Raw genomic sequence first — 113,221 nt, forward strand, 5'->3', positions numbered from 1 at the left:
AGACCGCGGGCCCAACTCCGCGTAATCCTGGGGTATGACACGGCGGCCCGCTCCCCTCAGGGGGCGCTCCGCCCGGACCTCCGGGGATGCCGGAGACCAGTCGTCTCCGGCACCTCCCGCCGTCGTGTGTCCTGCGTCCTTGCGAACTACAGCGTTCCGAAGCCCACCTTGCGCGGGGCCGTCTCGCCGATCTCCACATACGCGAGACGGTCGGCCGGGACCAGGAGCTTGCGGCCGTGCTCGTCCACGAGGCTCAGCAGCTGCGACTTGCCGGCGAGCGCCTCGGCCACCACGCGCTCGACCTCCTCGGCAGTCTGACCGCTCTCCAGAACGATCTCGCGGGGCGCGTGCTGCACGCCGATCTTGACCTCCACGGCTTTGTCCCTCCGACGGTCAGTGAATGTGCGCGGCCGTCCGCGCCGTACCCGCACACATTAGCCCGGTGAGGGGACCCGTACGCTCCGCACGGGAACGCCAGGAGCGAACAGCCGACGGGAACAAGGGCGCACCACGGCCGTGCGCCCCCGCGGCCCGGGTCAGTGCTGGTCGGTGCCGTGCAGCGGGAATCCGGCGATGCCCCGCCAGGCCAGCGAGGTCAGCAGCTGCACCGCCTGCTCGCGCGGCACGCTGCGGTCGCTGTGCAGCCAGGAGCGCGCCACGACCTGGGCGAGGCCGCCCAGTCCCGAGGCCAGCAGCATGGACTCCGCCCGCGACAGCCCGGTGTCCTCGGCGATGACCTCGCAGATCGCCTCGGCGCACTCGATCGTGACCTTGTCGACGCGCTCGCGCACGGCGGGCTCGTTCGTCAGGTCCGACTCGAAGACCAGGCGGAAGGCGCCGCCGTCGTCCTCCACGTAGGCGAAGTAGGCGTCCATGGTGGCGCGCACGCGCTGCTTGTTGTCGCTGGTCGAGGCGAGCGCGCGGCGCACCGCCTGCAGCAGGGCCTCGCAGTGCTGGTCCAGCAGGGCGAGATAGAGGTCCAGCTTGCCCGGGAAGTGCTGGTAGAGCACCGGCTTGCTGACGCCCGCCCGCTCGGCGATGTCGTCCATCGCGGCCGAGTGGTACCCCTGCGCCACGAAGACTTCCTGGGCGGCGCCCAGCAACTGGTTCCGGCGGGCACGGCGCGGCAGGCGAGTGCCTCGCGGGCGTGCCGCCTCTGTCTGCTCGATGGCTGTCACGCCGCCTCCCAAATCGTCCCTGTGCGGTGTGCGCCGCGCCGCCATCGTACTTTTCGGTAACCCTGCTGTGCGCGGTGCGAACGCAGAATTTCACGGACCGGACCGTCGCGGAAGCGGTACGGAGCGTGCGCGACGGGGCGGGGCGGACGAAAAGCGCCCCGCCACCGGGCCGTGGCCGCCCGTCCCTCGCGGACCGCCGGAGCCCGGCCGGATCACCGGTAGTCGTCCTCGTCGACGGTCACGACGCGCTTCTGCTCCACGAGGTCGGCCTCGTCGGCGCGCAGGACCTCCTCCTCGTGCAGGCGCTCGTCCCGCTCGGGTGAGAGGTCCGTGAGCTGCTCGGCGGCGTCGTTCTCCGGGGCCTCCACGTCCAGCTCGGCGGGCTCGGTCCCCTCGTCGGCGAACGCCTCGGGATCGGTGGGGTCGACGGTCATGGCGGGCTCCCTTCCTAGAACTGCGACAACGTCCCTGAAAGAGGCAGGGTCCACACACTCGGGTGCCCTGCTACGAGCCTAGGAGACACACGATCGGGACGCTATGCACCGCGGGCGTGCCGCTGTGACGGCCGCCACGTGGGCCACTACGTGATCGTCTCGTAACATTGCGGCATGTCTTCGACCGAGCTGCCGTCCGTCCCGGCGTCCACCGTGCTCCCGAGGGTGTCGCCCCTCGAGGTCGAGCAGGGGGAGCGGGTCAGGTCGGTGGGGTTGCCGGGCGTCACGCTGACGGTGCGGTCGAGGCCGCCACGGCGTGCGGGACTGGCGCCCGCGCTGTTCGTCCACGGGCTCGGCGGTTCCTCCCGGAACTGGTCGGCCCTGATGGCGGAACTCGACGGGGTGGTGGACGGCGAGGCCCTCGATCTGCCCGGCTTCGGCGACTCGCCGCCACCGGACGACGGCGACTACTCCGTCACCGGGCACGCGCGCGCGGTCATCCGCCATCTCGACGCCGCCGGGCGCGGCCCGGTGCATCTGCTGGGCAACTCGATGGGCGGCGCCGTCGCCACCCGGGTCGCGGCCGTGCGCCCCGACCTCGTGCGCACCCTCACACTCGTCTCCCCGGCGCTCCCGGAGATCCGCATCCAGCGCGGTGCCGTCCCCACGGGACTGCTCGCACTGCCCGGCGTCGCCGCGCTCTTCACCCGCTGGACCAGGACCTGGACGGCGGAGCAGCGGGTCCGCGGGGTGATGGCGCTGTGCTACGGCGACCCCGGACGCGTCTCCCCGGAGGGCTTTCGCAGCGCGGTGGAGGAGATGGAGCGGCGACTGCTGCTGCCGTACTTCTGGGACGCCATGGCGCGCTCGGCGCGCGGGATCGTGAACGCCTACACGCTGGGCGGGCAGCACGGGCTGTGGCGCCAGGCGGAGCGGGTGCTCGCTCCGACGCTGCTGGTCTACGGCGGCCGGGACCAGCTGGTCTCGTTCCGGATGGCCCAGCGGGCGGCGCGCGCCTTCGCCGGCTCCCGGCTGCTGACCCTGCCGCAGGCGGGACATGTGGCCATGATGGAGTACCCCGAGGTGGTCGCCACCGCCTTCCGTGAACTGCTCGCGGAAGCGGACGAGTTGCCCGAGTCCGCCGCCGGCGCGGCGACCGGGGGCGACGAGACGGACGGATTCGACACCGAGGGCGCGGGGAGCTGAGGCGCGGCGTGGGACGACACAGCCGCAAGGGGCGGGGCAGCAGGACCGACACGGACACCGGAGCCGTGCCCGCGGCGAGGACGGAGGCGCCGGCACACGGCGCCGTGGACGACGACGCGTCCGCACCGCGAACGACGGCCCGTGGGGCCAGGCAGGCCGCGGCCTCGGGTGCCCCGCGGCCGTCCGGGGCTCCGGCCGCGGCGCAGGGGCGCGTGGTCGACGTGCCGACCCCGGCGCGCGGTGTGCCGCGTGCGCCGGACGGCACTCCGGCACGGGGGATACCGCGCCTCGCGGACGGGACCCCGTCCCACGGGGTGCCCCGTGTCCCGGACGCGGACGGCGGCGAGGCCGGCGGGGCGCCGCGCGTGCGGGGCGGCCACCCCCAGCAGCGCGAGTCCGGCGGTGGCTGGGGTGAGCTCGGCGACGGGGCGGCGCCCGCGCCGGCATCGTCCAAGGCGGCGACGCCCGCGGACCGCGCGGCCCGCATCCCCCGTCAGCGGTCGCGGCTCGGCGGCCCGCGCCAGGAGTACGTGGACGCCTTCGACGACGACGTCTTCACCCCCCGCCGCGACGCCACCCCCTCCACGGGCGACGACCCGGCCCGCACGGAGGCCGGGGACGACGCGGGAGCGGACACCCACCCGGCCGGCGGGGCGGCGGACGGGACCGGCGGCGCTTCCGCGACCGAGACCGGCCAGGCCCCGCCCAGGAGGGGTGGCAGGGGCCGCACGATCGCCGGGATCGGGGCCGCCGCCGTCGTCACGGTGCTGGCCCTCGTGGTCGCCGGTCAGTTCACGGGCGGTGCGGGGCGCTCCGCCGCGCAGCCCCCGGCCGGCGACCGGGCGCGCGACGTCCACGGTGTCGCGCCCCAGGGGTCGCCCTCCGCCGTGCCCGGCGCGGAGCCGCTGACGTACGCGCGGGCGATGGCCGTCAAGTACCCGCTCAGTGCGACGCTCAAGGGCCCGGGGACCTTCTCCGCGGTTCCCGGCTCGGCCAAGGCGCCCGGCACGGGCCGCAAGTACACCTACCGCGTGGACGTGGAGGACGGGCTCGGTCTCGACGGAGAGCTGTTCGCGCAGGCGGTGCAGAAGACCCTCAACGACGACCGCAGCTGGGCCCACCAGGGCGCGCGCACCTTCGAGCGGGTCTCCACGGGCAAGCCCGACTTCGTGATCACGCTCGCCAGTCCCGGGACCACCGCCTTCTGGTGCGCCAAGTCCGACCTGGACACGGCCGAGGAGAACGTCTCGTGCGACTCGGCCTCCACCGAGCGCGTGATGATCAACGCCTACCGCTGGGCCCAGGGCTCCAAGACGTACGGCGACGCGATGTACTCCTACCGCCAGATGCTGATCAACCACGAGGTGGGCCACCGCCTCGGACACGGCCACGTCAGTTGCCAGAAGGACGGTGAACTGGCGCCGGTCATGCAGCAGCAGACCAAGTTCCTCGACCACGACGGCATCCACTGCCTGCCCAACCCCTGGCCCTTCCCCCGAGGTTGACTCGTGAGGCGTACGTCACATTGACAGCCTCGTGTCGGCTCACATTGACATACGCAAAGAAGTCCTTCAGGATTTCAACCATGTCGTCCCGTCACGCCTCCGCCCGCGCCGCCATCGAGCTGGCGCTCATCGGCGTGACCGCGCTCTGCGTGGCCGACATCCACTGTCGCTGACGCCCGCCCCTGGCGTTCGCGTCGCGCATCCCCCTCTCTCCGCGGTCCGACGGCTCCTTTCCTGTGATCCGTCGGCCGGTTGATCGGTCTCACTGCTTCTCGACGTCTCGACGCCGGGGCAGACGTCTGCGCTGATCCGTCTCAGCCCTCAGTCATCTGTCTCACCATCCGGCTCGCCCGAGTCATCAGATCGCCCGAATCACCTGATTCGCCCGCGTCATTCGAGAGGTCGTCATTCCGATGCGTCAACCGTCCGTCAGAGCGCGCCGCGTGGCAGCGGCATCCCTCACCCTCGCCGTGGTGACGGCGGGTGCCGCCGCGTGCGGGCCGAAGGACAACGGTGCCGGGGGCGCGGGGGGCGGCTCCACGCCGCACAAGGGCGGCACGCTGACCGTCCTGAACTCCCAGCCGCAGCAGGACTTCGACCCGGCCCGCCTCTACACCTCCGGCGGCGGAAACGTTCCGTCCCTCGTCTTCCGCACGCTCACCACCCGCAACCGTGAGAACGGCGCCGCCGGCGCCAAGGTCGTCCCCGACCTCGCCACGGACACCGGGCGCCCGAGCGAGAACGCCACCGTGTGGACGTACACGCTGAAGAAGGGCCTCACGTACGAGGACGGCACCCCGATCACCTCGGCCGACATCAAGTACGGCATCGAGCGCTCCTTCGCCCCCGAGCTGTCCGGCGGAGCCCCCTACCTCAGGGACTGGCTCGCCGGAGCGGCCGACTACCAGGGGCCGTACAAGGACAAGAAGGGCCTCTCGGCGATCGAGACCCCGAACGCGCGGACCGTCGTCTTCCATCTGAACAAGCCCGAGGGCGAGTTCCCGTACCTGGCCACGCAGACGCAGTTCGCACCCGTCCCGAAAGCGAAGGACACCGGGACGAAGTACGAGGAGCACCCGGTCGCGTCCGGCCCCTACAAGGTCGTGCGCAACCAGAACGACGGCGAGCGCCTCCTCCTGGAGCGCAACACGCACTGGTCGGCGGACGACGAGCGCAAGGCCTACCCGGACCGGATCGACGTGCGCTCCGGCCTCGACTCCTCCGTGATCAACCAGCGGCTGTCCGCGTCCCAGGGCGCGGACGCCGCCGCGGTCACCACGGACACCAACCTCGGACCGGCCGAACTCGCCCGGGTGAGCGGCGACAGGAACCTGGCCGCACGCGTCGGCACCGGCCACTTCGGTTACACGAACTACCTCGCGTTCAACCCGAAGGTCAAGCCGTTCGACGACGCCCGGGTGCGTCAGGCGATCTCCTACGCCATCGACCGGTCCTCGGTCGTCAACGCGGCCGGAGGGTCGGCGCTCGCCGAGCCCGCGACCACCTTCCTGCCCGACCAGAAGTCCTTCGGCCACACGCCCTACGACCTCTTCCCGGCGGGCGCCTCCGGCGACGCGGCCAAGGCCAGGGAACTGCTGAAGGAGGCCGGCCACCCGAACGGGCTGACGATCACCCTGACCCACTCCAACAGCAAGGACTTCGAGACCAGCCCGGAGATCGCGACCGCCGTCCAGGACGCGCTCAAGAAGGCGGGGATCACCGTCAGGCTGCAGGGCCTGGAGGACAACGACTACAAGGACAAGATCCACGACGCCGCGCGCGAGCCGGGCTTCTTCCTCGCCCACTGGGGTGCGGACTGGCCGTCCGGCGGCCCCTTCCTCGCCCCGATCTTCGACGGCCGGCAGATCGTCAAGGACGGCGCGAACTTCAACACCGGCCTGCTGAACGACCCGTCCGTCAACAAGGAGATCGACGCGATCAACAAGCTCACCGATCTCGACGCCGCCGCCAAGCGCTGGGGCGCGCTGGACCGGAAGATCGGTGCGCGGGCCGTCGTCGTGCCGCTGTTCCACCCCGTCTACAAGCGGCTGTACGGCAAGGACGTGCGCAACGTCGTGATCAGCGACTGGACCGGTGTGCTGGACGTCTCGCAGGTGTCGGTGAAGTAGCGCCGTGAGCGAGTCACTCCTCGCCACCCGCGCCCCCGGGACGGACCCGTCCGTCCCGGGGGCGTCGGGGGCCCGTTCGTTCTGGCGGCGGCTGCGCGCGCAGCGCGTCGCCCTGGTCGCGGCGGCCGTCGTCGCCCTGCTCGTCCTGATCGCGCTCGCCGCGCCCCTGCTCACCGCGCTCGAGGGCCAGGACCCCACCACGTACCACCCCGCGCTCGTCGACTCGGCGCGCGGCGGCGCCCCGGTGGGGCCGCTCGGCGGGATCAGCGCCGACCACTGGCTCGGCGTCGAACCCCAGACGGGACGCGACCTGTTCGCGCGCCTGGTCTACGGGGCGCGGGTCTCCCTGGGCGTCGCGCTCGCCGCGACGGTGGTGCAGGTCGCCATCGGCGTCCTCGTCGGCGTCCTCGCCGCGCTCGGCCGTCCATGGGTCGATCAGCTGCTCAGCCGCGCCACCGACATCATCGTGGCCCTGCCGCTGATGATCATGTCGTTGGCCCTGCTCGCGATCGTGCCCTCCGCCTTCCCGAGGCCCGTGCTCGTCTCGCTCGTCATCGGCCTGATCGCCTGGGGCAACATCGCCAAGATCGTGCGCGCCCAGACGCTCGCCGCGAAGGGACTCGACCACGTGGCGGCCGCGCGGCTCAGCGGGTGGAGCACCTGGCACCTCGCCCGCCGGGAGCTGCTGCCCGGTCTGGCCGCGCCCGTCATCACCTACGCCGCCCTGCTCGTCCCCGCGAACATCTCCACGGAGGCGGCCCTGTCCTTCCTCGGCGTCGGAGTGAAACCGCCGACCCCGTCCTGGGGGCAGATGCTGACCGCCGCCGACGTCTGGTACCAGGCGGCGCCGCAGTACCTCCTGCTGCCCGCCGGCGCCCTCTTCGTGACCGTCCTCGCGCTCACCGTCCTCGGCGACGGTGTGCGCACCGCGCTCGACCCGCGCGCGGCCTCCCGCCTGCGCGTCGGCACCGGCCGCAAGCGCGAGACGGCCACCGGCGGGGACCGGCCCGGGCGCGGGGACCGGCCCGGGCGCGGGGACCGGCCCGGGAACGAGAGCCGGCGTGAGGGCGCGGACCCGCGCCCGACTCCGGAGGGACACACGAAGGGAGGGGCCGCGTGAACGGCTTCGGCGGATTCGTCCTGCGCCGCGCCCTCGGCGCCACGGTCACCCTGTTCGCCCTCTCGGTGATCATCTACGTCGTCTTCTACGCCACCCCCGGCAACGTCGCCCAGATCAGCTGCGGCCCGCGCTGCTCGCCCGAGCAGGTGCACCAGGTGGCGCAGCAGCTGCGGCTCGACGACCCGATCCACCTGCGCTACTGGCACTTCCTGGAGGGCATCCTCGCCGGCCAGGACTACTCCACCGGCACGGCTCTCCAGCACTGCCCGGCACCCTGCCTCGGGCTGTCGTACCAGAGCGACCAGCAGGTCACCCAGCTGATCCTCGCGAAGCTCCCGGTCAGCCTCTCCCTCGTGCTCGGCGCGATGGTCCTGTGGCTCGCCCTGGGAGTCGGCACCGGCATGCTCTCCGCATGGCGGCGCGGCAGGCTCACCGAGCGGGTGCTGACCGCCGTCACCCTGGCGGGCACGGCCACGCCCGTCTTCGTCATAGGCCTCGTCCTGATGATCGTCGTCTGCGGTCAGCTCGAACTGCTGCCCTTCCCGCAGTACGTCGCCTTCGGCGACGACCCCGAGCAGTGGGCGTGGAACCTGCTGCTGCCCTGGCTCTCGCTCGCCCTGATCGAGGCGGCCACCTTCGCCCGGCTCACCAGGGCGTCGATGCTGGAGGCGCTCGCCGAGGACCACATACGGACCTTCCGGGCCTACGGCGTCCCGGAGCGCTCGGTCATCGGCCGGCACGCCCTGCGGAGCGCGCTCGCACCGGTCATCGCGCTGAACGCCAACACCTTCGGCTCGGCCGTCGGCGGCGCGGTGCTCACCGAGACCCTCTTCGGGCTCCCCGGCATCGGACAGGAACTGGTGCACGCGGTGGCGGTCGTGGACCTGCCGGTCGTGGTCGGCATGGTCCTGGTCATCGGCTTCTTCGTCGTCATCGCCAACGCCGTCGCGGACGTCCTGTTCGCGGTGGCCGACCGACGGGTGGTACTGACATGAGCGAGCTCCACGACGGCCGGGCACCCCTGGTGGACGTGCGCGGACTGACCGTCGAGTTCGGTGCGCTGCGCGCCGTCGACGACCTCTCCTTCCAGCTCGGCACGGGCGCCGCGCTCGCCCTGGTCGGCGAGTCCGGCTCGGGCAAGTCCACCGTCGCCTCCGCGCTGCTCGGCCTGCACCGGGGGACCGGCGCCAGGGTGCGGGGCGCGATCCGGGTGGCCGGGACCGACGTCACGGAAGCGTCCGACGACGGGCTCAGGCGACTGCGCGGGGGCAAGGCCGCGATGGTCTTCCAGGACCCCCTGTCCTCGCTCGACCCCTACTACGCGATCGGCGACCAGATCGCCGAGGTGTACCGGGTCCACACGCGCGCCTCCCGGCGTGCCGCTCGCGCGCGTGCCGTCGAGGTGCTGGACCGGGTGGGTATCCCGGACGCGGCACGCCGCTCCCGGGCCCGCCCGCACGAGTTCAGCGGCGGGATGCGCCAGCGCGCCCTGATCGCCATGGCGCTCGCCTGCGAGCCCGAACTGCTGATCGCCGACGAACCGACCACCGCGCTGGACGTGACCGTCCAGGCCCAGATCCTCGACCTGCTGCACACCCTGCGGCGGGAGACCGGGATGGGGCTGCTGCTGGTCACCCATGACGTGGGGGTCGCCGCCGAGAGCGTGGACGAGGTGCTCGTCATGCGCGGCGGGAAGGCCGTCGAACGAGGGCCGGTCGCCGCCGTCCTGGGGGCGCCCCGGCAGCAGTACACGAAGGACCTGCTGGCGGCGGTGCCGCGCGTGGACGCGCCCCGCGTCTCCTCGGGGGCGGCCACGGACGACGTCGTCATCGAGGCCGCCGGACTGCGCCGCGAGTTCGGGCGCGGCAGGCGGAGGTTCGCCGCCGTGGACGACGTGTCGCTCACGGTCCGCCAGGGCGAGACCCTCGGCGTCGTGGGGGAGAGCGGCAGCGGCAAGACCACCCTGGGACGCATGCTGGTCGGGCTGCTGGAGCCCACGTCCGGCGAGGTCCGCTACGAGGGCGGCGTGCGCTCGCGCCCCGGGCCGGCCGTGCAGATGGTCTTCCAGGACCCCGTCTCCTCCCTCAACCCCCGCCGCAGCGTGGGCGAGTCGATCGCCGACCCGCTGCGGGCCCGCGGCGAGCGGGACGAGCGGGCCGTGCGGGACCGGGTGTGCGGACTGCTGGAGCGCGTGGGTCTCGAGGGCGCGCACTACGACCGCTATCCGCACGAGTTCAGCGGCGGCCAGCGGCAGCGCGTCGGCATCGCGCGGGCGCTCGCGGCCGATCCACGCGTCATCGTCTGCGACGAGCCCGTCTCCGCGCTCGACGTCACCACCCAGGCCCAGGTCGTGGCCCTGCTCGGCGAGTTGCAGCGCGAACTCGGACTGGCGCTCGTCTTCGTGGCGCACGATCTGGCCGTCGTGCGCCAGGTCAGCGACCGGGTCGCGGTGATGCGCCGCGGGCGGATCGTCGAGTACGGGACCGCCGACGAGGTGTACGGCGCACCCCGCGACCCCTACACGCGACAGCTCCTGTCCGCGGTACCGGCCCTGGACCCGGCGGTCGCGGCCAGTCGGCGCGCGTCCCGCGAACAGGCGGTCCCCGTCGGCGACCCGGCGTGATCTAGCGAACTCCTAGCGCGACCCAACGCGCGCCACGCGGGAAAGTTACGTCCGTTCACCCCTTCTGGTGGCGCGATGGACAACCGTCCGTCGCGCCACCGCCCTGTCCGCATACGTTCTTCCCGCTGCGAGCCGCCGGAAGGAGTGGCGGCTCCCCAACGGGAGATCGGGGGTGCACTCGTGCGCATCGGACTCATCACGGAGGGTGGTCATCCGTATGTGAGCGGTGACGCCGGACTCTGGTACGACCGGCTCGTACGCGGGCTGGGGCAGCACGAGTTCGACGTCTACGCGCTCGGCCGCACCGGGCGCCAGGAGGCGGGGGGCGCGGTCCCGCCGTCGGGCGCCCGCCGGGTGCGGACGGCGCCCCTGTGGACGGCGGGTGCGGACGGGGCCGCGCTGGGCCGCCGGGCGCGGCGCCGTTTCGGTGAGGCCTACGGGGAGCTGGCGGCCGTGCTGTGCGCGGTGCCCGAGCCCGTGAGGTCCCCGGGCACCTCCTCGGCGCCCGAACCGGCCGATCCCGAGGCGGACCGTTTCCGCAGCGCCCTGTACGCGCTGGCCGAACTCGCCCGCGACGAGGGCGCGCTGGCCGGCGCCCTGCGCTCCGAGACGGCCCTGCGCGCCCTCGAAAAGGCCTGCAGGGCACCGCGCGCGCCCCGCGCGGCGCGGGTGTCCGAGCTGCTCGACATCGCCGTACAGGTGGAACGGGCCCTGCGCCCCCTCTCGCTCGACTGGTACGAGGACGACGCGCTCGGCGCGGTGGACCTCTGCCACGCCACGACCGGCGGCGCCCCGGCCCTCACCGGTCTGCTCGCCCGGCACTTCACCGGTGTCCCCCTGCTGGTCACCGAGTACGGCGCACAACTGCGGGCGCACTACCTGGGCACGCCGGGCGGGCCGGAGGCCGGCTCGCCGGTGCGCGCGCTGCTCGCCTCGCTGCACCGCAGGATCGCCGCGGAGGTGTACCGCACGGCCGCCTGCGTCACCCCCGGCAACGCCCACACCCGCCGCTGGCAGGAACGGTGCGGCGCGGACCGGTCCCGGTCGCGCACGGTCCACCCCGGCCTGGAGGCGTCCCGGTTCGCGGAGGTCGGGGAGTCCCCGGACCGCTCGGACCCGCACACCCTGCTCTGGGTCGGCCGCGTCGAGCCCGGCAAGGACCTCGTCTGCCTGCTGCACGCCTTCACACGGATCCGCGCGCAGGTGCCGAGGGCCCGGCTCAGGCTGGTCGGCGCCCCGGCGGACGCCGCCGGCCGGGCCTATCTCGGGCACTGCAAGGCACTCGCGGCCCAGCTCTTCCCCGACGAGGCGGAGGGCGTGCACGACGTCGGCGACAACCCGGTGTCCTTCGAGGAGTCGGGCGGACCGGGAGCCCCCGACCTGGCGGACGTCTACGCGGCCGGGGCGGTCGTCGTCCTGTCGAGCGTGGCCGAGGGGTTCCCGACCGGTCTGGTGGAGGCGATGCTCTGCGGCCGCGCGACGGTGTCCACGGACACGGGCGCGGTGCTGGAGGTGATCGGCGGAACCGGTCTCGTGGTGCCGCCGCGCAACCCCCGGGCGCTGGCGCGGGCGTGCGTGGCGCTGCTGAAGGACCCCGAGCGCCGTGCGCGCCTCGGGGCCGCCGCCCGGGCCCGCGCTCTCGAACTTTTCACCGTCGAACAGAACATCGAAGCATTTCGCGGCATCTATCTGGAGATCGTCTCCCGCACACCGGTGCGCCGTGTGCTCGTGGACGACGCGGGTGCCCCCCTGCCCTTCGGCGCCCCGGCGGAGTCGCACGTGCCCGGCCTGTGGGCCAGGACGCGAGCGCCCGGTGGACGGCCCCGCTGGGCCTGGGCACCGCGTGAGACCGCCACCGCCCCCGTGCGCGCCACCGGCCGGTCCCAGAAACCCGTCACGGTGGCGGAGGGTGCCGGATGAACGACACGGGAGAACTGGACCGCCTCGCCGCTCCGACCGGCCCCGGCCCTCGCGGCCGTGCCGCAGACCCGGTCACCTCCCTGATGCGCCGGCACCACGACCTGTGCGCACGCGCCGTCGACCCCCTGGAGATCGCGGCCGGTCTGGAGGCGCACGGACTGACCGACCGCGCCGCCGGCCGCTTCCGGCACCGGGACGTCTTCTCCCTCGCCGAGGAGATGTACGCGCGTGCGCCACGCGCCGGCCGCCCGACCCCGGCACCCCCCACCGCGGCACGCGTCCCGCTCGACCACTGGGCCTGGGACCTCCTCTCCCTGCTGCCGGGCGCGCTGGGCGCGGCCACCGTGACCGGACTGCGGTGCACGCAGGGCGCTCCGCGTGCCGCCGTCGCCGCGCTCGGCGTCCTCGCCGTGGCACTGGGCCTGCGCACCGCGCTCGCCCGCGGCGCCCTGCGCACCCGGGGCCCGGCGGCGGCCCGTGGCGCCGCCTTCACCCGGCGCACGTCCCTCGTGCTCGGCGGGTGCACGACCTGGCTGCTCGGGTACGCCCTCCTCGGTGACGGACTGCTGCGCACGGCACTGGACGGCGGCCCCGACGGTCCCTGGCCCCGCGCCACCGCCCCCGTCCTCGCCCTGACCCTGGCCTGCCTGCCCGCCGCCTGGTGCGCCCGCCTGTTCGCGATACGCGTGCGGCGCGGGCTGGCCGTCAGCCGCGGCCTGAAGGAGTTCGCGTCCGCGCTCACCCCCGTGCTCCTCGGTGTGCTCGGACTCTTCCTCTGCGCCCTTGGGGCCCTGCTCGCCCTGTGCGGGGCCCTGCTGGACGAACCCGCCGGGTACGCGGGAGCCGTCGCTCTCGGCGCGTCGGCGCTGCTCGCCCGGCTGCTGGTCACGCACGGCTCCCGGCGCGGGCCCGCCGCCGTCCTCGGCGCCGCGAGCGCCGCCGAGGCCCTGAGCCTGGCCATCGCCCTCGCCGGCCGGCTCCCCGGCTGCTCGGCCCTGGCCGCGCCGGTGCGCACCCTGGCCGACACCGGGGGCGCCGCCGCCGTACCCGCCCTGATCTGCGCCTCGGCCGCCCTGACCCTGCTGGCCCTCGCGATCCGCACCCTGACCCGGGCCTCCGCCAACGCCCACCCGCCCGGATCACCCTGAGCGGCGGTTCACGCCCCCCGTCACCGACGTCAGGGGCCGCGACGCCACCCGGGACCCCCGTCCCGGCCACACCTCTCCCGCGGGGCCGACACCGCGGGCCCTCTCATTGCACGGCACCACCTCTGAAGGAGACCGCTAGATGATCACCTCCCGAACCGGAGAATCCGCCCCGGGAGCTGCCCGATGAGGGTCCTGCTGATCGGAGCCAACGGATACCTCGGCCGCTTCGTGGCCGACCGCCTGCTCGCCGACCCGGCCGTGCAGCTCACCGCGCTGGGCCGCGGCGACGACGCCGACGTGCGGTTCGACCTCGCCTCCGGCAGCCCCGGCGCGCTCACCCGCTTCCTGGACGCCGTGCACCCCGGAGTCGTCATCAACTGCGCCGGGTCCATCCGGGGCGGCGCCCGGGAACTCACCCGGCACAACACCGTCGCCGTCGCCACGGTCTGCGAGGCCCTGCGCCGCAGCGGATGCGGGGCCCGGCTGGTCCAGATCGGCTGCGGCGCCGAGTACGGCCCCAGCCAGCCCGGCTCCTCCACGGCCGAGGACGCCATCCCGCGCCCCGGCGGCCCCTACGGCGTCAGCAAGCTCGCGGCGACGGAACTGGTCCTCGGCTCCGGACTCGACGCCGTCGTGCTGCGGGTGTTCTCACCCGCCGGGCCCGGCACCCCCGCGGGATCCCCGCTCGGCCGGCTCGCCGAGGCGCTGCGCCGGGCGATGCAGTCCGGTGACGGCGAGCTCAAGCTGGGCGGCCTGGGCGTCCAGCGTGACTTCGTCGACGTCCGCGACGTCGCCCGCGCCGTGCACGCCGCGTCCCTGTCCGCCGCCCAGGGCGTGATCAACATCGGCGCCGGCCGCGCCGTACGCCTGCGGGACGCCGCCGCCGTCCTCGCCCGTGTGGCCGGCTACGGCGGCAACCTGCACGAGCTGGACGGCCCTGTCCACCCGATGCGCCCCGCCATCGGCCATCCGCGCAGCGACCCGGAGCACGCTCCGCCGATCGCCTACCCCTACCCGGACGGCTGCGGCAGCTGGCAGCAGGCCGATGTGCGCACCGCCCGCGACCGCCTGGGCTGGCGGCCCCGGATCAACCTGGAGGAGTCGCTCGCCGACATCTGGATGGAGGCGGCATGCCGCATCTGACCAGCGCCCCGGCGGACACCGCGAGCACCGGACTGGGGGTGGGACTCGGCATTCCCGGCTACGCGCACCCCCTCGTGGCGCCCCTCGAATGGGGTGAGCTGTCCCGTCCCGGCACTCCGGTGCACTGGGCCGTCCTCAATGTGAGCGGCGGCCCCGGCACCCGGCCCGATCCGCACTGCCTGGAGGCCGCGGCGCGACTGCGCAACGCCGGCGTCCGGGTCCTGGGCCACCTCGACGTCCGCCACGGCACCCGCCTGCCCACCGACATCCTCCTGGAGGCGCAGCGGTATCTGGACTGGTACCGGGCCGACGGCTTCCTGCTGGACCGGTGCCCGACCCAGCGCGCCGCGCTGCCCGCGATCCGCCGCACCGTCACCGCGCTCCGCTCGCTCTTCGCCCCGGCCCCCGGACACCTCGTGCTGGGGCACGGCGCCCACCCGTACCCGGGCTACGCGGAGAACGCGGACCAGCTGGTCACCTTCCGCGGCTCCTGGAGCGACTACCGCTGGTCGCAGGTGGCCGAATGGACCGCCGACTACCCGGCCGACCGCTTCTGCCACTTCGTGCACGGGGTGCCCCGCGGCCATCTGGAGGAGGCGCTGCGCATCGCGCGCTGGCAAGGGGCGGCCACCATCTGGTTCACGGACCGCACGGACCTGGGCGGCCGCATCGACCCGTTCGAGACGATGCCCGGCTACTGGGACGACATCGTCTCGCGCCTCGGAACGGGTGTCTCGGAATGAAGAAGGGCGTGGCAGTGTTACGGAGAGAACAACCGTAGTGTTTGACCGACCAACGGAGTCCCCGTGTCGCTGCCACCCCTGGTCGAGCCGGCCGCCGAGCTCACCGTAGACGAGGTTCGCAGGTACTCCCGCCACCTGATCATCCCCGACGTCGGGATGGACGGGCAGAAGCGGCTGAAGAACGCGAAGGTGCTGTGTGTGGGCGCCGGCGGACTGGGCTCGCCGGCGCTGATGTACCTCGCCGCGGCCGGTGTGGGAACGCTCGGCATCGTGGAGTTCGACGAGGTCGACGAGTCGAACCTGCAGCGTCAGATCATCCACAGCCAGTCCGACATCGGCCGGTCCAAGGCCGAGTCCGCGCGCGACTCGGTCAAGGGCATCAACCCGTACGTGGACGTGATCCTGCACGAAGAGCGGCTCGAGGCCGACAACGTGATGGACATCTTCAGCCAGTACGACCTGATCGTCGACGGCACGGACAACTTCGCGACCCGGTACCTGGTCAACGACGCGTGCGTGCTGCTGAACAAGCCCTACGTGTGGGGTTCGATCTACCGCTTCGACGGCCAGGCCTCCGTCTTCTGGTCCGAGCACGGCCCCTGCTACCGCTGCCTTTACCCGGAGCCCCCGCCGCCGGGCATGGTCCCCTCCTGCGCCGAGGGCGGCGTCCTCGGCGTGCTGTGCGCGTCCATCGGCTCCATCCAGGTCACCGAGGCGATCAAGGTCCTCACCGGCACCGGCGAGCCGCTGGTCGGCCGGCTGATGATCTATGACGCCCTGGAGATGCAGTACCGCCAGGTCAAGGTCCGCAAGGACCCGAACTGCGCGATCTGCGGCGAGAACCCGACCGTCACGGAGCTCATCGACTACGAGGCCTTCTGCGGTGTCGTCTCCGAGGAGGCCCAGGCGGCGGCGGCCGGTTCGACGATCACTCCCAAGCAGCTCAAGGAGTGGATCGACGACGGCGAGAACATCGAGATCATCGATGTCCGCGAGCCGAACGAGTACGAGATCGTCGCCATCCCCGGCGCCCGGCTGATCCCGAAGAACGAGTTCCTGCTGGGCACCGCCCTGGAGAGCCTTCCCCAGGACAAGAAGATCGTCCTGCACTGCAAGACGGGTGTCCGCAGTGCGGAGGTCCTCGCCGTCCTGAAGTCGGCCGGCTTCGCGGACGCGGTCCACGTGGGCGGCGGAGTGATCGGCTGGGTCAACCAGATCGAGCCGGACAAGCCGGTGTACTGACCACCCCTCCGGTGGGACGCGGAGCGACTCCGCGGCCCACCGGCGGCCGTGTCAGGAGCACACAGCGCCGTCCTTCGGGGCCTTTCCGTCCAGCAGGTAGGCGTCGACCGCCGAGTCCACGCAGTCACTGCCGCTGCCGTACGCCCCGTGACCCTCCCCCTTCCAGGTCAGTTCGACGCCGACGCCCTTGCCGAGTCCGTCGGCCATCTTCCGCGCGCCCTCGTACGGGGTCGCCGGGTCCCCGGTGTTGCCGACCACGAGCACGGGGGCCGCGCCGGGAGCGCTGACCTCCGGGTGGTCGAACTGACCGGCCACCGGCCAGTCGTGGCACCAGCCGGCCGTGTCCCAGTCCAGGAAGGCGCCGAACACGGGGGAGATCCTCTCGAACTCCGGCAGCAGCTCCTTCACCTCACGGGCCGTCGGCCGCTGCTTGTCGTCCAGGCACGATATGGCCCGCTGGGAATGCGTCGTGGTGCCGTAGTGCCCCGCGGCGTCCCGCTCGTTGTAGCCGTCGGCCAGCCTCAGCAGCGCGGAGCCGTCACCCGCCTCGGCCGACTGCAGCGCGACGGTGAGCGCGGGCCAGCTGTCCCTGCTGTACAGCGGGAGGACGACGCCGGTGACGGCCAGGGACTGGGTGAGCTTGCGTCCCGACGCAGTGGTGAGCGGCTTGGCGTCGAGTCGCTTCAGCAGGGCCGCTATCTTCCGGGAGCCCTTCTTCGGGTCCTGCCCGGTCGACCTCAGGTAGTCGTCCAGCGCGCGCTGGAAGCCGCGGGCCTGGTTCTTCGCGTGGCCGACGCTGTCGGCGGTCGGGTCCACCACGGCATCCAGCACCGCACGGCCCACGTGCTTCGGGAACAGGTGCGCGTAGACACCGCCGAGTTCGGTGCCGTAGGAGATGCCGAAGTAGTGCATCGTCGTGTCGCCGAGGACCTGGCGCATCAGATCCATGTCGCGTGCGGTGTCGGTCGTCGAGACATGGGAGATCAGCCTGCCCGCGGCCTTTGCGCAGCCCTTGCCGAAGTCGGCGGCGTCGTCGAGGTACGCCTTCTCCTCGGCGGCGTCGTCCGGTGTCGCGTCGAGGGGCTCGGCGGCCTTGACGGCCTTGTCGTCGCGGCAGCGGATTCCCTCGCTCGCCCCGACACCGCGGGGATCCCAGCTGACGAGGTCGTAGCGCGCGTGGAGTCGGGTGGCCGTGCTCGCGTACGAGGGCAGGGCCGAGACACCGGAACCGCCGGGGCCGCCGAAGTTGAACAGGAGCGACCCGATGCGCCGGCCCCCGGTCGCCTGGGAGCGGATCAACGCCAGGCCGATCGTCTCGCCGTCCGGCTTCGACCAGTCCAGCGGCACCTTCATGGTCGCGCACTGCCAGCCGCCGCCCGGCGCCGACGCGCCTGTGCAGCGGCCCCAGCGGAGCTTCTGCGCGGTGAGCGAGGACGGCAGCCCCGAGACCGCGGTCGGTGACGCCGCGTGCGAGCGGGCCCCGCCCTTCGCGTCGTCCTGCCCCGCGCCGGACGCACCGCTGCCGCAGCCGGTCATCAACAGCGCCGCGGCTACCGCGGCGGCGCTTCGAGCGAAACGTGACATAGTGACCCCCCTGACGCGCTCCCCGGTCGGATCGGCGGGAAGCAGTCAGGCCATGGTAGACAGATCGAACCGAGCCCATCTTCACCTGTGGAAAACCTGCTGAACTGCGCTTTTTCCGGTGATCGTCGCGGCGATCGCCGCCGTCCGCCGCTCCGGCCGCGAGGGCGGTCCGGCCGGAGCGGGGGCCGCGTCTGCTAGGTGCAGACGGCGCCCGTCGAGGGGACCTTGCCGTTCAGCAGGTAGCCGTTGACGGCGTTCTGCACGCACTTGTCCCCGCTGTCGTAGGAGCCGTGCCCCTGGCCCTTGTACGTCAGCTCGACGCCGACTCCCTTGCCCAGCGCCTGCACCATCCTCGCCGCGCCCTCGTACGGGGTGGCCGGGTCGCCGGTGTTGCCGACCACCAGGATCGGGGCGGCACCGGGCGCGCTCACGGTCGGATGGTCCCAGGCCCCCTGTACCGGCCAGCCGGCGCAGCTGAGCAGGCCCCAGCCCAGGTAGTCGCCGAACAGCGGGGAGGCGGCGCGGAACCGCGGCAGCCTCGCCTTCACGTCCGCGATGGTGTACCGGGGCTTCTGGTCCGCGCAGTTGATGGCGATGTTGGCGGGGATGAGGTTGCTGTACTGGCCGTTCTCGCTGCGTCCGTTCAGCGAGTCCGACAGCAGCATCAGCACCTTGCCGTCGCCGGCGTACGCCTGCTGCAGAGCCGCGGTGAGGTAGGGCCAGAAGTCCTTGGAGTACAGGGCCTCGGCGATGCCGTTGGTCGCCGCGGTCTGGGTCAGCCTGCGCGGGTAGACGCCCGGCAGCGGCTTGGTGTCCAGGCTCTTCAGCAGCTTGGCGATCCGGCTCTCCACGTCGCTCTTCGTCGTGCCGACCGGGCATCCCGCGTGCGAGACGCAGTCCTTGGCGTAGTTGTCGAGCGCCAGCTGGAACCCCTTGGCCTGGCCCAGGGAGCTCTCGACGGGGTCCTCGGTCGGGTCGACGACCGCGTCGAGCACGGCCCGCCCGACGTTGTGGGGGAACAGGTGCGCGTAGACGCCGCCGAGTTCGGTGCCGTACGAGATGCCGAAGTAGTGCAGCTTGGTGTCGCCGAGCACCTGGCGCATCAGGTCCATGTCGCGGGCCGCGTCGGTGGTGCGCACATGCGGCAGCACCTTGCCGGAGCGCGCCTGGCAGGCGTTGTTGAAGTTCTTGGTGTTGCTCAGATACGTCCGCTGCTCGGCCGGGGTGTCGGGCGTCGCGTCCTGCTGGAAGAACGTGTCGAGCTGCTTGTCCGTCTCGCAGAGCACGGGCGCGCTGCGGCCGACTCCGCGCGGGTCGAAGCTGACCAGGTCGTAGCGGGTGCGCAGGGTCGAGTAGTCCTGGGCGAAGGCGGGCAGCGCGCTGACGCCGGAGCCGCCGGGGCCGCCGAAGTTGAAGATGAGCGAGCCTATGCGCCGGCTGGGTGGCCCGCTCGCCTTCGCCCGGATCAGCGCGATGCCGATCGTGGGGCCGCTCGGGTTGTTCCAGTTCAGCGGCGCCTTCATGGTGGCGCACTGCCAACGGCCGCCGTCGGGCAGCGGCGCGGGGGCGCTGCCGCCCCCTTCCGCCTCGGACGGCGCCGGGCAGTCCGTCCAGGTGAGCCTCTGGTGGGACAGGTCCAGCGTCGGGGGCGAGAGGTCCACGCCGTCCGAGGTCGCGGTGGCGCAACCCGTCAGGAAGGGGGACACGACGGCGGCGGTGGCGGCCACGGAAAGGGCGCGGATCCGGAGAGGGTTCGGCATGCCCCCATCGTGCGGTCGTCCGGCGTGGCGCGCTCCGGGACAAGGTCCGTGCGGGTGAGTCCCCTGCCCCGGGTCGCGTGTCGCGTTGCGCGCGGACTGCTCTCCGCACCCGCGTGCGACGGCCGTCGGTCGGCTCCCGCGGCGCGCGCGGTGCCCGCGCCGCGGGCGCCCTACAGGGCGCCCTTGCGGGTGAGGTGGTTGAAGAACAGCCAGCCCGGAAGGACCGGCAGCCACAGCGTCATCAGCCGGTACAGCAGCACGGCGGGCGCCGCGACCTCCTTGGGCAGGCCCACGGCGATCAGGCCGACCGTCAGGGTCGCTTCGACCGCGCCCACACCGCCGGGCGTGGGCGCGGCGGAACCGAGGGCGTTGCCCGCGAGGAAGACCACCGCGACGCTCGCCAGGCTGAGCGTGGTCGGCTCCTCGTGTCCGAAGGCGCGGATGGAGGCGTCCAGGCACATCACGAACGAGGCGGTGAGCAGCAGCATGCCGCCGATGCCCGTGACCAGCTTCTGCGGCCGTTGCAGCACATCGAGCATGCGCGGTACGACACCCGCGAACAGCGACCTGACGCGCGTGGACACGAACTTGCGCAGGAACGGCACCGACGTCACCACCAGGACGAGCACCGCGACCGTGAGCAGACCGGCGATGACCGTGCGGGACGGCGACAGGGACGGGGTCTTCTCGGTTCCCGTGAGATAGCCGAACGACAGCAGCATCAGGATGTGGCAGCCGAGCCCGAACAGCTGCGACGCGCCGACGCTGGCCACCGCGAGGCCCGGCCGCACCTTCGCGCGCTGGAGGAAGCGCGTGTTGAGCGCGACACCGCCGACCGCCGCGGGGGCCACGATCTTCACGAACGACCCGGCGACCTGCGCCGCCACGGTGCGCCAGAACGGCACCCGCTCGGGCACGAAGCCCAGCAGCGCCATCGCCGCCGCGACATAGCTGAACGCGGAGAAGAGCGCGGCCGCCGCGACCCAGCCCCACTCGGCGTGGGCGAAGAGCGTGCCGAACTCGATGTGGGTGAGCTGCGTCAGCAGGAAGTACGCGCCGATGGCGCCGGCGATGAAACTGATCAGCGTGCGCGGCCGCACCCGCTCCAGCCGGGCCGGCTCCACCGGGGCCTGCGGCCGGATCCGCAGCACCTGGTGGCGGATCTGGGTGAGCAGGTCCTCCTCCCGCGCCTCGTCGAGAGCCTCGTCGAGCGCGCGCTTCTCCGCCCGCTGCTCGGCACGAGCGGCCTTCTTGTCCGGCTTGGTCTGCTTCTCGGCCTTGTTCCGCTGCTCGACGGAGGTCTCGGGCTCGTCGCCGCTCTCCTGCGACCGTGCGGCCTTGGTCTGGCGCGACGCCTCCAGGACCGCCTCCCGCTCCCGCTCGGCCCGCTGCCGGGCCAGTTTCCTGAGCGTCGCGCGCGTGGAGCGGGTCAGCGCGATGGGCTGCAGCAGGGGCAGGCAGTCGGCGACCGCGTCCGGGCCGAGGACACCGACGGCGGACGCGACCGCGCGCTCGGCACCGACCCGCAGCCCGAGCGTTGCCAGGAGCTGGGCGATGTCCATGCGCAGCACCAGGTCACCGGCCGCGATCTCGCCGTTGCGCAGGTCCGTCAGGACGAGGCTGCCGGAGGGGTCCACCACGATGGCGTCACCGGCGAGGCGGCGGTGCGCGATGCGCCGGGACTGCAGGGCGCGCACCTGGTGCCAGGTGTCGTGCAGCAGCTCGTCCGTGATCTCGTCGTCGGCGAGCTGGTCCAGCGTCCGGCCGCCGGTGTGCTCGTAGACGAGCATCACGGCGTCGGGGCCGAGCTCGGAGGTCGCGATCAGCTTCGGCGCGTTGGCGCCGGCCGCGATGGCCGCGTACGCCAGGAGCGCCTCCTGCTCCAGGGCCTGGCGCAGCGACTGCAGGCTGCTGCGGGTGGTGATGCCGCGCAGCGTCAGCCGCCGCCACACGCGGTAGAAGAACCCCTGGGCCTGCTGCTCACGGTCCACGACGGTCACGTCGAGGGGCGCGCCGTCCTCCAGGGTGACGAAGTAGCGTCGGCCGCGGTCGCCGCCGTCTGCGGTGTCGGGCACGTCCTCGCGCGCCGCGCTGACGGGGCGGAAGCCGACGGTGCGCAGCCCGGCCATCAGGGTCCGCCCCGTGGGCTGCACGTTGGGTGAGCCGACCGCGTAGAGCGTTCCGGCGGCGACGCTCCAGCCGATCAGCACCGTCAGGATGATCGAGAAGGGGGTCGTGTAGCCGGTGACCAGCATCGAGAAGGCGTCGAGCAGGAGGACCACCCACAGCACGGCCCGCCAGCGGGGTCTGCGGGACATGCCCACGGCCGTCATATAGGCGATGACGGGTGCGAGGTAGCCGTGCACGGGGTCGGTCAGGGCGTGGATGTCGCCGGGGGAGGGCTGGGTCAGCGCGTCCTGGATGGACGGCGGGGCGGCTTTGGCCACCCACAGGTCGGTGGCGAGCGTCACGCCGTGGGCGAGTACCGCCGCGAGGACGCCGTCGGCGATGCGCAGCCCGTCCCGCTTGATCAGCCGCTCGATGGCGAAGGCGACCGGCACCAGCAGGATCGCGATGCTGGACGCCAGGCCGGCGAGCTTGATCAGCAGATCGGGTGCCTGGCCGGTGCCCTTGTTGATGTCCTGTTCGAGTCCCGACGTGGTGCCGTGCGCGAACGCGGCGATCGCGAGGAGCACCGCGATCGACAGCACGCCCACCAGCAGGCGCATCAGGTCCGAAGGGCGGTGCACGCGCGCGGGGAGCAGCGGCTCGTCGCCCTCGACGGCGTCGCTGTGGGCGTCCGCGCGGTGCTCGTCGGCGCCGCCCGGCGGCGTGTCGCTCTCGCGGTCGCCCGCCTTGCGGCCGCCGTCGGCGGTGTCAGGGCGCGACGAACCCGCGGAGGTGCCCTCCGCACCGTCGGGACGCACACCCTGCTGCTTCATCGTCTCTTCTTGATCTCGTATCACCAGTCACCGCCCGCACGATGGTGGCATGTCCACCCGACACACGGGGGCATCAGGGTGCAAATGCGGGGGCGCACAGTCTGCCCGAAGCGCTGCTTCGGGGCGAGGCATACGCACGGCCACTCTCACCTCACATTGTCGGTGGGGTGGGGCAGGATGGGGCGGATGAGCGAGGAGAGCCTTCCGACAGACGCCCTGCCGGAGTACGCGCACGCCCTGCCGGAGTACGCGGAACGGATCCTTGATGTGGCCGAGAACATTCCCTCCGGGCGCGTCATGACGTACGGCGACGTGGCCGAGTGGCTGGAGGAGGGCGGCCCGCGCCAGGTGGGCCGTGCGATGGCTCTCTACGGCGGCGCGGTGCCCTGGTGGCGTGTCGTGCGGGCGGACGGCGTGCTGCTGCCCGGGCACGAGCTGCGGGCGCTGGACCACTACCGCGAGGAGGGCACCCCGCTGCGTGAGGCCTCTCACGCCTCCGAGGGCCATCTGCCGCGCATCGACATGCGGCGGGCCCGGTGGGACGGCGGTGAACGCGCGGAGGGGCACATCTGACAGCTTCCGGCACCGGGTGTGGCGCAGGGCACCCCCTGGCTCGTACGGGGGACGAGCGGCACCTCGGCGCGATGCCGTACGTTCGTGCGGTGGGGGCCAGGAGCGGCCCGGCGGGCACGACGCGTGCGGCGACCCGGCCGGGCGGGGCGGACACCCCGCCGCCGCGGCTCGCGGGGGCGCCGCGTCGACGGCGCGCGTCCTCCTCGGCGCGGGACACCCCGCGGGGCGGGCCGGCGAGCCGCCGCCGGACCCCCGCCCCCGATGTCGGCGCCGCCCCGCGCGGACATCGCACCCACCCGAGTACGACCACCAGGACCGGCGAACCACGTGAGCTCCTCCTTCTCCACCAGGCGCCCGCCGCACCCCCAGGTGCGGCGGGCGAGCCGCGGCGCTTACCGACTGGTCCGCACACCGCCCGCCCGCGTCGAACCCCCTCAGCTGGACGCGGCCCAGCGCGCCGTGGTTGATCACGAGGCCGGTCCGCTGCTCGTCCTCGCGGGCCCCGGCACCGGCAAGACCACCACGCTCGTCGAGTCCGTCGCCGCCCGTGTCGCCCGAGGCGCCGACCCGGAGCGCATCCTGGTGCTGACGTTCAGCCGCCGGGCGGCCGTGGACCTGCGCGACCGGATGGCCCTGCGCGCCGGAGCGGCACACGCGCCCCAGGCCACCACGTTCCACTCCTTCTGCTACGCCCTGGTCCGCGCCCACCAGGACAGCGAGCTGTTCGTGGAGCCGCTGCGCCTGCTGTCCGGCCCCGAGCAGGACCTGACCGTGCGCGAGCTGCTCGCCGGGCAGCCGGAGCTGGAGCGCCTGGGCCTGGCCTCGGTGCGGTGGCCCGACGAACTGCGGGCCTGCCTGACCACCCGGGGCTTCGCCGACGAGGTCCGCGCCGTGCTCGCCCGCACCCGTGAGCTCGGCCTCGGCCCGGACGCCCTGCGCCGCTTCGCCGAGCGCATCGGCCGCCCGGACTGGCAGGCCGCCTCCGCCTTCCTGGCCGAGTACCTGGACGTCCTGGACCTCCAGGGGGTGATCGACTACGCGGAGCTGGTCCACCGCGCGGTGCTGCTGGCCCGCCGCCCCCTTCTCGCCGACCAGCTGGCGGCCCGCTACGACGCGGTCTACGTGGACGAGTACCAGGACACCGACGCCGCGCAGGTGCGCCTCCTCGACGCGCTCGCCGGAGGCGGCCGCACCCTGGTGGCCCTGGGCGACCCCGACCAGTCGATCTACGCCTTCCGGGGCGCCGACGTGGGCGGCATCCTGGACTTCCCCCGCGACTTCCCGCGCGCCGACGGGACCCCCGCCCCCGTGGAGGTCCTGCGGACCTCCCGACGCTCCGGCGCCGCCCTGCTGACCGCCACCCGGCTCCTGACCCGGCGCATGCCCCTGACCCGGCTTCCGGCGGAGCGGGTCCGGGCGCACCGCGACCTCACGGCGGTACACGACGGCGGCCGCGTCGAGGTGCTCACCTGCCCCACGTCCGGCGCGGAGACCGACACCGTCGCCGACATCCTGCGCCGCGCCCACCTGGAGGACGGCGTGCCGTGGGGGGAGATGGCCGTCCTGGTGCGCGCCGGGGCCCGCACCATCCCGGCGGTCCGCCGTGCCCTGACGGCCGCCGGGGTGCCCCTGGACATCGACGGCGACGACCTGCCCCTGCGCCACGAACCGGCGGTGACCCCGCTGCTGACGGCCCTGCGCGCGGCGGCGTCGGCGGCGGAGGACATGAGCGCCGGCAGCCCGGAGCCGGGCCCACCCGACACGCCCGGGTCCCGGACGCCGGACACGGCGGCTCCGCAGCGGGCGGGCGCCCCCGAGCCGTGGCTCGACACCGAGACCGCGCTCACCCTGCTCGCCTCGCCGCTGGCCCACATGGACGCCACCGATCAGCGCCGCCTCGGCCGCGCGCTGCGGGACGAGGAGAGGGCCGCCGGCAACACCGTGCCGCCACCCTCCAGCGAACTGCTCGCGCGGGCGCTGGCCGAGCCGGAGCGGCTGGTGGCCCACGACCCGGCGTACGCGCGGGGGGCCCAGCGCCTGGGCGCGCTGCTGCGCGAGGCGGCCCAGCGCCTCGCGGGCGGCGGCACGGCCGAGGAGGCGCTGTGGGCCCTGTGGGACGGCACGCCCTGGCCCAAGCGCCTGGAGGGCGCCTCCCGGCGGGGCGGCGCGGCCGGGCGCAACGCGGACCGCGACCTGGACGCCGTGTGCGCCCTGTTCGCGACCGCCGCGCGCGCCGAGGAACGCACCGGCGGACGGGGCGCCCTGAACTTCCTGGAGGAGATCGAGGCCCAGGACATCGCCGCCGACACGCTCACCCGGCGGGCCCTGCGCCCCGACGCCGTACGCCTGATGACCGCGCACCGCTCCAAGGGCCTGCAATGGCGCCTGGTGGTCGTCGCGGGCGTCCAGGAGGGGCTGTGGCCCGACCTGCGCCGCCGCGGATCCCTGCTGGAGGCGGACCGCATCGGCCGGGACGGACTCGCCGAACCCCTCACCCCCGGCGCGCTGCTGGCCGAGGAACGGCGCCTGTTCTACGTCGCCTGCACCCGCGCGCGCGAGCGCCTGGTCGTCACCGCCGTGAAGGCGCCCGCCGACGACGGCGACCAGCCCTCGCGCTTCCTCACGGAACTCGGCGTGGAACCCAGGGACGTCACCAGCCGCCCGCGTCGCCCGCTGTCCGTGACCGCGCTCGTGGCCGAACTGCGCGCCACGACCGTCGACCCCCGCGTGTCCGAACCGCTCCGGCGGGCCGCCGCCCAACGGCTGGCCCGGCTCGCGGCACTCGCCGACGAGGACGGCCGGCCCCTGGTGCCCTCCGCGCACCCCTACCGCTGGTGGGGCATGTGGGACCCGACCGAGAGCAAGGTCCCGCTGCGCGACCGGGACCGCCCCGTCACCCTGTCCGGCAGCGCCCTGGACCAGCTCGCGAACACCTGCGCCCTGCAGTGGTTCCTGGGCCGGGAGGTGAAGGCCGACGCCCCCGCGACCGCCGCCCAGGGCTTCGGCAACGTGGTGCACGTGCTCGCCGACGAGGTGGCCTCCGGCCGGACCGCGGCCGACCTCGACGTCCTCATGGAGCGGCTCGACTCGGTGTGGAACGCGCTGGCCTTCGACGCGCCGTGGAAGTCCGCGCAGGAGCGGGACAACGCGCGCGCGGCGCTCGAACGCTTCCTGAGCTGGCATGTCGCCGACCGCGCCGGACGCACACCGGTGGCGAGCGAGCAGGACTTCGACGTGACCCTGGAAGCGGGCGGGTACCAGGTCCGCGTCCGCGGATCCATGGACCGCGTCGAGACGGACGACCGGGGCCGCGCCTACGTGGTCGACTTCAAGACCGGCAAACAGGCCCCCAGCTCCGCGGAGGTGGAGCGGCACCCGCAGCTCGCCGTGTACCAGCTCGCCCTGCGCGAGGGCGCCGTCGACGACGCCTTCGGCGACCGGCGCCCCGAGCCCGGCGGCGCCGAACTCGTGCACCTGAGGCAGGGCGCCGCCAAGAAGGACGGCGGTGAGGCCCTGCCCAAGGTCCAGGCCCAGGAACCCCTTGCGGGGGAGTGGGTCGGCGACCTGTTGGCCACCGCCGCGGGCAAGGTCCTCGACGAGCGCTTCTCGCCGACCACCGGTCAGCACTGCGGGCACTGCGCCTTCCGCGCCTCCTGCAGCGCGCGGCCCGAGGGCCGTCACGTGGTGGAGTGACGGACGGACGGGTCAGGAGTTCGGACACATGGCTCAGTCATGTGGCTCAGGTGCGTGTGACGCACCGCACCACGGACGCTGACCAGCGGTTCCTTCCGCACGGCAGGCGGTACGGCACCCGCTGTCGGTGGCCGCCGCTAGCCTCTTCGACGTGCCCGCCCCTCTCACCGACCCCGAGCAGCTCAAAGAGCTCCTCGGCATCCCGTTCACCCCGGAGCAGACGGCTTGCATCACCGCACCGCCCGCCCCGCACGTGATCGTGGCCGGAGCCGGCTCGGGCAAGACCACCGTGATGGCGGCCCGCGTGGTGTGGCTCGTCGGCACCGGCCAGGTCGCCCCGGAGCAGGTCCTCGGCCTGACCTTCACCAACAAGGCGGCGGGCGAACTGGCCGAGCGGGTCCGCAAGGCGCTCGTCAAGGCCGGCATCACCGACCCGGACGTCATCGACCCGGACAACCCGCCCGGCGAACCGGTGATCTCCACGTACCACGCCTTCGCGGGCCGGCTGCTGAGCGACCACGGCCTGCGCATCGGCCTGGAGCCGACCGCGCGCCTGCTCGCCGACGCCACCCGCTTCCAGCTGGCCGCGCGCGTGCTGCGGGCCGCCCCCGGCCCCTACCCGGCACTGACCCGCTCCTTCCCGGATCTCGTCGGCGACCTCCTCGCCCTGGACTCCGAGCTGGCCGAGCATCTCGTACGGCCCGAACAGCTGCGCGCCTACGACGCCGAACTGCTGCGCACCCTGGCGGGTGTCCGGCTCAGCAACGCCGACCTGCGCAAGGTGCCCGAGACGGCCGCCGCCCGCCGCGAGCTGGCCGAGCTGGTCGGCCACTACCGCGCAGCCAAGCGGGAGCGCGATCTGCTCGACTTCGGCGACCAGATCGCCCTCTCCGCCACCCTCGCCCACATGCCCGAGGTGGGGCGCGTCCTGCGCGAGGAGTTCCGTGTGGTCCTGCTCGACGAGTACCAGGACACCTCGGTCGCCCAGCGGGTCCTGCTCTCGGGGCTGTTCGGCGGTGGCACCGGCCACCCGGTCACCGCCGTCGGCGACCCCTGCCAGGCCATCTACGGCTGGCGCGGCGCCTCCGTCGCCAACCTGGACGACTTCCCCGAGCACTTCCCGGGCGCCGACGGCCGCCCTGCGGCCCGCCAGGCGCTCAGCGAGAACCGGCGCAGCGGCGGCCGCCTCCTCGAACTCGCCAACGGCCTCGCCGAGCCCCTGCGCGCGATGCACGCGGGCGTGGAGGCCCTCCGACCGGCCCCGGGCGCCGAGTACGACGGACGGATCCACTGCGCCCTGCTGCGCACCCACGCCGAGGAGATCGACTGGATCGCGGACTCCCTCGCCCACCTGGTGCGCACCGGCACCGCGCCCGGCGAGATCGCGGTGCTGTGCCGCACCGCGACCGACTTCGCCGAGATCCAGGGCGCGCTCGTCGCGCGCGACGTCCCGGTGGAGGTCGTGGGCCTGTCGGGTCTGCTGCACCTGCCCGAGGTGGCCGACCTCGTCGCCGTCTGCGAGGTGCTCCAGGACCCCGGGGCCAACGCCTCCCTGGTCCGCCTGCTCACCGGCCCGCGCTGGCGCATCGGAGCCCGCGACCTCGCCCTGCTGGGCCGGCGCGCCAGGCTGCTCGTCTCCCCCGCGCGCGCGGGGGACGACGAGGACGCGGACCGCAGGCTCGCGGCGGCCGTCGAGGGTGTCGACCCGTCGGAGGTGATCTCGCTCGCGGACGCCCTGGACACCTTCGTCGACCTGCCGATGGAGCCCGACGCGGACGACGACGGGCTGCCCTTCTCGCCCGACGCGCGGGTACGGTTCGCCCGCCTCGCCACCGAGCTGCGCGAACTGCGCCGTTCCCTCGCCGATCCCTTGATGGACGTCCTGCACAGGGTCCTCGCCGTCACCGGACTCGAGGTGGAGCTGTCCGCCTCCCCGCACGCGCTGGCCGCCCGCCGCAGGGAGACGCTGTCCAACTTCCTGGACATCGCCGCCTCCTTCGCGGCGGGCGACCAGGACGCCGGGCTGCTGGCCTTCCTCGGCTTCCTGCGCACCGCCGCCCAGTACGAGAAGGGCCTCGACAACGCCCTGCCCGGCGGCGAGAACACCGTCAAGGTGCTCACGGCCCATCGGTCGAAGGGCTTGGAGTGGGACGTGGTCGCGGTGCCCGGGCTGGTCACCGGCACCTTCCCGAGCGCGCAGGGCCGCGAGAAGTGGACCGCGCAGGGCAAGGTGCTGCCCCACGCCCTGCGCGGCGACACCGACACGCTTCCCGACGTCGAGACCTGGGACTCACGGGGCCTGAAGTCGTTCCACGAGGCCATGAAGGAGCACCAGCACACCGAGGAACTGCGCCTCGGCTACGTCGCCTTCACCCGCCCCCGGTCCCTGCTCCTCGGCTCCGGCCACTGGTGGGGCCCCGCGCAGAAGCGCGCCCGCGGGCCCTCGGACTTCCTGCTCGCCCTCCATGATCACTGCGCCGCGGGGTACGGCGAGATCGAGGCATGGGCCGACGAGCCGGGCGAGGACGAGGAGAACCCGGCACTGCGCCAGGCCACCGGCGACCACGCCTGGCCGCTCCCGCTGGACGCGACGGCGCTCGCCCGCCGCCGCGCCGCCGCGGAGGCGGTACTGGCCCACCTGGACGCTCCCGTGCCGCCCGGAGCGCCCGACGGCACCGATCCCGCGGCCCTCCAGGACGTCCTCGCGCACGAGGACCCCGAGTGGCCGCCACCGCCGGACGAGGACGACCCCTACGACGATCCCGAGGCGTACGGCGGGCCCGAGACGTACGACGGACCGGATCCGTACGACGAGCCTGAGACGTACGACGAGTCCGAGCTGTACGACGGACCGGATCCCTACGACGAGCCCGAGACGTACACCCGGTCCGGGACGGGCGACGCCGCCCCGGTCGTCCCGCACGCCCGCCGCCCCGTGGACGAGGCCCCCGGCCTCACGCCCGAGGAGTCCCGGACCGTCGCCTCCTGGGACCGCGACCTGGACGCCCTCTCCCAGGAGCTGCTCCGGGCCCGCACGGCCGTCACCGACGTCCCCCTGCCGCCGTCGCTGTCCGCGTCCCAGGTGCTGCGGCTGGCCGCCGACCCCGACGGATTCGCCCAGGAGCTCGCGCGCCCCATGCCACGGCCTCCGCAACCCGCCGCGCGCCGCGGCACCCGCTTCCACGCCTGGGTGGAGGCACGCTTCGAGGCGCTGCGGCTGCCCATGCTGGATCCGGAGGACCTGCCCGGCGGCGACGCGGAGATCGCCGACGAGCGGGACCTGGAGGCGCTCAAGGACGCCTTCGAGCGCACCTCCTACGCCGACCGCACTCCCCACCGGGTCGAAGTCCCCTTCCAGCTGGCCATCGCCGGGCGCGTGGTCCGCGGACGTATCGACGCCGTCTACCGCACGGCCGACGGGGACGGGGACGGCGGTGGCGCGGCGTACGAGATCGTCGACTGGAAGACGGGCCACCACAGGAGCGGCGACCCGCTTCAGCTCGCCCTGTACCGGCTCGCCTGGGCCGAGCAGCAGGGCGTGCCCCTCGAAGCCGTCTCGGCCGCGTTCCTGTACGTCCGCAGCGGCGAGGTCGTGCGCCCCGAGAGCCTGCCGGACCGAGCCGGCCTGGAACGGCTCCTGCTGGACGATCCCTCCGGGCGGGAACCGGCCGACCAGGATGTCGGTGCGGGCCGATAGGCTCGTGAGCATGAGCGCGACCCCGGACAGTGCCGTCCGCACGTACATCGACCAGCACCGTGCCGCCTTCCTCGACGACCTCGTGGAATGGCTGCGCATCCCGTCGGTGTCGGCCCAGCCCGAGCACGGGGCGGACGTGCGGCGCAGCGCCGAGTGGCTCGCATCTGCCCTCCTGGCGACCGGCTTCCCCACGGCCGAGGTGTGGCCGACCGACGGCGCCCCCGCCGTCTTCGCCGAGTGGCCCTGCGACGACCCGGGCGCACCCACCGTCCTGGTCTACGGGCACCACGACGTGCAGCCCGCCGCCCGAGAGGACGGCTGGGACAGCGACCCCTTCGAGCCGGTCGTCAGGGACGGCCGCCTCTACGCGCGCGGGGCCGCCGACGACAAGGGCCAGGTGTTCTTCCACACACTCGGGGTCCGCGCGCACCTGGCCGCCACCGGTCGCAGCACCCCCGCGGTCCACCTGAAGCTGCTGATCGAGGGGGAGGAGGAGTCCGGCTCGCCGCACTTCCGCACCCTGGTCGAGCGGAACGCGGACCGGCTCGGCGCCGACGCCGTGATCGTCTCGGACACCGGCATGTGGTCCGCGGAGACGCCCACCGTGTGCACCGGCATGCGAGGCCTGGCCGAATGCGAGATCACCCTGCACGGCCCCGGGCAGGACATCCACTCGGGGTCCTTCGGCGGAGCCGTGCCCAACCCGGCCACCGAGGCCGCCCGCCTGGTGGCCGCGCTGCACGACGAGCACGCGCGCGTGGCGATCCCCGGCTTCTACGACGGCGTCACCGAGCTCACCGACCGGGAGCGCGAACTCTTCGCCGAGCTGCCCTTCGACGAGGAGCGGTGGCTGGCGACCGCGAAGTCGACCGCGCTCCACGGCGAGGCGGGACACACCACGCTGGAGCGCATCTGGGCCCGCCCCACCGCCGAGGTCAACGGCATCGGCGGCGGCTACCAGGGTCCCGGCAGCAAGACGATCATTCCGTCGTCGGCGACGGTGAAGCTCTCCTTCCGGCTCGTCGCCGGACAGGACCCCGACCACATCGAGAAGGCCGTCCGTGCCTGGGCCGTCGACCGGCTGCCCGCCGGCGTCCGGCACGAGATCACCTTCGGCGCCGCCACCCGTCCGTGCCTGACGCCCCTGGACCACCCGGCCCTGCGGTCCGTCGTGCGGGCCATGGGCCGCGCCTTCCAGCAGCCGGTCCGCTTCACCCGGGAGGGCGGCTCCGGACCCGCCGCCGACCTCCAGGAGGTCCTCGGCGCGCCGGTGCTGTTCCTCGGCATCTCCATTCCGTCCGACGGCTGGCACGCCCCGAACGAGAAGGTCGAACTGGATCTTCTCTTCAAGGGCGTCGAGACCGCCGCGTACCTGTGGGGCGAACTGGGGGAGAGGCTCGCCCAGGGCCCGTCGCACCCGGCCCCCTCCAGCCCTGAGTCCCGCTGAACCGCCTGCCGAAACCATCGCCGCACCGGGGGAGTTGGAAGCAACCGTGACCACCTGGACCGACCACACCGCCGATCGACCCATCTCGCTCACCGCTCCGAGCGGCATCGACCGTGCCGCCCACCACCGCCTCGACGAGGCATGGCTGGCCGCGGCGTGGAGCCACCCCACGACCCGGTGCTTCGTGGTCTCCGGCGGCCAGGTCCTCATCGACGAGACGCCCGACGGGCGGACCGAACTCGTCATGACCCCGTCCTTCGAGGCGCCCCTCACCGAGGCCCACCGCTACTTCCTCGGCACCGACGAGGACGGCGCCAGCTACTTCGCCCTCCAGAAGGACGCCCTGCCGGGCCGCATGGACCAGTCCGCTCGCCCGGCGGGCCTGCGTGAGGCGGGCCTGCTGCTCTCCCCGCGCGACGCGGGCCTGATGGTGCACGCGGTCGCCCTGGAGAACTGGCAGCGCCTGCACCGCTTCTGCTCCCGTTGCGGCGAGCGCACCGTCATCGCCGCCGCCGGGCACATCCGGCGCTGTCCCGCCTGCGGCGCCGAGCACTACCCGCGCACCGACCCCGCGGTGATCATGGCCGTCACGGACGACGAGGACCGCATCCTCCTCGGCCGCCAGGTGCACTGGCCCGAGGGCCGCTTCTCGACCCTCGCCGGTTTCGTCGAGCCGGGCGAGTCCATCGAGCAGTCGGTGCGACGCGAGGTCTTCGAGGAGGTGGGCATCACGGTCGGGGAGGTCGAGTACGTCGCCAGCCAGCCCTGGCCCTTCCCGTCCAGCCTGATGCTCGGCTTCGTCGCCCGCGCCACCTCCACCGACATCGACGTCGACGGTGACGAGATCCACGAGGCCCGCTGGTTCTCCCGCGAGGAACTGGGCGCCGCGTTCGAGTCCGGGGAGATGCTGCCCCCGTACGGGATCTCCATCGCCGCCCGGCTGGTCGAGCTCTGGTACGGCAAGCCCCTGCCGACGAGAAGCGTCTGACACGGAAAAAGGAGGCCCCCTCCGGTGGTCCCGACCGACCGGAGGGGGCGCGGCGCCGCGGAGGCGTCAGGCGGCGAGAGCCTGCTTCACCTGGGCGAGGCTGGGGTTGGTCATGACGACCTCGTCGCCACCGCTCGCGGGCGTCACCCGGACGGTGGGGACCGTCTGGTTTCCGCCGTTCGCCTTCTCCACGAACGCGGCGGACTCCGGGTCCTGCTCGATGTTGATCTCGCTGTACGTGATGCCCTCCCGGTCCAGCTGACTCTTCAGCCGACGGCAGTAGCCGCACCAGGTGGTGCTGTACATCGTCACAGTGCCCGACATGTCGGTCGCGCTCCTTTGCGGGTCGTGATTCGTCTTCGCAGGGGGTCAACGTGTGTGAATGTTCCACCATTCCCGCGCCGCCCGAGCAGAGCACGCCGGCGCTGCGACCTGGGCACTCGGGGCGCCACGAATGTGACGCCGACCGCATTCGTATGACCGCGTGCGCCTCCCTGTGGACAACCCGCCGCACCCGTCCCCGCCGACCTGGCAGCATGGCGGGGTGACAGCAGCAACGCACTCCACCCTCTTCCCGCAGGTCCCGGACTCGGCCGACGCGGTGCTCGAAGGGCTCGACCCCGAGCAGCGCGAGGTCGCCACGGCCCTGCACGGCCCGGTGTGCGTGCTGGCCGGAGCCGGAACCGGCAAGACGCGGGCCATCACCCACCGCATCGCCTACGGCGTGCGCGCCGGAGTCTTCCAGCCGTCCAGTGTGCTCGCCGTCACCTTCACCAACCGCGCCGCGGGTGAGATGCGCGGACGCCTGCGCCAGCTCGGAGCCGCCGGGGTGCAGGCCCGCACCTTCCACTCCGCGGCTCTGCGCCAGCTCCAGTACTTCTGGCCGAAAGCCGTCGGCGGCGGTCTGCCGAGGATCGTCGACCGGAAGATCCAGATCGTCGCGGACGCGGCCGCCGCCTGCCGCGTCCGTCTCGACCGCAACGAGCTGCGCGATGTGACGGCGGAGATCGAATGGGCGAAGGTCACCCAGACCGTCCCGGCCGACTACGCCGCCGCGGCGGCGAGAACCGGCCGTGAGTCCCCGCGCGACCCCGCCGAGATCGCCCAGCTGTACGGGGCGTACGAGGACCTCAAGCGTGATCGCGCGGTCATCGACTTCGAGGACGTCCTCCTCCTCACCGTCGGCATCCTCCAGGACCGGCACGACATCGCCGACGAGATCCGTGCCCAGTACCAGCACTTCGTCGTGGACGAGTACCAGGACGTCAGCCCGCTCCAGCAGCGCCTGCTGGAGCTGTGGCTCGGCGACCGCGACAACCTGTGCGTCGTCGGCGACGCCAGCCAGACGATCTACTCCTTCACCGGCGCCACCCCCGACCACCTTCTCGACTTCCGGCTCCGCCACCCGGGGGCCACCGTCGTCAAGCTGGTCCGCGACTACCGCTCCTCGCCCCAGGTGGTGCGCCTCGCCAACGGCCTCCTCTCCCAGGCCCGCGGACGCGCCGCGGACCACCGCCTGGAACTGATCTCCCAACGGGCCCAGGGCCCCGAGCCCGCCTACAGCGAGTACACCGACGAGCCCGCCGAGGCCGAGGGCGCCGCCCGCCGTGTCCGCGGCCTGCTCGCCGCCGGAGTGCCGCCCGCGGAGATCGCGATCCTGTTCCGCACCAACGCCCAGTCCGAGATCTACGAACAGGCCCTCGCGGACGCGGGCATCCCCTACCAGCTGCGCGGCGCCGAGCGGTTCTTCGACCGCCCCGAGGTGCGCAAGGCGGGCATCGCCCTGCGCGGCGCTGCCCGCTTCGGGGGCAACGACTCCCTCCTCGACGACGCCGTGGACCTGCCCTCCCAGGTGCGTGCCGTCCTGAGCGGGGAGGGATGGACGTCCACACCCCCCGCGGGCTCCGGGGCCGTGAGAGAGCGCTGGGACTCCCTGGCCGCCCTGGTGAACCTCGCCCAGGACTTCGCCGCGGCCCGCCCCGGCGCCACCCTCGCCGACCTCGTGGCGGAGCTGGACGAGCGGGCCAGCTCCCAGCACGCCCCGACCGTGCAGGGCGTCACCCTCGCCTCCCTGCACTCGGCCAAGGGCCTGGAGTGGGACGCCGTCCTCCTCGTCTCGGTCGCCGAGGGCATGATGCCGATCAGCTACGCCAAGACCGCCGAGCAGATCGAGGAGGAGCGCCGCCTCCTCTATGTCGGTGTCACCCGTGCGCGGGAACACCTCCATGTCTCCTGGGCCCTGTCCCGCTCACCCGGCGGCCGGCCCGGCCGGCGGCCCAGCCGCTTCCTGGACGGACTGCGCCCCGGCTCCTCCGCCGCGTCCGGGCGCACGGCCACCGCCGGCCCCGGAGGGGTCGAGCGGGGCTTCGGCACCACCGGCGCACCGGCCGCGCCCCGCCGGGTGAACCGGACCCCGGCCCGTTGCCGGGTCTGCGGCCGCACCTTGTCGGAGGCCGGCGAGATGAAGCTGATGCGGTGCGACGACTGCCCCTCCGACATGGACGAGGGCCTCTACGAACGGCTGCGCTCCTGGCGGGCCGCACAGGCGCGGCGCAGCGGGCAGCCCGCGTTCTGCGTGTTCACCGACCGGACGCTGATGGCGATCGCGGAGGCCGCCCCCGACGAGGCGGGTGAACTGGCCCGCATCCCCGGAGTCGGGGTCCGCAAGCTCAACCGGTACGGGACCGATGTGCTGGACATCTGCGCGGGCCTCGACCTCGGCGAGGGAGACGGACAGGGCCGGACGGGGGACGGCGGCGACTGATACGAACTCATCGAAAAAATAGTTTGCGCATGCCCCAGCAATCCCCATAGGTTCTTAGGCACGGGGACGGAGGCCTTCTCGAAGGCCCCGATTCCGTGCTGTACTTGCATATCCGTCGGACCGGCTCGCCTGGTCCCCATAGACGCCGAGAGGAGGCGATTGAAGTGATCAGCATCGAGACCAGCTCCACCAGCACCGTCCACATGACCGATCTCTCGGTCGTCTCCACGTGCCTGCTCGGCGCCTTCGCTCAGGGCACCGGTCTGTCCGGCATTCGTGCCGACCGTCCGGCCGCCTCCGCGTCCTTCACGGGCCTTCCCGTCCGTGAACGCGATGAGCGACCGACCAAGGCACTGGGAGCAGTAGCGGCACAGGCGCACGCACACGCCTATGCCCTTGCAGCGGCCGGTGCCGGATTCCGGAAGCAGACGAAGCAGCAGCACCACCTGATGTGGGCCTTCCGTGGGCCAGAACCCTGGAGTGATCCAGCCTGATCGTCGATCAGGCCGGCGCCTTCAGGGCCGCGGAACCCCATCCGGGATCCGCGGCCCTTCTGTTTGCCCCGAACGGGGACGACGGACCGAAGACGCCTCGGGACAAGAACAGAACCCGGTACCAGCCGACACCCGGCCCCACAGGGCCGGAACGACCAGACGAGGAAAAAGAACCGTGCAACTCGAAGCGCACGCCCCGTCCGTACCGCCTTCCGAAACGCTCCCCCCGCCCTGCCCCACGGAGGACTCCACCTTGACCCCCCTCACCGCGCTCTCCGCGCTGGACGACGCCATCGAGAACCTCGGCGTACCCGTCCCCTGCCGCTCCTTCGACCCGGAGGTCTTCTTCGCCGAGTCGCCGGCCGACGTCGAGTACGCCAAGTCCCTCTGCCGTACCTGCCCGCTGATGGAGGCCTGCCTCGCCGGCGCCAAGGAGCGGCGTGAGCCCTGGGGCGTCTGGGGTGGCGAGCTCTTCGTCCAGGGTGTCGTCGTCGCCCGGAAGCGGCCGCGTGGCCGCCCGCGCAAGAACCCGGTCACGGCATGAACACCATCCTCGGAACGATCGACCGCCCCCTCACGCACGACCCCAAGAAGCAGGCCCCGATGAAGCCGTCCACCACCGAGCCCGCAGGCTCCGCGATCCCAGACTTCACCACCACCGGCGCGACCGCCTCCCGCCAGAACAGGACCCGAGAAATGCAACTCATGCAAGAAGCCCTCGCTCGTGCGCATATGCACGAGTGCCTGCAACAGGCCGAGCGGGAACGCCCAGCCGTGCGCCTGGCGAAGGCCCGCCGGATGCAGCGCCGGGCCGAGCGCGCCTCGATGCGTGCCCGCCGCGCGCTCGCGATGGCCGTGATGCAGTAGGACCGGTGCCGCTCGTCGGTACCCGGAAGTGATGCGGGGGCTGGTCCGAAGGGACCGGCCCCCGCGGTGCGCTGCTTCTGCGACGACCGCGCCCGCGACAACATCGGAGCGATCGAGGGGCGTCTGGACTCCACCCGGTGGTGAGCGCGCGTCACGCCTGAGCCGCGGGCTGCTCCTCGTCGAGGAAGCCCGGCAGCCACTCCTGAAGCTCATCCCGCAGCCGGACCGTCGCACCCAGTTGGCACAGCACACCGATCGTGCTGAGCGTGACCCGGTGTATCAGCAGGTAGGACGGGGGCAGGTTCAGTCGTTTGCCGAGCTGGTGGGCGGGAGAGCGCGGGTCGGCCACGCGGGTCGCCTGGCCGCGCATCCAGCCGCGGGTGAACGTGAACTCCTCCACCCGGGCGGGCTCGATGATCGGCAGGAGATAGTCGAGGACGGCGTCCGGGTCGAGCTCGATGGAGTCCTTGACGAAGCCTTCCGCACACAGGTGTCCGTAGACCGCCCCTGCGTCACCCTCGAGGGTCAGGCGCAGGGAGTGCCCGATGGTGTCCGGCAGGCCGCCCGGAAGACGGTCGACCGTGCCGAAGTCCAGAACTCCCAGGCGCCAGTCCTCCGTGTCGTCGTCGCGGGTGCCGTCACCGCGGCCGGGGAGCAGCCGGAAGTTGCCCGGATGCGGGTCGGCGTGCAGCAGCCCCGTGCGGGCCGGGCCGGAGAAGAGGAAGCGGGCCAGCAGCTGCCCGGCGCGGTCCCGCTGGTCCTGCGTACCGGAGTCGATCACCTCGGACAGCGGTATGCCCTCGACCCACTCCGTCACGAGGACCTGGTCGCACTGATGCACCACCTGAGGCACCATCACGTCCGGGTCGCCCGCGAACTCCTCCGCGTGCACTCGCTGCGCCTGGGCCTCCAGGCCGTAGTCCAGTTCCTCGGAGACCCGGTCGCGCAGCTCCGTGATCAACGGCTTGATGTCCATGCCCGGGATCAGCGGGCCCAGCAGACGGGCGAAGCGGCTGAGCTGGTTCAGGTCGGACAGCAGCGCGTCCCCCGCGCCGGGGTACTGCACCTTGACCGCGACCTGGCGCCCGTCGTGCCAGACCGCGCGGTGCACCTGGCCGATCGAGGCGGCGGCGGACGGCTTGTCCTCGAACTCCAGGAACAGCTGCCGCCAGTCGTCGCCCAGCCGCTCCCGCAGCACGGCGTGCACCGTCCGCGTCGGCAGAGGTGGAGCGGCCTCCTGAAGTTTCGTCAGGGCGGCGCGGTAGGGCCCCGCGACCTCCTCCGGGAGCGCCGACTCGAAGACGGACAGGGCCTGCCCGAACTTCATGGCACCCCCCTTCAGCTCGCCGAGGACCTTGAACAACTGCTCGGCGGTGCGCTGTTGGAGCTCACGTCCGACGATCTCCGCGGATTCGCCCACGATCCTCTTGCCGAGGCCCCAGGTCGCCCGCCCGGCGAAGCCGAGCGGAAGCGCGGCGAGCTTGGCGGTCCGGGTGACCGCCTTCCGGGGAAGATCAGACATACGCCCTCCTAGTCCCAGGCGGCCGTGCCGCGTCCGCGGTGCGGGGCGGACGCGACGACGGCCGTTGCTCCCCCATTGTCTCGTGCGACTCCCCGTCCCTTGAGGTGTGTTCCTCCTTACTCCGCGCCGCCGAGCCGCAGCCGCAGGAGGGATGGGGCCATACCGGACGCGCGTGCCAGTCGAGCCGGGGAACGGACACCTCCCAGCGCGCACCCGCGCTGGACGGCGTCCCGCCGTCCAGGAACGCGAGCGCGTGGCCGGCGGCCACCGAGGCCACGGCCGTCGCCAGGGCGAGGTCGCACGGCTGGACCCGCCGGGGACGTCCCGAGCGCCACTGGGCGACCAGACGCGGCCAGGTCCCCTCCCGATCGGCGCGCGCCTGGTCCAGGCAGCCCGCACAGCCCGTGTCGCCGGGCAGGACGAACGGGCCGACGACTCCCGTGCCCTCCACGACACCCGCGTACAGATGCGGGGTGCCGGACGCGATCAGGGGTTCGGCGTGGAGCGGGTCGGGCGCGTGGACGTCGACGCCTTCGCGCGGGGCGAGGACCACCAGGGACAGCGCCGGCGCCACGGCGTCCTCGGCCCCGCGTCCCGCGGGGCGCCGGCGGCGCGGCGGACGGTCCGGGGCGGCGGCCCGCACCACGCGCTGGGCGGCCTCCCGCCTGCTCCGACCGATCGACTCCGCGGGCAGGCCGCCGGGCGCCACGTCCTCTGGTTCGACACAGCCCACGTCGCGGACCTCGACCTCGCCGACTCCGGCGCCGGACAGCAGCGCGGCGAGCGTGGCTCCCACCCGGCCGGCGCCCCGGACCTGGACCCGCATCGAGCGGCGGGCCGCGAGTCGTCGCAGCGCGTCGCCGGGCACGGGGGCGGTCAGCGACAGCGACGCCAGGTCCGGGCGGAGGCGGTCCAGCACGCCGGCTCTCGCGCGAAGGGCGTCCGCCGCCGCTCCGCCGCCCGTCATGTCGTCGAGCAGTCCCGCCCCCGCGAGGCCGGCCACGAACTCGTCCACGCGCCCGTCCGGCAGGCCCAGGGCCCGGCCCTCCTCGCGCAGCAGGGGCAGCCCGCGCGTGCCGTCGAGCAGGCCGAGGAACCGGCCCGTCGTGGTGTCCACGGGTCCGAGGACCATGGCGTGCGCGGGCGCCATGCCGAACTGCAGGGTGTTCAGGTCCCGCCAGCCGCGCCGCAGCGCGGGCTTCACCATCGGATGCATGACCGGCCCCCGTCGTCCGTCGTTCTTCCCGGTGTGTCGTGCGCGCCGCCGGATGTCCGATCCGTCGGCGCACGCCAGCATGCCCCGGCGGGGCGAGGGCGTGCCGAGAGTTGTCCACAGGCGGGCTCATCCGTCGTACAAATCAGACGCACTGAGTGCGGATCGGCACGGAACCGTCTCGGAGGCGGGACTTCTCCCCCGTGCAGCGGGTAACGTCGGGGCGTGCCCGTCGACCCACTGCACCGCGCCACGACGCCACAGCGCAGCACGGCGAGCCTGCCGCCCAGCGGCTCGGGGGCGAGCGCCATCGAGGTCCGCCGGAGTGCGCGCCGCCGCAGGACCGTCTCCGCGTACCGCGAGGGCGATCGCACCGTGGTGCTGATCCCCGCCCGGATGTCCGAGGCGGAGGAGCAGCGCTGGGTGACCGTCATGCTCGACAAGCTGGCCGCGCAGGAGAGCAAGCGCGTTCTCGGTGACACCGAGCTCGCCGCCCGTGCCGAGCAGCTGTCGGCACAGTACTTCGAGGGCCGGGCGCGGCCCACCTCGGTGCGCTGGGTCACCAACCAGAACACGCGCTGGGGTTCGTGCACGCCCGCCGAGGGCAGCATCCGGTTGTCGCACCGGCTGCAGGGCATGCCCGAGTACGTCGTGGACTACGTCCTGCTGCACGAACTCGCCCATCTGCTGGTCCCGGGGCACGGGCCGCGCTTCTGGCGGCTGCTGGAGGCGTATCCGCGCACGGAGCGAGCGCGCGGCTATCTGGAGGGCGTGGCCGCGGCGGACCGGCTGCCGGGCCAGCCCGCAGGGGCGGAGGACTGAGCGGACGCGCGCGCTCCGCCCCGCGGCTCGTGCGCCGTGGGGGATTTCGAGGGGTTGTCCGTGGTTTCCCGTTCCCTCTTGGCTTCGGCTGTGTCGCGGGTGTGTAGCGGCTTCGTTCGTTTCGGGGGTTTGCCGTTAGCCTGGCGCGACGTACTCACATCCGGACGGGGGACGGTCGTTACGCATGGGCAGGGAATTCCAGCGCGGCCACAAGGCCAGGGTCAGTGACCTCACCGCAGGCACGGATCTGTACGTCGGTGTGCAGATCTCCGCTCCGGGGCTGACCTTCGACATCAGCTGCTTCGGTCTGGACGCCGACGAACGGCTCTCCGACGACCGCTACTTCGTCTTCTTCAACCAGCCGAAGACCCCGGAGGAGTCCGTCCAGCTGCTCGGACCCCAGGCGGGCGACACGGAGTCGTTCCGGGTCACGCTCGACAGGATCCCGTCCCACATCCACAAGCTGTCCTTCACGGCGACGATCGACGGTGCCGGCCAGATGTCCCAGGTCGCCCCCGGGTATCTGCGGATCGTCGCGGGTGGCGAGGAAGTGGCGCGCTACCCGTTCAGCGGGGCTGAGTTCAGCACCGAGCGAGCGGTCATGCTCGGCGACTTCTACCTCAAGGACGTCTGGCGGTTCGCCGCGGTCGGCCAGGGCTTCGACGGCGGACTCGACGCGCTCCTCAAGAACTTCGGCGGCGAGGTCCTGGAGGAGGAGGCGCCCGCTCCGCAGCAGCCGCAGACCGGTGCCGTCCCGGCGTTCGCCCCGCCCACCCAGGCGGACGCCCCGGCCGCGTTCGCCGCCCCGCCGGCCCCGGCCCCCGCGCCCGCCCCGCAGCACCCGGCCCCGCAGGGCTTCCCCCAGCCCGCCGGACACACGCCGCCGCCCGCCCCGGCGCCCGCTCCCTCCGTGCACGGGGCGCCCACCATCGTCGCGCCGCTGCACGTCCCGCCCGGCGGCAGCGTCCCGCCGCCCGGCCCTCCGCCGTACGCGCAGCCCCCCGGGCAGCCGGGCCCGCCCCCCGGCTACGGGCAGCAGCCGCCCTCCGCGCCCCCCGGTTACGGGCAGGTCCCGGGCCAGTTCCCCGGGCCCGCGGCCCCGTCCCCGTACGGCGCCCCCCAGGGCGCGCCGCAGGCCGGTGCCGGTGTGAGCGCCGCGCCGCAGGCCGGTGCCGGTGTGAGCGCCGCGCTGCAGGCGTTCAAGGAGACGCCGACCGGGCAGCGATGGACGCAGCAGAACAAGAAGCTCGTCCGTGCCGACCTCGGTGTCGGCGGTCAGCCCGTGCTCGCCCGTCAGGGCAGCATGGTGCTCTACCAGGGCAAGGTCGACTTCGGCTACAAGGGCGCCGGCTTCGCCGGACGGCTCGTGGGCAACGCGACCGGCCAGGAGATGCAGCTGATGCGCTGCACGGGCCAGGGCCAGGTCTTCCTCGCGGAGAACGCCGCCCATCTGCACCCGATCGAGCTCCAGGGGGAGGCGATCTGCGTCTCGGCGGAGAGCGTCCTCGCCTTCGACGAGTCCCTCCAGTACGAGGTACGGCGCATCGAGGGCCACGGCATCCCCGGGGGAGCGCTGTTCACGATGCAGTTCCAGGGGACCGGCACCCTCGTCGTCAAGACGCACGGCGCCCCCGTGGTGCTGCCCGTCACACCGACGACGTTCGTCGACAGCAACGCCGTCGTCGCCTGGTCGGCCGCCGCCCAGGTGATCGTGTCCAGCCAGGTGCGGATGCGCCGCAACGCCTATCCCGGCGACACCGGCGAGGGCGTCAACCTGCAGTTCCGCGCCGCACCCGGGAATTTCGTCGTCGTCCAGCCCTACGAGGTCTGAGGGAGCCCGTCATGAACCAGCCGCTCGCGGGCTTCGCCCCCGCACCCGTCACCGCCCGCATGGAGAACCACGGCAGCCACATGCTGAAGGTCGCCATGCAGACCGGCAGCGACCTCTACGCGCGCGTGGGGTCGATGGTCGCCTACGAGGGGTTCGTCCAGTACGAGCCCAACCCGCCCGCGGTGCGCCAGATCGCCCGGGACTGGATCACCGGCGAGGGCGCGCCCCTCATGAAGTGCACCGGGGACGGTCTGCTCTACCTCGCCGACTACGGCGCGAACGTCGTCGTGATCAACCTGAACGGTGACGCGATCTCCGTCGACGCCACCAACCTGCTCGCCTTCGACGCGCACCTCCAGTGGGGCGTCGAACGCGTGAAGGGGCTCGCCAAGTTCGCCGGTCAGGGCCTGTGGAACACGAAGATCTCCGGACAGGGCTGGGTCGCCCTGACCTCCCGCGGCGAGCCCATCGTCGTCGACTGCGGCGGCGGCGAGGACGAGACGTACGTGGACCCGGACGCCCTCGTGGCCTGGTCGCCGAACCTGAAGGTGAAGGGCAAGCGCAGCTTCAAGGCCCAGTCGCTCATCGGGCGCGGCAGCGGGGAGGCGTACCAGATGGCGTTCTCCGGACAGGGCATCGTCGTCGTCCAGCCCAGCGAGGACAGCACCGACCGCCTCCGGTTCCGGGGCTGAGGGGGGAAGCCGCAACCATGCAGAGCACGCTTTTCGGATACAACGAACAGCAGACCCAGGAGCGCTACAGCCTGCAGAACGCGCAGATGCTGCGCGTCCTGCTGGAGGGGCACGACGACATCCTCGCGCGCAAGGGCACGATGGTCGCCTACCAGGGGCTCGTCGAGTTCGACGCCGAGTACCAGAACCACGGCAGGCAGCAGGCGCGCGCGTACACCGGCGAGGGCCTGGACCTGATGCGCTGCCACGGGCAGGGCACCGTCTACCTCGCCAACCTGGCCCAGCACGTACACATCATGGAGGTCGAACAGGACGGGCTCACCGTCGACAGCGCCTATGTCCTCGCGATGGACTCCTCGCTGCACCACGAGGTCATCGCCGTCGACAGCCAGTACGGCATCTCCGGCTCGGGGAAGTACCAGCTCAACATCACCGGCCGCGGCAAGGTCGCGCTGATGACGTCCGGGGCACCGCTGGTGATGCAGGTCACCCCGGACAAGTACGTCAACTGCGACGCCGACGCGATCGTGGCCTGGTCGACCGGTCTGCGGGTGCAGATGCAGGCGCAGACCCATTCGTCGGGAGTGTGGCGGCGTCGCGGCAACACCGGCGAGGGCTGGGAGCTGAGCTTCATGGGCAGCGGTTACGCGCTCGTCCAGCCCAGCGAACTGCTCCCGCCGCAGAACGCGGCGATCGGCCAGGGGCTGCGCGCCCAGTACGGCATGGGCCAGCAGGGTGCGCGGGCGCAGAACCAGGGCAACGTCTGGAGCTGAGCCCGGCCCCGGGCGGGGCGTCCGGCAGCCGGACGCCCCGACGGGCACACAGGAGACCGGGCGCGGCCTCGCACCGGGGTCGCCCGGCAGGGGCGTCAGCCGGTCACAGGCGGGCGCGCGTCGCCTCCAGCAGCCGTACGACCGACGCGTCCGCCACCCCTTCCACCTCGTCGTAGGCGTACCAGCGCAGGTCGAGGGACTCGTCGCTGATCGCCTCGACGGCCCCGGCCGGCGCGAGCGCGGCGTACTGCACATCCAGGTGCCAGGCGCACGGTGTGTGATGACGGTCCAGTCGCACCGGACCGCCGGGCAGCAGGACCAGCCCCTCGATGCCCGATTCCTCCGTCGCCTCCCGCAGCGCGGCGGCGGCCAGCGTCCGGTCGACGGGCTCGCAGTGGCCGCCCATCTGCAGCCACATCCGCATCTTGCGGTGCAGGGTCAGCAGCACGCGGCCCTGCCCGGGGTCGACCACCAGGGCGCTCGCCGTGATGTGGCCGTCCTCACAGGCCTTCCACATGCCGTCCGGGTGCGCCGCCAGGTGGTCGAGGTAGCCGTCGCGCAGCTCGTCCTGGCCCTCGTGGCTCTTCAGCACGAGGACCGCGTCGTCGTGCAGGGTCACTCGGCCGTGTCGCCCTTCCCGTTCCCGCCCGGGGCGTCGTCCTCGGCGTCCCGGTCCGTGTCCTTCGTCAGGTCCTTCGTCAGGTCCTTGGTCAGGTCCTTCTTGAGGTCCGGCTTTCCGGCGGAGTCGCCGGCCGCCTCCCCGAGCATCTTGTCGAGTTCGGAGAAGTCGAGCTGCTCGCGGTGCACGAAGCCGTCCGGGTCGTCCAGGTCGGAGGCCGTCGGCAGCATGTCCGGGTGGGCCCACAGGCCGTCACGGCCGTCCACACCGCGCGCGTCCGTCAGCGACGCCCACAGGCGGGAGGCGTCCCGCAGCCGGCGCGGGCGCAGCTGCAGACCGATCAGCGTGGCGAACGTCTGCTCGGCCGGACCGCCCGTGGCACGGCGGCGGCGCAGGGTCTCGCGCAACGCGTCCGCGGACGACAGGCGCGGCTTCGCGGCCGAGTGCACCACCGCGTCCACCCAGCCCTCGACGAGGGCGAGAGCCGTCTCCAGGCGGGCGAGCGCCGCCTTCTGCTCCGGGGTGTCCTCCGGCTGGAACATGCCCTGCTGAAGCGCCTGCTGGAGCTCCTCCGGGTTCTGCGGGTCGAACTGGCCGACCACGTCCTCCAGCTTCGCGGTGTCGACCTTGATCCCGCGCGCGTAGCCCTCGACCGCGCCGAACAGGTGCGAGCGCAGCCACGGCACGTGGGCGAACAGGCGCTGGTGGGCCGCCTCGCGCAGCGCGAGATACAGCCGCACCTCCTCCATGGGGACGCCGAGGTCCTTGCCGAACGCCTCGATGTTCAGCGGCAGCAGCGCGGCCTTGCCGGCCGGTCCGAGCGGCAGTCCGATGTCGGTCGACCCGACGACCTCGCCCGCGAGCACACCGACGGCCTGCCCGATCTGCGTGCCGAACATGGCGCCGCCCATCGAGCGCATCATGCCGATCAGCGGACCCGCCATGGCCTGCATCTCCTCCGGCAGGACATCGCCCATGGCGGCGCCGACCCGCTCGGCGACCGGATCGACCAGGTCCTTCCACACCGGGAGGGTCGCCTCCACCCACTCGGCGCGGCTCCAGGCCACCGCCGAGCCCGCTCCGGACGGCAGCGACGTCGCGTCGTCGAGCCACAGATCCGCCAGGCGGACGGCCTCCTGCACGGCGGAGCGCTCGCTGGGGCTCACACTCGCGTCCTTCGTCCCGTTCTGCGTGCCCTGGGCGACCGTCTGGCGGGCGATCTGCTTGGCCATGTCCCAGTTCACCGGGCCGCCCTCGTAGGAGAGCATCTGGCCCAGCTGCTGGAAGGCGGCGCCCAGGTCGGTGGGGTTCAGGGAGCCGAACATCGCGGCGAGCGGATTGTCGGCGCCGGCGCCGCCGGCTCCGGGTGACCCGAAACCGAACGGGTTGGCCGGTCCCTGACCACCGCCGCTCTGCTGGTCCTTCTTCTTGCCCTCGTCGCCGTCCTCCGGCTCCTCCGGCGGAAGGCCGAATCCGAATGGGGTGTCACTCACGGGATTCCTCGGCTGGTAAGGCCACCGGTTTTCCGGCGGCTGGCTGCCCGACAACACCACCCAGCGTAGACACCCCGACCGGATCGAGCCTGGGTGCTCCGCCGACACCTGCCCTGCGGCAGGATGGATGCCACCTGGTACGCACACGTGCATTCGCGTTCGTATTGAAGACAACCGCTGGAGACGCCCGGTGAGTTCCCCAGATCCGCAGGTTCGCGCAGCGCGAAACCGACCGACCGGTCCGACGCCCGACGAGCGTGCCCGGTCGGCGACGCCGTCGGGTGCGCGCGGCCCGGTCGTCGCCGTCACCGGCGCCGCGTCGGGGGTCGGCGCGCTGCTCACCGAGCGGCTCGCCGCTTCCGAGGCGATCAAGCGGGTCGTGGCCATCGACGAGCGGCGCGGGGAGTGCGCGGCGGCGCAGTGGCACATCCTGGACGTGCGGGACCCGGCCATCGCGGAGAAGCTGCGGGGCGCCGACGTCGTCGTGCACCTGGCCCTCGACCTCGATCTGGAGACCGACTCCGCGGCGCGCACCGCGTACAACGTCCGGGGGACGCAGACGGTACTGACCGCCGCGGCCGCCGCCGGGGTGCACCGCGTGGTGCTGTGCACCTCCACCATGGTGTACGGGGCCCTCCCGGACAACGAGCTGCCGCTCTCCGAGGACGCCGAGCTGCGGGCGACGGCGGAGGCGACCGGTGTCGGCGACCTCCTGGAGATCGAGCGGCTGGCCCGCCGGGCGCCGCGCGCGCATCCGGGCCTCAACGTCACGGTCGTACGCCCCGCCATCCTGGTGGGCGGCACCGACACGGCGTTGACCAGGTACTTCGAGTCGCCTCGGCTGCTGGTGGTGGCGGGCTCCCGGCCGGCCTGGCAGTTCTGCCACGTCGAGGACCTGTGCGGCGCCCTCGAGTACGCGGTCCTGGAGAAGGTGGAGGGGGAACTGGCCGTCGGGTGCGAGGGCTGGCTGGAACAGGAGGAGGTCGAGGAGCTCAGCGGGATCCGGCGGATGGAACTCCCCTCGGCGGTCGCCCTCGGCGCGGCGGCCCGGCTGCACCGCATCGGACTGACCCCCTCGCCCGCCGGGGACCTCGCCTACACGATGTATCCCTGGGTGGTGAGCGGAAGCCGGCTGCACGACGCCGGGTGGCGCCCCCGGTGGACGAACGAGGAGGTCCTGGCGGAACTCCTGGAGGAGGTGTCCGGGCGGCACACCGTGGCGGGGCGCCGACTGGGCCGCAAGGACGCCACGGCGGCCGGGGCGGCGGGAGCGACGGTGGCCCTGCTGGGCGCGGCGGCGGTGGTACGCCGCGCCCGAAAGGCCCGGCGCCGGATCTAGTGCCCCACCGGGCGAGCCGCGGCGCGCGACCGCCGGGGACGCCCGCCTCGGTGGCCCCGCCTCACGCGCGCGTACCGTCCGGGTCGCGGCGCCCCTCCGCCCCGGAGGTCGGGCGCGGGGGGGCGCCGGCCCGATCGACGGTTCTCGCCCGTCGGCGGTGTACGGCACGATGGGGCCATGGCATCCCACTTCGACCACCCCGGTGAGCGGGCGGCGCAGGACCCCATCCGGCTCCTCGCGATCCGTGACACCCCGCTGTCCCTGGACGAGGTCTTCCGGGCTGTCGGCGACGACGCGGCGGGAGGCACGGCGCTGTTCGTCGGGACGGTGCGCGACCACGACGGCGGGGCCGACGTGGCCGGGCTGGGGTACACGTGCCATCCGAGCGCCGAGGACGAGCTGCGGCGCGTCGCGGAGAAGGTCGTCGCCGGGTATCCGGTGCGGGCGCTCGCCGCGGTGCACCGCGTGGGGGACCTCAGGGTCGGCGATCTGGCGGTCGTCGTGGCCGTGGCGTGCCCGCATCGGGCCGAGGCGTTCGAGGCCTGCCGCAGACTGATCGACGACCTCAAGCACGAGGTGCCCATCTGGAAGCACCAGACGTTCTCCGACGGCACCGAGGAGTGGGTCGGCGCCTGCTGATCACGGCCGTCGTACCGCTCATCGGGTTGACCGCACGCCCACCTGGGCTCCGGTTGCGTAACCGTACCCCTGGCGTGAGCGTTGACAAGGCGGATGACTAGTCTGCTCATCAGTCTGTTGCGGTCGCTCATGGGGTTGGGAGGTCGGCATGGCGGCGCTCGCCTGGTTGCTGATTCCGCTGTTGGCCGCGATCGGCGCGGGACTCTGGGGTGGTTGGGCCAGCCGCAACCGCAAGACGGCGGGCGACGGCTCCGAGCTCGCCGGATACGCCCGTTTCCGTGAGGCCATGGAGCGCTCCCACACGGGCGGCTGAGACCCTCCGGCGACGGCGCGGAGCGGTGCGGGGGAGAGGGACCGGTCCGCCCGGACGGACGGCCCCGACGGTGCTCTTACGGGGCCGTCCCGTACTGTCGTTCCATGCCACGCCGCACCGCGACGATGCTCGCCTCCACCCTGATGCTGATCGCGCTTCTGTGCGCGGGCGTCATCATCAAAGTGCCGTACTCGGAGATGTCTCCGGGGCCGACGGTGAACACCCTCGCCGATCACGGTGGCGAGCCGGTGCTGCAGATCTCCGGCCGCAAGACCTACCCCGCGGACGGCCATCTGAACATGACCACGGTCCGGGTCACCAGCGCCGACTACAAGATGAACCTGGTCGAGGCGGTCTACGGCTGGCTCGCGCACGACACCAAGATCGTCCCGCATGACACGCTCTACCCGGACGGCAAGACCGAGCAGCAGTCCACTCAGGAGAACGCCGAGGAGTTCAGCCAGTCCCAGGAGAGCGCCAAGGTCGCCGCGCTCAAGGAACTCGGCATCCCGGTGCGGTCCTGGGTGATCGTCTCCACCGTGCTCAAGGGCTCACCGGCCGAGAACGAGCTGCATGCCGGCGACGTCGTCAAGGCGGTCGACGGGACCCCCGTGAAGGCGCCCGACGACGTCGCCAAGCTGGTCACCCGGCACAAGCCCGGTCAGAAGGTCGTGTTCACGATCACTCCGGCCAAGGACCAGGCCGCCGCCGAGAAGGCGCACAGGACGGCCACCGCGATCAAGGACGTGACGATCACCACGACACGTTCCCGCGACAGCGGTCAGCAGCGGGCCATCGTCGGGATCTCCGCCGGGACCGACCACACCTTCCCGTTCACCATCGACATCAAGCTGGCCGACGTCGGCGGACCGAGCGCCGGCCTGATGTTCGCGCTCGGCATCTACGACAAGCTCACCCCGGGCAACCTGACCGGCGGCCACTTCGTGGCCGGCACCGGCACGATCGACGACAACGGCAAGGTCGGTCCGATCGGAGGCATCGAGCTGAAGACGGTGGGCGCGCGCAGCCAGGGCGCCCAGTACTTCCTGACCCCCAAGGACAACTGCGCCCAGGCCGCCCAGGACACCCCCGACGGGCTCAGGCTCGTCAAGGTCGACACCATCGCGGACGCGCTGAGCGCGCTCAAGGACATCCGCGACGGCAGGACCGCCGACCTGCCCAGGTGCTCGGCCAAGGGCTGACGGCCAAGGGGCCGGCATGAGGCACTGACGGCGCGACGCCGATCGACGAGGGGGCGCCCGGAACCTTCCGGGCGCCCCCTCGTCGTGTACGCGCTGATGCGCGCGCCCCTCAGTCCGCGAACGTGGCCGACAGCGCCTCGGCGAGCCCCGGCACCAGGTCGGGGCCCGTCAGCACCTCTTTCGGCGAGTCCTTCTCGCGCAGCCGCAGCGCCGACTCCCGCGTACCGTCCCGCAGCACGGCGACCGTCATCCGCACCTCCTGGCGGTCGGGGTGCTGGGCGACCCACTTGGCCAGCTTCTTCTCGCCGAGGCCCTCGGGCACCTGGGCCTCTGCGGACGGCGGGAGCATCAGCCGCTCCACCGTGAGCGCGCAGCCGACGACCGCCGCGGGCCACGCGATGGTGCCGAGGAAGTCGTCCAGCGGGCGTCCCGCGGGGATCTCGTCCTGCTCGATCGGGGTGAGGCCGGTCTGCGTGGACTCCTCCTCGAGGCCGAGCTGTGCGGCGAGCGCGGGTTCCTGGGTCCGCAGCCGCGAGGTGTCGACGAGGGCGAAGAGACGGGCGGGCTGGTCCCAGCCGAGGCCGGAGGCGTACTCGTCGATCTCGAGTACGGCCCGGGTGAGCGGGTTCGCCGCCATGGGTGTGTTGGACATGGTCACAATCCTGCCTCCTTCGCACCCGGAACCGGGAACCGAGTAAAGCGCCAGTAAGTTGCATAGGTAGGGCTCCGCGACCGTGGGGCCTCACCCATGGTCCGCGTTCACGGGGGCCGGAGGAATCGACAGCGAACTTCGAGGTGCGCACCTTGGCTTTCCAGATGCCGGACCGCGGCGGAGGCCCGACGGGGCCGCGGATCAGAGTCGGCCGTCCGTCCGGACGTGCCCGGACCCTGCTCATGACACTGGGGGTCCTCGCCGTCCTCGGTATGGCGTTCGTCATGTTCGCCGGCTTCTGGACGGACTGGCTCTGGTACCGGTCGGTGAAGTACTCGTCCGTCTTCACGACCGTGCTGTGGACCAAGATCGGGCTCTTCGCCGTCTTCGGTCTGCTGATGGCGGCCTCGGTCGGCTTCAACATCTGGCTCGCGCACAGACTGCGGCCGCCGCTGAGCGCCATGTCCATGGAGCAGCAGAGCCTGGACCGCTACCGGATGGGGATCGCGCCCTACAAGGGATGGCTGCTGCTCGGGATCACCGCCCTGGTGGGCCTGATCGCGGGCGCGTCGGCGTCCGGACAGTGGCGGACCTGGCTGATGTGGGTCAACGGCGTGCCCTTCCACCAGAAGGACCCCCAGTTCCACCTGGACATCGCCTTCTACGCCTTCGACCTGCCCTGGTACCGCTTCCTGCTCGGCTTCGGCTTCGCGGCCACGGTGCTGTCGCTGATCGCCGCCGCCCTCACGCACTACCTCTACGGCGGTCTGCGGGTCACCTCCCCGGGCGCGCGTGCCACGGCCGCGGTGACGGGACACCTGTCGGTGCTGCTCGGCCTGTTCGTCGCCCTGAAGGCCGTCGCCTACTGGCTCGACCGGTACGGCCTCGCGGTCAAGTCCAGCGACTTCAAGGCGACCGGCAACTGGACGGGCCTGCGGTACGTGGACGCCAACGCCTATCTGCCGGCCAAGACGATCCTGTTCTGCATCGCCGTCATCTGCGCGCTGCTCTTCTTCGCCGCCCTGTGGCGGCGGACCTGGCAGCTCCCGGTCATCGGCTTCGGTCTGATGGTGCTCTCGGCGATCCTCGTCGGCGGGCTCTACCCGGCGATCGTCCAGAAGTTCCAGGTGCAGCCGAACGAGCAGGCCAAGGAGGCGCCGTACGTCGAGAAGAACCTCAAGGCGACGCGCGAGGCCTACGGGATCGACGACGCCCAGGTGACCGAGTACGCGGGGGAGAGCGGCACCAAGGACAAGAGCACGCTGCGCGACGACGCGGACGCGACCGCGAGCGTGCGCCTGCTGGACCCGAACATCGTCTCCCCGACGTTCCAGCAGCTCCAGCAGATGAAGAACTACTACGCCTTCCCGACCAACCTGGACGTCGACCGCTACGGCAAGGACGGCGCGAACGGCAAGGACCAGGACACGGTCATCGGCCTGCGCGAGCTGAACCTGGCGGGCATCCCGAAGCGGAACTGGATCAACGACCACTTCCGCTACACCCACGGCTACGGCGTGGTCGCCGCCAAGGGCACCACGGCCGACGCCAACGGGCAGCCCGAGTTCACCGAGTCCGACCTGCCGTCGAGGGGTGAGCTGCCCAGGTACCAGCAGCAGGTCTACTACGGCGAGAAGACCGACACGTACTCGATCGTCGGCGGTCCCCAGAAGGAGATCGACTACTCCGACGACAGCGGCGAGAAGACCACCAGCTACCAGGGCAAGAGCGGGGTCAGCCTCGCGAACCCGGTCAACCGGGCCGCGTACGCGGTGGCCTTCGGCGAACCCCAGATGCTCTACTCGGGCGCCATAGGCAAGGGCTCGCGGATCCTCTACAACCGCACGCCCAAGGAGCGGGTCGAGGCGGTCGCGCCCTGGCTGACCATCGACGGCGACGCCTACCCGGCGGTCGTCGACGGCCGCATCCAGTGGATCGTCGACGCCTACACGACGACGAACAGCTATCCGTACGCGTCCCGTACGACGCTGGGCGACACGACGGCCGACTCGCTGACCGCGAACAACACGCAGCGCGCCGTGGTGGCCCAGCAGAACCAGGTCAACTACATCCGCAACTCGGTGAAGGCGACCGTCGACGCCTACACCGGCGAGGTGAAGCTCTACCAGTGGGACACCAAGGACCCGGTCCTGAAGACCTGGATGAAGGCGTTCCCGGACACCGTGAAGCCGCGGGGGGACATCTCACCGTCGTTGATGTCCCATCTGCGCTATCCGCAGGACCTGTTCAAGGTCCAGCGTGAACTGCTGACCCGCTACCACGTCAAGGACGCCCAGACGTTCCTCAGCGGCAGCGAGGTGTGGCAGGTGCCGGACGACCCGACCAACAAGTCGGGCGACGCGGTCCCGCCGTACTACCTGAGCATGAGGATGCCCGACCAGTCCGCGCAGGCGTTCTCCCTCACGACGACCTTCAACCCGAACGGGCGGGACAACCTCAGCGCCTTCATGTCGGTCGACTCCGAGGCGGGCAGCAGCGACTACGGCAAGATCAGAATCCTGAAGCTGCCGACGAGCAAGACGGTCGACGGCCCCAAGCAGGTGCAGAGCCAGTTCAACTCCGAACAGCAGATCGCCGAATCGATCAGCCTGCTCAGACGCGGGGACTCCGAGGTCGAGTACGGGAACCTGCTCACCGTGCCGCTCGACGGGGGACTGCTGTACGTGGAGCCGGTCTACGTCCGTGGCGGCGGCCTCAAGTACCCGCTGCTGCGCAAGGTGCTGGTGACCTACGGCGGCACCACCGCGTTCGAGAACACGCTCGGCGAGGCGCTCGACAAGGTCTTCGGGACGCAGAGTTCGACCCGGCCGCCGGACACCGGCACCACCACCCCGCCCCGAGCCGGTGACACGACGGTCCAACAGGCGCTCCAGGACGCCCAGAAGGCCTTCGACGCCGGGCGGGAGGCCCTCAAGAAGGAGGACTTCGAGGCGTACGGGCGGGCGCAGAAGGACCTCCAGAAGGCGCTCCAGCGCGCCGAGGAGGCCCAGTCCACGTCCTCCGGCAAGCCGGGTGGCGGCGGGAGCGGGCCGAGCAGCGGCCCGTCCGCCACCGCGCCCCCCTCGCCCGGAGGCTGAACCGACCACCCTCCCGCGCCGTGGTACGGTTGTCTCACAACGGCGCGGGGTGGAGCAGCTCGGTAGCTCGCTGGGCTCATAACCCAGAGGTCGCAGGTTCAAATCCTGTCCCCGCTACTGAAGTCGAAAGGCCCGGATCCTGATCGAGGATCCGGGCCTTTCGCATGCGCGCGCGACACGAGGAGACGTACGGCGTGACCTGCCCACTCTCCTGAAGTACGGGCGCCTGCGTGGGGAGTTGGCCGATCTGTGTTTGACTTGTCTCTCTGTGGGCATGTCGACAAAACGCTGAAGTGACCTCACTGGCTGCGGTACACGAGGTGTATCCAGGTGGCAGGTGGTGCGACGATGGACGTTATGGGGGACAAGGCAGCTCTGTTCGAGACGGGACGAAATGTGCAGTCTGCCGGCCGGGACGAGACGGGTGAGGCCGCCGAGGAGGCGCGCCGTCGGCTCGCCGCCGAGGCCGGGGACATCGAGGCGATGAGCGTTCTCGGCGCCATGCTGCTGCGCCGCGGCGACCTGGACGAGGCCGAGCCCCAGTTGCGTGCCGCCACCGCCGCGGGCGACCGGGCCGCGGCCAACAACCTGGGGGTCCTGCTGCACCAGCGCGGCTATGCGGAGGAGGCCGCGGGCTGGTGGCGGATCGCGGCGGTCGCCGGCTCGGCCGCCGCGGCGCACGCGCTGGGACGGCACCACCGTGAGCGCGGCGACGAGCCGGCGGCCGAGTACTGGCTGCGCCAGTCCGCGGAGCAGGGGCACGCCCTCGGCGCCTATGCGCTGGCCGATCTGCTGGAGCACCGCGGCGACCCCGGTGCGGGGCGGTGGATGCGCGCCGCGGCCGAGCGGGGGCATCGCGAGGCCGCCTACCGGCTTGCGCGCACGCTGGACCGCAGGGCGCTCCACGGGCGTGAGAGCGGCGGTGACAACGGTGTCGCGACGGCCGGCCCGGTCAGGGCCGCCGGGACGGTGGGGGTTGCCGCGGCCGCCGGGACCACCGGGGCGGTCGACGAGGCCGAGCAGTGGTACCGGCAGGCCGCGGCGCGCGGGCACCGCAGGGCCGCGCTGCACCTCGGCGCGATCCTGGAGCAGCGGGGCGACCTCAAGGAGGCCGGGCGCTGGTATCTGACGAGCGCCAAGGACGGCGAGGCCCGTGCGGCCTGCGCCCTCGGCTTCCTGCTGCGGGACGCCGGGGACGCCGAGAGCGCCGCCGTCTGGTGGCTGCGCGCGGCCCAGGAGGGCGACGGCAACGCGGCCAACGCGCTCGGTGCCCTGCACGCCGAGCGCGGCGAGACGCAGACGGCGGAGCGCTGGTACCGGGCGGCGATGGACGCGGGCGACGTGAACGGCGCGTACAACCTCGGCCTGCTCTGCGCGGAGCAGCAGCGGACCGCCCAGGCCGAGCAGTGGTATCGGCGGGCGGCGTACGCCGGGCATCGCGAGGCCGCGAACGCGCTCGCCGTCCTGCTCCTCCAGGGCGAGGACGAGACGGGCGCCGAGCCGTGGTTCTCCAAGGCCGCGGAGGCCGGCAGCGTGGACGCCGCGTTCAACCTCGGGATCCTCTACGCGGGGCGGGGCGAGGACGAGGCGGCTCTCGGGTGGTACGAGCGCGCCGCGGCCGCCGGGCACTGCGAGGCGGCGCTCCAGGTGGGCATCGCACGGCTGCGGGAGGGGGACGAGCAGGAGGCCGAGCGGCATCTGCGGTGCGCCGCGGGGGGCGGGAGCGCCGAGGGCGCCTACCGGCTGGCCACCCTGCTGGACGCCCGCCGGCCGCCGATCCCCGAGCACGAGCTGGGGGAGCCCTCCCAGGAGAAGAGCGAGTGCGAGGAGTGGTACGAGAGGGCGGCCCATCAGGGCCACCGCAGGGCGCAGGTGCGGGTCGGGATGCTGGCCGCCGCGCGCGGCGACGTGGTGGAGGCGGCCCGCTGGTACCGCGTGGCGGCCGAGGGCGGATCGCGCAACGGCGCGTTCAACCTGGGGCTGCTGCTGGCCCGCGAGGGCAGCGAGCCGGAGGCCGCTCTGTGGTGGACCAGGGCAGCCGACGCGGGGCACGGCCGGGCCGCGCTGCGCCTGGCGCTGGTCTACACGCGTCGGGGCGAGCTGGCGGAGGGGCAGCGCTGGGCGGACCGCGCCGTGACGCTCGGGCCCGCCGAGGTGTCCGAGCGTGCGGCACGGCTGCGGGACGCGCTGAAGCAGGAGCTGTCGGCCTGACATGAGGCGCGCTGCCGTGCCGCGGGCGAAGGGATTTGCCTCTGTCGGCACCCTTGACGTAATGTTCAGTTCACCGACGCGGGGTGGAGCAGCTCGGTAGCTCGCTGGGCTCATAACCCAGAGGTCGCAGGTTCAAATCCTGTCCCCGCTACTGAAAGTCCGAGGCCGGAACCCATGAGGGTTCCGGCCTCGGCGTATGTCGCCCACGAAGTCGCCTTCGCGTGGTCGTCGCCTTGGCGTGGTCCGCTCGCGGCCGGGTTCCGGTCAGGCCGCCGCGCAGGCCGGGCACAGGCCGCGGTAGGTGACCTCGACATCCGAGACCGTGAAGCCGAAGCGCTCGGCGTCGGGCAGATCCGCGAGCGGATTGCCGGTCGGGTGCACGTCGCGGATGGCTCCGCAGCCGGCGCAGACCAGGTGGTGGTGCGGACGGTGCGCGTTCGGGTCGTAGCGCTTGGCCCGCTTGTCGGTGGCGACCTCGATGACCTCGCCGAGCGAGACCAGCTCACCCAGCGTGTTGTACACGGTCGCCCGGGAGATCTCGGGCAGTCGGGTCACGGCACGGGCGTGCACCTCGTCGGCCGTCATGTGGACGTGATCACCGTCGAGGACCTCAGCCACGACACGTCGCTGCGCGGTCATCCGCCATCCGCGTCCGCGCAGCCGTTCCAACAGGTCGCTCATGCGCACCAGCCTAACAGTCGGGGGACCAGATCCCGAACGAATGTGATTTTGGAGCTCTCCTTGACTTAGACAATGTCCATTGTGGGATCGAAAACGAATTTGGCCAAGCAACAAGTGTGGCCGGACGGGACGCAGGAGGTACACGTGACGCAGGGGCCGCTCACGACGGAGGCCGGAGCCCCGGTGGCCGACAACCAGAACAGCGAGACCGCAGGCGTCGGTGGCCCGGTGCTCGTCCAGGACCAGCTCCTGCTGGAGAAGCTGGCCCACTTCAACCGGGAGCGCATCCCGGAGCGCGTGGTGCACGCGCGCGGTGCGGGCGCCTACGGCACGTTCACGGTGACCGCCGACGTCACGCCGTACACGCGTGCCGCGTTCCTCTCCGAGGTCGGCAAGCGGACGGAGACGTTCCTGCGCTTCTCCACCGTGGCCGGGAACCTGGGGGCCGCGGACGCCGTGCGCGACCCTCGTGGCTGGGCGCTGAAGTTCTACACCGAGGAGGGCAACTACGACCTCGTCGGCAACAACACCCCGGTGTTCTGCATCAAGGACGCCGTCAAGTTCCCCGACTTCATCCACACCCAGAAGCGCGACCCGTACACCGGCTCGCAGGAGGCGGACAACGTCTGGGACTTCTGGGGTCTGTCGCCCGAGTCCACCCACCAGGTGACCTGGCTGTTCGGCGACCGGGGCATCCCCGCCTCCTACCGCCACATGAACGGCTACGGCTCGCACACCTTCCAGTGGAACAACGAGGCCGGCGAGGTCTTCTGGGTCAAGTACCACTTCAAGACCGACCAGGGGATCAGGAACCTCACCCAGGCCGAGGCCAACAGGCTCGCCGGCGAGGACCCCGACTCCCACCAGCGCGACCTGCGGGAGGCCATCGAGCGGGGCGACTTCCCGACCTGGACCGTGCAGGTGCAGATCATGCCGGCCGACGAGGCGGCCCAGTACCGCTTCAACCCGTTCGACCTCACCAAGGTGTGGCCGCACGAGGACTACCCGCCGATCGAGATCGGCAAGCTGGAGCTCAACCGCAACCCGGAGAACGTCTTCGCCGAGGTCGAGCAGTCGATCTTCAGCCCCGCGCACTTCGTGCCGGGCATCGGCCCCTCCCCGGACAAGATGCTCCAGGGCCGCCTCTTCGCGTACGGCGACGCGCACCGCTACCGGGTCGGCGTCAACGCCGATCACCTGCCGGTGAACCGCCCGCACGCCACGGAGGCGCGCACCCACTCCCGTGACGGCTTCCTCTACGACGGCCGCCACAAGGGGGCGAAGAACCACGAGCCGAACAGCTTCGGCGGCCCGCTCCAGACGGACCGGGCGCTGTGGCGGCCGACGGCGGACTTCACGGCGGGCACCGGCAACCACCCGGCCCCGGTGCACGCCGAGGACGACGACTTCGTGCAGGCGGCCGACCTCTACCGGCTGATGTCCGAGGGCGAGAAGGGCCGTCTGGTCGAGAACCTGTCGGGCTTCCTCGCCAAGGTGTCGCGGAAGGACATCGTCGCGCGCGCGGTCGGCAACTTCCGTCAGGCCGACCCGGACCTCGGCAAGCGCCTGGAGGCCGCTGTCCAGGCCCTGCGCGGCTGACCCGGGTCGGACCGCTTGCCGTAGGGGACGGGCCGAGGCCCCCCGGGGGGCCTCGGCCCGTCGATGTCGACAGCCCTCAGGGCAGGGTGGCCGGAACGGGCGGCCGGGCCGGTGCCCAGCAGCGGATGATGTCGCGGACCGAGACGACGCCCACGGGTTCGTCGCGGTCGAGGACGATCAGATGCCGGAAGCCGCCCCGGGTCATGGCGCGGGCGGCCTCCTCGAGTGTCCAGGACGGCGTCGCGAACACGACGTCCGTGGTGGTGTGGGCGTGGGCCGGCTCGGCGTCCGGATCCTGGCCGAGGCCGACGGAGTTGAGGATGTCGCGTTCGGTCAGGATGCCGGGGCCGCCCGCCTCGGGGTCGAGGACGACGGCCGCGCCGACCCGGCGGGCGGACATCAGGGCTGCTGCCTGGCGGAGGGTGTGTGCGGGCCCGATGGTGAGGACCATCGTGCTCATGGCGTCGCGGACGAGCATGGGGCGGAGCCACCTCCCGTGCACTGCTTCACACGTTCACCAGTGGGGGAGTCCCAGACTCGCAGGCAAAGGGCGGGTCAACAAGAGGGCGCACGACGTGAGTTCAGGGGCTCACGGAACAGCCCTCGGCCGCCCTCAGTACCGCCCGTTCAGATGGTCCAGCAGCGTGTCGTGCAGGAGCCCGTTGGACGCGGCCGCGTTTCCGCTGTGCGGCCCCGGGCGTCCGTCCAGCCCCGTGAAGGAACCGCCCGCCTCCGTCACGATGATCGCGTTCGCCGCCATGTCCCACAGCGACAGCTCCGGCTCGGCGCACAGGTCCACCGACCCCTCGGCGACCATCATGTACGGCCAGAAGTCGCCGTAGCCCCGGGTGCGCCACACCGCGCGCGTCAGGTCAAGGAAGCCGTTCAGCCTGCCCTGCTCCTCCCACCCCGACAGCGAGGAGTACGCGAAGGACGCGTCGGCCAGCCGGGAGACCTCCGAGACGCGCAGCCGGGACGCCGAGAACAGGCTGCGGCCCGTGAACGCGCCGTGCCCCTGGGCGGCCCACCAGCGGCGGCCCAGCGCGGGGGCCGACACCAGGCCGACCACGGGCTGGTATCCGCCTTCCCCCGTCTGCATGAGCGAGATCAGGGTCGCCCACACCGGCACGCCGCGCACGTAGTTCTTGGTGCCGTCGATCGGGTCCACGACCCAGCGGCGCGGTCCTGTGCCCTCGATGCCGTACTCCTCGCCGAGGACCGCGTCCCGCGGGCGGGCCCGCTGCAGCTGGCTCCGGATCAGTTCCTCGGCGGCCTTGTCGGCCTCGCTCACCGGTGTCATGTCGGGTTTGGTCTCGACCTTGAGGTCGAGCGCCTTGAACCGGTCCATCGTCGCCGCGTCCGCCGCGTCCGCGAGTACATGGGCGAGCCGCAGGTCATCGAGATAGTCGGGCATGACCGAACCGTATCCGCCCCGCCCGGGACACAGCCACACCGGACGCGCGCGATCACGGCGAGCCGCGCACGATGGCCGACGCACGCCCCCACCGCCGCCGCGCACCCTTGACACCGCATGCGCCCGCGTCAACCCTGTCCGTCAGAGCTCCCGGCCCCGAGGGAGGCGACGATGCCCGCAGCGCGGGAATCCCTGCTGGACGCCGCGTACATGGCGCTTTCGCGCCGCCCCTGGTCCGCCGTGCGCATGGTGGACGTGGCCACGGCGGCCGGTGTCTCCCGCCAGACGCTCTACAACGAGTTCGGCAGCAAGGACGGTCTGGCGCGGGCTCTGGTCCGCCGGGAGGCCGACGCCTTTCTGGCGGGTGTCGACCGCGTGCTCGCCGTCCACGCCGAGCCGCGGGAACGCCTGACCGCCGCCGCCGAGTGGACCATGAGGACGGCCCGGGGCAACGCGCTCGTACGGGCCATGCTCACCGGGAGCTGGAGCGAGCGGCTGCCCGCGCCGCCGCTCAGGGCGGTGCCGTCCAGCTCGGCGGTGCCCGCCCAACGGCGTGCCGACGGTCCGCTGCCCTCACCGACGGACTTCGTCGCGCTCGTCCGCGACCGCGCCGTGGCCGCGCTGTCCGGGCCCGGAGTGAGCAGGGGAAGCGTCCCGGAGCTCGTCCGGGCCTGTGAACTGGTCGTCCGGCTGGCGCTGTCCTGCGTGGCCGCCCCACCGGAACAAGGGGTCGCGGAGCTGGTGCGCGCGGCCCTGCCCCGGCAGACGCGGTGAGGGGCGCGGCGCGCGGCTCAGTGCGCGGACCCCGAGAGCTGCAGCCCGATCACCCCCATGATCACCAGCGTGATCGAGATGATCTTCAGGGTGGACACCAGGTCGTCCAGGAAGATCATGCCGTAGATGGCGGTCCCGGCCGCGCCGATGCCGGTCCACACCGCGTACGCCGGTCCCACGTCCAGCTTCTTCAACGAGAGGGTCAGCAGGCCGAAGCTGCCGAGGGCGAAGCAGGCGAACGCGATCGTCGGCCACAGCCTGGTGAAGCCGTGCGAGAGCTTGAGACACACGGCGAAGCCGGTCTCCAGAACACCGGCCACGATGACCAGCAGCCACGCCATGTCCCGTCCTCCCGCGCGCCCACGTCGACGGGTAAGCATTTACCGGCGCGCGAGAGAACCAAACACGCCTCAGTCCCCTTCCTTCCGCTCGCGCGTGGCGAGCAGTCGGCGCAGGGAGTAGAGGCGCTGCGGGTCGGCGTGCCCCTCGCTCACCCAGGCGTCCAGGGCGCAGTCCTGTTCGTCGTGACCGCACGCCCGGGGGCAGCCCTCGGTGCCGGGCTCCAGGTCGGGGAAGGCGTGGATCACCCGGGAGGGGTCGACGTGCGCGAGCCCGAAGGACCGTACGCCCGGGGTGTCGACGACCCAGCCGTCCGCTCCCCACAGGGGCAGCGCCAGCGCCGAGGTCGTGGTGTGCCGGCCGCGGCCGGTCACCGCGTTGACATGCCCGGTGACGCGCCGCCGCTCCTCGGGCACGAGCGCGTTGACCAGCGTCGTCTTGCCCACGCCCGAGTGCCCGACGAACGCCGTGACCTTGCCGTCCAGCTGCTCGCGGACCCGGTCCGCGGCGCCGCCGTTCTCCAGTTCCTCACGGCTGGTGACGACGTACGGGATGTCGAGCGCCCCGTACAGCTCCAGCAGCTTGTCGGGGGAGGCGCGGTCCGACTTCGTCAGGACGAGGAGCGGTTCGAGGCCGCCGTCGAAGGCCGCGACCAGGCAGCGGTCGATGAGGCGGGGACGCGGCTCGGGGTCGGCGAGCGCGGTGACGATGGCCAGCTGGTCGGCGTTGGCGACCACGACGCGTTCGTAGGGGTCGTCGTCGTCGGCGGTGCGGCGCAGGACCGAACTGCGCTCCTCGATGCGCACGATGCGGGCGAGGGTGTCCTTGGTGCCCGACAGGTCCCCGACGAGGGCGACCCGGTCGCCCACCACCGCGGCCTTGCGGCCCAGCTCACGGGCCTTCATCGCCATGACCGTACGGTCCTCGACCAGACAGGTCAGCCGGCCACGGTCGACGGTGAGGACCAGCCCCTCGGCCGCGTCCTCGTGCTTGGGCCGGATGTGGGTCCGCGGGCGGTTGCCCTTGCGGTTGGGACGGGTCCGGATGTCGTCCTCGTCGGTGTGCTTGCCGTAGCGGCGCATGATCGTGATCCGCCCGTCAGTTCCCGAGCATCCCGGACCACAGCTCGGGGAAGTCGGGCAGCGTCTTGGCCGTCGTCGCGACGTTCTCGATCCGCACCCCGTCGACCGCCAGCCCGATGATCGCGCCCGCGGTCGCCATGCGGTGGTCGTCGTAGGTGTGGAAGACCCCGCCCCGCAGCGGGCGCGGGCGGATGTGGAGACCGTCCGCGGTCTCGGTGACATCGCCGCCCAGCTCGTTGATCTCCTTGGTCAGCGCGGCCAGGCGGTCCGTCTCGTGCAGCCGCAGATGGGCCACGCCGCGCAGGGTCGAGGGGGAGTCCGCGAGCGCGGCGACCGCGGCGATGCCGGGCGTCAGCTCGCCGACCTCGCCGAGGTCCACGTCGATGCCGTGCAGGGCGCCCGAACCGGTGAACTCCAGGCCCCGCTCGGTCAGCGCGCAGGAGCCGCCCATCTCGGTGAAGATCTCCCGCAGCCGGTCGCCGGGCTGGGTGGTGCGGGTGGGCCAGTCGGGGACGACCACGGTGCCGCCGGTCACCAGGGCGGCGGCGAGGAAGGGCTGGGCGTTGGACAGGTCGGGCTCGACGGTCAGATCCCGGCCGAGCAGGGCGCCCGGGGTCACCCGCCACACGTCGGCCTCCCCGCCCGACTCCGGGGTGTCCACCTGGGCGCCGGCGGCGCGCAGCATCTCCACGGTCATACGGATGTGCGGCAGCGAGGGCAGGGTGGAGCCGGTGTGCCGGACCTCCACCCCCTGGTTGAAGCGCGGCGCGGACAGCAGCAGGGCGCTGACGAACTGGGAGGACGAGGAGGCGTCGACGGACACCGGACCGCCGTCGAGCGCGCCCCCGCCGTGGACGGTCAGGGGCAGCGCCCCGCGGCCGTCGTCGTCGATACGGGCACCGAGGCCGCGCAGGGCGTCGATCACGCCGTGCAGGGGGCGTTCGTAGGACCGCGGGTCGCCGTCGAAGCGGACGGGGCCGTCGGCGAGCGCGGCGACCGGCGGCAGGAAGCGCATCACGGTGCCCGCGTTGCCCACGTCGACGGTGGCCGGGCCGTGCAGCGCGGCCGGGATCACGCGCCAGGCCTCGCCGGAGCCGTCCGGGCCGACCCCTTCCTCGATGCCGACGCCCAGCGCACGCAGGGCACCGGCCATCAGCAGGGTGTCGCGGGACCGCAGCGGGCGGCGCAGCCAGCCGGGCTCGGAGGCCAGGGCGGCGAGGATCAGCGCACGGTTGGTGACCGACTTGGACCCGGGCACGTGGACCGTCGCGTCGACGGGTCCGCTCGCGTGGGGGGCGGGCCAGAGAGCGGTGTGCGCGGAGTTCACGGTCATGCGCCCCACTGTAGTGGCTGGTCCGGTCCGCAGATCTTGATCAAAGACGGCGGAACGAGCCCGAACCGTCGTCCGTCACCGCCGTCGCCGGTCCCGTCGGGGCGCGCGCGGTGCTCAGCGGGTCACCACACCCGCAGCAGCCACTGGGCGCCGCCCATCAGCGAGCACAGCGACACCACGTGGAACAGGAAGAACCACAGAGCCGCCGGCACGTGGGTGAGCCGCGAGAGCTGGTCGGCGTCGGAGTCCCCGGCGCCGCCGCGCGCGCGCTTCACCTGGAGTTCGAAGGCGGGCCGTACGCCGCCGATCAGCAGGAACCACACCACCGCGTACGCGAAGGCCGCCTGGACCTGCGGACCGGTCAGCCAGGTCACCAGGACGAACACGCCCCCGGTGAGCACCACGGTCAGCGCGCCGTAGGCGTTGCGGATCATCACCAGCATCACCAGGAGCAGCACGGTGGCCAGCCACAGCAGCGCGGTGATGTGCCCCGCCGCGAGCAGCGCGGCGCCGCCGAGGCCCAGGAGCGGGGGAGCGGTGTAGCCCGCGGCGGCGGTGAGGATCATGCCCAGGCCGTACGGCTTGCCCCGGCTGACGGTGAGGCCGCTGGTGTCGGAGTGGAGCCGGATCCCGGTGAGGGTGCGGCCGGTGAGCAGCGCGACCAGCCCGTGGCCGCCCTCGTGCGCGATGGTGATGGCGTTGCGCGAGACGCGCCACACGCGGGGCGGGACGACGACGCAGAGCGCGGCCACCAGCGTGGCGACCACCACCCACAGGTCGGGATCGGGCTGGGCGCCGACGACCTGGTCCCAGAGGTCGGGCAGCGAGCTGAGAGAGATCGCGCTCAAGGTGGTCGAGGCGGGACTGTGCATGATCGGCGTTGGCTCCCGGGCGAGGCGTCGGATCTGGCAGTCTGGCACGTATGTGCGGAAGGTACGCGGCCAGTCGCAGGCCCGAGGATCTCGCGGCAGTCTTCGATATCGGGATGAGGGAGCCCGAGGAGCCCCTGGCACCCGATTTCAACGTCGCCCCGACCAAGGAGGTCTACGTCGTCCTGGACCGTCCTGTGAAGGACGCCGACGACAGGCGGCCGGTTCGCCAGTTGCGCAGACTCCGGTGGGGACTGGTCCCGTCCTGGTCCCGGACGCCCGAGGGCGCCGCGCGGATGATCAACGCGCGTGCCGAGACCGTGCACGAGAAGCCCTCCTACCGCCGCGCCTTCGCCGCCCGCCGCTGCGTCATCCCCGCCGACGGCTACTACGAGTGGGTCACCGGCAAGGAGGAGCGCGACCTGGAGACCGAGGGCCGCAGGAAGCGCCCGCGCAAGCAGCCCTACTTCGTGCTGCCCGCCGACGGCTCGGTCTTCGCGATGGCCGGGCTGTACGAGTTCTGGCGCGATCGCACCCTGCCGGACGACCATCCCGGCGCGTGGTGGGTGACCTGCGCGGTGATCACGACCGAGGCGGAGACGGCACCGCTGGCCGCGGCCCCGGCCGAGGGGCCGCGGGCCCTGGCCGACATCCACCCCCGGATGCCGCTGATGCTCACCCCGGACCGCTGGGACGCCTGGCTCGACCCCGCCCGCACCGACCCGGACGGCCTGCGCTCCCTGCTGGAGCCGCCGCCGCCCGGTCTGATGCGCGCCTACCCCGTCTCAACGGCGGTCAGCAACGTCCGCAACAACGGCCCGGAGCTGCTGAAGGAGCTGGAGGCCCCCGAGGAGGGCACACTCTTCTGACGTGACGGACTCCTCCCAGCACCGCAGCCCCCACGCCCTTCCGGGCGAGACCCAGAGCGTCGGGACCGACGCCGGAACGGCCCGTGTCACCTGGCACAGGGCGCCGCGGCCGCGGCTGGTCCTGGCCGTGAGCCATGGCGCGGGCGGCGGCATCGAGGCGCGCGACCTGCGGGCGCTGGCCGAGGCGCTGCCCGCGCACGGGGTGAGCGTCGCCCTGGTGGAGCAGCCCTGGCGGGTCGGGGGCAAGAAGGTGGCGCCCGCGCCCAGGACGCTGGACGCGGGCTGGCGCGGGGTGTGGCCCGTCCTCGCGGACGCCGGGCCGCCCGTGATCGCCGGGGGCCGCAGCGCCGGGGCCCGGGTCGCCTGCCGCACGGCGCGCGAACTCGGTGCCGCCGCCGTGCTCGCGCTGAGCTTCCCGCTGCACCCGCCGGGCAGGCCCGAGAAGTCCCGGGCCGACGAACTGCTCGGCGCGGGTGTGCCCACGCTCGTGGTCCAGGGCGGCAACGATCCGTTCGGGAGGCCGGAGGAGTTCCCGCGGGGGCCCTACGACCTCGTCGAGGTGCCGTACGGCGATCACGGTCTCGCCGTCCCCAAGCGCGCGGACATCACGCAGGAGGCGGCGCTGGAGGTCGTCACCGGGGCCGTGGCGACGTGGGTCATGTCACTCGGGTGACTCCCGGGAGCCGCGGGAATGCCGCGGAGCGGACCGCTGTTGTGCGGATCAGACGGCACGGGAAGGTGCCGCGCCGACGCAGAAGAGGGAGTCCGCCGCATGGGTTCGACCGTATGCCCGAGCCGCCGCAGCAGTGCTGACCTGGACTGGACGGTGCTGCACGCGGCGCGGAGCGGCCCTGTTCGGGCGGCGGCCGGTAAGGATGTTCGTCTATCCTCCGATTCCAGTGGGATCGGTTTCGGTCCTGCCACGTCACTGGAGGAGGTGGGTCCGGTCACCGGTACCGACGCAGGGACCGACAACGGCCAGGCGGAGCAGCCCGAGGGCCGGGGCAGGGACGCGGAGTCGTCCGCCGCGCGCAGTGCGCGCTTCGAGCGGGACGCCCTGGAGTTCCTCGACCAGATGTACTCGGCGGCGCTGCGCATGACGCGCAACCCGGCCGATGCCGAGGACCTGGTCCAGGAGACCTACGCGAAGGCGTACGCCTCCTTCCACCAGTTCCGCGAGGGCACCAACCTCAAGGCCTGGCTGTACCGGATCCTGACCAACACGTTCATCAACTCGTACCGCAAGAAGCAGCGCGAACCCCAGCGCAGCGCGGCCGAGGAGATCGAGGACTGGCAGCTCGCGCGCGCCGAGTCGCACATGTCGACCGGACTGCGCTCCGCCGAGTCGCAGGCGCTGGACCACCTGCCCGACTCGGACGTGAAGGCGGCCCTCCAGGCGATCCCGGAGGAGTTCCGTATCGCCGTCTACCTCGCGGACGTGGAGGGCTTTGCGTACAAGGAGATCGCGGACATCATGGGGACACCCATCGGTACGGTGATGTCCCGGCTGCACCGTGGCCGCCGTCAACTGCGCGGCATGCTTGAGGACTACGCCCGCGAGCGCGGGCTCGTCCCGGCCGGCGCCGGAGAGTCGGACGAAGCGAAAGGTTCGGGCTCATGAGCTGCGGAGACGAGCACGAGACGGACTGCAGTGAGGTCCTGGACCATCTCTACGAGTTCCTCGACAGCGAGATGCCGGACATCGACCGCAGCAAGTTCCAGCACCACTTCGAGGAATGCTCGCCCTGCCTGGAGAAGTACGGGCTGGAGCAGGCCGTGAAGAAGCTCGTCAAGCGCTGCTGCGGTCATGACGACGTGCCGAGCGATCTGCGGGCCAAGGTCATGGGCCGTATCGAGCTCATCCGTTCGGGCCATACGGTGCCCGAGCACGACGTGACCGCGACGCCTCGGGAGTCCTGACCCGCTCCGTGCTCGCCGGGGCCCCGGCTCCCGAGGGGCCCCGACCCGAGATCTCTGGACAGTCGTTCGAGCAACACGTGTCAACCCCCACCGATTTGTCACTCGAATGTGTTAATCCGTGGGGGGTCGGCCCATGGATTCCCCCGAATGCCGCCTCCGGGCGGCATCCCGCCCCCTAGGCTCCGGAGCCTGAAAGGGGCATGACCGGGCTCGCCCTGTTTCATGACGGTTCACGCCGGTTGCACGACGGGCGCGGGTTCGGGGGGAGGTGCGTCATGGGGTCCGTACGGCCGTGGGCGCGCGTGTACGTGGGCTGCACCGTCCTGGCCGCACTGGTGTGCGCCGCCCCCGCGCCGGGCGCCCCCGCCTCCTGGTGGGCGCTCCTCCTGCTCGCCGCGCTCCACGCCGGCTGCGAGCAGCTCCCGTGCGGCCGCGCCCCCGGATGCCGCACCTCCTCGGGCCGCGCCGCCGGCGACCGGGCGCCCGAGGACATGGGCACCTTCTTCCCCGTGCTGCTCGCCGGCGCCTTCCTGCTGCCACCCGCGGCCGCCGCGCTGGTACCGCTGCCGGGCGCCCTGCTGGTGCCGGTCGCGGACCGGCCCGCGGGGCTGCGCCGCGCCTGGCGGGTCGCCCAGCTCGCGCTCGCCGTGTGGACCGCCTCGCGGGTGCACGGGGCACTGGGCGGCAGGGACGCGGTCGTCGGCCCGCGCTTCCCGTACGCCCTGCTGACCGCGGGAGCCGCCGCCGTCGCGTTCTGCCTGGTGCTGACCGCGCTCGACGCCGGAATCCTCGCGCTGGCCGAGAAGGCCCCGGCCCGCCTGCGCGGCCCCCTGCCCGCACGGACCCGGGAACTCGGCGCGGTCTGGCGCGGGCTGTTCCTGCGCTCCCTCGCCCCGGTCGCCGTGCAGGGGCTCGCCGGCCTGATGATGGCGGTGCTGTGGCGCAGCCCCTACGGCCCCGTCGCCGCGCTGCTCGTCCTGCTGCCCATGTACGTCTCGTGCTGGGTCTTCGCCCAGTACCACCGGGAGCGCGCCGCCCACCAGGCGACCATCCGCGCCCTCGTGCAGGCGGTCGACATCAAGGACGGCTACACCCGGGGACACAGCGAGCGGGTCGGCCAGGCCTCGGTGATGATCGCCCGCGAACTGGGCATGGACGCCGAGCGCGTGGAGGTGCTGCGGTTCGCCGGGATCCTGCACGACGTGGGCAAACTCGGTGTGCCGACCCGGCTGTTACGCAAGGACGGGCCCCTCACCCCCGAGGAGCGCCGGATCATCGAACTGCACCCCGAGTACGGCCACGAGATGGTGCGCGGGATCGGGTTCCTCGGCGAGGCCCGCTCCGCGATCCTGCACCACCACGAGCGCCTCGACGGCAGCGGATACCCGTACGGACTCGTGGGCTCCCAGATCCCCGAGTCCGCCCGGGTGGTGGCGGTCGCCGACGCCTTCGACGCGATGACGTCGACCCGCTCCTACCGGCGCGCGCGCCCCGTCGAGGCGGCGCTCGCGGAACTGCGGCGGTGCGCGGGAGCCCAGTTCGACCCGACGATGGTCCGGGCGCTGATCCGCGCGCTCGCCCGGCACGGCTGGCATCCGGTGGTGACCGCCGACGAACCGCGCGGAAACGTCCCGCCGCGGACCGTGCCCAGGGCCGGGGAACCGGCCGGGCCCCGCCGCGGCGGGGCGGGCGCATGACGCCGCATCGCCCCACGCCCCTGTCCGCCCACCTCGCGGCCGCGCTCCTGGCCGCCTGCTGCCTCGCCCTCACCCTCTGGCACGGCCTGGCCGAACCCGCTCTCGCCCTCGCCTTCGGGGCCCTCGTCGCGGTCGGGGAACTGTCGCGCTGGAGCGGCGCGGGGGAGCGGGAGCCGGCTCCGCTCGGGGCGGCGGGCGCGCTGTCGTACGCCCTGCTCGGACAGAACGCCGGGCACCCCACCCACCACGGGATGCCGCAGGTCGTCACCGTGGTCCTCGTGGCCACCCTCGCCGGCTGCGTCCCCCATGTCGCCCAGGGACGCGGATCCACCGCCGACCACCTCACCCGGCGCCTGCTCACCGTCGGCTTCGCGGCCCTGTGCTTCCAGCCCCTGTGCAGCCACGGCAGGGCGCACGGCTGGAGCGGACCGGCGTACGCGCTGCTCGTGGTCGCACTCCTCGTCCTCACCACCCTGTGTGACGCCGTGCTCGCCGCCGCTCTGGAGCACTCCAGGACCCGGTGGCCGTTCGGGCCGCTGCTGCGCGACGAACTGCGGGCCCGGTCCGGCATCGGCTCGGCGGTGTGCGCCACCGGCGCCGTGATGTCGCTCGCGGTCGGCGTCGTGGGCCTGTGGGCGCTGCCCGTGTTCTGTCTGCCGCTGCTGCTCACCCAGCTCTCCTACCGGCGGCACGCGGCCGTGCGCGCCACCTACCGGCAGACGATCGCCTCCCTGGCGCGTGCCACCGAGATCGCCGGGTACACGCCCGCGGGCCACGCCCGCCGGGTGGCGGCGCTCAGCCGGGCCGTGGGCCGCGAGCTGGGCCTGGCCGAGCCCGAACTGACCGTCCTGGAGTACGCGGCTCTCATGCACGACATCGGGCAGCTCAGCCTCGTCGACCCGGTGCCCGACGGAGCCACCGCGGTGCTGCCCGCCGAGGAGCAGCGGCGCATCGCGCTGCTCGGCGGCGCCGTCGTACGCCAGACCGGCGTGGACGCCGCGGTCGCCGTCGTCGTGGAACGGCAGGCGGACCCCTACCGGGAGCAGCCCGTCAGCGCCAGAATCGTCCGGGCGGTGAACGCGTACGAGGAGATGGCGCGGGAAGGAACGGGACCAGGAGGAGTGCTGAGCGCCCTGGAGCGACTGCGGCTGGCCTGCGGTCACGACTACCAGCCGGAAGTGGTGGAGTCACTCGCCAGGGTGTTGCTCAGGGACGGTCTGACCTTGCCGGCGACGGGGTAACCCATGGGTAATGAGCGCCCGTCCGGCGGTACGTGGTTGGATGCGAGAAGAGGTGTTCGGGGACCCAGCGCGGCCCCCGCTCCCCGCGGGGGCGGGGATGGGCCGGACTGGCAGACGGGAAACGCAAGGGACTGGCAGGCGGGAATCGTGAGGATCTTCGGCAAGGGACGGCACCGGCCCTCCGCCTCCTGGCGGCAGGCCACCGACCGGGCGTTCAGCCTGATCGGCGACGGCCGGTACGAGGACGCGGGAGCCCTGCTGACCCGTGCCGCCGACCTGGAGCCCTGGCTGTCGGAGTCCTGGTTCAACCTGGCGCTGCTGCACAAGTTCCGCCACGACTGGGAGCAGGCCCGCGCCGCCGGACTGCGTGCCGTGGCCCTGCTGGACCGGGAGACCGGGGCGCCCGACTGGTGGAACGTGGGCATCGCCGCCACCGCCCTGCAGGACTGGCCACTGGCCCGCCGCGCCTGGCAGGCGTACGGACTGAGGGTGCCCGGCGGCCCCTCCTGGTCGAAGTCCGGGACGGGTGCCGCCGTCGGCGAGCCCGCCGGGATGGAGCTGGGCAGTGCGGCCGTGCGGCTGTCGCCCGAGGGCGAGGCGGAGGTCGTCTGGGGGCGCAGGCTCGACCCGGCGCGGATGGAGGTGCTCTCCATCCCGCTGCCGTCCTCCGGGCGCCGCTGGGGCGAGGTCGTCCTGCACGACGGGGTGCCGCACGGGGAGCGCACCACGGCCGCCGGCCACGCGTACCCCGTCTTCGACGAGATCGAGCTGTGGGCGCCCTCACCGGTGCCGACCTGGGTCGTGCTGCTGGAGGCCGCGACCGAGGACGATCGGGACGCGCTGGAGCGACTGGCCGCCGAGGCGGGGTTCGCCGCCGAGGACTGGTCGTCGTCCGTCCGGCTGCTGTGCCGTACGTGCTCCGAGTCCCGGATGCCGTCCGACGAGGGCGACGGCGAGCACCTGGACCCGCACGACCACAGCGAGCCGGGGCACCCGGGCCCGCTCGGCCACCGCACGGACGGGCAGCTGTGGGTGCCCGAGCGGGAGTGCGGGGTGGCCGCGCCGGCGTCGCTGGTGCGGGGGCTGCTGGACGGCTGGGTCGCGGACAGCCCCGACTCGCGCGACTGGCGGGATCTGGAAGAGGTCTGCTGAGATCGTCGTCGGCCGCGGGCCGGCCCGGGCCGATCGCGCCGGGGGCCCGGCCGGTCGCCGGCTCTGCCCGCGCCCCTGGGGCACGCGGGCTCCCCTTACCCTGTATCAGCAGGTTCACCCCTTGTTTTGAGGAAGGCGTACGTCGGTCATGGCGCAGCAGGACACCGATCAGCAGCACGGAGGCGTGCTCCCCGTGGACGACGAGGGCTTCGTCATCGACAGCGAGTCGCCCGAGGAGCGTGAGGCCGCCTGGCGCGAGCGCGGTACCTCCCGGCCGATCACGGTGGTGGGGAACCCCGTGCTGCACAAGGAGTGCAAGGACGTCACCGAGTTCGGCGAGGAGCTCCAGCAGCTCGTCGCGGACATGTTCGCCAGCCAGCGGACCGCGGAGGGCGTGGGCCTGGCCGCCAACCAGATCGGTGTCGACCTGAAGGTCTTCGTCTACGACTGCCATGACGACGAGGGCGTGCGGCACGTCGGCGTGGTGTGCAACCCGAAGGTGGTCGAGCTGCCCGCCGACCGGCGTCGCCTGGACGACAGCAACGAGGGCTGCCTGTCCGTGCCGACCGCCTACGCCCCGCTCGCGCGTCCGGACTACGCCGAGGTGACCGGGCAGGACGAGAGCGGGCACCCGGTCAAGGTGCGCGGTACCGGGTACTTCGCTCGGTGTTTGCAGCACGAGACGGACCACCTGTACGGCTACCTCTACATCGACCGGCTCTCCAAGCGCGAGCGCAAGGACGCCCTGCGGCAGATGGCCGAGAACGAGCCCCGCTACCCCGTGGTGGCCAACGGCTGACACCGCTTCGCTCTCGGCGACCGCGAGACGACGCCCGGCCGGGCATGCCCCCGGCCGGGCGTCGCTCATGTGTGCATCGCACATTCGCACCCTTGTACGTATGAACTGGCCCATATTCAGTCAGGCAAGGGAGATTCTCGGCACCGTGGGGTAGTGAGTGGAGCAAATCCGTTCCCAGAGCGGTCAGTTGTGGTGCTGAATAGAAAGCGCGGGGATTCGCAACGGCGCGCGCCCGGCACGGGCGGGAGGGGCGTGTGCCAACCGGCGGCTGAGAGGGGTTTGTTCGTGCCAGCTTTCCCACACAGCACTTCACCGACGGCGACCGCGGTCGCGGTTCCACCGGCGCTGCGTCTACCGGTGATCGAGACCGCGTTTCCCCGTCGACTTCACCCGTATTGGCCCCGTCTGCAGGAGAAGACACGTTCCTGGCTGCTGGAAAAGCGGCTCATGCCGGCGGACAAGGTCGAAGAATATGCCGACGGTCTGTGCTACACCGACCTCATGGCGGGCTACTACCTGGGGGCGCCCGACGACGTCCTCCAGGCGATAGCGGACTACAGCGCGTGGTTCTTCGTCTGGGACGACCGGCACGACCGCGACATCGTCCACCGACGGCCCGCCGCCTGGCGGCGGCTGCGGCTCCAGTTGCACGAGGCCCTGGAGGCCCCAGCAGGGCATCTGTACCATCCCGACCCGCTGGTCGGCGCCTTCGCGGACAGCGTCGCGCGCCTGTACTCGTTCCAGGGCGAGCGCTGGAACGCGCGCTTCGCCCGGCACTTCCATGCGGTGATCGAGGCGTACGACCGCGAGTTCGACAACCGTGCCACCAAAACCATACCGACGCCGGCGGACTATCTCGAACTCCGTCGGCTCACCTTCGCGCACTGGATCTGGACCGACCTGCTGGAGCCGAGCGCACGCATCGAACTGCCGGACGCCGTCAGAAAGCATCCCGGCTATCGGCGGGCGGCCCTGCTGAGCCAGGAGTTCGCGGCCTGGTACAACGACCTGTGCTCACTCCCCAAGGAAATAGCGGGGGATGAGGTCCACAATCTCGGCATCAGTCTCATCCACCATGAGGGGCTGACGCTCACAGAAGCGATAACGGAAGTCCGGCGACGGGTCGAGGAATGCGTGTCGGAATTCCTCGTCGCCGAGGAACAGGCGCTGCGATTCGCCGGAACGCTCGCGGACGGTACCGTGCGCGGCCGGGAACTGAAAAGCGCTGTCGAAGCGATCGTCGCGAACATGCGGAACTGGTTCAGCACCGTCTACTGGTTCCATCACGAGTCCGGCCGGTACATGGTCGACAGTTGGGACGACCGCTCGACACCCCCGTACGTCGACAACGAGGCGGCAGGTGAGCAATGACCCTGAAATCGACCCCAGAACTCTCCGTTCCGGTGGAGGGCGGCGCGGACCGGGCGGCCCGGCCCGCGCCCGCGGACGGGCTCCGTACCCCACCCCTGGCCGCGGGTGCGTGGCCGGCCCTCGGCCACGGCTGGAAGCTGGCCCGCGACCCGCTGGGCTTCCTGTCCCGGCTGCGGGACGACGGCGAGGTCGTCCGGCTGAGGCTCGGGCCGAAGACGGTGTACGCCATCACGACCCCGGAGCTGACCGGTGCCCTCGCCCTCAGCACCGACTTCAGGATCGGCGGCCCGCTGTGGGAGTCCCTGGAGGCGCTGCTGGGCAGGCAGGGGGTGGCCACCACCAACGGCCCGCTGCACCAACGCCAGCGCCGGTCGATCCAGCCCGCCTTCCGACTGGAGGCCATCCCTGCCTACGGGCCCGTCATGGCCGAGGAGACGCACGCGCTCGTGGAGCGCTGGCGCGGCGGCCACAGCCTGGACGTCATGGCCGAGTCGTTCCGCGTGGCCGTCCGGGTCGCCGCCCGCTGCCTGATGCGCGGCAGCTACATGGACGAGCGCTCCGAGCGAATATGCGCGGCGCTCGCCACGCTCTTCAGCGGCATGTACCAGCGCATGGTGATACCGCTCGGCCCGCTGTACCGCCTACCGCTTCCGGCCAACCGTGAATTCAACCGCGCCTTGGCCGATTTGCATCTCCTGGTCGATGAGATCGTCGCCGCCCGCCGCGCATCAAGTCAAAAGCCGGACGATTTGCTGACGGCTTTGCTGGAGGCGAAGGACGAGAATGGCCGGCCGATAGGGGAGCAGGAGGTCCACGATCAGGTCGTCGCCATAGTCACCGCCGGAAGCGAAACCGTCGGTTCCATGGTGATGTCGCTCCTCCAGGTCCTCCACGACCATCCGGAACAGGCGGACAAGATCCGCGACGAGGTGAAAGCGGTCGTGGGCGAACGGCCGGTCTCATTCGGTGATGTCCGAAAGCTGCCGCACACCGCGAATGTCATTGTCGAGACAATGCGCATGCGACCCGCCGTATGGATACTGACGCGCCGGGCCGCCGTCGACACCCAGCTCGGCGGATACCGCATTCCGGCCGGTGCCGACGTCGTCTACAGCCCGTACGCCATTCAGCACGACCCGCTGTCGTACGAGCGTCCCGAGGAGTTCGACCCCGACCGCTGGCTCCCGGAACGCGCCAAGGCGGTCCCGAAGTACGCGATGACCCCCTTCGGGGTGGGCAACCGCAAGTGCCCGGGCGACCACTTCTCCATGGCCGAACTCACGCTGATCACGGCGGCGGTGGCCCGCGCCTACCGCTTCGAGCACGCGCCGGGCTCCGACGACCGGCCCCGCATCGGTATCACCCTGCGCCCGCGCCGGCTGCTGCTGCGGGCCCTGCCGCGCTGAGAGGACGTGCGCCGGACGTGCTGTGCGTGCTCCTCGGTGGAGGAGCGCCGGCTCAGAAGTCCTCGTCCAGGTCGACGCTGCCCTCCACCGCCACCTGGTACGCCGACGGACGCCGCTCGAAGAAGTTGGTCAGCTCCTGGACCCCCTGGAGCTCCATGAAGGAGAAGGGGTTCTCCGAGCCGTACACCGGGGCGAACCCGAGCCGGGTGAGCCGCTGGTCGGCGACGCACTCCAGGTACTGCCGCATCGACTCGGTGTTCATGCCTGGCAGGCCGTCACCGCACAGGTCGCGCGCGAACTGCAGCTCGGCCTCCACGGCCTCCCGCAGCATGTCGACGACCTGCTGCTGAAGCTGGTCGTCGAAGAGGTCCGGCTCCTCCTTGCGGACGGTGTCCACCACGTCGAAGGCGAAGGACATGTGCATGGTCTCGTCCCGGAACACCCAGTTGGTGCCGGTGGCCAGGCCGTGCAGCAGGCCACGGCTGCGGAACCAGTAGACGTACGCGAAGGCGCCGTAGAAGAACAGGCCCTCGATGCACGCGGCGAAGCAGATCAGGTTCAGCAGGAAGCGGCGGCGGTCGGCCTTCGTCTCCAGCTGGTCCAGCTTCTCCACCGAGTCCATCCACCGGAAGCAGAACTCGGCCTTCTCCCGGATGGACGGGATGTTCTCCACGGCCGCGAACGCGGCGGTGCGGTCCTCCGGGTCGGGGAGGTAGGTGTCCAGGAGGGTCAGATAGAACTGGACGTGCACGGCCTCCTCGAACAGCTGGCGCGACAGGTACAGGCGCGCCTCCGGGGAGTTGATGTGCTTGTACAGCGTGAGCACGAGGTTGTTGGCGACGATCGAGTCGCCCGTCGCGAAGAACGCCACCAGACGGCCGATCAGGTGCTGTTCGGCCGGGGTCAGCTTGGCGAGGTCGGCGACGTCGGAGTGGAGGTCGACCTCCTCCACGGTCCAGGTGTTCTTGATCGCGTCCCGGTAGCGCTCGTAGAAGTCGGGGTAGCGCATCGGACGCAGGGTCAGCTCGAAACCCGGGTCGAGGAGGTTGGTGTTGCGGGTGGTGCTGGTCATTACTGGCAGGCCTCGCAGGACTCGGGGTTCTCCAGGGAGCAGGCGACCGCGTCGGGGTCGGTGGTCTGCTGCACCGGAAGGGCGGCGGGGGTCTGCGCCTGGGCGGCGCGGGCGATACGGGTCGCGGGTCGCGACCGCAGGTAGTACGTCGTCTTCAGGCCCTGCTTCCAGGCGTACGCGTACATCGAGGAGAGCTTGCCGATGGTCGGCGTCTCCAGGAACAGGTTCAGGGACTGGGCCTGGTCCAGGAACGGGGTGCGGGCGGCGGCCATGTCGATCAGACCGCGCTGCGGGATCTCCCACGCCGTGCGGTACAGGCGCCGTACGTCCTCGGGGATCCAGCGGAAGTCCTGCACCGAGCCGTTCGCGTCGCGCAGCGCCTCCCGGGTGCGCGCGTCCCACACGCCCAGTTCCTTCAGCTCGCGCACCAGGTAGGAGTTGACCTGGAGGAACTCGCCCGACAGCGTCTCGCGCTTGAACAGGTTGGAGACCTGCGGCTCGATGCACTCGTAGGCGCCCGCGATGGAGGCGATGGTGGCGGTCGGTGCGATGGCCAGCAGCAGCGAGTTGCGCATGCCGACGGTGGCGATCCGCTCCCGCAGCGCGGCCCAGCGCTCCGGCCAGGTCAGCTCGACGCCGTAGTGGTCGGGGTGCAGCACGCCCCGGGCGGTGCGGGTCTTCTCCCAGGCCGGCACCGGGCCGTTGCGCTCGGCGAGGTCGGTCGAGGCCTCGTACGCGGCGAGCATGACGCGCTCCGCGATCCGGCTGGACAGGGCCTTCGCCTCGGGGGAGTCGAACGGCAGGCGCAGCTCGAAGAAGACGTCCTGCAACCCCATGGCGCCCAGGCCCACCGGACGCCACCTGGCGTTCGAGCGGCCCGCCTGCTCGGTCGGGTAGAAGTTGATGTCGACCACGCGGTCCAGGAAGGTCACGGCGGTGCGGACGGCGTCGTCCAGCCGCTCCCAGTCCAGCTCGCCGCGCGCCGCGTCGACGAACGCGCCGAGGTTGACGGAGCCCAGGTTGCAGACCGCGGTCTCCCCGTCGTCCGTGACCTCCAGGATCTCGGTGCAGAGGTTCGAGGAGTGCACGACGTGGCCCGGCTCGGCCGTCTGGTTGGCGGTGCGGTTGGCGGCGTCCTTGAACGTCATCCAGCCGTTGCCGGTCTGCGCGAGCGTGCGCATCATGCGGCCGTACAGCTCACGGGCGGGCATCGTCTTCCTCGCCAGGCCCGCCGCCTCCGCCCTGCGGTACGCGGCGTCGAACTCCTCGCCCCACAGGTCGACCAGTTCCGGCACGTCGGAGGAGGAGAACAACGACCACTGCCCGTCGCTGTCGACCCGGCGCATGAACTCGTCCGGGATCCAGTGGGCGAGGTTCAGGTTGTGCGTACGGCGGGCGTCCTCACCCGTGTTGTCGCGCAGCTCCAGGAACTCCTCGATGTCGGAGTGCCAGGTCTCCAGGTAGACGGCGGCGGCGCCCTTGCGGCGGCCCCCCTGGTTCACGGCGGCGACCGAGGCGTCCAGGGTCTTCAGGAACGGCACGATGCCGTTGGAGTGCCCGTTGGTGCCCCGGATGAGGGAGCCCCGGGAACGGATGCGGGAGTACGACAGGCCGATGCCGCCGGCGTGCTTGGACAGGCGTGCGACCTGGTGGTACCGGTCGTAGATCGAGTCCAGCTCGTCCTTGGGGGAGTCCAGGAGGTAGCAGGACGACATCTGCGGGTGCCGGGTGCCGGAGTTGAAGAGCGTGGGGGAGGACGGCAGGTAGTCCAGGCGGCTCATCAGGCCGTACAGGGCCGCCACCTCGTCGACCGCCCGCGCGGTGTCGTCCTCGGCGAGCCCGGCCGCGACCCGCAGCAGGAAGTGCTGGGGGGTCTCGATCACCTTGCGGGTGATCGGGTGCCGGAGCAGGTAGCGGCTGTGCAGGGTGCGCAGACCGAAGTAGCCGAAGCGGTCGTCGGCGGCCTTGTCGATCATCGCGTCGAGCCGCGCCGCGTGCACGCGCACGAACTCGGCGGTCCGGTCCGCGATCAGCCCCTCACGCTGTCCGACCGCGATGGACTCGGTGAAGGACGTGACGCCCTGTGAGGCGGCCTCGGCGCGGATACCGATCGTCAGCAGCCGGGCGGCGAGCTTGGAGTAGGCCGGGTCCTCGGAGATGAGTCCGGCGGACGCCTCCGTGGCCAGGTCGCGCAGCTCCGCCGCGTCCGCCCGCGCGGAACGGCCGCGCAACGCGGCGGCGGCGACCCGGCCGGGGTCGGCGTCGGGGAGGTCGGCGGTCAGTTCGGTCAGGGTCCGCAGCAGCACGGCACCGGGACCGTCCGTCCCGTCGGTCTCGACCTGGGTCGCTGAAGCCGGATCGGCTGGCGCGATGGTCATGTGGCTCTCCCTCGCTCGGCACGGGGGCCTGGCGGAGGGCAGGGGGCAGCCACGAGCGCACACGGCGTCGCGTCCACCGGCCCACTCCGCGAGACCCGGACGTCACGCGCCCTGGGCCGGACGGCCGGGGCGCGCTGTCGACAGGTCCTCGGACTGACTCTCCTGCGTGTCCCGGAAGGCGGGCACGCACGAGTACACCGTTGCGGGACAGTTCCGGATTCGCACCGGATTCCCCTGCAGCGACAGCGAGCATGAGCATACATCTTGTGCCGGGTCGCGGTGGCACCCCCAGATGTTGTGCCGTGTCGGCTCCGGAGCGTGTCAGAGTGTCAACTCATAGGTGAGCAGGACGAGGTCCGTGAGGTGCGGCAGGGGGTTCCAGTCACGCTCGGGGGTACGGGCGAAGCCGAGGCGTTCGTAGACGCGGTGAGCGGCGTGCATGGACGGCTGGGTGGACAGCACGACACGCGCACAGCCGGGGACGCTCCGGGCACGGTCGAGGCAGGCGCGCACGAGGGCCTCGCCGGCGCCGCGGCCCCGGGCCGCGCGGTCGACGGCCAGCATCCGGATCTCGGCCTCCCCGGGCCCGGCGATGTCGGCCATGGGCCCGCCGGCCGGCACGAAGGTCACCCCGCCGAGCAGCCGCCCGTCCTCCACGGCCACCAGCACCTCGGCCGAGGCCACCCGCCTGGCCACGTCCCGCAGCTCACCGAGGTAGGGATCCGCCTCCCCGAAGTCGAGCAGCCCGTCCAGGAGATACGCCTGAGCGGTGATCTCCCCCAGCCCCCCGTACTCCCCACCCCTCACCCCCCGAACAACAACCCCCACACCCGCCCCCTCCCCTCGACCACGCACGACCAGCCCCCGGGACAGGGGCGCGGGGAACTGCGCGAAAACCCCCACGAACCCGCACCCGACCACGCACGGCAACCCCCTGCTAGGGGCGCGGGGAACTGCGCAAACCCCCGACGGCCCCGCACCCGACCACGCACGGGTCAGCCCCCGGGACGGGGGGCGTGGGGGAGCAGCCCCACACCCCCGTCGGACCGCCTAGGACGACACCCCCGCCGTCGCCGGAGGCAACTCCACCTCGACCCCAGGATCACCCGCGTCGGCGACGTAGTCCTCCGGCCTGGTCTCGTCCACCCCTTCCGGCGCCTTGACCGCCTTCAGCACGAACGTCAGAACCACCGCGGTCACCAGGTTCAGCACGAACGCCGTCAGCCCGATGTACCCGACCTCCCCGATCCCGGGGATCTCCTTGGCCGACCCGCCGAAGTGGCTCTGGGTCGGCGAGGCGACGCCGTACGCGGCGAGCGTCCCGTACGCCATGCCGACCGCCCAGCCCGCGAGCAGCGCCCACCGGTGGAACCAGCGGGTGAACAGCCCACCGACCAGGGCCGGGAAGGTCTGCAGGATCCAGATCCCGCCGAGCAGCTGGAAGTTGATCGCCACCGTCTTGTCCATGGTCAGGACGAAGACCAGGGCGCCCACCTTCACCAGCAGCGACACGATCTTGGAGACCTTGGTCTCCTGCGCCGGCGTGGCGTCCGGCTTGAGGAACTCCTTGTAGATGTTGCGCGTGAACAGGTTCGCGGCCGCGATGGACATGATGGCCGCCGGAACCAGCGCGCCGATGCCGATCGCCGCGAAGGCCACACCCGCGAACCAGTCCGGGAACATGTTCTCGAACAGCTGCGGAATGGCCAGCTGCCCGTTCTGCACCTTCACCCCCGCGGCGATGGCCATGACGCCGAGCAGCGCCAGCAGCCCCAGCATGAGCGAGTACAGCGGCAGGATCGTGGTGTTGCGGCGGATCACGTCACGGCTGCGTGAGGACAGCGTCGCCGTGATCGAGTGCGGGTACATGAACAGGGCGAGCGCCGAGCCCAGTGCGAGCGTGGCGTACGTCCACTGGCCCGCGTGCGGCGGCACGAGGGCGCCGCGCGGCTTGCCGGTGGCCGGGCTGACCTGGCTGAGCGCGTGGCCCGCCTTGGCGAAGACGTCGTCGAAGCCGCCGAGCTTGATCGGGATGTAGATGATCGCGACCGCGATGACGATGTAGATGAGCGCGTCCTTCACGAACGCGATCAGCGCGGGCGCGCGCAGGCCCGACGAGTACGTGTACGCCGCGAGCACGCCGAACGCGATCAGCAGCGGCAGGTCCTTCACGAACCAGTTGGTGCTCTCCCCGCCGCCCACGCCCATCACGTCCAGCACGGCCTGGATGCCGACGAGCTGGAGCGCGATGTACGGCATCGTCGCCAGGATGCCGGTGAGCGCCACCGCCAGGGCCAGCGCCCTGGAACCGAAACGGCCGCGCACGAAGTCGGAGGTCGTCACGTATCCGTGCCGGTGCGACACCGACCACAGCCGGGGCAGGAACAGGAAGATGATCGGATAGACCAGGACGGTGTACGGCACCGCGAAGAAGCCCGCCGCGCCCGCCGCGTAGATCGCCGCCGGGACGGCCACGAAGGTGTACGCCGTGTACAGGTCGCCGCCGAGCAGGAACCAGGTGACCCAGGTGCCGAAGGAGCGACCGCCCAGACCCCATTCGTCCAGGCTGTGCTCGTTGTCGGCCTTGCGCCAGCGGGCCGCGAGGAAGCCCATGACGGTGACGGCCAGGAAGAAGAAGACGAAGACGCCGAGCGCGACGCCGTTCACACCGTTCTTCATCGCGCCGCACCTCCCTTCCGGTGGCCGCGGGAGCGCTGGTCGCGCTGCCACAGCACGTAGGCGGTGACGGTCAGCGCCGTGGAGATGAGGACCCACAGCATCTGGTACCAGTAGAAGAACGGGATTCCGGCGAGCGTGGGGTCGATCCTGGCGTACGAGCCGACCCAGAGCAGGGCTACGAAGGGTGCTACGAGGCAGGCGGCGACGACGACGCGTGTGGGCGTCACCACCGCCGGTCTGGTCTCATCCGGCTGAGTGGACATCTGGCGGCTCCGTCCCTTCGGTGATCACCATGTGACGCGCAGGCAATCTAGGTGACACCGCCACGGAAACGGAAGTACCTGTCCGTATATCGATAGCGATATGTGCCGGGACCGTGGTCCGGGCACCCGGCGGCGGGTCAGTCCTGCGGGCGCCTGAGCCGTGCCACGAACTTGTACCGGTCGCCGCGGTACACCGACCGCACCCATTCCACCGGCCTGCCCTGCCGGTCCAGCGAGTGCCGGGAGAGCATCAGCATCGGCAGGCCCACGTCCGTGCCGAGCAGCCCCGCCTCGCGCGGTGTGGCCAGCGAGGTCTCGATGGTCTCCTCGGCCTCGGCGAGGTGGACGTCGTAGACCTCCGCGAGCGCCGTGTAGAGGGAGGTGTACTTCACCAGGCTGCGGCGCAGCGCCGGGAAGCGCTTGGCGGACAGATGGGTCGTCTCTATCGCCATCGGCTCGCCGCTCGCCAGCCGCAGTCGCTCGATGCGCAGCACCCGGCCGCCGGCCGAGATGTCGAGCAGCGCGGCGAGGGAGTCGTCGGCGGTGATGTAGCCGATGTCCAGCAGCTGCGAGGTCGGCTCCAGGTCCTGGGCGCGCATGTCCTCGGTGTACGAGGTGAGTTGCAGCGCCTGGGACACCTTCGGCTTCGCGACGAAGGTGCCCTTGCCCTGGATGCGCTCCAGGCGCCCCTCCACGACCAGCTCCTGGAGGGCCTGGCGGACGGTGGTGCGCGAGGTGTCGAACTCCGCGGCCAGCGCGCGCTCGGGCGGTACGGGGGTGCCGGGCGTCAGCGTCTCCGTCATCTCCAGCAGATGCTTCTTCAGACGGTAGTACTTCGGCACGCGTGCGGTGCGGACGGTCGCCCCGCCCTCGTTCTCCGCACTGCTGACGTCGCTGCTCATGCTCTGCCTTCCCGGCCTTCGCTGCCGAAGCGGCCGGCGCGGTGCCGGTCGCGGCTCACATCGTGGCACGGCTTCACATGGAGGGCCCACATGGTCCGCGATCCCCGCCGCGCGGGCGGGAATCCCCTCTGTATACCCGGGCCCGCTCCTGCTGGTCTAGTCCACCGAGCCGCACTGGTCCAGTCGGGTGGGGTGGACGTGGTCCACCCGATTTCGCTGGGTTCCTACTTAAAGGTCGTTGCATATGTAGGTCCCATAACGGACGTCCTGAGCGCGGTGAACTCCCTTGACAGGCCTATTGGTCTGGGCCAAGCTGCCCGAACTGGTCTACACCATTGGTCCAGATCCCGGCCCCACGAGCGGTACGCGTCGTCAGTCGCCGCGGGGACAAGGGGGGTTGGTGGCATCCCTGAGGAGGGTGGCGTGAAGCGCAAGCTGATAGCGGCGATCGGTGTCGCGGGCATGATGGTCTCCATCGCGGCGTGCGGGGGCGGCGACAAGGCGGGGTCGGACAAGGGGGCGGACGCCAAGGAGCTCACCGTCTGGCTGACGGTCGACGCCCAGAACAACTGGCCCGCGCTGGTGAAGGCGGCCGACGACGCGGTGACCAAGAAGCACCCCGGCCTCAGGATCAAGCACGAGTACTACGGCTGGCCGGACAAGAACACCAAGCTGGACGCGGTCCTCGCCACCGACAAGGCGCCGGACGTGGTCGAGATGGGCAACACCGAGATGCTCGGCTACATGGTCAAGGGCGCCTTCGCCTCCGTCGACCCCGCGAAGTTCGACAACTCCGGGCAGTGGCTGGACGGTCTCAAGGCCTCGGTGACGTACGACGGCAAGACCTACGGCGTCCCCTACTACGCGGGCGGCCGCGTCGCCAACTGGCGCAAGGACGTGGCCGCGGCGGCCGGCATCACGGCACCGCCGAAGACGTACGACGAACTGACCGCCGACCTGGACAGGATCCAGAAGAAGGGCGGCAGCACCTTCAGCGCCTGGTACCAGCCCACGCGCGACTGGTACGCAGCCATGTCCTTCGTGTACGACGCGGGCGGCTCGATCGCCAAGCAGGAGGGCGGGCAGTGGAAGGCGAACCTCTCCTCGCCCGCGTCCCTCAAGGGGCTCGGTGAGTTCAAGTCGGTCATCGACGCGTACATGCACGGCGACAGGACCAAGGACGAATCCGACCGGTACATCGTCTACGGCCAGGGCGGGTCCGCCATGATCTTCGGCGCCGCCTGGGAGGGCGCGACCGCGGCCGACCCCAAGAACGACAAGACCGGCAAGCTGAAGGACAACCTCGTCAACTTCGTGATGCCCGGCCCGTCGGGCAGGAACATGCCGGTGTTCCTGGGCGGTTCGGATCTCGCGATCCCGGTGAAGTCCAGGGCGCAACCGCTGGCCGCCGAGTGGATCAACGCCTTCACCGGCTCCGAGGGCCAGAAGGGTCTGATCGCCAAGGGCAACCTGCCCAACGACAAGACCGACCTCGCCACGCTCAAGAACGACCCGGCGACGGCGGTCCCGGCCACCGCCGCCGAGTCCAACTGGTTCGTCCCGATGGCGCCCGGCTGGGGCCAGGTGGAGAAGGCGCAGGTCCTGCAGACCATGCTCCAGAGCATCGGCACCGGCAAGAAGTCGGTCGCGGACGCCGCCAGGGACGCGGACGCGGCGATCGACAAGGTCATCAACACCAAGTGAACCGAGGTCGGGCCCGTGCACCCGCGGGCGCACGGGCCCGCGGCCACGGCCGTGGGCCCGGCCTCCGCACGGCCGGCCCGGGCACGACCTGAGGGACCCCGAGGAGCACCCGATGAGTGCCGCAGACACGACCACCCCCGCCACGGTGCCGCCGCCGCGGGCCGCCCCGCCGCCCCGGGCCCCCACCGGCCGGGCGAGCCGGGCGCGGACGCCGGGCGCGGGCGCCGTCCCCTGGGCGCTGCTCACGCCCTGCCTGCTGATCCTCGCCCTGGTGATGGGCTATCCGCTGGTCCGCCTGGTCACCCTCTCCTTCCAGAGGTTCGGACAGTCGCAGCTGTGGGGCTTCCAGCCCGCCGAGTCCGTCGGCTTCGCCAACTTCTCCGCGGTGCTCGGGGACGGCGAGTTCTGGGCGGTCGTGCTGCGCACGATCGTGTTCGCCGCCGGCTCGGTGATCTTCACGATGGTCATCGGGATGCTGGTCGCGCTGCTGCTCCAACGGGTCTCGGGATGGATGAAGACCCTGGTCAACATCGTGCTGGTGGCGAGCTGGGGCATGCCGGTCATCGTGGCGACCACCGTCTTCAAGTGGCTCTTCGACTCGGACTACGGCGTCCTGAACGCGTTGCTCAGCAAGCTGCCCGGGGTCGACCTGATCGGGCACAACTGGTTCGCGAGCGGACCGCAGGGCCTCGCGGTGATCATGCTGCTGGTGGTCTGGGGGGCGGTCCCGTTCGTGGTCATCACCCTCGGCGCCGGCCTCACCCAGGTGCCGAAGGAGCTGGAGGAGGCGGCGCGGCTGGACGGGGCGGGGGCCTGGGGGGTCTTCCGCCATGTGACCCTGCCGATCCTCAAACCGATCGTCGTGATGCTCACGACCCTCTCGGTCATCTGGGACATGGGTGTCTTCCCGCAGGTCTTCGTGATGCGCGGCGGCCACCCCGAGGCCGAGTTCCAGCTGCTGACCACGTACTCCTACGACAAGGCGTTCGTGGTCAACGACTACGGGCAGGGTTCCGCCATCGCGTTGATCACCGTGGTGCTGCTGCTCGGTGTCGTCACCGTCTACATGCGTCAGATGCTGAAGATCGGAGAGGTGGAATGAGCGCGACGGCCCTGTCCGGGCGCACCGGTGCCCGCCGCCGGGCACGGTCCAGGATCGGCTGGAACCTGCTCGGCCTGCTCGTCCTCGTCACCGCGGGCTTCCCCGTCTACTGGATGGTCGACACGGCCCTCAAGCCCGCGAAGGACGCCATCGACCCCGACCCGAGCCTGCTGCCCACGGGCATCACCCTCGACAACTTCCGCCGGGCGCTGGACATCGCCGACTTCTGGGGGCCGGTGGGCCGCAGCCTGACCGTGTCCCTGTCGGTGGTCGCGATCGGCGTCGTGGTGGGCATGCTGGCGGCGCTCGCCATCTCCCGCTTCGCCTTCCGCGGCCGGAAGGTCGTGATCGTGGGCATCCTGGCGGTCCAGATGGTGCCGCTCGTCGCCATGATCATCCCCGTGTTCCTGCTCCTCGACGACCTGGGGCAGTACGACCGGCTGTCCGGCCTGATCATCACCTATCTGACCTTCATCCTCCCCTTCACGGTCTGGACGCTGCGGGGCTTCATCGTCAACATCCCGCGCGAACTGGAGGAGGCGGCGATGGTGGACGGCTGCTCCCGCACCGGCGCCTTCCTCAGGGTCGTCTTCCCGCTGCTCGCCCCCGGCCTGGTGGCCACCTCGGTCTACGGATTCATCCAGGCGTGGAACGAGTACCTGTACGCCCTGATGCTGATGAGCCAGGAGAACCAGACCGCGACCGTCTGGCTCGGCAACTTCACCACCAAGCACGGCACCGAGTACGCCCCGATGATGGCCGGCGCCACCATGATGGCGCTGCCGATCGTCGTGCTCTTCCTCCTCGTCCAGCGCAAGATGGCCGCAGGGCTCACCGCCGGCGCCGTGAAGGGATGACGCCCCGATGACGACCTTCGCCGGTGGAACCGACACCCTGACGCGCGACGCGCTGACGGTCCTCCAGCCCGGCTTCACCGGAACCACCGCCCCCGACTGGCTGCTGCGCCGCCTGGGCGAGGGCCTGGCGTCCGTGGGCCTGTTCGGCCGGAACATCGACTCACCCGAGCAACTCCGCGCTCTGACCGCCCGACTGCGCGCCGAACGGGACGACATCCTCGTCGCCGTCGACGAGGAGGGCGGCGACGTCACCCGACTGGAGGTCAGGACCGGGTCCTCCTTCCCGGGCAACCACGCGCTCGGCGCCGTGGACGACGTGGAGCTCACCCGCCAGGTGGCCCACGCACTCGGACGGCGGCTCGCGGAGTGCGGGGTGAACCTGAACTGGGCCCCGTCGGCCGACGTGAACTCCAACCCCGCCAACCCCGTCATCGGCGTACGGTCCTTCGGTGCCGACACCGCCCTGGTCGCCCGGCACACCGCCGCCTACGTCGAGGGCCTGCAGTCCGCGGGGGTCGCGGCCTGCACCAAGCACTTCCCCGGACACGGCGACACGGCGGTCGACTCCCACCACGCCCTGCCGCGGATCGACGTGGACCCCTCGGTGCTCCGGGAGCGGGAACTCGTCCCGTTCCGCGCGGCCGTCGAGGCCGGCACCAAAGCGGTGATGAGCGCGCACATCCTGGTCCCGGCCCTGGATCCCTGCCGCCCGGCCACCCTCTCCCGGCGCGTCCTGACCGACCTGCTGCGCGGCTCGCTGGGATACGACGGCCTGATCGTCACCGACGGCATGGAGATGCGGGCCATCGCCGGGACGTACGGCATCGAGCGCGGCAGCGTGCTCGCCGTCGCGGCCGGGGCGGACGCCATCTGCGTGGGCGGCGGCCTCGCCGACGACGAGACGGTACGGCGCCTGCGGGACGCCCTCGTCACGGCCGTGCGCACGGGCGAACTGGCCGAGGAGCGGCTCGCCGCGGCGGCGCAGCGGGTCCGCGACCTGGCACGCTGGACCACGTCCGCGGGCGCCCTCGACGCCGGGGTGAAACCCCTGGCCGGGGAGGACATCGGGCTGCTCGCGGCCCGGCGCGCGCTCACGGCCACCCGGGCGCGGCACTTCACCCCGCTCACCGAACCGCCCTATGTCGTGGCGCTCACCCCCGTCGCGAACATCGCGGTGGGCGACGAGACCCCCTGGGGCCTGGCGGCGGAACTGTCCCGGCTGCTGCCCGGCACCGGGACGGGCACCTTCACCGGCCAGGGCGCGGGGCGTGCGGCGCTCGAGGCCGCCGGGGCGCGGCGGATCGTCGCGGTGGTCCGCGACGAGCACCGGCACCCCTGGATGTCCGACGCGCTCACCACCCTCCTGGCACGGCGCCCCGACACGATCGTGGTCGAGATGGGCGTCCCCGGGGCCGCTCCCCGCGGTGCCCTGCACCTCGCCACGCACGGGGCGGCACGGGTGTGCGGGCGCGCGGCGGCGGAGGTCATCGCTGGCGTGTGAGGGGGGCGCCGGGCCGGCGCGGACGGACGACGGGCGCGGTGAACCGCGCTGCCGGGCCGCGCCCGAGCGGGCGTTCCGAAAGGAGCCCTCAGACGCCCTGCCAGTCGGGCTTGTGGGCGTAGGTGTGGCGGAAGTAGGCGGCGAGCTTGAGCTTGGACGCCGCGGCCTCGTCCACGACGACCGTCGCATGCGGGTGGAGCTGGAGCGCGGAGGCCGGGCAGACCGCGGCCACCGGCCCCTCCACCGTGGCCGCGACGGCGTCCGCCTTGACCTCGCCGGTGGCGAGAAGCACCAGATGGCGGGCCTCCAGGATGGTGCCGATGCCCTGGGTGATCACATGGTGCGGCACCTGGTCGATGTCGCCGTCGAAGAACCGTGCGTTGTCGAGGCGGGTCTGCTCGGTCAGCGTCTTGATCCGGGTGCGGGAGGCGAGCGAGGAGCACGGCTCGTTGAACCCGATGTGCCCGTCGGTGCCGATGCCGAGCAGCTGAAGGTCCACGCCGCCCGCCGTGGTCAGCGCCTTGTCGTAGGCCTCGCACGCCGCCTGGACGTCCCCGGCGGTCCCGTCGGGCCCCAGGAACGCCCCCATGCCGATGCCGAGCGGTTCGAGCACCTGGCGGCGGAGCACCGAGCGGTAGGACTCGGGGTGTTCGGCCGGCAGTCCCACGTACTCGTCCAACTGGGCGATCCTCGCGCGGGAGGCGTCCACGGCGCCCGAGCGCACCGCGGCCGCCAGTGCCTGGTAGACGGGCAGCGGGGTCGAGCCGGTGGCCACGCCGAGCAGGGCGTCGGGCTTGCGCCGCAGCAGCTGTGCCATGGCCTCGGCGATCAGCTCGCCACCCGCCTTGGCGTCCGGGACGATGACAACTTCCACGCTGGGCCTGCCGATCTGGAGAGGGCTCTCAGGAGAACCGGAGGGACATCACATGTGGTATAGACCAATCTAGCAGAGGCGACCCTCGCCACGCCGCCGTACGAACGAAGCCACGCCGCCCCGCTGACAGCAGCGCGTGGCGGGGCGAGCCGGCGGGAACTCCAGGCACTCGCGGACATCGCCATGACGATCTGGCCCCCCGCGCGGGCCGCGGGGGGCTACGCTGCGCAGGGGCTCCCGGCGGACGCCCGGCAAAGAGACACCGACAAACATCCGCCGACGCATGGACACACGCCTCCGGACGCAGGAACATGGTCCACGGATGTGGTCTAGTCCATAGTGTCTGGGCGCGGTGGCGCCGACGCACTGGGTAAAATCGGAAAAGCCCCTCGCTCCACCGGCGAGAGGACGCGACGCACACACAGACCTCCGCCTTCCCCGCACAGGAAGGCGGACCGAGGACCCGGCGCTCTCTGCCCTGACCGCTCCGGCTCCTCGGCCTTCGGCCGACCGGGACCGCACACCCCACGGCCGATGTTGCTCCGGGCTGCGGTGCCGGGAGGGTTGAGGGTCCCTCTCAGGCGCCGCGGCCCGCGGGTGTTTCCCGGGGCGGCGCGGAGCGCCCGCAGGCCCTGGCGAGCGGTGTCGGACCCCCCGGGTACGCTCCTGACGTGCCCTCCATGAACGAACTGGTCCGCCAGCACACCGATCTCAGCGACTCCGACCTGGAGTGGCTGCACCTGCTGGTGTCGGAGTGGCAGCTCCTCTCCGACCTCTCCTTCGCGGACCTGGTGCTGTGGGTACCCACACGGGACGGCACGCGCTATGTGTCGATCGCCCAGATGCGCCCCAACACCGGCCCCACCTCGTACCAGGACGACATGGTCGGCCATCTCGTCCCCCGCGGCCGGCGCCCCATGCTGGACGCGGCGCTCGACGAGGGCCGGATCGTGCGGGAGGGCGACCCCGAGTGGCGCGAGGAGGTCCCGGTCCGGGTCGAGTCCATCCCCGTGCGCCGCGAGGGGCGCATCCTCGCCGTCATCGCGCGCAACACCAACCTGCTGACCGTGCGCACCCCGAGCCGGCTGGAGCTGACGTACCTCCAGAGCGCCTCCGACCTCGCCCAGATGATCGCCGCCGGCTCCTTCCCCTTTCCCGGCCAGCAGGTCGACATGGACGCCTCGCCGCGCGTCGGCGACGGGCTGCTGCGCCTGGACGCGGACGGCGTCGTCCAGTACGCGTCGCCGAACGGGCTGTCGGCGTACCACCGCCTGGGCCTCGCCTCCGACCTGGTCGGGCAGCACCTCGGGCGGATGACCGCCGAACTGGCCCCGACCAGGGGCCCGGTGGACGAGGCGCTGGTCAAGGTGGCCAGCGGCTGGGCTCCGCGTGATTTCGAGATCGAGGCCAGCGACGGGGTGATCCAGTTCCGCGCGATCCCCCTCAAGCCCAAGGGCGTCCGTATCGGCTCGCTCGTCCTGCTCCGCGACGTCACGGAACTGCGCCGCCGCGAACGCGAGTTGATCACCAAGGACGCGACCATCCGGGAGATCCACCACCGGGTCAAGAACAACCTCCAGACCGTCGCCGCCCTGCTCCGCCTCCAGGCCCGCCGCATCGGGTCGGAGCGCGGCCGGGAGGCGTTGGAGGAGGCCGTACGGCGGGTCGGCTCGATCGCGATCGTCCATGAGACGCTGTCTCAGAACCTGGACGAGCGGGTGGACTTCGACGAGATCGCCGACCGGGTGCTGGCGATGGTCGCCGAGATCTCCCCCGGTTCCGTCACGGGCCGGCGCAGCGGCTGCTTCGGCATCCTGGACGCGGAGGTGGCGACCCCGCTGTCCATGGTGCTGACCGAGGTGCTGCAGAACGCCCTGGAGCACGGCTTCCGGCAGGGCGACACCGGCACGGTCGAGGTCCGGGCGGTCCGCGGCGGCACCACGAAGGAGGAGCGACTCCTGGTCACCGTCCAGGACGACGGGGTCGGCCTGCCCGAGGGGTTCGATCCGCACACGGCGGGCAACCTCGGTCTGCAGATCGTACGGACGCTCGTCGAGGGCGAGTTGGGCGGCACCTTCGACATGGTCCCCGCCGCGGAGCGCGGGACGCGGGTCGTCCTGGACATCCCGGTGCGCTCCCAGAAGTGACCCGCTCGCGGGGGACCCGGGGTGGCGAGGAGCCGCGCCCGGCCGGGATCGGGCGCGCACAGCAATGAGCCCCGGACCTCAAGTGGTCCGGGGCTAAAAGCTCGTTGCCCGCTAGTGCGAGGCGCGTATTGGGTACTGCGCGCTGCGGCTCGGAGGCGGAGAAGCGTACTCGCTGTCCACGAGGTGATGCCGTGAGGCACACGCGCCGCCAAGCTCAGGCCCGTACGGGGTGGGAGGGTCAGGCAGTTGCCTGACGAGCCCGGTTGCGGGCGGCACGGCGCTTCATCGCGCGGCGCTCGTCCTCGCTGAGGCCACCCCAGACGCCGGAGTCCTGACCGGACTCGAGCGCCCACTGCAGGCACTGCTCGACAACCGGGCAGCGACGGCAGACGGCCTTGGCTTCTTCGATCTGCAGCAGCGCAGGACCGGTGTTGCCGATGGGGAAGAAGAGCTCGGGGTCTTCCTCGCGGCAAACGGCGTTGTGACGCCAGTCCATGGCTGTTACCTCTCCGTGGTATTACGTGCAGACTTGCTTGTGAATGTGAACGCTTTCACGAATCCCTCAACAAGTGAAGGGCCGATCGTCAGACTCGCCGACGTGGTCCTGTTGTCTTGAGGAGGGGTTCTGGCTCTCTGTGGTGGCCGGTGTTGCGGGCCGTCCCGAGCGCCATGTAGAGACTCGCAAACCTCGGCGACGGATACAACCCCTTCCGGAAAGTTTTTTTTGATTCCTTGGTGTCGAGTAGGTCACAGCCGTACTTCCAAGGGGTGGATCCTGGCCTAAACGTTCGAGTGAAAGGAGTTTGGCGTCTTCTGCTCACACAATCACACGCAGTGCACGGCGTACGCCTGTGAACGTCACGCTCCTGCGCAGCCCCAGGTGGTCGCCGTCCATCTGGAGGGGCAGTGGCGCCTTCGAATGCAAGGTGAACTCACTCAGGTCGTGCAGCGAGACCACATGCTTTCCGTGCGGGCCGCGATCGGGGGACGAAGTGAGCAACTGGGTCGCATACCGGGCAACCGAGGCCGCCGACATACGGCTGAGACCCAGCACGTCGAGCCCCGTGTCGAACGACGCTTTAGGTGACGCGTACACCGGGCGATTACCGAGAAACGTCCATGGCGCCGCATTGCAGATTATCGACAGCACGAGACCCGTGACCGGATCCTCGCCGGGCCGCTCCAGGGTGATCTGCCCCTGCCTGCGCCGAGGTTCGTCCAGAAACTGCCGCACCATCTGGCGCAGATACAGCGCGTGGGTGGACCGCTTGCCCTGCTCGCGCTGTTGTTCGACGCGCCCGACCACGCCGGCGTCGAAGCCGAGGCCCGCCGTGAAGGTGAACCAGCGGGAGGGCACGGCCTCGTCCTCCGTACCCGGCGTACCCGAGGCGAGACCGAGGCCGACCTCGCGCTCGCGGTTCTCGCGCAGGGCGTCGAGGATCGCCCCGGTGGCCTCCACGGCGTCGTTGGGCAGGCCGAGCGCACGCGCGAAGACATTGGTCGAGCCGCCCGGCACCACGGCGAGGCTGGGCAGCCGGCCGGGGTCGGGGCCGTGGTGGAGCAGGCCGTTCACGACCTCGTTGACCGTGCCGTCGCCGCCGAGCGCCACCACCAGCTCTATGTCGTCGCTCTCGGCGGCCTGGCGGCCCAGGTCCCGGGCGTGGCCCCGGTACTGCGTGGTGACCGCCTCCAGCTTCATCTCACTGGCCAGCGCGTGGATCAGTACGTCACGGGTACGTGCGCTTGTGGTAGTAGCTGCCGGATTGACCACGAGAAGTGCACGCATGAGGTGCAGCGTACCTACTGGGTGGTACTCCACCCCAGGCCGAGTAGGGAACCGGTAAGAGACAGGGGAGTGGTCTTGAGCACAGACCCGGCGCCCGGCCGCCCGGAGCGGCCCGGCGGCTACCCTTCAGGGGTGAGCGCTGAGCTGAACCCCACCACCGATCGGACCCCCGAAGCCGGACCGCGTCCCGCGCGCCTGACCGTCGCGGCGGCGCTGGCCGCCCTGGAGGGGCTCGTCCTGGTCGCGGGCGGCGTCTGGATGCTCGTGCGCGGGCTGAGCGGCTCGTCCGACAGCCGGGAGACGGCCGTGACGGGAGGCATCACGCTCGTGGTGCTCGCGCTGCTGCCCCTGCTGGCCGCGCGCGGTCTGCTGCTGCGCCGCGGCTGGAGCCGGGGTCCCGCCGTCATCACGCAGATCATGGCGCTTCCGGTGGCCTACAGCCTGCTGCAGGCCGACAGCATGGCGATCCCGGCGGGTATCGCGCTCGCGGTCGTCGCCGTGGCGTCGCTGGTGCTCCTGGTGAACCCGGCGACCACGCGCGCCCTCGGCATCAGGACCCCGGGAAGCGCGCCGGACCAGAAGTGACCGAGGCGGCCGCTGTGCCACTGCCGACGACGATCGCGATGCGGGGCGACCGGATTCCCGGTCGCCCTTCGTCATTCCTCCACGAGGAGCTTCTCCCGCAGCTGCGCCAGGGTCCGGGCCAGCAGGCGCGAGACGTGCATCTGCGAGATGCCGACCTCCTGCGCGATCTGCGACTGCGTCATGTTGCCGAAGAACCGCAGGAGCAGGATCCGCTTCTCCCGCGGCGGGAGATCCTCCAGGAGCGGCTTCAGTGACTCACGGTATTCGACGCCCTCCAGCGCCTCGTCCTCGGCTCCGAGGGTGTCGGCGACCGCGGGGGACTCGTCGTCCGTGTCCGGGACGTCCAGGGACAGGGTGGAGTACGCGTTGGCGGACTCCAGCCCCTCCAGGACCTCCTCCTCCGAGATGGCCAGCTTCTCGGCCAGCTCGTGGACCGTGGGGGAGCGGCCGTGCTGCTGCGACAGCTCCGCCGTGGCCGTGGTCAGGGCGAGCCGCAGTTCCTGCAGCCGGCGCGGCACCCGCACCGCCCAGCCCTTGTCGCGGAAGTGGCGCTTGATCTCGCCGACCACCGTCGGGGTCGCGTACGTCGAGAACTCGACCCCCCGGTCCGGGTCGAAGCGGTCGACGGACTTGATCAGACCGATGGTCGCGACCTGGGTCAGGTCGTCCAGCGGCTCCCCCCGGTTGCGGAAGCGGCGGGCGAGGTGCTCGACGAGCGGCAGATGCATGCGGACCAGCTTGTTGCGCAGCTCGGCGTACTCCCGGCTGCCGTCCTTCAGCGCGCGCAGCTCCACGAACATGGCGCGCGCTCCCGAGCGGTCCCCCGGGTCGTGCCGTGCGCCGACCGGCGCGCTCTGCTCGGCGTTTCGCTCGTGCTCGCTCATCGTCCCGCCCGTCACCCTTCCCCGCGCTCCCGCCACCTCCCTCGCTCTCGACCGTGATCGAGCGGGGGGACCCCCATGAGCGGGGGAGGCCCCGTCGTCCCCCGAAGGCGCGGTGCGGTCGGTCCCGTCCTGGTCCGGACGGAGCTCGCTCTGGACGGCGGGTGGTCCGCCCGTGTCGACCGGCCCCGCCTGCGCGGAGGCCTCGGCCGTCGAAGGCTCGTCCTCCGGGTGCGGACGGGCCTGTTCGGGAATGCCGTCCATGCCGTCCGCCATGCGGCGCGATCCGTCGGGATCGCCCTTTCCCGCGGAGAGCTCCCGTGTGCCGCGCTCGTCGTCCCGCACCGGCCCGTCCCCGTTCGTCACGCCGGCCCGGGTCCCGCGCCGCGCTGTTTGTAGAGGCTGATGGACACGGTCTTGTCGTCGGCGACCGCCGAGGAGACCTTCCCCGCCAGGGCCGAGAGGACGGTCCAGGCGAAGGTGTCACGCGAGGGAGCGTGACCGTCCGTGGTCGGGGCCGCGACGGTGACCTCCAGCGAGTCGTCGATGAGCCGGAAGACGCAGCTGAGCACCGAGCCGGGCACGGCCTGCTGAAGCAGGATCGCGCACGCCTCGTCGACCGCGATCCGCAGGTCCTCGATCTCGTCCAGGGTGAAGTCCAAACGTGCCGCGAGGCCGGCCGTGGCCGTACGCAGCACCGACAGGTAGGCACCCGCGGCCGGCAGCCGGACTTCCACGAAGTCCTGGGTCGCGGGCTCGCCTGCGATCTCGGACACCCTCACCTCCAAGGTGGTACAAGCTCTTTCGGGGCCCGAGGGTCGCCCCCCGGGGTAACGCCCTACATGGTTCAGCGGTGACGCTATCGCGCTGCCGACATTCCTGTCCCCTGGACCCCGACCCCTGCTGTCACTCATAGTAAACCCATGGATACGCACAGTGGCTAGGGGTCTGCGGACCCAATTGGGAAGAGCGCGCGCCGGTTTGACGTACCCCGGTGTCAGACCGTCGAACCGTCCGGATCCGCGGTCGCGTCCGTCGCGGACTCCCTGTCACCTCTGTACGTCATACGAGCACATGGTCGACAAAGCACCAACGCCAGTCCTCGCCCGGCTCGAAGGTGCGCATCACCGGGTGGCCGCTGTCCTCGTGATGCGCCGTCGCGTGCCGCAGGGGTGATGAGTCGCAGCAGCCCACATGCCCGCACTCCAGGCACATCCGCAGCTGCACCGGGTGGGTGCCGGCCTCGCGGCACTCCTGACACGTCGCGCTCAGGGGCGCCGGTTCGGGGTGCGGCAGCGCTCCGGCGTGCGTGCACTGTTTCATGATGGCCAGGTTACGACGGGTCCGCGCGATACGGCGCGGAAATCGAGGGCGGGACGCCGCGCGGGCGACAGGGCGGGCGTAACGCGGATGACAAGGGCGGGCAGAAGACCATGAATGTGTTGCCATTGCTGCTGCTGGTCGCGGGCAGTGCCGCGGTCGCCGGGGCGGCGCGCCGCACCCCGGTGCCGGCGCCCCTGCTGCTCGTCGCGGTGGGGCTCGTGGTCTCGTATCTGCCCGGCGTGCCCGCGTACACCCTCGACCCCGAGATCGTCCTGCCGCTGGTGCTGCCACCCCTGCTGTACACGGCGGCCACCGACAGCTCGTATCTGGACCTGCGGGCGCAGCTGCGGCCCGTGGCACTGCTGAGCGTCGGATACGTGCTGTTCGCGACGCTCGTGATGGGCTGGGCGGTGTACCTGCTCGTACCGGGCATGCCGCTCACCGCGGCGCTGGTGCTGGGCGCGGTGGTCGCCCCGCCGGACGCGGTCGCCGCGACCGCGGTCGCACGGCGCGTCGGACTGCCGTCGCGGATCACCACGATCCTGCAGGGCGAGTCGCTGGTGAACGACGCGACCGCGATCACCGCCTATCGCGTGGCGCTCGCCGCCGCGGTCGGGGAGGGCGCGAGCTGGACGGCCGGAGTGAAGGAGTTCCTGCTCGCGGCGGTCGGTGGCGTGGTGGTCGGTCTGCTGCTGATGGTGCCGATCCACTGGCTGCGCACGCACCTGAACGAGGCGCTGCTGCAGAACACCCTCTCCCTGCTGATTCCCTTCGTCGCCTACGGTGCCGCGGAATGGGTCCACGCGTCCGGGGTGCTCGCCGTGGTCGTCGTCGCCCTCTACCTCGGCTACCACAACTGGCAGGTCGACTTCGCGACCCGGCTCCAGGAGGAGGCGGTGTGGAAGATGGTCGCGTTCGTCCTGGAGTCGTCGGTGTTCGCGCTCATCGGACTGCAACTGCCGGTCGTCCTCAAGGGGCTCGGGCGGTACGAGGGCACCCGCGCCGCCTGGTACGCCGTGGCCGTGTTCCTGGCGATCGTCGTGACCCGGTTCCTGTGGGTGTATCCGGCCACCCTGCTGCCCGCCCGGCTGTCCCGGCGCGTCCGGGAGCGCGAGGAGGCCCTCACGGGAAGGGCGGCGTTCGTCATCGGCTGGGCCGGCATGCGGGGCGTGGTCTCCCTCGCCATCGCCTTCTCGATCCCGAAGACCCTGCACGACGGCTCCCCCTTCCCGGACCGCAACCTGATCCTCTTCCTCACCTTCACCACCGTGATCGGCACCCTCGTGGTGCAGGGCCTGACCCTGCCCCCGCTGATCCGCCTGCTGCGCCTGCCGGGCCGGGACTCGCAGGCGGAGACGCTCGCCGAGGCCAACGCCCAGGCCCAGGCGTCCCGGGCCGCCGAACAGCGTCTGGACGAGCTGTTGGACGACGAGGGCAACGCCCTGCCGCCGCCCCTCGCCGATCGGCTGCGACACGTCCTGGAGCGCCGCCGCAACGCGGTGTGGGAGCGGCTCGGCTCGGTGAACCCGGTGACCGGCGAGACGGCCGACGACACCTACCGGCGGCTGTCCCGGGAGATGATCGGCGCGGAGCGGGAGGTCTTCGTCAGGCTCCGCAACCACCGGTACATCGACGACGAGATGCTCCGCACGCTGCTGCGCCGGCTGGACCTGGAGGAGGCGGCCGCCTACCGCGAGACGGCCTGAACCGGCGCCGGGGGGCGCGGCGGCGATCACGGCCGCGACGGGGCCGGCGGCCTTCCGGTGATCACGGCGGCCAGGGTCGTGCCCCGGGGGAAGGCGCCCTCCTCGGCCAGGACGGTGAGTCCGTACAGCAGCTTGGCGACGTAGAGCCGCTCCACGGCCAGCCCGTGCCGCACCTCGAAGTCGCTCGCGAAGGACTCCAGTTCGCCGGGTACGCGCGCGTAGCCGCCGAAGTGGAAGCGGGAGTCCAGCGACCAGTTCCCGCGCCGGGCGCCGAAGGCGCGGGTCTGCAGGGCCAGCGTGTCGGCGGCCAGGAAGTCGCCCTTGAGGACCGGTACGCCCAGCGCCCGCTCGCGGTGTCCGAGGCCGGCGGCCAGGCCCGCGAGCGTGCCCCCGGTGCCGCAGGCCACCGCGACGACATCGGCTTCGCCGCGCAGTTCCGCACCGAGTGCCAGGCAGCCCCGCACGGCCGCCGCGTTGCTGCCGCCCTCCGGCACCACGTACGACCCCTCGGCGTCCGCCGCCCGCAGGATCGCGGCCAGCGTCTCCGGTTCCGCCTTGCGCCGATACATCGACCTGTCGACGAAGTGCAGGCGCATGCCGTCACCGGCACATCGGGCCAGGGAGGGGTTCAGCGGGCGGTCCGCCAGCTCCTGGCCGCGGACCACGCCGACGGTCTCCAGGCCGAGCAGCCTGCCGGCCGCGGCGGTCGCCCGCAGGTGGTTGGAGTAGGCGCCGCCGAAGGTGAGCAGGGGGCGGTCGCCGGCGGCCGCGAGGTTGGGGGCCAGCTTGCGCCACTTGTTGCCGATCAGGTCCGGGTGGATGAGGTCGTCCCGCTTCAGCAGCAGCCGGACGCCGTGCCGTGCGAAGCGCCCGTCCGTCACCTCCTGCAACGGCGAGGGCAGCCGGGGGCCCAGCGCGGCCGGGTCGGGCGCCACGGGGCGCGGCGCGTCGGGGCTGGTCATCCCGCCATTGTCGAACACCCGGCGCGGGGTCGCCCGGCCGGGAGGCCGGCCCGCCGAGCACGCCCCCCGTGCCCAGGCCGCCGTTGATCCATTCCCGCTCATTTGGGTAATGGCACGAGCACGCTCCGTGCTGAGAGGCTTCTTTCCGCAGATCAGCGCAACGCGGATCAACGCAGGACGATCAGTGCACGACCGGGAGGGACAGTCTCAATGTCGGTAGGCGAAGAGGTCCGCGCGGACGAGAACAAGCCGCAGCAGAGTCTTGGCACCGCGGCCGCACGGAATCTGGCCACCACCACCAAGTCCGCGCCCCAGATGCAGGAGATCAGCTCACGGTGGCTGCTGCGCATGCTGCCGTGGGTGAACGTGCAGGGTGGCACGTACCGGGTGAACCGCCGCGTCACCTACTCCGTGGGCGACGGCCGCGTGACGTTCGTGAAGACCGGGGACCAGGTGACGGTCATCCCCGCCGAGCTGGGCGAGCTGCCCGCCCTGCGCGAGTACGAGGACCACGAGGTCCTCGCCGAACTCGCCCAGCGGTGCCAGCAGCGCCGGTTCGCGCCGGGCGACGTGCTCGCCGAGTTCGGGGGCCAGGCCGACGAGGTCTATCTGCTGGCCCACGGCAAGGTGGAGAAGATCGGCACCGGACCCTACGGCGGCGACGCCGTCCTCGGGGTCCTGGCCGACGGCGCCTACTTCGGGGACCAGGCGCTCCTCGACCCGGACGCCATCTGGGAGTACACGGCCCGCGCGGTCACCGCGTGCACGGTGCTCGCCCTGCCCCGCCGGGACGTGGAGCAGGTCGCGGAGCGCGCCGGCTCGTTGCGCGAGCACCTGCGGCAGCAGCGCTCCATCCCCGCGCAGCGCACCAACAAGTTCGGCGAGAAGGAGATCGACCTGGCCGCCGGCCACAGCGGCGAGCCGGACATCCCGCACACCTACGTCGACTACGACGCCGCGCCCCGCGAGTACGAGCTGAGCATCGCGCAGACCGTCCTGCGCATCCACACCCGCGTGGCCGACCTCTACAACCAGCCGATGAACCAGACCGAGCACCAGCTGCGGCTGACCGTCGAGGCGCTGAAGGAGCGCCAGGAACACGAGCTGATCAACAACCGCGACTTCGGTCTGCTCCACAACTGCGAGTACGACCAGCGGCTCCAGCCGCACGACGGCGTGCCGGGCCCCGACGACCTGGACGAGCTCCTCAGCAGGCGCCGCGGTACCAAGATGCTGCTCGCCCACCCCCGCGCCATCGCCGCCTTCGGCCGGGAGCTCAACAAGCGCGGACTCGTCCCGGAGACCCTCGACGTCGGCGGCAACCGCATCCCCACCTGGCGAGGGGTGCCGATCTACCCCTGCAACAAGATCCCGGTCAGCGACGCCCGCACGACCTCGATCATCGCCATGCGTGTGGGGGAGGAGGACCAGGGCGTCGTGGGCCTGCGGCAGGCCGGCATCCCCGACGAGATCGAGCCGAGCCTGTCGGTGCGCTTCATGGGCATCAACGAACAGGCGGTCATCAACTACCTGGTGACGGCGTACTTCTCCGCCGCGGTGCTGGTGCCCGACGCGCTGGGCGTCCTGGAGAACGTCGAGATCGGCCGCTGGAGGTGACCTTCCGTCAACTGTCGGTGCCCTCGGGCGCCGCGCCGTGTACCCGCCCGCCAGGGCGGGTACACCCTCGGGATACTGACCCATCGGCAGCGGAGGCGACACCGTCCGCAGACTCTTCGAGGCGGTTTCATGGGTGAGTTCATGACGGAGCCGAAGCCGGGCACCAAGCTCGGCCGGCGCGGTCCGACCGGCTCCCGAAGCCGGCGTGAGACGGTGCCCGCCCCGGCGGGACCGGTCGCGCCACCGGCCGACGGGCACGAGGCGACGGCGATCCTGGAGCGGTCCCGCGCCACGGTCGACCCGGAGTTGCGCCGGGCCCTCGACACGCTGCCCGGCCCCCTGCGGCGCATCGCCCGCTACCACTTCGGCTGGGAGCAGGCGGACGGCACACCGGCGTCGGGCAACGCGGGCAAGGCCATCCGCCCCGCGCTCGTCCTGGCAGCGACGCGGGCGCTCGGTGGCCGTGAGTCCGCGGCCGTGGGGGCCGCGGCGGCCGTCGAACTGGTCCACAACTTCACCCTGCTGCACGACGACGTGATGGACCGGGACGCCACCCGCAGGCACCGCCCCACCGCCTGGGCCGTGTTCGGTGACGCCGACGCGATCCTCGCCGGGGACGCTCTGCAGGCGCTGGCCCTCGGACTGCTCGCCCAGGACCGGCACCCGGCGTCCCCGGCGGCGGCCGCCCGGCTGGCGGCCTGCGTCGTGGAGCTGTGCGCGGGCCAGCAGGCGGACACGGCCATGGAGCGGCGCGACCCCGACGAGGTCACCCTCGACGAGGTGGTGGCCATGGCCGAGGCGAAGACGGGCGCCCTGCTCGGCTGCGCCTGCGCCCTGGGCGGCCTGTACGCGGGAGCCGTCGCGGACGAGGTCGACGCGCTGGACGCCTTCGGCCGTGAGGCCGGGCTCGCCTTCCAGCTGATCGACGACGTGATCGGGATCTGGGGGGACCCGCGCCGCACGGGCAAGCCGGCCGGGGCGGACCTCATGGCCCGCAAGAAGTCCCTGCCCGTGGTCGCCGCACTCGCCTCCGGCGGCCCCGCTGCGGCGCACCTGGCCGAGCTGTATCGCGCCCCGTACCGGGAGGGGGAGCTGGAACGCACCGTGCTCGCCGTCGAGCAGGCGGGGGGCCGGGGCTGGGCGCAGTCGCAGGCGGCCGACCGGATGGCCCGGGCGATGCAGGAGCTGTCCCGCGCCGTCCCCGATCCGGAGGCGGCGGGCGGTCTGCTGGCCCTGGCGGAGTTCGTGACCCGGCGCACCAACTGACCGGCACCGGGTCGAGACCCCCGACGCCCGGGTGCCGTGCCGCTCCTCAGCTCGCACGGCACCCGGCGGCTCGGGGCCGGGGTGGGCCCCGCACATCCCCACTGTGTGCGGGGCCCGCCTCGTCCGCCGCGCCGGCCCGGTGTCCCGGGCACGGACCCGACGGGAGGAGGCGGTGAGGGGTGGGCGTGGCGATCCGGATGGCGGAGGGGAACGGCCGGGAGTGGAGCGCCGGGTGCGGCACGGAGCGTAGGTTGGGGGCATGCCGGAACCCCTGCTGCACCTGACCGAACGCTCCCTGTGGGAGGCGGCCCGCGCGAGCGGCACCTACGAGATGTCCACGCGGGGCCGCACGTTGGAGGACGAGGGTTTCATCCACTGCTCGCTCCGGCACCAGGTGGCGGGCGTGGCGCGCGGGGTCTACGGGTCGTACACCGGGCCCGACGAGCTGGTGCTGCTCGTCATCGACCCCGAGCGCCTGACCGCCCCCGTGCGCCATGAGGCCCTGCAGCCGGGCGGTGAGGAGTTTCCGCACGTCTACGGGCCGATCCCGGTGTCCGCCGTGCTGGACGTGGAGGTCTGGAGCGGCGGCACGGCGACACCGGCGTGACCGGGCCGGGGGGAGCGCGGCGCCCGGTGTGGCGGTGGGCGGCCGGGGCGTGGGTCGCGCTGGTCGTGAGCGGCGGTGCGCTGACGCTCTGGCTCCAGGACGCGAGCGAGCCGCCCGCGCCCGCCCGGTGGGAGAGGGCCCCGAGCCCCGGGCGGCCCGGCGGCACGCAGGACACGGCGTGTCCGACACCGGCGCACGCGGCGGGGCCGGCGGCCTGCGGGAGCGTCGGGCGGTAGGGCGCCGGTCGCGGGGCGCGGCTCGTCAGGCGGCGCGGCGCTGGGTGAAGCGCAGCATGTTGCCGGCCGGGTCCCGGAAGGCGCAGTCCCGCACCCCGTAGGGCTGGTCCATGGGCTCCTGGACGACGTCCGCGCCGGACGCCTCGACGCGGGCGAACAGCGCGTCGCAGTCCTCGGTGGAGAAGATCACGCCGCGCAGGACGCCCTTGGCGAGCAGCTCCGCCATCGCCCGGCGGTCGGCGGGGGAGAAGTCCGGGCTCGCGGCCGGGGGTTCCAGCACGATCTCCACGTCGGGCTGGAGCGGGGAGCCGACCGTGACCCAGCGCATGCCCTCGAAGCCGACGTCGTTGCGGACCTCCAGGCCCAGGACGTCCCGGTAGAACGCGAGCGCCTTGTCGTGGTCGTCCACGGCGATGAAGCACTGGGCGAGTTTCACATCCATGCGCCCACGCTATGCGCTTCGCGCCCGGCGCGGGGCGAACCCACCGGGGTGTTGGCCGCCCGCGCCGCGGGCGGCGGCTAGAGCTGGGTTCGCGGGTCGGTCCCGGTGGCGGGCGGCCGGTCCCGGCGGGGGCGCGTCAGGGTCCTGACCACGCAGGGCGGGACAGCGGCGCTCTCGTCGTGGGAACGTGCCCGGTAGGCGCTGGGCGTCTCGCCCACCAGTTGTGTGAAACGTGAGCTGAACGAGCCCAGCGAGGTGCATCCCACCGCCATGCAGACCTCCGTCACGCTCAGATCGCCGCGCCGGAGCAGCGCCTTGGCCCGCTCGACCCGGCGGGTCATCAGATAGCCGTAGGGCGTCTCGCCGTACGCGGCCCTGAAGCTGCGCTGGAAGTGCCCCGGGGACATCAGCGCGGTGCGCGCGAGCCCCGGTATGTCCAGAGGCTCCGCGTACTCGCGGTCCATCCGGTCGCGGGCTCGCCGCAGCCGCACCAGGTCGTCCAGGTCCACGCTCCACAGCATCGCACGGGCCGTCCTGCCCGCTCGGGCGGTTCAGGACTCCCGCAGGGCCGTCGTGGTCTTGCCGGTGCGTTCGCGCAGGAGGACGCGCAGGGTGTTGGGATGCTCGTAGCCGACCCTGCGCGCGATGGTCTCCAGGGACAGTTCGGTGGTGCGCAGCAGATGGGAGGCCTGCTCGACCCTGAGGTCCTGCACGAAGCGGATGGGGGAGGTGCCCAGGGCGCGCTGGACGGAGCGTTGCAACGTGCGGTCGCTGACACCGAGGGCCCGGGCGGCGTCGGGGATGCCGATGGGCTCGTCCAGCCGCTCGCGCACCCAGCGTTCGAAGGCGGACACGGTGGGATCGCTCTGCGCCAGGGCGCTGGGGATGATGTAGGCGGACTGGGAGGGGCGCTCGTCGACCACCAGGTAGCGGGCCACCAGGTCCGCCAGCGCGTGGCTGCGGGCCCGGACGATCGACAGGGCGAGGTCGACATGGCCGAAGGCCGCTCCCGCCGTGGTGACGCCCTGCGAGGCGATCACCATCCGGCTCTGGTCGAGACGGACCCCGGGGTAGCGGGCCCGGAAGTGGGGGGCCAGCCACCAGGACGTCGTCGCCCGCCGCCCCTCCAGGACTCCCGCCTCGGCCAGCAGGAACGTGCCGGTGCAGGCCGAGGCGACGGCCGTACCGCGGGCACGGGCCTGTGCGATCACGTCGCGGACGGCGAGCGACCGGTCGCCGCCGACGTGGTCGAGCAGTGCCGCCGGGCTGCGTTCCTTCAGGGCGGGCACGACCAGGAGGTCCGCCGTCTCGGCGTGCGCGGGGGGCTCCACGGTGATCAGGTGTCCGGCCCCGGTGCGCACCTGGGGTGTGAGGCCGACCGTCCGCACGTCCCAGGAGGGCGGCCCATGGATCTCCTCGCCCATCGCGGAGGCCTCCTCGCCCATCGCGTTGGCGCCGTCCAGGACGTCGAGGATCGCCGAGAGACCGGAGTCGAACACACCGTCGTAGACCAGAACCGCAACCTTCATGTCGTAAACACTATCGATGATGTCGTTTCCGCCACTGAGGGGAGGGGGTGCCGGCGCCGTAGGTTCGCTGTGCCGCCGACGATCCGGCGGCGTTCCCCCAAGGAGTGACGATGATGAAGATCGGTCTGCTGGCCCGTGTCGAGGCCAAGCCCGAGTACGCCGACCAGGTCGAGGCGATGCTGCGCGACGCGGTGGCGCTGGCCGAGGAGGAGCGGCACACGGTCGCCTGGTTCTCGTTCCGCCTGGACGCCACCACCTTCGGTGTGTTCGACACGTTCGAGGACGAGCAGGGCCGGCAGGGGCATCTGGAAGGCAGGATCGCCGAGGCCCTCATGGGCGCCGCGGACACCCTGCTGAGCTCGGCTCCGCTCATCACCCCCGTGGACCTGCTCGGCGTGAAGGTCCCCTGACGGGAAGGGCGGACAGCCCGCCGGGCCGTCCGGGCGAGCACGACGTAGAACCGAGGACTCCATGACAGCGACCACGAACCCCCACGAGCTCCGCTCCCGAACCCACACCTGGCGCCCCGCCCCGCCCTGGAGCGAGATCGGCGATCCGAGCGGCCTGGAACTGCTGCGGAAGATCGTCGATGAGGAGATCCCGCAGCCGCCCATCGCCGGCACGCTCGGGTTCCGCCTGGTGGAGGTGGACGAGGGCGCGGCGGTGTTCGAGGGCGACCCCGGAGAGCACCTGCTCAACCCGATGGGCACCGTGCACGGGGGCTTCCTGGCCACACTGCTGGACTCCGCCCTGGGCAGCGCGGTCGCCACCGTGGTGCCCAGGGGCCGGGTCTACACGACGATGCAGCTCAACGTGCACATGGTGCGCCCGGTCTTCGCGACCACCCCCCGGCTGCGGTGCGAGGCGGCCACCGTGCACATGGGCCGGACGACGGCGACGGCGGAGGGGAGGATCATCGGCACGGCCGACGGCAAGCTGTACGCCCACGCCACGACGACCTGCGCGATCCTCGCACCGGCCTGATCGCGAGCCAGGGGGCGGGGCTGGGTGCCCTTCGAGGCCGGCCGTCGGGTGACGGCCGGCGGCTCACGCCTGGAACTCGGTGAGATCGATGGCGTGGACGCGCAGCGCGAAGCCGTACACCGGGTGCGCCGTCTCTCGCTCCCGCACCATGCCGAGCTTGCGGATGACGTTCTCGGAGGCGTCGTCCCCCACCCGGTTGACGCTGATGACATGGTCGAGCCCGCGGTCCTGGAGCGCGAACTCCAGCGTGGCGTGGGCTGCTTCGGAGGCGTACCCCTGACCCCAGAACGGTGCGCCGAGCCGCCAGCTGATCGCCACGGCGGGCAGGACCTCCGGCAGGAACTCGGGCACGGACAGCCCGGTGAAGCCGATCAGTTCGCCCGAGGCGAGCAACTCGACGGCGAAGAGCCCGAAGCCCTCCTCGTCCCACTCCTCCTCCCACCGCTCGATGGCCGAAGCCGTGTCGTCCAGGTCGCGCACCGAGCCGTCGCCGACCCAGTGCATGACCCGGGGGTCCGCGTCGATCTCCGCCATGGGCGCGAGGTCGTCGTCGTGCCAGCGGCGGAGGAGGAGGCGGGGCGTTCGGATCTCGGTCATGACGCCCATCCTGCCGAAGGCGGCGCCCTCACCGGTAATCCGACCCGCTTCCCCCGTCCGCGCCCGGGGGTCGGTTCCGCTCGGCGCCGGTGCCCCGGAGGAACCGTTCGAGCGCCTCCAGTGGGATGTCGGGTCGTTCCAGGTGGAGGTCGTGTTCCCGAAACGGCTATCCAGTGCCGGTAGGGTCCACTCCCTGCGTGCAGATTCACGACAAGGGATTTAGCTGTGCATGAGGACGTACGGTCGCTGATGGTTCGGATGCCGCCACACGATGGTGCGGGGGACCGGATCGACTGGGACCACATGCGACAGGTCTGGGACACCGAGTTCCCCACGGACTTCATGGATTTCATGTCCGTCTATGGAACGGGTGCGATCAGTGACGTCCTGGACATCACACGGCAGAACGAGGGCGCACCTGGTGACGGCCCCTTCGACGCCTGGTTCACGCCCACGGAGGACTGGCTGGAAGAGACGTCCGCGCCCTACCCCGTGTGGCCTGCGCGAGGGAGTCTGATCTCCTGGGGACTGGACGAGAATCAGAACAGCTATTACTGGTCCACCCGTGGCGCTGACCCGGATCGGTGGCCTGTCGTGGTGTGGGAGTTCAACTCGGAAGGGCCCGATGGTTTCATCGAGTTCGACGACGGAATGGCCGCACTGCTGCTCAAGGCGTTCAGCGAGGACAAGCCGCGTCCGTTGACGAAGGATTCATGGCCGATGTCACCCGGCCGAGATTTCTTCACCGGCGGGAACAGGAGCGACTGCGGGCGTTGGGACTGGACCCTTGGTCGAGCGGGGGATGACTCCTTGATGGGGCGCGGGCCCGGCGGGCACCTGGGCGGCGATGCGCGGTATGGCTCGGTCGGGCGGGACCGGCGTCGTCATGCGTTGGTCGGGTGCGGCGTGGGGCTTGTCAGTGCATGCAGCTACGGTGAGCCCCCGATGCCGATCGAGGGAGCGCCGTGTCCGCCCAGAACTCCTTGCAGACGCTGCTCAGTCTCGTCTCCCCGCAGCATGGGGCCGATGAGCAAGTGGACTGGCCAGCAGTGGAGCGGGTGCTGGGTACCGGTCTCCCGAGCGACTACCGGGCTTTCATGTCTGTCTATGGCGCGGGTGATATCGGAGAACTCGGGATCCTGGCACCTGTGTCCGTCGATTACCCGCAGTGGGATCCTGGGAGCATCCTGGACAGCAGGTCCACGTTCCAGGACCTGTGGGACAGCGAGGGAGGTGTCCCCGGCATCACGGCGGACAGCAATGCCGTTCTGCCTTGGGGATCTGGCTGCGATGCCCACGAGCTGGGCTGGCTGATGCTTGCCCCGGACCCCGACAAGTGGCCAGTGGTGGCCTGGCGTCGACAGGCCCGCTACGGCGACTCCAGATGGGCACTCTTCGACTGCGGCATGGTCGACTTCCTGGTCAAGATGATGCGAGCCGAATTCGACGCTTGCCCGCTTGGTGACGCCTCTCTCTGGGGTGCGACGGCTCCTTTCGTGCACTGGCGTGAGCAGCAGCGCCGCTGGCTTGCGGGCCTTGATCCCGAGACGGGCGAGCCTGATCCACTCGTGCAGGACTTCCTTGAGTGGCCCGCGCCCTGACCAAGGTGCTCGCCAACCTGCTCCTCAGCCAGGTTGGCGAAGGCTCAGAGGTGGGGCTGAGCATGTGTGGAGAGTGATGCGTTGGCAATCGACCACCACAGATAGACGGTCGGCGCGTAGACGCATGCGATGCGCATTGGGCCGGCGTCTCTCCGTCACCAGCCATTGATGGAGACTTCACGCCCTCCCGCAAGGTAATGGTGGAGGGCGCTGGCGGTGGTCTCGACGAAGGCTTCGGGGATAGCGGTGGTGTCGACCCAGCGGACCTGGGAGTGTTTGCGGGGTTCGCGGTTTTCGGGTTCGCCGGTCCATTCGTGGGCGGCGAAGACGACCGTGAGGAAGCCGTTGGGAGCCTCCACGCCCCAGGCGCCGTGGTTGATGTGGGCGACCTTGAGGGACTCGGGCTTCACTGTCAGGCCGGTCTCCTCGCACAGCTCGCGGACCGCTGTCTCCGTGATGGGTTCGCCCGGCTCGCTCTTGCCGACGGGGAGGTCCCACATGCCTTGGGCGAACTTGGCGTTCTCGCTGCGCTGCAGGAGGACGACGCGGTTGGTGGCCTTGTCGTGGACGATGACGGCGGCGACCAGCAGGGTCATCGATTCGAGCGCCGGCTTGAGGGCCTTCGGCTGGTCGCTGGTCTGCTGGGCCACGGTGTTCCCTTCGTCGGGCGGCTTGTTGGGCATGTCAGGCGAGGGCCTCGCGGGCGCGGCGGGCGAGATCGGCGGCTCCGGAAACGCGGCGGCGCTGGTAGACCGCGAGCGTGGAGCGGATCGAGGTGATCGCCTTCCGCGTCCGGTCGGAGGTCATGCCCTCCATGAGGATGAGGGCTTCCACCTTGTTGTCGCCGCAGAGACTGTGTCCCCTTCAGGTCGCGTCGCCTTTCATGGCAAAGAGCGCCGTATCAGGTGACGAAGGTCAATCTTGGTGGCCTGCCATGGATGGGCTGGGAGGCCGCCCCCGCGTGCGCGTCGGGGGTTGCAGGCGCAGGGGCGGCCGGTCTTGGGGTCAACGCAGTGCTTGGGTGACGCGCTGGCCCAACCTCTCGTCGTGGAGGGCGCCGACCGTTCGCCAGGCAGCGTCGGAGACTTCTTCGGCCTGGAGTTCACCGATGTCGGCGGTGGTGCGGAAGAGGAATCGGAAGTCGAAGTGCTGGTGGGCGGGCTCGCCCTTGGCGGGGTTGGCGTCGATGGGGTGGATGTCGATGTGGAGCGGAGTCTCGCCGTGGGGGGTGACGAGATAGGGCGGGATGCCGGTCTCCTCTGCGAGTTCGCGGCCAGCGGCCTGCAGGAGTGTCTCGTCCGAGGGCTCCAGATGACCGCCGGGCAGAAGCCACTTCTGGGTCACGTTGTGGAGAATGTGCAGGATGCGGTTGTCGGGGCCGACGAGGATGGCCCCTGCGGTGACGTGGCCGGGCAGGGTCTTGCGATTGGTGAGGTCGTCGCCGTCGTCCAGGAGGCCGAGGACGACGCCGAGTTCGAGCTTGTCCTCGGGGTATTCGTCGAGGTACGTGGCGATGGTGGTGCGGATGTGGTGGGCCGTGATGGTCATAGTGATCACCTGTTGAAGTAGGAGAGCCAGGTCGCCGCGATGGCTTCGCGGTCGGGTGCGGGGACCTCATGGATGCCGGGGCCGAGGTCGCCGCGGGTGAGCAGCCTGATCGCGGCGAGGATCTCGGCCTGGACCAGGAAGATGAACGGCCCAACGCTGGCGCCGTGGATGAAGTTGACGGCGTTGCCGCCGTTCGCCAGATAGAAGTAGTGGCCGGTGGTCTGGTAGCGGGTGACGTGATCGCCGACCTGGGTGCGGGTGTAGACGTCGGGGAGTCCGGCGAGGTCCAGTTCGTCTTCGCTGCTGGTGACGGTGGCGACGTAGGCGCCATTGCGCAGGTGGGAGAAGTCTTCGCCGTGCAGGGAGACGGCGCCGGTCGCGCAGAGGACCAGGCCGGCGCCGGTCAGGGCGGCTTCGCGGTCGCGGGCGACGGTGAAGCCCTGGGAGAGGGCCTGGGTGCGGCGGACGGGGTCGATGTCGAAGACTGTGACCTGGACGCCTTTGGCGTGCAGGAGGCGGGCGATCGAGCTGCCGAGCTTGCCGAAGCCGATCACCAGGGCGGGGCGGCCGTGGAGGATGTCACCGCGATCGCGCATGACGGCCTCGGTGGAGAAGACCACGGACTGACCGACGAGGAAGTCCTCGGGGTCCTTCAGCGGTGACCGGGCGACGGAGACAACGGGGCAGGGCAGTTTGTCGAGGTCCTCGTAGCGGCGGTGCCCGTTCTCGGTGTCCTCGATCACCCCGGCGAGCTGGCCGGTGAAGCGGTTGTGGATGTCGGCGAGGCTGGGGGCGAAGTAGCCGCCGACGTCCAGCAGGGTGGCCGTCTGGCCGGCGGCACGGGATTCGAGGTAGTCCAACGCGTCGTCGGCCTGGGCGAACATCTCACGGGTGAGGGCGTCGACCATGTGTGTCTGCTCGACTTCGCGCTTCGCGGCCGGGTGGACGGACTTCGGCTTGGGCAGTACTGCGGTGAGCCGGGTCATCGCGGCGACCGCGCGGACGAACGCGGGACGCTCGGCCAGCAGGTGCGTGATCAGAAACGACGCCGTCTGCTCACCCGGGGCGAACTGGGTGGCGATCCGGGCGAAGTAGGCGTCCAGCCGGGCGCGTTCGAAGGTTTCCATGGCAGTTGCCTCTCATCCGTTCCGTCCGGGGGCCGTGCGAGGAGATGCGGGTTCAGCGGGTGCGGGCGCGTCCGAACAGCAGCCGGTCGGCTGCGAGCGCTGCATCCAGGTAGGCGTCGACCTTGGCGGCGCCGGCGGACTGCGGCAGGGGGTCCAGCCCGAGTAGGAGGATTGCCTCGCCGCTGCGGGCGATCTGTTCGGTCCAGGACCGACGGGTGGGCAGCCGCAGCCGCCGGGAGGCGCCGGGGATGTGCACCAGCACCTGGTCGCCGACGATCTGCAGGCAGCGCTCCAGTTCCGGTACGACTTCCCGGGCGTCGGCCAGGCCACCGAGGCTGGCGGACAGCTGCCGCATCCGAGCATCGGTCGTCTCAGCGGTGCCCGAGCCGGTCAGGGCCGGGGTGTGGGTGATCAGGATGTGCGCGATCTCGCGGCCGTCCGGGCGGGTGCCGGTCCAGGTCCAGACGGCGAGCGACACCAGCAGCCGCAGCTCAGGGCCGGGTGGAGTGAGCAGGATGCTCATGCTGTCGTGCCTTTCGTGGCCTTGAAGCAGGACCAGACGATCTTCCCGACCGGAGTGCGGTCCTCGACTCCCCAGCCGTCGGCGAGCGCGTTCACCAGGGTCAGCCCGCGTCCGGAGGTGTCCGTGCCGGCGGCCTGCCGGGCTTCCGGGTGCTGGCGGCGGCTGTCGTGCACTTCCAGGCGTACGACATCCTCGTCGGCGTCGAGCCTGACCAGGAAGCCGTGTCCGGGGGTAGTCCCGTGGACCAGGGCGTTGGTGGCGAGTTCGGAGACGCAGAGTCGGACGTCCTCGGCGCGGTCCGGCAGACCCCAGTCGGCCAGGGCCTCAGAGGTGAAGGACCGTGCCTGGCCGACCGACTCGGGCCGCGCGTCGAAGAACTGCTGGGTCGTCTGGGGCATCACGGTGGTCCTCATGACTCGGCGTCCGGGACGCGGGTGGTGCCGGGGTGACAGCGGCGGACGGAACCGCTGCGGGAAATGGAGTGGTGGGCCGTGCGGGGCTTGCGGACGAGCAGCAGCCGTGAGCCGACCGCCTCGATCCGCCGCCCGCGTTCAGCGGCTATGGCCTTCGGCCCCAGGTGCGACATGGCCGGGGCGATGACGCCGTAGACGTCCTGCAGCGCGAGCACGCCCAGGAGCCCGGTGAACGCCGCCGAGGCGGGCTCGGCGGGGGCGTCGCGGTCGGTGAAGACGCCGGACAGCTGCAGTTCGTGGCTGCGGCAGTACGCGGCGAGCGAAGCGACCAGCGCGTACTGCCGAGCTGGGGAGACCCGCACCAGCCGCAGGAAGCCGTAAACGACCGGGCCGCTGACCGGGCGATGCTCCGTGAGGGGTTCCATGCTCAGGACCGTCCAGGAGGCTCGATAAGTAGTGACGCTCTGAGCGTGCCGTCCGGACAACTCGCGGCCAATAACCGGCCGTTCTACTTCCGTTCCACTTCCGTCCCGTCGACTGCACGGATCTGCTTCGATGGCCGGTGGAAGGGAGTGACGCGTGACGACCGTGCACCACTGGACCGGCCTGGAGGCCAAGGCCCTGCGGCTCGCCCTGCGACTGAGCGTGCGGGCCTTCGCCCAGCAGCTCGGCCTGGCCGTCGCAACCGTGTCCAAGTGGGAGTCCAAGCTCGCCGGAACAGAACCCAGACCCGACACGCAGGCCATCCTCGACACCGCTCTCGGGCGCGCGGACGCCGCTGCCCACCTGCGGTTCGAAACACTCATGTCCGAGATGACCAGTGCCACGACTACCGCCCGGCGCCGCGTCACCACATCCAGCCCCCGGGCCTGGGAATACGAATCCTGGGCTGATGATCTCGACCGCGTCGTGGTCGCCCTCTCCCGGCAGAACTTCACGTTCGCCGACAGCCTCCTGACCCGATGGCTGACTCGGTTCAAGGCCCCCGAGCTGGACGAGAAGGGCCAGTACCTCTTCGCCCGATCCACCGCCCTGCTCGGCGACCTCAAGCGCTACCAGGGAACTCTCTTCGGACTGCTGTCGGCCCAACACTTCTATACCGGTGCCCGCGCGGTCTTCACCCAGCTCGACATCCCCCGTCGCGTCGCCCAGCTCGACCTGTCCCTCGCGATCGTCATGGAGATGTCCGGCAAGCTGGAAATCGCCGCTCGCCACTACGAAACCCTCGCGGCCGACGACCGGCTCTCACGCCTCGACCGTGCCAGGGCGCGGCTATGGGTGGGGACGGCGCTGAGCAAAGACGGCCAGTACGACTATGCGACCCGCCTCATGCAGGCCGCGATCGGCGACTTCGAGGACCTCACCGAACCCGACGACTGGTCGGTGGCTCACCAGAAACTCGCCCTCGCTCGCCGCGGCGCCGGCGACCTCACCACCGCGTTCCGGTTCCTGGACATCGCCTGGACCACGGGCACCCCCGAGTCCCCAATGCAACGGGTACAGCTGACCACCGCTCAAGCCCACATTCTGTGCACCGACCCTGTCACCCGTGACGATGGGCTTCGCCTTCTCGACGAAGCAGCACAGATCGCCGCACGGTCCGACCTCGGTCACCAACTACGCAGCATCAACGCCATCAGACAAACGTGCGAGGGTGCTTTCAAACATCTACATCAGTCACCAGGGAGCAGCGAGTGATGGGCGGACGAGCACAAGGGATCACGGAGAATCAGCGGAAGGCCGCCCAGCTGATCTGGGACCACCACCACCTGCGCCACGAAACCCGTCCGTGTGACGCGGCCATTGCGCTGGGATGCAACGACCTCGGCGTCAGTACCTACGCCGTCAGCCTGTATAAAGCCGGGCTCTTCCCGACCCTCGTGTTCACCGGTGGCAACAGCCCAGCCACCAGCAGCGTGTTTCCTCGCGGTGAGGCGGTCCATTTCCATGAACACGCTCTTGCGCTGGGCGTTCCCGCCCACGCGATACTGCTGGAGCCGAATGCCGCCAACACCGGGCAGAACATCGCCTACGCGCGCGACGTCCTCACCGCAGCGGACGTCCGGCCACGCTCCGTGCTGCTGGTCACCATGCCGTACATGGAGCGACGGGCCTTCGCCACCTGCCGCAAACAGTGGCCCGAGGTCGAAGTGCTGTGCGCCTCCGACCCGTTGCCCTTCGACGCCTACCTCAAAGCCATGGGCGACGAGAAGACCGTGATCAGTATGATGGTCGGTGACTTGCAGCGGGTGATCGAGTACTCAAAACTCGGCTTCGCCATCTCGCAGTACGTCCCGGAGGACGTGCATGCAGCCTATGAATCCCTCATCCGTGACGGCTTCACCGACTACCTCATCTCCTCCTGACCTGCCCGCAACCGGCGGACTGTGCGCGATTCATCAGCCTAACTTCCTGCCAAGGCTGACGACTTTGGCCAAGCTGTTCGCGGCGGACTACTGGATCGTCCTGGACGACGTGCAGTTCACCCGCCGTGATTACCAGCATCGGGCCCGCCTCGCCGACCTCGATGACCCCGCCCGGCAGCAGTGGCTCACCATCCCCACCCATCTTCCCCAGGGGCGGCCCACCCTCATCCGGGACGCAGTGATCGCCGAGCCGGACCTGGCCCGCCGCCGGACCGCGGGGATGCTGCGGCGGCACTATGGGGTCAGCCCTCACTGGTCCACCCTCGCCGAGGTCCTGGAACCGGTGCTGGATGCGTTCGGCACCGGCAAGACCGCGACGGTTGCCGAGACCTCCACCCGCGTTCTGCTGGACCTGTTGGGCTGGGAGGGCCAGGTCCTCACCAGCAGCCGTCTGTCGGCCCGGCCGGGCCGCTCCGCCCGGCTCGCGGACCTTTCCGCGGCGACCGGCGCCCGCGCGTATCTGTGCGGGACCGGTGGCATGACCTACCTCGACCCCGCCCCGTTCATGGTTCAGAACATCGCCGTGGCCTCGTTCCGGCCGCCCACCACCGGCATCTGGTCCTCCGGCCGCCGACTCAGTGCCCTGTGGGCCTTGGCCACCCTGGGCCCGGCCGCCGTGGCAGCCCGCCTCCGAGCTCTCGCCGCCCACTGCGGCCGTGGATCGACGACGACCTCACTGGCCTCGACCACACCTGGGTGGCGGAGCGCACCGCCAGGGGAGCGCCGACCCTGCTCGTGCAGCCCCGCCCGCGCCTTGGGCTGCGACCCGGGCACCTGACCGAGGCCACTACGTGGGCCTCGCGGTTGTCCTCGGTCCGCGCCGTCTCGTGACGGACGGAAAAAAAGGCCGCACCCGGCCCACGCGGGCCGCCGGGATGGGCGGGGTGTGGGTCGGGTGCGGTCAGGTAGACGCTGCAACCAAAAGCTATCGCAGGTCAGAAGGCATAAAAGGAGATCAGGCCTTCTTGGTCTCCCAGAAGATCTTGTCGATCTGGGCGATGTGGTCCAGGGCCTTCTGGCCCGTCGCCGGGTCGGTGGACGCCTTGGCGGCCGAGAGGGCCTTCAGGGTGTCGTTGACCAGCTGGTGCAGCTCCGGGTACTTCTCGAAGTGCGGGGGCTTGAAGTAGTCGCTCCACAGCACCGAGACGTGGTGCTTCGCGAGCTCGGCGCGCTGCTCCTTGATGACGACGGCGCGAGCCTGGAAGTGCGGGTCGTCGTTGGCGGCCATCTTCTCCTGCACGGCCTTCACCGACTCCGCCTCGATGCGGGCCTGGGCCGGGTCGTACACACCACAGGGCAGGTCGCAGTGGGCGCTGACCTTGACCTTGGGGGCAAACAGGCGGGAGAGCATGAAGCTGTCCTTCCTCGTGATCGTCTTCTCAGGTGCGACATTACTCCGTGAAGGACGGGTTTTTGCG

101 protein-coding genes, 2 tRNA genes, 2 pseudogenes and 1 riboswitch are annotated in these 113,221 nt (G+C 71.8%); of the genes and pseudogenes, 61 read left to right on the forward strand and 44 right to left on the reverse strand.

All coding sequences use genetic code 11. The features are described from left to right. Positions 1-146 precede the first annotated feature (146 nt). From AB0C59_RS12105 to AB0C59_RS12115, 3 genes are all read right to left on the reverse strand, one after another. On the reverse strand, positions 147-374 hold the full coding sequence (locus AB0C59_RS12105) for a DUF3107 domain-containing protein (protein WP_363003337.1): 228 nt from the start codon (positions 372-374) through the stop codon (positions 147-149). Between the two features lie 162 nt (positions 375-536). Further along, entirely contained in the window at positions 537-1,178 is a 642-nt protein-coding gene (locus AB0C59_RS12110; RefSeq protein WP_363003339.1) for a TetR/AcrR family transcriptional regulator, read from the reverse strand. A 212-nt stretch (positions 1,179-1,390) separates the two neighbouring features. Continuing rightward, positions 1,391-1,612, reverse strand: coding sequence for a hypothetical protein (locus AB0C59_RS12115; protein WP_363003341.1), 222 nt, complete (start codon positions 1,610-1,612; stop codon positions 1,391-1,393). Between the two features lie 174 nt (positions 1,613-1,786). Between AB0C59_RS12115 and AB0C59_RS12120 the strand changes: the two genes are divergently transcribed. The 12 genes from AB0C59_RS12120 (at position 1,787) to moeZ (ending at position 16,391) form a co-directional block, all read left to right on the forward strand. Beyond that, a complete protein-coding gene (locus AB0C59_RS12120; RefSeq protein WP_363003343.1) occupies positions 1,787-2,818 on the forward strand; it encodes an alpha/beta hydrolase in 1,032 nt (343 codons plus the stop codon). A gap of 8 nt (positions 2,819-2,826) precedes the next feature. After that, on the forward strand, positions 2,827-4,323 hold the full coding sequence (locus AB0C59_RS12125; protein ID WP_363003345.1) for a DUF3152 domain-containing protein: 1,497 nt from the start codon (positions 2,827-2,829) through the stop codon (positions 4,321-4,323). Positions 4,324-4,403: 80 nt separating this feature from the next. Beyond that, positions 4,404-4,496, forward strand: coding sequence for an Ms4533A family Cys-rich leader peptide (locus AB0C59_RS12130; protein WP_363003347.1), 93 nt, complete (start codon positions 4,404-4,406; stop codon positions 4,494-4,496). Positions 4,497-4,736: 240 nt separating this feature from the next. Next, the gene (locus AB0C59_RS12135) at positions 4,737-6,452 is read left to right on the forward strand and encodes an ABC transporter substrate-binding protein (RefSeq protein ID WP_363003349.1); all 1,716 of its coding nucleotides are present in this window, start codon (positions 4,737-4,739) and stop codon (positions 6,450-6,452) included. A gap of 4 nt (positions 6,453-6,456) precedes the next feature. Next, complete coding sequence (locus AB0C59_RS12140; protein WP_363003351.1) at positions 6,457-7,572, forward strand: ABC transporter permease; 1,116 nt, start codon at positions 6,457-6,459, stop codon at positions 7,570-7,572. After that, positions 7,569-8,567: an ABC transporter permease gene (locus AB0C59_RS12145; protein ID WP_363003353.1), complete on the forward strand. Its 999-nt coding sequence runs from the start codon at positions 7,569-7,571 to the stop codon at positions 8,565-8,567. Before AB0C59_RS12140 ends, AB0C59_RS12145 begins: the two co-directional genes overlap by 4 nt. Further along, the gene (locus AB0C59_RS12150) at positions 8,564-10,195 is read left to right on the forward strand and encodes an ABC transporter ATP-binding protein (protein ID WP_363003355.1); all 1,632 of its coding nucleotides are present in this window, start codon (positions 8,564-8,566) and stop codon (positions 10,193-10,195) included. The genes AB0C59_RS12145 and AB0C59_RS12150 overlap by 4 nt, the downstream gene beginning before the upstream one ends. 180 nt (positions 10,196-10,375) lie before the next feature. Beyond that, entirely contained in the window at positions 10,376-12,115 is a 1,740-nt protein-coding gene (locus AB0C59_RS12155; protein ID WP_363003357.1) for a glycosyltransferase, read from the forward strand. Beyond that, the gene (locus tag AB0C59_RS12160; RefSeq protein WP_363003359.1) at positions 12,112-13,263 is read left to right on the forward strand and encodes a hypothetical protein; all 1,152 of its coding nucleotides are present in this window, start codon (positions 12,112-12,114) and stop codon (positions 13,261-13,263) included. The genes AB0C59_RS12155 and AB0C59_RS12160 overlap by 4 nt, the downstream gene beginning before the upstream one ends. 183 nt (positions 13,264-13,446) lie before the next feature. Beyond that, a complete protein-coding gene (locus AB0C59_RS12165; protein WP_363003361.1) occupies positions 13,447-14,406 on the forward strand; it encodes an NAD-dependent epimerase/dehydratase family protein in 960 nt (319 codons plus the stop codon). After that, positions 14,394-15,149: a spherulation-specific family 4 protein gene (locus tag AB0C59_RS12170; protein WP_363003363.1), complete on the forward strand. Its 756-nt coding sequence runs from the start codon at positions 14,394-14,396 to the stop codon at positions 15,147-15,149. Before AB0C59_RS12165 ends, AB0C59_RS12170 begins: the two co-directional genes overlap by 13 nt. A 63-nt stretch (positions 15,150-15,212) precedes the next feature. Further along, entirely contained in the window at positions 15,213-16,391 is a 1,179-nt protein-coding gene (gene moeZ, locus AB0C59_RS12175) for an adenylyltransferase/sulfurtransferase MoeZ (protein ID WP_363003365.1), read from the forward strand. 51 nt (positions 16,392-16,442) lie between these two features. Here the strand turns inward: moeZ and AB0C59_RS12180 are convergent, their stop codons facing one another. From AB0C59_RS12180 to AB0C59_RS12190, 3 genes are all read right to left on the reverse strand, one after another. Then, the gene (locus AB0C59_RS12180) at positions 16,443-17,975 is read right to left on the reverse strand and encodes an alpha/beta hydrolase (protein WP_363003367.1); all 1,533 of its coding nucleotides are present in this window, start codon (positions 17,973-17,975) and stop codon (positions 16,443-16,445) included. 194 nt (positions 17,976-18,169) lie between these two features. After that, on the reverse strand, positions 18,170-19,735 hold the full coding sequence (locus AB0C59_RS12185; protein ID WP_363003369.1) for an alpha/beta hydrolase: 1,566 nt from the start codon (positions 19,733-19,735) through the stop codon (positions 18,170-18,172). A gap of 170 nt (positions 19,736-19,905) precedes the next feature. Next, a complete protein-coding gene (locus tag AB0C59_RS12190) occupies positions 19,906-22,677 on the reverse strand; it encodes a lysylphosphatidylglycerol synthase domain-containing protein (RefSeq protein WP_363003371.1) in 2,772 nt (923 codons plus the stop codon). A gap of 186 nt (positions 22,678-22,863) precedes the next feature. Here AB0C59_RS12190 and AB0C59_RS12195 point away from each other — a divergent pair, with 186 nt between their 5' ends. The 5 genes from AB0C59_RS12195 (at position 22,864) to nudC (ending at position 33,075) form a co-directional block, all read left to right on the forward strand. Then, entirely contained in the window at positions 22,864-23,250 is a 387-nt protein-coding gene (locus AB0C59_RS12195) for an MGMT family protein (protein ID WP_363003373.1), read from the forward strand. A gap of 327 nt (positions 23,251-23,577) precedes the next feature. Further along, positions 23,578-26,943 (forward strand): ATP-dependent DNA helicase, encoded by a 3,366-nt coding sequence (locus tag AB0C59_RS12200; RefSeq protein WP_363003375.1) that lies wholly within the window; start codon positions 23,578-23,580, stop codon positions 26,941-26,943. Between the two features lie 151 nt (positions 26,944-27,094). Next, positions 27,095-30,640 (forward strand): ATP-dependent DNA helicase, encoded by a 3,546-nt coding sequence (locus AB0C59_RS12205; RefSeq protein ID WP_363003377.1) that lies wholly within the window; start codon positions 27,095-27,097, stop codon positions 30,638-30,640. Between the two features lie 10 nt (positions 30,641-30,650). Continuing rightward, positions 30,651-32,087, forward strand: coding sequence for a dipeptidase (locus AB0C59_RS12210; RefSeq protein ID WP_363003379.1), 1,437 nt, complete (start codon positions 30,651-30,653; stop codon positions 32,085-32,087). Positions 32,088-32,133: 46 nt separating this feature from the next. Then, entirely contained in the window at positions 32,134-33,075 is a 942-nt protein-coding gene (nudC, locus tag AB0C59_RS12215) for an NAD(+) diphosphatase (RefSeq protein ID WP_363003381.1), read from the forward strand. 66 nt (positions 33,076-33,141) lie between these two features. Here nudC and AB0C59_RS12220 read toward each other — a convergent pair whose 3' ends face one another. Continuing rightward, a complete protein-coding gene (locus tag AB0C59_RS12220) occupies positions 33,142-33,399 on the reverse strand; it encodes a mycoredoxin (RefSeq protein WP_363003383.1) in 258 nt (85 codons plus the stop codon). Positions 33,400-33,619: 220 nt separating this feature from the next. Between AB0C59_RS12220 and AB0C59_RS12225 the strand changes: the two genes are divergently transcribed. The 4 genes from AB0C59_RS12225 to AB0C59_RS12240 all read left to right on the forward strand — a co-directional run bounded on the left by AB0C59_RS12225 (position 33,620) and on the right by AB0C59_RS12240 (position 37,200). Then, on the forward strand, positions 33,620-35,839 hold the full coding sequence (locus tag AB0C59_RS12225; protein ID WP_363003385.1) for an ATP-dependent DNA helicase UvrD2: 2,220 nt from the start codon (positions 33,620-33,622) through the stop codon (positions 35,837-35,839). 164 nt (positions 35,840-36,003) lie between these two features. Next, positions 36,004-36,333, forward strand: a complete 330-nt coding sequence (locus AB0C59_RS12230) for a hypothetical protein (protein WP_363003387.1) — start codon at positions 36,004-36,006, stop codon at positions 36,331-36,333. A 175-nt stretch (positions 36,334-36,508) separates the two neighbouring features. Beyond that, a complete protein-coding gene (locus tag AB0C59_RS12235; RefSeq protein WP_363003389.1) occupies positions 36,509-36,877 on the forward strand; it encodes a WhiB family transcriptional regulator in 369 nt (122 codons plus the stop codon). Further along, complete coding sequence (locus AB0C59_RS12240; RefSeq protein WP_363003391.1) at positions 36,874-37,200, forward strand: hypothetical protein; 327 nt, start codon at positions 36,874-36,876, stop codon at positions 37,198-37,200. The genes AB0C59_RS12235 and AB0C59_RS12240 overlap by 4 nt, the downstream gene beginning before the upstream one ends. 151 nt (positions 37,201-37,351) lie before the next feature. Here the strand turns inward: AB0C59_RS12240 and AB0C59_RS12245 are convergent, their stop codons facing one another. Continuing rightward, complete coding sequence (locus tag AB0C59_RS12245) at positions 37,352-38,722, reverse strand: AarF/ABC1/UbiB kinase family protein (RefSeq protein ID WP_363003393.1); 1,371 nt, start codon at positions 38,720-38,722, stop codon at positions 37,352-37,354. Next, positions 38,715-39,938 carry a TOMM precursor leader peptide-binding protein gene (locus AB0C59_RS12250; RefSeq protein ID WP_363003397.1) on the reverse strand — a complete coding sequence of 408 codons (1,224 nt, stop codon included), beginning with the start codon at positions 39,936-39,938 and terminating at the stop codon, positions 38,715-38,717. The genes AB0C59_RS12245 and AB0C59_RS12250 overlap by 8 nt, the downstream gene beginning before the upstream one ends. A 222-nt stretch (positions 39,939-40,160) precedes the next feature. Here AB0C59_RS12250 and AB0C59_RS12255 point away from each other — a divergent pair, with 222 nt between their 5' ends. The 4 genes from AB0C59_RS12255 to AB0C59_RS12270 all read left to right on the forward strand — a co-directional run bounded on the left by AB0C59_RS12255 (position 40,161) and on the right by AB0C59_RS12270 (position 44,053). Further along, the gene (locus tag AB0C59_RS12255) at positions 40,161-40,757 is read left to right on the forward strand and encodes a M48 family metallopeptidase (RefSeq protein WP_363003399.1); all 597 of its coding nucleotides are present in this window, start codon (positions 40,161-40,163) and stop codon (positions 40,755-40,757) included. Between the two features lie 184 nt (positions 40,758-40,941). Then, the gene (locus AB0C59_RS12260) at positions 40,942-42,588 is read left to right on the forward strand and encodes a TerD family protein (RefSeq protein WP_363003401.1); all 1,647 of its coding nucleotides are present in this window, start codon (positions 40,942-40,944) and stop codon (positions 42,586-42,588) included. A gap of 11 nt (positions 42,589-42,599) precedes the next feature. After that, positions 42,600-43,280: an AIM24 family protein gene (locus tag AB0C59_RS12265; protein ID WP_363003403.1), complete on the forward strand. Its 681-nt coding sequence runs from the start codon at positions 42,600-42,602 to the stop codon at positions 43,278-43,280. 17 nt (positions 43,281-43,297) lie between these two features. Then, positions 43,298-44,053 (forward strand): AIM24 family protein, encoded by a 756-nt coding sequence (locus AB0C59_RS12270; protein ID WP_363003405.1) that lies wholly within the window; start codon positions 43,298-43,300, stop codon positions 44,051-44,053. Positions 44,054-44,156: 103 nt separating this feature from the next. Here AB0C59_RS12270 and AB0C59_RS12275 read toward each other — a convergent pair whose 3' ends face one another. After that, complete coding sequence (locus AB0C59_RS12275) at positions 44,157-44,672, reverse strand: NUDIX hydrolase (RefSeq protein ID WP_363003407.1); 516 nt, start codon at positions 44,670-44,672, stop codon at positions 44,157-44,159. Beyond that, entirely contained in the window at positions 44,669-46,165 is a 1,497-nt protein-coding gene (locus tag AB0C59_RS12280; RefSeq protein ID WP_363003409.1) for a zinc-dependent metalloprotease, read from the reverse strand. The genes AB0C59_RS12275 and AB0C59_RS12280 overlap by 4 nt, the downstream gene beginning before the upstream one ends. Before the next feature lie 190 nt (positions 46,166-46,355). Here AB0C59_RS12280 and AB0C59_RS12285 point away from each other — a divergent pair, with 190 nt between their 5' ends. The 4 genes from AB0C59_RS12285 to AB0C59_RS12300 all read left to right on the forward strand — a co-directional run bounded on the left by AB0C59_RS12285 (position 46,356) and on the right by AB0C59_RS12300 (position 49,658). Continuing rightward, positions 46,356-47,504, forward strand: a complete 1,149-nt coding sequence (locus AB0C59_RS12285; protein WP_363003411.1) for an SDR family oxidoreductase — start codon at positions 46,356-46,358, stop codon at positions 47,502-47,504. Positions 47,505-47,681: 177 nt separating this feature from the next. After that, the gene (locus AB0C59_RS12290) at positions 47,682-48,143 is read left to right on the forward strand and encodes a molybdenum cofactor biosynthesis protein MoaE (RefSeq protein WP_363003413.1); all 462 of its coding nucleotides are present in this window, start codon (positions 47,682-47,684) and stop codon (positions 48,141-48,143) included. A gap of 148 nt (positions 48,144-48,291) precedes the next feature. Further along, a complete protein-coding gene (locus tag AB0C59_RS12295) occupies positions 48,292-48,456 on the forward strand; it encodes a hypothetical protein (protein WP_363003415.1) in 165 nt (54 codons plus the stop codon). Between the two features lie 104 nt (positions 48,457-48,560). Continuing rightward, a complete protein-coding gene (locus tag AB0C59_RS12300; RefSeq protein ID WP_363003417.1) occupies positions 48,561-49,658 on the forward strand; it encodes a PDZ domain-containing protein in 1,098 nt (365 codons plus the stop codon). A gap of 109 nt (positions 49,659-49,767) precedes the next feature. Here the strand turns inward: AB0C59_RS12300 and AB0C59_RS12305 are convergent, their stop codons facing one another. Further along, positions 49,768-50,310: a PPA1309 family protein gene (locus tag AB0C59_RS12305; protein WP_363003419.1), complete on the reverse strand. Its 543-nt coding sequence runs from the start codon at positions 50,308-50,310 to the stop codon at positions 49,768-49,770. A 143-nt stretch (positions 50,311-50,453) separates the two neighbouring features. Between AB0C59_RS12305 and AB0C59_RS12310 the strand changes: the two genes are divergently transcribed. From AB0C59_RS12310 to AB0C59_RS12325, 4 genes are all read left to right on the forward strand, one after another. Continuing rightward, complete coding sequence (locus tag AB0C59_RS12310; protein ID WP_363003421.1) at positions 50,454-53,408, forward strand: UPF0182 family protein; 2,955 nt, start codon at positions 50,454-50,456, stop codon at positions 53,406-53,408. 43 nt (positions 53,409-53,451) lie between these two features. Continuing rightward, positions 53,452-53,525: transfer RNA gene (locus AB0C59_RS12315), tRNA-Met, on the forward strand. 231 nt (positions 53,526-53,756) lie between these two features. Then, positions 53,757-55,619: a tetratricopeptide repeat protein gene (locus tag AB0C59_RS12320; RefSeq protein WP_363003423.1), complete on the forward strand. Its 1,863-nt coding sequence runs from the start codon at positions 53,757-53,759 to the stop codon at positions 55,617-55,619. Positions 55,620-55,696: 77 nt separating this feature from the next. Then, a tRNA-Met gene (locus AB0C59_RS12325) sits at positions 55,697-55,770 on the forward strand. A 113-nt stretch (positions 55,771-55,883) separates the two neighbouring features. Here AB0C59_RS12325 and AB0C59_RS12330 read toward each other — a convergent pair. Continuing rightward, positions 55,884-56,300 (reverse strand): Fur family transcriptional regulator, encoded by a 417-nt coding sequence (locus AB0C59_RS12330; protein ID WP_363003425.1) that lies wholly within the window; start codon positions 56,298-56,300, stop codon positions 55,884-55,886. Positions 56,301-56,372: 72 nt separating this feature from the next. On the opposite strand from AB0C59_RS12330, the gene AB0C59_RS12335 reads away from it, so the two are divergent. Further along, on the forward strand, positions 56,373-57,899 hold the full coding sequence (locus AB0C59_RS12335; protein ID WP_363003427.1) for a catalase: 1,527 nt from the start codon (positions 56,373-56,375) through the stop codon (positions 57,897-57,899). 76 nt (positions 57,900-57,975) lie between these two features. Here the strand turns inward: AB0C59_RS12335 and AB0C59_RS12340 are convergent, their stop codons facing one another. Beyond that, the gene (locus AB0C59_RS12340) at positions 57,976-58,377 is read right to left on the reverse strand and encodes a CBS domain-containing protein (protein WP_363003429.1); all 402 of its coding nucleotides are present in this window, start codon (positions 58,375-58,377) and stop codon (positions 57,976-57,978) included. Between the two features lie 135 nt (positions 58,378-58,512). Further along, the gene (gene hisN / locus AB0C59_RS12345; protein ID WP_363003431.1) at positions 58,513-59,313 is read right to left on the reverse strand and encodes a histidinol-phosphatase; all 801 of its coding nucleotides are present in this window, start codon (positions 59,311-59,313) and stop codon (positions 58,513-58,515) included. A 171-nt stretch (positions 59,314-59,484) separates the two neighbouring features. Between hisN and AB0C59_RS12350 the strand changes: the two genes are divergently transcribed. Continuing rightward, positions 59,485-60,087: a helix-turn-helix domain-containing protein gene (locus tag AB0C59_RS12350; protein WP_363003433.1), complete on the forward strand. Its 603-nt coding sequence runs from the start codon at positions 59,485-59,487 to the stop codon at positions 60,085-60,087. A gap of 17 nt (positions 60,088-60,104) precedes the next feature. Here the strand turns inward: AB0C59_RS12350 and AB0C59_RS12355 are convergent, their stop codons facing one another. The 4 genes from AB0C59_RS12355 to AB0C59_RS12370 form a co-directional block, all read right to left on the reverse strand. Further along, entirely contained in the window at positions 60,105-60,428 is a 324-nt protein-coding gene (locus AB0C59_RS12355; RefSeq protein WP_363003435.1) for a multidrug efflux SMR transporter, read from the reverse strand. Between the two features lie 69 nt (positions 60,429-60,497). Further along, positions 60,498-61,508, reverse strand: a complete 1,011-nt coding sequence (rsgA, locus tag AB0C59_RS12360) for a ribosome small subunit-dependent GTPase A (protein WP_363003437.1) — start codon at positions 61,506-61,508, stop codon at positions 60,498-60,500. Between the two features lie 16 nt (positions 61,509-61,524). Beyond that, a complete protein-coding gene (gene aroA, locus AB0C59_RS12365) occupies positions 61,525-62,841 on the reverse strand; it encodes a 3-phosphoshikimate 1-carboxyvinyltransferase (protein ID WP_363003439.1) in 1,317 nt (438 codons plus the stop codon). Between the two features lie 122 nt (positions 62,842-62,963). Continuing rightward, positions 62,964-63,689: a M50 family metallopeptidase gene (locus tag AB0C59_RS12370; protein WP_363003441.1), complete on the reverse strand. Its 726-nt coding sequence runs from the start codon at positions 63,687-63,689 to the stop codon at positions 62,964-62,966. Between the two features lie 74 nt (positions 63,690-63,763). Here AB0C59_RS12370 and AB0C59_RS12375 point away from each other — a divergent pair, with 74 nt between their 5' ends. The 10 genes from AB0C59_RS12375 to AB0C59_RS12420 all read left to right on the forward strand — a co-directional run bounded on the left by AB0C59_RS12375 (position 63,764) and on the right by AB0C59_RS12420 (position 74,165). After that, the gene (locus AB0C59_RS12375) at positions 63,764-64,579 is read left to right on the forward strand and encodes an SOS response-associated peptidase (protein ID WP_363003443.1); all 816 of its coding nucleotides are present in this window, start codon (positions 63,764-63,766) and stop codon (positions 64,577-64,579) included. A 1-nt stretch (position 64,580) separates the two neighbouring features. After that, complete coding sequence (locus AB0C59_RS12380; protein WP_363003445.1) at positions 64,581-65,252, forward strand: alpha/beta family hydrolase; 672 nt, start codon at positions 64,581-64,583, stop codon at positions 65,250-65,252. Between the two features lie 264 nt (positions 65,253-65,516). Next, positions 65,517-66,200, forward strand: coding sequence for an RNA polymerase sigma factor SigR (gene sigR / locus AB0C59_RS12385; RefSeq protein ID WP_363003447.1), 684 nt, complete (start codon positions 65,517-65,519; stop codon positions 66,198-66,200). Next, positions 66,197-66,499: a mycothiol system anti-sigma-R factor gene (rsrA, locus tag AB0C59_RS12390; protein ID WP_363003449.1), complete on the forward strand. Its 303-nt coding sequence runs from the start codon at positions 66,197-66,199 to the stop codon at positions 66,497-66,499. Before sigR ends, rsrA begins: the two co-directional genes overlap by 4 nt. Positions 66,500-66,774: 275 nt before the next feature. Beyond that, complete coding sequence (locus tag AB0C59_RS12395) at positions 66,775-68,196, forward strand: HD-GYP domain-containing protein (protein ID WP_363003451.1); 1,422 nt, start codon at positions 66,775-66,777, stop codon at positions 68,194-68,196. After that, on the forward strand, positions 68,193-69,437 hold the full coding sequence (locus tag AB0C59_RS12400) for an HD domain-containing protein (RefSeq protein WP_363003453.1): 1,245 nt from the start codon (positions 68,193-68,195) through the stop codon (positions 69,435-69,437). Before AB0C59_RS12395 ends, AB0C59_RS12400 begins: the two co-directional genes overlap by 4 nt. Positions 69,438-69,584: 147 nt before the next feature. Further along, positions 69,585-70,589 carry a hypothetical protein gene (locus tag AB0C59_RS12405; RefSeq protein WP_363003455.1) on the forward strand — a complete coding sequence of 335 codons (1,005 nt, stop codon included), beginning with the start codon at positions 69,585-69,587 and terminating at the stop codon, positions 70,587-70,589. Positions 70,590-70,737: 148 nt separating this feature from the next. Continuing rightward, positions 70,738-71,388: a peptide deformylase gene (gene def / locus AB0C59_RS12410; RefSeq protein WP_363003457.1), complete on the forward strand. Its 651-nt coding sequence runs from the start codon at positions 70,738-70,740 to the stop codon at positions 71,386-71,388. Positions 71,389-71,673: 285 nt separating this feature from the next. After that, a complete protein-coding gene (gene cyc1, locus AB0C59_RS12415; protein ID WP_363003459.1) occupies positions 71,674-72,759 on the forward strand; it encodes an epi-isozizaene synthase in 1,086 nt (361 codons plus the stop codon). Then, positions 72,756-74,165, forward strand: coding sequence for a cytochrome P450 (locus AB0C59_RS12420; protein WP_363003461.1), 1,410 nt, complete (start codon positions 72,756-72,758; stop codon positions 74,163-74,165). The genes cyc1 and AB0C59_RS12420 overlap by 4 nt, the downstream gene beginning before the upstream one ends. A 52-nt stretch (positions 74,166-74,217) precedes the next feature. Here AB0C59_RS12420 and AB0C59_RS12425 read toward each other — a convergent pair whose 3' ends face one another. The 6 genes from AB0C59_RS12425 to AB0C59_RS12450 form a co-directional block, all read right to left on the reverse strand. After that, the gene (locus AB0C59_RS12425; RefSeq protein WP_363003463.1) at positions 74,218-75,237 is read right to left on the reverse strand and encodes a ribonucleotide-diphosphate reductase subunit beta; all 1,020 of its coding nucleotides are present in this window, start codon (positions 75,235-75,237) and stop codon (positions 74,218-74,220) included. Beyond that, positions 75,237-77,615, reverse strand: a complete 2,379-nt coding sequence (locus AB0C59_RS12430) for a ribonucleoside-diphosphate reductase subunit alpha (protein WP_363003465.1) — start codon at positions 77,613-77,615, stop codon at positions 75,237-75,239. Before AB0C59_RS12430 ends, AB0C59_RS12425 begins: the two co-directional genes overlap by 1 nt. 143 nt (positions 77,616-77,758) lie before the next feature. After that, a riboswitch (cobalamin riboswitch) is annotated at positions 77,759-77,849 on the reverse strand. Positions 77,850-77,936: 87 nt separating this feature from the next. Then, positions 77,937-78,443 (reverse strand): GNAT family N-acetyltransferase, encoded by a 507-nt coding sequence (locus AB0C59_RS12435; RefSeq protein ID WP_363003467.1) that lies wholly within the window; start codon positions 78,441-78,443, stop codon positions 77,937-77,939. Positions 78,444-78,665: 222 nt separating this feature from the next. Then, positions 78,666-80,294 (reverse strand): monocarboxylate uptake permease MctP, encoded by a 1,629-nt coding sequence (gene mctP, locus AB0C59_RS12440; RefSeq protein WP_363003469.1) that lies wholly within the window; start codon positions 80,292-80,294, stop codon positions 78,666-78,668. Continuing rightward, positions 80,291-80,557 carry a DUF3311 domain-containing protein gene (locus AB0C59_RS12445; RefSeq protein ID WP_363003471.1) on the reverse strand — a complete coding sequence of 89 codons (267 nt, stop codon included), beginning with the start codon at positions 80,555-80,557 and terminating at the stop codon, positions 80,291-80,293. The genes mctP and AB0C59_RS12445 overlap by 4 nt, the downstream gene beginning before the upstream one ends. Before the next feature lie 137 nt (positions 80,558-80,694). Continuing rightward, positions 80,695-81,459 (reverse strand): GntR family transcriptional regulator, encoded by a 765-nt coding sequence (locus AB0C59_RS12450; protein ID WP_363003473.1) that lies wholly within the window; start codon positions 81,457-81,459, stop codon positions 80,695-80,697. 423 nt (positions 81,460-81,882) lie between these two features. Here AB0C59_RS12450 and AB0C59_RS12455 point away from each other — a divergent pair, with 423 nt between their 5' ends. From AB0C59_RS12455 to AB0C59_RS12470, 4 genes are all read left to right on the forward strand, one after another. Further along, the gene (locus AB0C59_RS12455) at positions 81,883-83,163 is read left to right on the forward strand and encodes an extracellular solute-binding protein (protein WP_363003475.1); all 1,281 of its coding nucleotides are present in this window, start codon (positions 81,883-81,885) and stop codon (positions 83,161-83,163) included. A gap of 112 nt (positions 83,164-83,275) precedes the next feature. Beyond that, the gene (locus AB0C59_RS12460) at positions 83,276-84,265 is read left to right on the forward strand and encodes a sugar ABC transporter permease (RefSeq protein WP_363003477.1); all 990 of its coding nucleotides are present in this window, start codon (positions 83,276-83,278) and stop codon (positions 84,263-84,265) included. Further along, positions 84,262-85,122, forward strand: coding sequence for a carbohydrate ABC transporter permease (locus tag AB0C59_RS12465; protein WP_363003479.1), 861 nt, complete (start codon positions 84,262-84,264; stop codon positions 85,120-85,122). Before AB0C59_RS12460 ends, AB0C59_RS12465 begins: the two co-directional genes overlap by 4 nt. 7 nt (positions 85,123-85,129) lie before the next feature. Continuing rightward, positions 85,130-86,623 (forward strand): glycoside hydrolase family 3 protein, encoded by a 1,494-nt coding sequence (locus tag AB0C59_RS12470; RefSeq protein WP_363003481.1) that lies wholly within the window; start codon positions 85,130-85,132, stop codon positions 86,621-86,623. Positions 86,624-86,711: 88 nt separating this feature from the next. Here AB0C59_RS12470 and nagB read toward each other — a convergent pair whose 3' ends face one another. Continuing rightward, positions 86,712-87,497 carry a glucosamine-6-phosphate deaminase gene (gene nagB, locus AB0C59_RS12475; RefSeq protein ID WP_363003483.1) on the reverse strand — a complete coding sequence of 262 codons (786 nt, stop codon included), beginning with the start codon at positions 87,495-87,497 and terminating at the stop codon, positions 86,712-86,714. 680 nt (positions 87,498-88,177) lie between these two features. Here nagB and AB0C59_RS12480 point away from each other — a divergent pair. Then, the gene (locus AB0C59_RS12480; protein ID WP_363003745.1) at positions 88,178-89,644 is read left to right on the forward strand and encodes a PAS domain-containing sensor histidine kinase; all 1,467 of its coding nucleotides are present in this window, start codon (positions 88,178-88,180) and stop codon (positions 89,642-89,644) included. Positions 89,645-89,882: 238 nt separating this feature from the next. On the opposite strand, the gene AB0C59_RS12485 is transcribed toward AB0C59_RS12480, so the two are convergent. Next, entirely contained in the window at positions 89,883-90,140 is a 258-nt protein-coding gene (locus AB0C59_RS12485; protein ID WP_043443760.1) for a WhiB family transcriptional regulator, read from the reverse strand. Positions 90,141-90,461: 321 nt separating this feature from the next. Next, entirely contained in the window at positions 90,462-91,430 is a 969-nt protein-coding gene (locus AB0C59_RS12490) for a diacylglycerol kinase family protein (protein WP_363003485.1), read from the reverse strand. A 132-nt stretch (positions 91,431-91,562) separates the two neighbouring features. Here AB0C59_RS12490 and AB0C59_RS12495 point away from each other — a divergent pair, with 132 nt between their 5' ends. Next, on the forward strand, positions 91,563-92,015 hold the full coding sequence (locus tag AB0C59_RS12495) for a hypothetical protein (RefSeq protein ID WP_363003487.1): 453 nt from the start codon (positions 91,563-91,565) through the stop codon (positions 92,013-92,015). A 71-nt stretch (positions 92,016-92,086) separates the two neighbouring features. Here the strand turns inward: AB0C59_RS12495 and AB0C59_RS12500 are convergent, their stop codons facing one another. The 3 genes from AB0C59_RS12500 to AB0C59_RS12510 form a co-directional block, all read right to left on the reverse strand. Further along, a complete protein-coding gene (locus tag AB0C59_RS12500; protein ID WP_363003747.1) occupies positions 92,087-93,241 on the reverse strand; it encodes a SigB/SigF/SigG family RNA polymerase sigma factor in 1,155 nt (384 codons plus the stop codon). A 17-nt stretch (positions 93,242-93,258) separates the two neighbouring features. Then, entirely contained in the window at positions 93,259-93,672 is a 414-nt protein-coding gene (locus tag AB0C59_RS12505; protein ID WP_360973486.1) for an anti-sigma regulatory factor, read from the reverse strand. 286 nt (positions 93,673-93,958) lie between these two features. After that, a complete protein-coding gene (locus tag AB0C59_RS12510) occupies positions 93,959-94,219 on the reverse strand; it encodes a UBP-type zinc finger domain-containing protein (RefSeq protein WP_363003489.1) in 261 nt (86 codons plus the stop codon). Positions 94,220-94,329: 110 nt separating this feature from the next. Between AB0C59_RS12510 and AB0C59_RS12515 the strand changes: the two genes are divergently transcribed. Then, positions 94,330-95,925 carry a Na+/H+ antiporter gene (locus AB0C59_RS12515; RefSeq protein ID WP_363003490.1) on the forward strand — a complete coding sequence of 532 codons (1,596 nt, stop codon included), beginning with the start codon at positions 94,330-94,332 and terminating at the stop codon, positions 95,923-95,925. A 26-nt stretch (positions 95,926-95,951) separates the two neighbouring features. On the opposite strand, the gene AB0C59_RS12520 is transcribed toward AB0C59_RS12515, so the two are convergent. Continuing rightward, positions 95,952-96,887 carry a pyridoxal-phosphate dependent enzyme gene (locus AB0C59_RS12520; protein ID WP_363003491.1) on the reverse strand — a complete coding sequence of 312 codons (936 nt, stop codon included), beginning with the start codon at positions 96,885-96,887 and terminating at the stop codon, positions 95,952-95,954. Between the two features lie 210 nt (positions 96,888-97,097). Between AB0C59_RS12520 and AB0C59_RS12525 the strand changes: the two genes are divergently transcribed. The 3 genes from AB0C59_RS12525 to AB0C59_RS12535 all read left to right on the forward strand — a co-directional run bounded on the left by AB0C59_RS12525 (position 97,098) and on the right by AB0C59_RS12535 (position 100,377). Further along, positions 97,098-98,504: a family 2B encapsulin nanocompartment shell protein gene (locus AB0C59_RS12525; protein WP_363003493.1), complete on the forward strand. Its 1,407-nt coding sequence runs from the start codon at positions 97,098-97,100 to the stop codon at positions 98,502-98,504. Positions 98,505-98,645: 141 nt separating this feature from the next. Beyond that, the gene (locus tag AB0C59_RS12530) at positions 98,646-99,770 is read left to right on the forward strand and encodes a family 2 encapsulin nanocompartment cargo protein polyprenyl transferase (protein ID WP_363003495.1); all 1,125 of its coding nucleotides are present in this window, start codon (positions 98,646-98,648) and stop codon (positions 99,768-99,770) included. 259 nt (positions 99,771-100,029) lie between these two features. Beyond that, positions 100,030-100,377 (forward strand): DUF952 domain-containing protein, encoded by a 348-nt coding sequence (locus AB0C59_RS12535; protein WP_363003497.1) that lies wholly within the window; start codon positions 100,030-100,032, stop codon positions 100,375-100,377. A gap of 261 nt (positions 100,378-100,638) precedes the next feature. Here AB0C59_RS12535 and AB0C59_RS12540 read toward each other — a convergent pair whose 3' ends face one another. The 3 genes from AB0C59_RS12540 to AB0C59_RS12550 all read right to left on the reverse strand — a co-directional run bounded on the left by AB0C59_RS12540 (position 100,639) and on the right by AB0C59_RS12550 (position 102,584). Continuing rightward, complete coding sequence (locus AB0C59_RS12540; protein ID WP_363003499.1) at positions 100,639-101,055, reverse strand: VOC family protein; 417 nt, start codon at positions 101,053-101,055, stop codon at positions 100,639-100,641. Positions 101,056-101,132: 77 nt separating this feature from the next. Continuing rightward, the gene (locus AB0C59_RS12545) at positions 101,133-101,576 is read right to left on the reverse strand and encodes a helix-turn-helix transcriptional regulator (RefSeq protein WP_363003501.1); all 444 of its coding nucleotides are present in this window, start codon (positions 101,574-101,576) and stop codon (positions 101,133-101,135) included. Positions 101,577-101,606: 30 nt separating this feature from the next. After that, a complete protein-coding gene (locus AB0C59_RS12550; protein ID WP_363003503.1) occupies positions 101,607-102,584 on the reverse strand; it encodes a helix-turn-helix domain-containing protein in 978 nt (325 codons plus the stop codon). 110 nt (positions 102,585-102,694) lie between these two features. On the opposite strand from AB0C59_RS12550, the gene AB0C59_RS12555 reads away from it, so the two are divergent. Together AB0C59_RS12555 and AB0C59_RS12560 are read left to right on the forward strand one after the other, a co-directional pair. After that, on the forward strand, positions 102,695-102,994 hold the full coding sequence (locus tag AB0C59_RS12555) for an antibiotic biosynthesis monooxygenase (protein ID WP_363003505.1): 300 nt from the start codon (positions 102,695-102,697) through the stop codon (positions 102,992-102,994). Between the two features lie 61 nt (positions 102,995-103,055). Beyond that, positions 103,056-103,568, forward strand: a complete 513-nt coding sequence (locus tag AB0C59_RS12560; protein ID WP_363003507.1) for a PaaI family thioesterase — start codon at positions 103,056-103,058, stop codon at positions 103,566-103,568. 63 nt (positions 103,569-103,631) lie between these two features. Here the strand turns inward: AB0C59_RS12560 and AB0C59_RS12565 are convergent, their stop codons facing one another. Then, entirely contained in the window at positions 103,632-104,165 is a 534-nt protein-coding gene (locus AB0C59_RS12565; RefSeq protein WP_363003509.1) for a GNAT family N-acetyltransferase, read from the reverse strand. A gap of 965 nt (positions 104,166-105,130) precedes the next feature. On the opposite strand from AB0C59_RS12565, the gene AB0C59_RS12570 reads away from it, so the two are divergent. Next, the gene (locus AB0C59_RS12570) at positions 105,131-105,766 is read left to right on the forward strand and encodes a hypothetical protein (protein WP_363003511.1); all 636 of its coding nucleotides are present in this window, start codon (positions 105,131-105,133) and stop codon (positions 105,764-105,766) included. 155 nt (positions 105,767-105,921) lie between these two features. Here the strand turns inward: AB0C59_RS12570 and AB0C59_RS12575 are convergent, their stop codons facing one another. The 7 genes and pseudogenes from AB0C59_RS12575 to AB0C59_RS12605 all read right to left on the reverse strand — a co-directional run bounded on the left by AB0C59_RS12575 (position 105,922) and on the right by AB0C59_RS12605 (position 109,802). Then, positions 105,922-106,449 carry an NUDIX domain-containing protein gene (locus AB0C59_RS12575; RefSeq protein WP_363003513.1) on the reverse strand — a complete coding sequence of 176 codons (528 nt, stop codon included), beginning with the start codon at positions 106,447-106,449 and terminating at the stop codon, positions 105,922-105,924. A 1-nt stretch (position 106,450) separates the two neighbouring features. Further along, positions 106,451-106,594, reverse strand: a pseudogene (locus AB0C59_RS12580) (tetratricopeptide repeat protein); the annotation flags it as partial. Positions 106,595-106,771: 177 nt separating this feature from the next. Then, positions 106,772-107,314 carry an NUDIX domain-containing protein gene (locus tag AB0C59_RS12585; protein WP_363003515.1) on the reverse strand — a complete coding sequence of 181 codons (543 nt, stop codon included), beginning with the start codon at positions 107,312-107,314 and terminating at the stop codon, positions 106,772-106,774. A 5-nt stretch (positions 107,315-107,319) separates the two neighbouring features. Next, positions 107,320-108,441 (reverse strand): adenosylhomocysteinase, encoded by a 1,122-nt coding sequence (locus AB0C59_RS12590; RefSeq protein ID WP_363003517.1) that lies wholly within the window; start codon positions 108,439-108,441, stop codon positions 107,320-107,322. 52 nt (positions 108,442-108,493) lie between these two features. Next, a complete protein-coding gene (locus tag AB0C59_RS12595; RefSeq protein ID WP_363003519.1) occupies positions 108,494-108,964 on the reverse strand; it encodes a DUF5949 family protein in 471 nt (156 codons plus the stop codon). Then, positions 108,961-109,362: an ATP-binding protein gene (locus AB0C59_RS12600; RefSeq protein ID WP_363003521.1), complete on the reverse strand. Its 402-nt coding sequence runs from the start codon at positions 109,360-109,362 to the stop codon at positions 108,961-108,963. Before AB0C59_RS12600 ends, AB0C59_RS12595 begins: the two co-directional genes overlap by 4 nt. Before the next feature lie 11 nt (positions 109,363-109,373). Then, a complete protein-coding gene (locus tag AB0C59_RS12605; protein WP_363003523.1) occupies positions 109,374-109,802 on the reverse strand; it encodes a hypothetical protein in 429 nt (142 codons plus the stop codon). A gap of 154 nt (positions 109,803-109,956) precedes the next feature. On the opposite strand from AB0C59_RS12605, the gene AB0C59_RS12610 reads away from it, so the two are divergent. The 3 genes and pseudogenes from AB0C59_RS12610 to AB0C59_RS12620 form a co-directional block, all read left to right on the forward strand. Then, positions 109,957-111,075, forward strand: a complete 1,119-nt coding sequence (locus AB0C59_RS12610; RefSeq protein ID WP_363003525.1) for a hypothetical protein — start codon at positions 109,957-109,959, stop codon at positions 111,073-111,075. Continuing rightward, the gene (locus AB0C59_RS12615; protein ID WP_363003527.1) at positions 111,075-111,743 is read left to right on the forward strand and encodes a YdcF family protein; all 669 of its coding nucleotides are present in this window, start codon (positions 111,075-111,077) and stop codon (positions 111,741-111,743) included. The genes AB0C59_RS12610 and AB0C59_RS12615 overlap by 1 nt, the downstream gene beginning before the upstream one ends. After that, positions 111,694-112,320, forward strand: a pseudogene (locus AB0C59_RS12620) (WbqC family protein); the annotation flags it as partial. The gene AB0C59_RS12615 and the pseudogene AB0C59_RS12620, both read left to right, overlap by 50 nt. 438 nt (positions 112,321-112,758) lie before the next feature. Here the strand turns inward: AB0C59_RS12620 and sodN are convergent. Further along, positions 112,759-113,154, reverse strand: a complete 396-nt coding sequence (gene sodN / locus AB0C59_RS12625) for a superoxide dismutase, Ni (protein ID WP_363003529.1) — start codon at positions 113,152-113,154, stop codon at positions 112,759-112,761. Between the last annotated feature and the right edge of the window lie 67 nt (positions 113,155-113,221).

The organism is Streptomyces sp. NPDC048664 (genome assembly GCF_040650555.1).
Lineage (GTDB): Bacteria > Actinomycetota > Actinomycetes > Streptomycetales > Streptomycetaceae > Streptomyces.

Coding starts and splice junctions, on each gene's coding strand:
- AB0C59_RS12240 (WP_363003391.1), top strand. CDS start 36,874: ATGAACACCATCCTCGGAACGATCGACCGCCCCCTCACGCACGACCCC.
- AB0C59_RS12525 (WP_363003493.1), top strand. CDS start 97,098: ATGTCGGTAGGCGAAGAGGTCCGCGCGGACGAGAACAAGCCGCAGCAG.
- AB0C59_RS12595 (WP_363003519.1), bottom strand. CDS start 108,964: ATGAGCATCCTGCTCACTCCACCCGGCCCTGAGCTGCGGCTGCTGGTG.
- AB0C59_RS12520 (WP_363003491.1), bottom strand. CDS start 96,887: ATGACCAGCCCCGACGCGCCGCGCCCCGTGGCGCCCGACCCGGCCGCG.
- AB0C59_RS12605 (WP_363003523.1), bottom strand. CDS start 109,802: ATGGAACCCCTCACGGAGCATCGCCCGGTCAGCGGCCCGGTCGTTTAC.
- AB0C59_RS12190 (WP_363003371.1), bottom strand. CDS start 22,677: ATGAAGCAGCAGGGTGTGCGTCCCGACGGTGCGGAGGGCACCTCCGCG.
- AB0C59_RS12445 (WP_363003471.1), bottom strand. CDS start 80,557: ATGTCCACTCAGCCGGATGAGACCAGACCGGCGGTGGTGACGCCCACA.
- aroA (WP_363003439.1), bottom strand. CDS start 62,841: ATGACCGTGAACTCCGCGCACACCGCTCTCTGGCCCGCCCCCCACGCG.
- AB0C59_RS12535 (WP_363003497.1), top strand. CDS start 100,030: ATGCCGGAACCCCTGCTGCACCTGACCGAACGCTCCCTGTGGGAGGCG.
- AB0C59_RS12540 (WP_363003499.1), bottom strand. CDS start 101,055: ATGGATGTGAAACTCGCCCAGTGCTTCATCGCCGTGGACGACCACGAC.
- hisN (WP_363003431.1), bottom strand. CDS start 59,313: ATGCCCGACTATCTCGATGACCTGCGGCTCGCCCATGTACTCGCGGAC.
- AB0C59_RS12165 (WP_363003361.1), top strand. CDS start 13,447: ATGAGGGTCCTGCTGATCGGAGCCAACGGATACCTCGGCCGCTTCGTG.
- AB0C59_RS12550 (WP_363003503.1), bottom strand. CDS start 102,584: ATGAAGGTTGCGGTTCTGGTCTACGACGGTGTGTTCGACTCCGGTCTC.
- AB0C59_RS12480 (WP_363003745.1), top strand. CDS start 88,178: ATGAACGAACTGGTCCGCCAGCACACCGATCTCAGCGACTCCGACCTG.
- AB0C59_RS12170 (WP_363003363.1), top strand. CDS start 14,394: ATGCCGCATCTGACCAGCGCCCCGGCGGACACCGCGAGCACCGGACTG.
- AB0C59_RS12470 (WP_363003481.1), top strand. CDS start 85,130: ATGACGACCTTCGCCGGTGGAACCGACACCCTGACGCGCGACGCGCTG.
- AB0C59_RS12210 (WP_363003379.1), top strand. CDS start 30,651: ATGAGCGCGACCCCGGACAGTGCCGTCCGCACGTACATCGACCAGCAC.
- AB0C59_RS12290 (WP_363003413.1), top strand. CDS start 47,682: ATGGCATCCCACTTCGACCACCCCGGTGAGCGGGCGGCGCAGGACCCC.
- AB0C59_RS12195 (WP_363003373.1), top strand. CDS start 22,864: ATGAGCGAGGAGAGCCTTCCGACAGACGCCCTGCCGGAGTACGCGCAC.
- AB0C59_RS12135 (WP_363003349.1), top strand. CDS start 4,737: ATGCGTCAACCGTCCGTCAGAGCGCGCCGCGTGGCAGCGGCATCCCTC.
- AB0C59_RS12245 (WP_363003393.1), bottom strand. CDS start 38,722: ATGTCTGATCTTCCCCGGAAGGCGGTCACCCGGACCGCCAAGCTCGCC.
- AB0C59_RS12180 (WP_363003367.1), bottom strand. CDS start 17,975: ATGTCACGTTTCGCTCGAAGCGCCGCCGCGGTAGCCGCGGCGCTGTTG.
- rsrA (WP_363003449.1), top strand. CDS start 66,197: ATGAGCTGCGGAGACGAGCACGAGACGGACTGCAGTGAGGTCCTGGAC.
- AB0C59_RS12490 (WP_363003485.1), bottom strand. CDS start 91,430: ATGCGTGCACTTCTCGTGGTCAATCCGGCAGCTACTACCACAAGCGCA.
- AB0C59_RS12590 (WP_363003517.1), bottom strand. CDS start 108,441: ATGGAAACCTTCGAACGCGCCCGGCTGGACGCCTACTTCGCCCGGATC.
- AB0C59_RS12400 (WP_363003453.1), top strand. CDS start 68,193: ATGACGCCGCATCGCCCCACGCCCCTGTCCGCCCACCTCGCGGCCGCG.
- AB0C59_RS12260 (WP_363003401.1), top strand. CDS start 40,942: ATGGGCAGGGAATTCCAGCGCGGCCACAAGGCCAGGGTCAGTGACCTC.
- AB0C59_RS12250 (WP_363003397.1), bottom strand. CDS start 39,938: ATGCATCCGATGGTGAAGCCCGCGCTGCGGCGCGGCTGGCGGGACCTG.
- AB0C59_RS12270 (WP_363003405.1), top strand. CDS start 43,298: ATGCAGAGCACGCTTTTCGGATACAACGAACAGCAGACCCAGGAGCGC.
- AB0C59_RS12185 (WP_363003369.1), bottom strand. CDS start 19,735: ATGCCGAACCCTCTCCGGATCCGCGCCCTTTCCGTGGCCGCCACCGCC.
- AB0C59_RS12150 (WP_363003355.1), top strand. CDS start 8,564: ATGAGCGAGCTCCACGACGGCCGGGCACCCCTGGTGGACGTGCGCGGA.
- AB0C59_RS12340 (WP_363003429.1), bottom strand. CDS start 58,377: ATGCTCGTCCGCGACGCCATGAGCACGATGGTCCTCACCATCGGGCCC.
- AB0C59_RS12585 (WP_363003515.1), bottom strand. CDS start 107,314: ATGACCATCACGGCCCACCACATCCGCACCACCATCGCCACGTACCTC.
- AB0C59_RS12265 (WP_363003403.1), top strand. CDS start 42,600: ATGAACCAGCCGCTCGCGGGCTTCGCCCCCGCACCCGTCACCGCCCGC.
- AB0C59_RS12300 (WP_363003417.1), top strand. CDS start 48,561: ATGCCACGCCGCACCGCGACGATGCTCGCCTCCACCCTGATGCTGATC.
- AB0C59_RS12295 (WP_363003415.1), top strand. CDS start 48,292: ATGGCGGCGCTCGCCTGGTTGCTGATTCCGCTGTTGGCCGCGATCGGC.
- rsgA (WP_363003437.1), bottom strand. CDS start 61,508: ATGCGCCGCTACGGCAAGCACACCGACGAGGACGACATCCGGACCCGT.
- AB0C59_RS12320 (WP_363003423.1), top strand. CDS start 53,757: ATGGACGTTATGGGGGACAAGGCAGCTCTGTTCGAGACGGGACGAAAT.
- AB0C59_RS12420 (WP_363003461.1), top strand. CDS start 72,756: ATGACCCTGAAATCGACCCCAGAACTCTCCGTTCCGGTGGAGGGCGGC.
- mctP (WP_363003469.1), bottom strand. CDS start 80,294: ATGAAGAACGGTGTGAACGGCGTCGCGCTCGGCGTCTTCGTCTTCTTC.
- AB0C59_RS12330 (WP_363003425.1), bottom strand. CDS start 56,300: ATGAGCGACCTGTTGGAACGGCTGCGCGGACGCGGATGGCGGATGACC.
- AB0C59_RS12335 (WP_363003427.1), top strand. CDS start 56,373: ATGTCCATTGTGGGATCGAAAACGAATTTGGCCAAGCAACAAGTGTGG.
- AB0C59_RS12545 (WP_363003501.1), bottom strand. CDS start 101,576: ATGCTGTGGAGCGTGGACCTGGACGACCTGGTGCGGCTGCGGCGAGCC.
- AB0C59_RS12565 (WP_363003509.1), bottom strand. CDS start 104,165: ATGACCGAGATCCGAACGCCCCGCCTCCTCCTCCGCCGCTGGCACGAC.
- AB0C59_RS12460 (WP_363003477.1), top strand. CDS start 83,276: ATGAGTGCCGCAGACACGACCACCCCCGCCACGGTGCCGCCGCCGCGG.
- AB0C59_RS12510 (WP_363003489.1), bottom strand. CDS start 94,219: ATGAAACAGTGCACGCACGCCGGAGCGCTGCCGCACCCCGAACCGGCG.
- sodN (WP_363003529.1), bottom strand. CDS start 113,154: ATGCTCTCCCGCCTGTTTGCCCCCAAGGTCAAGGTCAGCGCCCACTGC.
- AB0C59_RS12485 (WP_043443760.1), bottom strand. CDS start 90,140: ATGGACTGGCGTCACAACGCCGTTTGCCGCGAGGAAGACCCCGAGCTC.
- AB0C59_RS12615 (WP_363003527.1), top strand. CDS start 111,075: ATGGGCGGACGAGCACAAGGGATCACGGAGAATCAGCGGAAGGCCGCC.
- AB0C59_RS12120 (WP_363003343.1), top strand. CDS start 1,787: ATGTCTTCGACCGAGCTGCCGTCCGTCCCGGCGTCCACCGTGCTCCCG.
- AB0C59_RS12115 (WP_363003341.1), bottom strand. CDS start 1,612: ATGACCGTCGACCCCACCGATCCCGAGGCGTTCGCCGACGAGGGGACC.
- AB0C59_RS12450 (WP_363003473.1), bottom strand. CDS start 81,459: ATGAGCAGCGACGTCAGCAGTGCGGAGAACGAGGGCGGGGCGACCGTC.
- AB0C59_RS12530 (WP_363003495.1), top strand. CDS start 98,646: ATGACGGAGCCGAAGCCGGGCACCAAGCTCGGCCGGCGCGGTCCGACC.
- AB0C59_RS12130 (WP_363003347.1), top strand. CDS start 4,404: ATGTCGTCCCGTCACGCCTCCGCCCGCGCCGCCATCGAGCTGGCGCTC.
- AB0C59_RS12350 (WP_363003433.1), top strand. CDS start 59,485: ATGCCCGCAGCGCGGGAATCCCTGCTGGACGCCGCGTACATGGCGCTT.
- AB0C59_RS12305 (WP_363003419.1), bottom strand. CDS start 50,310: ATGTCCAACACACCCATGGCGGCGAACCCGCTCACCCGGGCCGTACTC.
- AB0C59_RS12355 (WP_363003435.1), bottom strand. CDS start 60,428: ATGGCGTGGCTGCTGGTCATCGTGGCCGGTGTTCTGGAGACCGGCTTC.
- AB0C59_RS12515 (WP_363003490.1), top strand. CDS start 94,330: ATGAATGTGTTGCCATTGCTGCTGCTGGTCGCGGGCAGTGCCGCGGTC.
- AB0C59_RS12430 (WP_363003465.1), bottom strand. CDS start 77,615: ATGACCATCGCGCCAGCCGATCCGGCTTCAGCGACCCAGGTCGAGACC.
- AB0C59_RS12555 (WP_363003505.1), top strand. CDS start 102,695: ATGATGAAGATCGGTCTGCTGGCCCGTGTCGAGGCCAAGCCCGAGTAC.
- AB0C59_RS12375 (WP_363003443.1), top strand. CDS start 63,764: ATGTGCGGAAGGTACGCGGCCAGTCGCAGGCCCGAGGATCTCGCGGCA.
- AB0C59_RS12395 (WP_363003451.1), top strand. CDS start 66,775: ATGGGGTCCGTACGGCCGTGGGCGCGCGTGTACGTGGGCTGCACCGTC.
- AB0C59_RS12600 (WP_363003521.1), bottom strand. CDS start 109,362: ATGCCCCAGACGACCCAGCAGTTCTTCGACGCGCGGCCCGAGTCGGTC.
- AB0C59_RS12220 (WP_363003383.1), bottom strand. CDS start 33,399: ATGTCGGGCACTGTGACGATGTACAGCACCACCTGGTGCGGCTACTGC.
- AB0C59_RS12575 (WP_363003513.1), bottom strand. CDS start 106,449: ATGCCCAACAAGCCGCCCGACGAAGGGAACACCGTGGCCCAGCAGACC.
- def (WP_363003457.1), top strand. CDS start 70,738: ATGGCGCAGCAGGACACCGATCAGCAGCACGGAGGCGTGCTCCCCGTG.
- AB0C59_RS12160 (WP_363003359.1), top strand. CDS start 12,112: ATGAACGACACGGGAGAACTGGACCGCCTCGCCGCTCCGACCGGCCCC.
- AB0C59_RS12560 (WP_363003507.1), top strand. CDS start 103,056: ATGACAGCGACCACGAACCCCCACGAGCTCCGCTCCCGAACCCACACC.
- AB0C59_RS12465 (WP_363003479.1), top strand. CDS start 84,262: ATGAGCGCGACGGCCCTGTCCGGGCGCACCGGTGCCCGCCGCCGGGCA.
- AB0C59_RS12425 (WP_363003463.1), bottom strand. CDS start 75,237: ATGACCAGCACCACCCGCAACACCAACCTCCTCGACCCGGGTTTCGAG.